Below are 115,343 nucleotides of genomic sequence, written 5' to 3' on the forward strand. Positions count from 1 at the left end.
GTGGCAAACTTCTTTGGTGCCGTTGTTGCAAGGTTTATGCTCAACAAAAACTTTTCTAAAACGATGACCTTGATGCCTTTTTTGATTTCCATTGTTACGATGTTTCTTGTTTTTCTAGGATCCAACGTGATATTGGCGGCACTTTTTATAGCCATGTGGGGCCTTGCGTTTGGTAGTGTTCAGGTGGGCTGGCCGACGTGGATAACCCTTGCCGTTCCGGATCAGGCCGAAAGTGGCGGAAGTATTCTGGTGGCAACCACCCAGCTTGCCATAACTTTAGGTGCAGGTTTGGGTGGTTTTGTTTTTGACCGGATGGGTATTGAAGGCACCTTCGGATTAGGTAGTTTGGTTTGGCTTTTTGCGGCTCTGGCAGCCTGGCGGGCGCTACGGGGAAAAAGTTGGACCGTCTCTGCCGCGACCGGAGCCGCGGTGCACATATAAAAGTGGTGGGCTGTTTGGAATTCATATCATATTGTTTGATAATCATTATCATAAAATTCTACCAGCTGGTACCTTCGATTTAAAAAGGAACGTAACAATGGAAAAATATGGAAAATCAGGAATTAAAGGACCTCAATGCAAGCGGATATAAAGAACTATCCTCAGATTATTTTACCGGAAAGGCCTGGTTGAAGGGCCTTTTGGAATCTGACGAGAACACAAACTGCTGGATAGGCGATGTGCTCTTTGAGCCGGGAACCCGAAATAACTGGCACATCCATCCCAGTAATCAGATCCTAATCGTCAAAGAAGGGATATGTTTCTATCAGGAGGAAGGCCAACCAATTCAAAAAATTAACGCGGGTGGCGTAATCAACGTATTACCCCATACCAAACATTGGCATGGAGCTTCTCCAGATGCCAGAATGATACATACAGCGATCGGAATTAATACACAGTTGGGTGTGGTTGAATGGCTGGAACCGGTCAGTGACGAGCAATATTCAGGTATTTGATAAAAGAACTTTTACCAGGTCTGGTTTAGAAACAGTGCAGTTGGAGTGCCGACATTTCCAGTTTTACTAAAACAAAATAGATTTGGCCCGATATTAATAAACTCCTTTGTTAATGCGGTCAAGCAGGTGAGTCGAATCACACCAAAAGAATACGGCGAATAAGTTGCCATCAATGTAAGCAATCACCATGGACAATAAAAAATCTAGAGATCATTCACAAAAGGAGGATAAACATGAATCCAGGCGGGATTTTTTGAAGACTTCTTCTATTCTTACTGCCATTGCCGTTGCTCCCCTGTCTGTTGCCAAAGCAGCGGAATATAATCTTGGAGAAAAACTTAGTGAAGCTTTTGAAACCACACCGGTAAATCTGACCGTAAATGGGGTAAAAAAACAGCTGGCCATCGAACCTCGTTCTACACTTCTGGATGTACTTCGTGAACAGCTGGACTTAACAGGAACCAAGAAAGGATGCGATTATGGACAGTGCGGAGCCTGTACGGTCCATGTGGACGGACAACGGGTGTTATCTTGCTTGAGTCTGGCGGTGATGCAGGAAGGTAAAGCGGTTACGACCATTGAAGGAATTGCAAAAGGGGATGAGCTTCATCCAATGCAACAGGCATTTATCAAACATGATGGTTTTCAGTGCGGTTACTGCACACCCGGCCAAATTATGTCTGGCATTGCCTGTATCAACGAAGGACATGCAGAAACGAAAGAAGATATCAAAGAGTTTATGAGCGGAAATATCTGCCGTTGCGGAGCATATCCGAATATTGTAAAAGCGATTCAGGAAGTTAAAAACGGGGGGCGAAAATCATGATACAGTTTCAATTCGAACGCGCGTCGACAGCCAAGGCTGCGGTAAATGCCCTGGCAAATAATGCCAATGCCAAGTTCATCGCCGGTGGCACGAACCTGGTTGACCTGATGAAGCGAAATGTGATGGCTCCAACGAAACTGGTAGATATCAATGCAGTTCCGCTCAAAAACATTGAGCAGCAAAACGGCAAGATTGTTATTGGAGCACTGGCCTTAAATAGTCAGGTAGCTGATCATAAACTGATCCGGGAAAAACTTCCGCTGCTTGCAAAAGCGCTCAATGCGGGCGCATCTGCCCAGATCAGAAACATGGCAACGGTCGGTGGAAACATCATGCAGCGTACGCGGTGTTCATATTTCTATGACACAGCTCTTCCTTGCAACAAGCGTCATCCTGGTAGCGGATGTGGTGCGCTGGAAGGGGTGAACCGAATGCATGCCATTTTTGGAACAAGCGATAAATGTATTGCAGTGCACCCGAGTGATATGTGTGTGGCATTGGTCGCACTGGATACAACCGTGGTGGTATCAGGTCCGAAAGGTGAACGGAGAATTCCTTTTGAAGAATTTCACAGGCTTCCCGGCATGCAACCTGAAAAAGACAATACGTTGCAAGCCAGTGAACTGATCATTTCGGTTGAAATTCCGGACAATGATTTGAATAAAAACGCGCATTATTTTAAGGTGCGCGACCGTGCTTCTTATGCATTTGCGCTGGTTTCGGTTGCTGCGGCGTTAAGTATGGACGGGAAAATAATCAGGGATGCCAGGCTCGCCATGGGCGGCGTGGCGCACAAACCATGGAGGTTAAAAGAAGCAGAAAAATTCCTTATCGGAAAAGTTGCCGCTGAAGATACTTTTAGTCAAGCCGCAGAAATCGCCATGCAGGGCGCGAAGGCTTACAAACACAATGGGTTTAAACTCAAACTTGGACCGAACGTGATTGTTGAAGCATTGAAAAACGCAACAGGTTTGGTGTAGGCGTATCTTAAATCCTTGAAAGAAAAGATCATGAACGAAGCATTTTTTGATAAAAAAGAATATCAGCCGCTCGATAGGGTGGATGGCCGTATGAAAGTGACGGGCGCGGCAAAATATTCCGCAGAATACGTTTTGCCAAATCTGGCATACGGCGTACTGGTGGGGAGCCGGATTGCGAAGGGAACTATCAAGAGTATAGATTCCAAAGCTGCGGAGCGGGCGCCGGGTGTGTTAGCGGTGATATCTCATACCAACAGAATTAAAGTGCCCGGCTACGAACCATCTGCGGACAGTTCATCAGGAGCACCTTCGGCCAACCAGCCACTCCGTGTTTTTTACGACAGCAAGGTCTATTCCAACGATCAGCCTGTTGTGATCGTCGTGGCGACCAGTCTTGAAAAAGCGCAATATGGAGCATCACTGGTCAAAATCCAGTACGATCAGCAGGTACATAAAACTGATTTTGAAGCGAATGTGAAAAATGCGGTGGTTACCGCTGCCGCTAAAAAGAATCCAAAATCGGGGACAGCAGATTATGACCGCGGACAAACGGATGCTTATGAAACGGCGCCATTCAAAATAGAATCAGAATACATCCTGCCTACTGAAATGCATAATCCGATGGAGTTGCAGGCCATAACTGCCCATTGGGAAGCGGATGACAAATTGACCATTTATGATAAAGTGCAGGGCACAAAGTCGACTCAAAAAACTTTTGCAAAAGAATGGAATATTCCTGAGCCAAATGTGAAGGTGATAGCGACTTTTGTCGGTGGTGCTTTTGGTAATGGCCTGCATAGCTGGCCGCACGAATCCGCAGCGATCATTGCGGCCAAACAAGTGAAAAGGCCGGTGAAACTGGTGCTAACACGTGAGCAGATGTTTACCATGGTAGGCTACCGTCCCCGTACCTGGCAGAAAATGCAGATGGGCGCGACCAAAGAAGGAAAGCTGGTTGCGATCAACCATCATTCCATCGGGCAGACTTCTACCTATGAGGAGTTCACAGAATCGACCCTGGCTCAGACCCGCATGATGTATGCCTCTCCAAATGTGAGCACGCGTTACCGGTTATTGCCTCTCAACGTGGCAACGCCCATCTGGATGCGAGGTCCGGGAGAAGCAACAGGTGCTTTTGCGCTGGAATCTGCTATGGATGAAATGGCGCATGCCATTGAGATGGATCCGATTGACTTCCGGCTTTTGAACTACACAGAATCCGATCCGGATAAAAATCTTCCCTGGTCGACAAAATATCTGAGGGAGTGTTATGAAGAAGGGAAAAAACGGATTGGCTGGGAAAACAGAAAACTTAAACCCGGTACTTTACGCGATGGAGAATGGCTGGTAGGATATGGGATGGGCACCGGCACTTTCGGGGCAAACCGGAGCTCCGCGACTGTACATGCTGAACTTGATATGGATGGAAATTTAGTTATGCATTGTGCAATTACAGACATTGGTCCTGGTACAGCGACGGCGATGGTGCAGGTTGCATCCAATACGACCGGCATTGCTTCTGAAAAAATAACCTTTCACCTGGGCAGTTCAGAGTTTCCGAATGCAGGATTGCAGGGAGGATCTTCTACTGTGAACAGCGTTGGCCCAGCCGTGCAGGCAGCCTGTAACGCTTTGAAAGAGCAGATCATTACGATGGCTGCGGCCAAAAGCGTCGCTTCATTCAGTGCTGCGAAGCCTGATGATCTTATGTTTGAGAAAGGTGAAATCAGGATTTCGGGGAAGTCGTCCGGTAAATTGAGTGACTTTTTTAAACAAAATGACATACAGAAAATTGAGACCACGCAGGAGTCTAAGCCAAGTGAAAACGGCAAGAAATATTCCATGAATGCATTTTCGATGCATTTTGCAATGGTTCATGTGCATCCGTTCACCGGCCAGGTTCGTGTGAAAAAAATAGTATGTTGCGCAGATGCCGGAACAATCGTTAGTCCAAAAACTGCCGAGAGTCAGATGATCGGCGGGGCAACCGGAGGAATCGGAATGGCTTTAATGGAAGATGCGGTTATGGATCATCGTTTTGGCCGCTATATGGCCAAAGACTTTGGTGATTACCACGTGCCTGTACATGCAGATGTACCGGATATTGAAGTCTATTTTGTAAATAAACCTGACCTTCTGGCCGATCCGGTTGGCAGTAAAGGGTTAGGTGAAATTGCCATAATAGGAGTGGCACCTGCGATTGCCAATGCTGTTTTTAATGCTACTGGAAAACGCGTCCGGGAATTGCCAATCACGCCGGACAAGTTGATTTGACAGGCTATGTAATCTTTGAACGGGGCTAAATTAAATACTGGCATCAGCACCCTATCATTAAAAATCGTTTTTACCGGATCATGCCGATCCGGTAAAATTCGACCAAATTACATCAAGGCTCTTTTGAGTCTTTTGCTTAAAGGCCCTATATGATTTTTTAGGTTGAAAGTCTGATCGTCACGCACCGCAACAGCTAAGTTGTTTGATTTTCATAACATATCGCTTGATATCCATTGGGTTATTCAGTCTGCATTCTGCGAACTTTGAACCACTGAAATATCCATCGAAATATTTTTATGAACTCAATAGAAACAAAAGGCGAAAAGGTTTTTTGCCTAAAATCAGCAGAAGCTCACCGTAGGCAGCGAAACTTTAACCCAGTCTTTTCTCGTCAAAATATTATTGGAAAGTTTGTGCGTAGAAGGCAAATGCAGCAATCAAAGCTAATGCTTTTTCCATTACTGATATTGTTTTTGGCCATCATGGCTTGTAACGCTGATAGTGCTATTGAACCTGACAACGATCTAAACCCGGGTCAGGATGATCCGGGACAGCAAATTCCCGGATCTGATAATATCGGCACGGATACATCAGGGAACAGGCTCAAAATTACAATTGGTTCAGGAACTTTCACGGCAACATTGCTTGCCAATTCCACCGTAAACGCTTTTAAGGCGCGTCTGCCGATGGCAGTGACCATGAGTGAATTAAATGGCAACGAGAAGCTTTACAACTTCAGTAATAGTTTGCCGGCAAATGCCTCCAATCCTCGTACCATTTCAACCGGGGATCTGATGCTCTATGGCTCTACAACGCTTGTTCTTTTTTACGAATCGTTTTCTACCTCGTATAGTTATACCAGACTTGGGAAAATAGATAACCCGTCCGGTCTTGCTGCTGCGGTGGGGAGTGGGTCCGTTTCCGTCCGGTATGAATTGGAATAGATAAGCGGGAATTAACTTATAGGCTTTAAAATTTGAGAATTTTCAGCCCTTGCCAAAGTAGACAATGTTTATTTTACTCAGCGGATAATAAATATGTGTCAGTTATTTAATCATATCAAACAGACAAAAAAATGAAAGGATTCAAATTACCTCTACTGCTGATTGTGGCTGTGCTGATTTTCTCAAAAGGTTATTCTCAAACAAATACCACATCTGATAAGCTTACTCCGCAGGCGATCTTTCCCAAAGGCGAGCAAGGTCCAGCGGAGAACTTTACAGGCAAGGCCTATAGTTATAGACTTCTTGCCAACGATTCCATTTACAACACGGTCGTGGGAAACGTATTATTTGAACCTGGTGCCAGATCAAATTGGCACAAACACCCTGCCGGTCAAATTCTTATCATAACCGCCGGTGAGGGCTTACACCAGATAAAGGGGAAATCAATCGAGATAATGAAAAAGGGTGACGTAGTGAAATGTCCGCCCAATGTGGAGCACTGGCATGGCGCGACGCCTGGCAGCAGCCTGCATCAAATGTATATCATTCCCAATACCGAAAAAGGTATTGTTGAATGGCTGCAACCCGTGACTGACAAAGAATACAACGCCTATAAATAATGTTTTGATTATATATTGTGCTCAGTAAGAAATTATTATAGCCATTTCCTAAAACTGGATCAACAATTTGCGAACAGGCCTGTGATATGGGCCTGTTTTTTTTGGTAGAAAATACTTTTAGAGATTAATTTAATTTTTTTACAAAACACGATGGCGGAAAATTTTCAGGAAAAAGATAAATGGATAGGAATTCATGCGATTGTTTCTCACGATCAGCATCGTGGATAACATAATTTTTTGAAAATGAGCTTGAACATTAAAATTGATTGACACATTTCACGTTTGTAATGCGTATTGTTTTTTGAAAGAATTATCCCCGGGAGCCGCATGATTTAATTGTTTACGTTTTTTCTAAAACTGTATTTTCTAATTGTTTCGTACTATCCATGCGACGGTATCTTTCATTTGCAACGCTGACAAATGTTGTCATTATATTTTTAAGTATTGTAGGCTGTCAAAACGGCAACGAAATGGAGCCAACCATCGCTGCAGATTGTCTGGTGAAGGCTACTTCAAATAGCGGCCAGATTATTTCAGGAGCCTACATGGTCACATATCAGCCGTCACAAAGAATATCTGGCAATCAGCAAGCGCGCGTGGCCGCTGCGGAAGTGCTGACCGAACAATTCCTGGCCAGCAGGAAAATTGCTAATGTAGAAACCCAGGTTTTGACTTCCGGTGAACAGACGACCTTTCTAGCAAATCTTACAGAAACAGAGTCTGTTCAGTTAAGACAGGACCCATCCGTGATGATTGTCGAACCGGATAGAATCATGTCCATTTGTAGCTGCGTGGACGTTACCACTTCGTCTACCCTGACATGGAATACAATACAGACCGGCTATGGCCGCGGAGATTTGCAGATGACTAAAACTGCCTGGGTTATTGACACTGGTATTGATCTGGACCATCCCGATCTCAACGTGGATGAAGCACGTAGCAGATCATTTATCAGCGGGCAAACTTCTGCGGACGATGAGAATGGTCATGGGACTCATGTAGCAGGTATCATCGGGGCTGTAAATAATAATATTGGTACAACGGGAGTGGCTTCCGGTGCCACCCTGGTTTCATTGCGGGTTCTGGATGACGAAGGGGAAGGACGGCTTTCAGGCATCATTCAGGCAGTGAATTATGTAATTCAGAATGGCCGGGCCGGGGATGTTGTCAATATGAGTCTGGGAGGAGAAGGCATATCACTGACATTGGAACGAGCAATCGTAAGGGGAGCAGATGCGGGTATTCTGTTCGCCATAGCCGCCGGGAATGAAGGGGCAGATGTCGAAAATTATTCTCCTGCGCGTGTCAACCATGCTAACGTCTTTACGGTTTCTGCAATGAATCAGGACAATCGGTTTGCTTCATTTTCAAATTATGGCGCGAGTATTGACGTATGCGCTTATGGTGTACGAATTGTTTCTTCTTACAGCAATGGCCGTTATGCAACTTTAAGCGGAACTTCAATGGCCGCACCACATGTTGCAGGACTTTTGATCATTCGAGGAAGTAATCTGCCAATGCATGGTGCTGTTTCTGGCGATCCGGATGGAACACCAGATCCTATGGCAGGCGAAGGTGAATGATTGGTTAATACGCCACTCGGTATCAACAAGGTGACATATACCCTTTTTTGCCACCCGGCGAATTCATAATAGCCGTCCGGGAAGTCCAATGCGCACGAAAACCTGACTTCTACATAACAAAACTTGCTCTATTCTGCTGCCCACGCTGAAAAATTGTCTTCCAAAATTGCTTCCCGCGAGTTTCTGATTATTTGTCTTGATTTTAATCTTCTTCGCTAATTGCTAACAGCTTATCTTCAGGTTGTTGATATTTAGTTGGCACAGCAAGGTATACAAAGCTTAAACCTTAGCTGCTTTATAGTTTAATTTATATTTTATTAACTATCCTGTATATTTTTAATGAATAAGACGCTTCTAATCCCAGCAATAAGTATCTAATTTTAGATTAAATAATTGTTGAAATTAACGATGTAATCGAGAAAACAGTTTTTTGGGGTTTGCGTAGCTTCAAGAAGGTAAAATAAATTACTTATAAAATCTTGCCAATGATAATATTTATTTTTCTATTTTTGGCAAAAGAAAATAATTATAATTATTAAGTGATTCTTTTGATTTACTTTTTATTGTCAAATAGCATCTTACCTCCAATCCGTCGCTACAATTGATATATGCCAATGGATGAATTCATTCAGCTTTACAAAGGCGCATTATTGGAAAACACCATACCCTTCTGGTTGAATAAGTCAGAAGACAAGGATTATGGTGGATATTTTACCTGTCTGGATCGTGAGGGTGAAATCTTTGATACTGATAAATTTGTCTGGCTTCAATGTCGTCAGGTTTGGTGTTTCTCGATGTTATATAACCAGGTTGAGCAGAAACCGGAATGGCTGAATTTCGCTCTTCAGGGCGCTGGTTTTCTTGAAAAGCATGGACGGGATGCTGAGGGGAACTGGTATTTTTCGTTAACCAGAGAAGGTACACCGCTCACGCAGCCGCACAGCATTTTTTCAGATTGTTTTGCCTCTATGGCTTTCGGGCAACTTTACAAAGCAACAGGAAGTGAAAAACATGCCAGGATCGCGGCAGATACCTTTCACAAAATAATAGCAAGAAAGAATGACCCAAAAGGTGTTTATAGTAAAGGATATCCCGGAACACGCCCGCTGGAAGGTTTTGCGTTACCAATGATCCTTTGCAATCTGGTTCTTGAAATTGAGCATCTTCTGGATCCTGTTTTGGTTGAAGAAACAATCCTGTCAGGGATCGATACGATCATGAATAAATTTTACAATCCTGAGTTTGGATTAATATTTGAAAACGTGACCCAGGATGGCACATTTTCTGATTCTTTTGAAGGAAGGTTGGTGAATCCCGGTCACGGAATTGAAGCGATGTGGTTCGTGATGGATCTGGCTGAAAGGAAAGGTGATAAGGAACTTGCGGTGAAGGCTAAGGATATTACCTTACAAATTCTGGAATACGGCTGGGATAAGAAGTATGGCGGAATTTTTTATTTTCTCGATGTCAAAGGCCATCCGCCTCAACAGCTTGAATGGGATCAGAAATTGTGGTGGGTTCATATGGAAACGCTTATCAGCTTATTGAAAGGCTACCTGCATACCGGCGATGAACAGTGTATGGAATGGTTTAAAAAAGTTCATGAATATACTTGGGAGCATTTTGCAGACAAGGATAATGCAGAATGGTTTGGATATCTGAACAGGCAAGGCGAAGTTTTGCTCCCGTTAAAAGGAGGGAAATGGAAAGGGTGTTTTCACGTTCCACGCGGACTATACCAGTGTTGGAAAACACTTGAAGCGATAAGGGTCAAAAAATCAGAAAATATTTCATCTGATATTACTTTTTAATATGGCAAATATTCCGCTTAAAAACATAACGGTTTCGGAGGTAGGTCTTGGAAAACTGAACTATACCCCGGCACTGGTAACTTTGGGTGTGTTGTATTTTATGATGGGTTTTATCACCTGCCTGAACGATACGTTGGTTCCTTTTTTCAAAAAAGGTTTTACGCTTTCCTACTCAGAATCTTCGCTGGTTCAGTTTTATTTTTTTTTAACTTATGGAATCGCTTCCATACCTGCCGGAAGAGTAGTGGAAAGGGTAGGGTATAAAAAAGGAATGGTACTAGGCTTTGCCATTGCTGCCTGTGGTGCACTCCTGTTTTTCCCTGCAACGGTTTTGCATCAATATTCATTATTTTTGGCTGCTCTGTTCGTAGTAGCGATAGGGATTGTTTTATTACAGGTAGCTGCGAATCCATACATAACCATCCTGGGTCCAGCCAAAACAGCTTCTTCAAGACTGACTTTAATTCAAGGTTTCGGATCGCTTGGCACCACCACGGCACCAATATTTGGCGCTTATTTTATTCTTGCACCCCTTCAACAGGCGTCTTCCAGTGATGCCGTTAAATTTCCTTACCTCGGCATTGCCGGATTACTGATCGTTATAGCGCTGATTGTAAGTAGACTGCGTCTTCCAGTTATACATGGTTCAAATGATGATGTAAACGAAACAGTCTCGACGGCGAAAAGTGTTTTTTCATTTCGAAATCTGAATTTGGGCGTGATCGCCATTTTCGCTTATGTCGGAGCTGAGGTATCGGTCGGCACATTCTTGACAAACTACATTGCTGATCTTTTAAAAATAACCGAAAGTGATGCCAACACTTTTGTGGCTTTTTATTGGGGATTGATGCTCGTTGGACGGCTGGTTGGTTCGGTACTATTAAAATCAGTTAAGGCTTCCCTGATTTTAGGCATCAGCGCTGTTGTAGCGATTATGTTCATTAGTATATCTGTAAACGTTACAGGTTATTTGGCAGTATGGACTATGGTCGCAGTGGGTTTGTGTAATTCCATGATGTTCGCCATCATTTTCTCACTTGCCATTAATGGTCTGGGAAAATACACTACCCAGGCTTCGGGTTTGCTGTCAACGGCTATCGCAGGCGGAGCAATTATTTCTTTTTGCCAGGGACTTTTGATTGATAATTCCACTTGGGCAGTCGCCTTTATGCTCCCATTGGTCTGTTACGTCTACATCCTGTTTTACGGTTTGAACGGTTATAAATCAAATTTTAGCAGCATATGAAAAGCGTGATCTTTACTTTACTATTTGTAAACATTTTCATTTTCTTGTGTGAAGCAAAGGAGCCGGCTTTAAAGCCGAGCATTTTATTCATTCCTTTGGATGCCCGGCCACCTTGTCTTAAAATGACGAAAAAAATGGGGCTGATCGGTAATGCAGAATTAATTTCTCGTCCGATGAGTATACTCGGCAATTCAAAAGCCCGGAAATTCAAGGGATTTCAATGCCTGGATATTGCAGCAAGATCTGGAACCTATTGTCTGTTTCTCAGTCGATTCGTGACACGAATCCGGAACTCACAGTAAATCCGGAGTGGTAAATGAAGCGACTTATTTGCTAAGATCTGCCAGGTATTAAATGACTGGCAAACCTAAAATATTATACAGTAAATTTGAATTATGAATCGTAGAAATTTCATTGAAAATCTGACATTGGGAAGCGGTGTTCTGGCCACAGCGTCATTAATAACAACGCCGGCGACAGGACAAGCGGTACAAAAGGAAGTGTTAAACGGGAAAGTAGTTTTAACTGCCGACCTGGTCATTGCCGGTGGTGGTCTTGGCGGCTGTGCATCAGCCATGGCTGCGCTAAGAAATGGGCTATCCGTCATTTTGACCGAAGAAACAGACTGGCTCGGTGGGCAGGTAAGTCAGCAGGGAGTTCCGCCGGATGAGCATGTCTGGATCGAAACACACGGCGCCACACAGCTTTACCGGGATTTCAGGAACAATGTAAGAGATTATTACAAACGTAATTATCCGCTGACGGATGAGGCAAAAGCCAGGAAAAATCTGAATCCCGGCGACGGCTCGGTTTCCAAGCTTTGTCATGAGCCCAGGGTTGCGGTTGCCGTGCTGAACGATATGTTTGCGCCTTACCTGAGTAATGGAAAATTAAAACTTCTTCTTGAACATAAAATTACAGGAGCTGATGCAAAAGATAATCGGGTTAAATCGCTGGATGCGGTTAGTATTAAAAGTAAGCAAAAGCTGGTTTTAGTAGCGCCGTATTTTGTAGATGCGACAGAACTGGGTGACCTGCTTCCGCTGACTGGTACTGAATTTGTCACAGGAGCTGAATCAAAAAGTGAAACCGGTGAGCTGCATGCACCGGAAAAAGCTGATCCGGAAAATAATCAGGCTTTTACAGTTTGTTTCGCGATTGATTATGTTCCAGGCGAAAATCACGTGATTGAGAAGCCTAAGGAATATGACTTCTGGAAAAACTTTGTCCCGAAAATGTCAAAGCCCTGGTCAGGAAAATTACTGGACCTTTCATATTCAAACCCTAAAACCCTCGAACCGAAAATGCTGGGTTTCCATCCGGAAGGGATCAGTATGGGTGAAAAGTTAAATCTTTGGAATTACAGAAAAATTATCAATAAGGAAAATTTTAAAAAGGGATTTTACCCCGGAGATATCACAATCGTGAACTGGCCGCAGAACGATTATTTTCTGGGAAATCTGGTAGGAGCAAGTGAAAAGGATTTTAATAAACATTTTGAGCGTGGAAAACAGTTGAGCCTGTCACTTCTCTACTGGCTGCAGACCGAAGCACCTCGTCCTGACGGAGGAAAAGGTTGGCCTGGGGTCCGGTTAAGAAAAGATATTATGGGGACAGAAGATGGATTGGCGAAATATCCCTACGTTCGCGAATCAAGAAGAATCAAGGCAGTTTTTACGATTAAAGAAGAGCATGTTGGGGTCGATAACCGCGCATTGGTTACGGGAAAAAAAGCCGAAAACAAAGCTGCGGAATTTTATGATAGTGTTGGCGTTGGATACTACCACATTGATCTGCACCCAAGTACGGCCGGAGATAATTATATTGATTTCGGCTCTCTTCCCTTCCAGATTCCGCTGGGGGCACTGCTTCCGGAAAGAATGGAAAATCTTCTTCCTGCAAACAAAAACATCGGTACCACGCATATTACAAACGGCTGTTACCGCCTGCATCCGGTTGAATGGAGCATTGGCGAATCGGTAGGTTTGCTTGTAAAATATGCTTTGAACAAAAATATAATTCCCAAGGTGGTTCGTGACAATCAGGAGTTTTTGACTGATTTTCAGGGTTTTATAAGAAAACAGGGTATTGAAACGAACTGGCCCAAATAGAATAAGATACCAGCAACTTATCTAAGTAAGATTGGATTAATGATCAATTAAAAAATATATGAGTCGAACGATTCGATTAGTTGGTGTAGGAGGTAAGAAGAGTGATCCCAGGAAGGTTATTTTAGGATATTTTGCAAATAGCGGAAATACTACCATTCCTGATCTCAGTAAGGAGCTGGATGTGAGCGTACCCAAGGTTACGTCCCTTATCGGCGAGCTTATCAAGGAGGGACTCATTAAAGATTATGGCAAGATTGAATCAACCGGTGGAAGGAAACCTAATCTGTACGGTATCGTTCCTGATTCGGCTTTTTTTATCGGTGTGGATGTCAAGCAGAGCCATATCAATATAGGCTTGTCCGACCTCCAAAAGAATCTGGTCCGTATCTCCGAAAAGCTGCCATTCCACCTGGATAATACAAAGGAGTCGCTCGAATCGTTATGTGTTTATATTCAGGATTTTATCGCTGATCTTGAAGTGCCGTCAGACCGCGTACTAGGGATTGGTCTTAATCTTTCAGGAAGGATCAATTATCAGACGGGGCATAGTTACAGCTTTTTTCATTTTGATGAAAATCCGCTTGCAGGCGTGATTCAGGCAAGGGTCGGTATACCTGTTTTTTTGGAAAATGATTCCCGGGCCATGGCCTATGGTGAATTTTGTGCCGGTGTTGTTGAGAACGAAAAAGATGTGCTTTTTCTAAATCTGGACTACGGCATAGGTGTCGGAATTCTTTTTGATGGTCAGGTTTATTACGGTAAATCCGGCTACGCAGGCGAGATTGGGCATATACCGATTTTCGATAACGAGCGTCTCTGTCATTGCGGTAAAAAAGGCTGCCTGGAAACGGAAGCTTCCGGTTGGGCGCTTACCCGAATGTTCCGGGAAAAACTGGCGGAAGGATCTTCGTCCGTGATCACAACGATAAAGGGAGTCAGTCCCGAAAAAATCAGTATGGGCGATATTATAGAAGCCGCACTAAATGATGATGTACTTGCTATTGAACTAATTGCCAGGGTTGGAGAAAATCTGGGGAGAGGAATTGCCGCGCTGATAAACGTGCTGAATCCTGAACTGGTTGTGCTCGGCGGCAGCCTGATTTCGACGGGAGATTATCTCTATTTACCTATCAAGACGGCTTTGAACAAATATTCTCTTAGTTTGGTGAACAATGATTCTCAGCTAAAAATATCAAAACTTGGAGAACGTGCCGGCATTCTTGGCGCATGTCTGTTGGTAAGAAATCGTATGTTGGAAATTGAATAGTGCTAAGGTTATGGAACCAGTATTTTGATGTTTGAGTTTCGGATTAAAGCTCAAATTATCTTTTCCAGATACCCTCAAATCTCCTCAACTCATTGGCTAATAATCCCGACAGGCGTGGTCGTCTTAATAAATTTAGATTTTATTCTAACATAAGAAAGTAAAATAAAATATCAAGTTTTGTTATTTTTGAAATAGCTATTCCTAATCCTTAAACGGCTTTACCTTTTGAGCAACCTAAAATTATTCAGCGGATTGTTTCTCACAGGTGCCCTGGCATCTGTAACGGTATTCAATCTTTTTACAGATAAAAATCCTGGCAAGTTTTATCAGGAAAACAAAACATATACAAAATCCGAAAACCGGGATAACTCACGCTTAATTCGAAAGGCAACTGCCGACACATCGGCGCCTGACAGCAGCCGTTTTACACACATGATGCTGGCACAAGGGCTGGACGAGCCGATGGAAATGGCTATTTTGCCCAATCTGGATGTCGTGATTGTTGAGCGCAAAGGAGCTGTGAAACTATATGATGCAGAAGAAAAGCAGATTAAAACCATAGCACATTTTAATGTTTTCAGCGGTATTGAAGATGGTTTACTGGGCGTAGCAGCCGATCCGGAATTTGACAAAAATCACTGGCTTTATTTCTACTACGGTGTCGGTGGAAATAAAAATGTAAGCAACCTAGAACGGTACGAAATGACGGATGGCCAGATTAATATGGCTTCTAAAAAAGTATTACTCGAAATTCCTACGCAGCGTACTTATTGCTGTCATTCAGCGGGTTATCTGACTTTTGGCGCTGACGGACTGCTTTACCTTTCAACCGGTGACAATACAAACGCTGAGGAAATTGAAGGCCATAACCCTACCGATGAGCGTCCGGGCAGGCGGTTGTCCGATGGTCAGGGAACGACCGCGAACAGCAAGGATTACCGCGGAAAAATATTGAGAATCAAGCCGGAGGCAGATGGTACTTATTCCATTCCGGATGGAAATCTTTTTCCAAAAGATGGCTCGACGGGTTATCCTGAAATTTATGTAATGGGTTGTCGTAATCCGTTCCGGTTGTCAGTGGATCCCAAAAATAATTTTGTCTACTGGGGGGATGTCGGGCCGGATACCAATGTTCCGGCAGAAGAGAATTTTTTGAGTTATGACGAAATCAATCAGGCGCGAAAACCGGGCTTTTTTGGTTATCCTTATTTTTTAGGGAACAACGAAGGATTTCCAAAGTATGATTTTGAAACAAAAAAAGAAGGACCAAAACAGGATCCGCTGCATCCTGTAAACAATTCGCCCAATAATACAGGGGTTAAAAATCTACCAGCCGCACAACCTGCGATGATATGGTATGGCAAAGGGGAATCAAAACGATGGCCACTGGTCGGCAAAGGAGGCGCAAGTGCGATGGCCGGGCCGGTTTATTACCGCGATTTGTACCCGAATGCAAAATATAAACTGCCGGCGTATTATGACGGAAAGCTGTTTATCTACGAATGGATCCGCAAATGGATTATGGCTGTGACGCTGGATAAAAACGGAAATTATGTTAGCATGGAGCCGTTTCTGCCACATTTGAAGGTGATCGCGCCCATGGATATGAAAATAGCATCCGATGGGGCCATCTACATGCTAGCCTACGGAACCAACTGGTTTGCTAAAAATACCGATGCTGGCCTGATGCGCATTGAATATTCCGAAGGAAACCGAAACCCCATGGCTGATATTCAGATTGATAAGCAGTATGGCGCCGCTCCAATGACGGTTTCGTTTTCAGCTGAAAAGTCCAGGGATTATGACCCGGCTGATAAACTAACCTTTGAGTGGAAAATAGGACCAAAAAAAATGTCAGGATCGAAAGTGAAACATGTTTTTACCAAACCTGGAATTTATGATGTAGCACTTACCGTTTCGGATCCTCAGGGCGGAAAGGGTATTGCGACCGTTCAGGTTAAAGTAGGAAATACGCCGCCGGCAGTTTCAATAACCAGCAGTGCCAATAAGAGTTTTTACTGGGACAATACGATTTTTGATTACAAAATAAATGTGAAAGACACGGAAGATAAAGTAATTGAAAAGTCAGCTGTTACGGCTTCCTTCAATTATCTGCCTTTTGGTAAAGATCTTGCATCGGCGTTATCGGGAGCCAGTCATGGAAATATTAAGTATGCCGCAACAGAAAAACTGTATGCCTCTCTCGACTGCAAAGCCTGCCACACAATGGATACCAAATCGATTGGGCCGGCTTTGAAGGAAGTCGCCAAACGATATGCCGGAAAGGAAGGGTCTGATCAGAAATTGGCCAACAAAATCATCAAAGGAGGAAGTGGCAGCTGGGGGACCTATCCGATGCCGCCGCACATGGATTTGCCTGAAAAAGATGCTCTTGAAATTTCCAGATACATACTTTCGCTAGGAGAACAAAAGAAACAGCTGCCACTGAATGGTAATTTAAAACTTACGGAACACGTTGGGCAGGGGAAGGAAGGAGCTTATGTGCTTTTGGCCGGTTATACCGATAAAGGAGCCAATGGTATCGAACCGCTCAATAGCAGTAGCCACATCGTGCTGCGAAACCCGCTTATTCAGATGGAAGATTATGAAGAGGGCAGTGCCAATGTCGTAATCGCTACCTTGAATACCGGTTATGTCTCGTCGATCTGGGGCAAGAATGGAAAATATGTCAGTTTCAAACAAATCGATTTTACCCATATCAAAAAAATAAAAATCCGGTTACAGGAGCAGGGGGCTGGCGGTTTGATAGAAATCAGACAAGATACAGAAAACGGTACCTTGATCGGAAGTTTGCCGGTTTCAGCAGGTCAGCCCAAGGATGTGAAAACAGACTGGAAGGAATTCGAGATCAGCCTGAAACCGACTTCAGGTATTCATGATCTGTATTTTACTTTTTCGAATCCTGATCAAAGTCAAGTCGGCCTGTTTTTTCTTGATTGGATTTATTTCGAAAACTAATTCTTCGCTCTACGATGCCTTTTAATGGCAAGTTTTTGTGATCTAGCTATGTAGGTTACTTGAAAATAGACTAAAATCTCTGATGAGATGTAATAGGTCAAACAGAATTATACAAAAATTCTGTTTGACCTATTTTCATTTGTATACCGTAGTAAGCAATATTGTTAATATTCAGTTTCCATACGATGTAATTTTCTAAATTCAAGATTAGCAGGAATAGGATGATTTATTTTCAAGTACAAAGTCGAAGCTTAATAGTCACCGAGAATTAAATTGCATTAGCCTCTAATTAAAATAATATTTTTTTCGCTTCTTCATATACCTGGATTGCTGCATTTATTACAGGAAATCCGGGGTGAATATTAATTAATATTCTTCAAAAAATTCAACTGGGAAATTTGCTCTTTCGTCGGGAAATGTCCTGGAAATGTAAATTTAGTGGAAAAAAGTACGCTGAAATTTAGATTTTTCGGTATTGACAACGTTCCCGATAACGGTTGCATAGAAAAACTTGTACTGCATCTTGCTTATCTTTCAAAAGCTCTTTTACTTACTGTCAGAGCGATTTTGACAATATCTGCTATTCCCGGAATAGTTCAATCGATTGTCAGATCATAAAATTTCACCTGAAAGCAAATGAGCATTTTACTATCTTCTAATGAGGTTTTGGTTGAGCGTCTTCGCGAAGGTGATCAAATCGCTTTCAGGGAGATTTATTCCAGATTTTGGAAAAGGCTTTTTTCCATTGCTCTTAAAAAGGTCAATGACAGTGCTGCTGTTGAAGGTATTGTGCAGGATATATTTTTAAAACTTTGGGAACGAAAGGAATCGCTGAATATCGATAATCTGGAAGCTTATTTGGTGACTGCTGTTCGGTATGGTTGCATCAATCATGTGCGATTGTCGATGATGCACGAAAAATTCGAGCTGCATATCCAGAATCAACACGCACAGGAAATGAGCTGCACCGAGGAACAATTGGACTTTACAGATTTAATGAACTCGGTTGAAAAAGTTCTTCGTTCTTTTCCTGAGAGTTCTCAGCAAATTTTTCGTATGCACCGAATTGAATGCCATTCAGCAAAAGAAATCTCCGCTCAACTTGGGATCCCGCAAAGAACCGTTGAGCTTCGTCTTAGTAAAGTAGTCCAGACCCTGCGGATCTACCTCGACGATTACCTGTAAGTTTATTTTCACTAGATCTTATCAGGAATAGTATGGAAAGGAATCTTGACGTCGGCCTTCGTGAGCCTCCAAAATTATCCTTTTAGATATTAATCCGATGGCCCAAAGCCAGCGGCCGGTCACAGTACCAAACAGATCGTGGTAAGGTCAAATAATCAGCTATAATAATCATTTATTTAAATAGAATAAATCAAAGAATATTTTATATAAAATACCTTATATATATGAATATTTATTGAATTAATTAAATTTTTGCGGTGTGTTGCGTGATTGTTTGACTGTATAGTTAACACCCGTAATCCATAACCAGAAATAATGAGCCGTCAACAGTTTTCACACCTGCTTCAAAAGTATTACAGGGGAGAATGCACACCGCAGGAAAAACAGTTTGTCGAAAACTGGTTTGGTCTGCTTGATGATGAGCCGATGGGAAATGAGCAGGAGCCGGATTGGCAAGTGCTGGAAGAAAAAATGTGGGACCAGCTTCATACCAAAATACAGGAATCAGAGTCACGAAAGGGTGGCCCGCCATTTACCGGGAATTTGCGTTTTTTGTGGTTGGGACTCGCGGCTTCATTCGTAGCCATAACCTCGGTTGTCATTTTATATCGCCACCAGTCCATTACGTTATTCTCAAAAGCTAACCCTGTTTCATCCACATGGTCTGAAAGGAAAAATACCTCGGATGTGAATGAAAAGGTCAAGCTCGGAGACGGCAGTGTAATTGATCTGTCACCAGGCAGTTCTGTTAAATATCTCACCCATTTTAGTGGTGGAGAAAGAGTGGTTTTCCTGACAGGAAAAGCTTTTTTTGATGTTGCCAAAATTCCTGAAAAGCCATTTTTTGTCTATTCCGATCACATGGTGACACGGGTTTTGGGTACCCGTTTTTTTGTAGAAGAACAAAAAGGTATCGAAGCGCCTCAGGTAGAAGTCCTTTCTGGTGCTGTCGCAGTGTATGAAAATACAAAAGAGCAGAAGGCACATGTCAATAATGTGATCTTGAAACCAAATCAAAAAACAAGATTTTTTCCGGGAGAACATAAGTTTGTGACCAGTCTCGTTGCCGCACCCCAAGTGATTGACGGTTCAGATAACAGCAACCGGTTCAAGTTCTACAACACACCGCTTTCGAAGGTGCTGGAAAACCTGCACCTATCTTATGGAATTGATATCGTCCTGGAAAACAAACAGATGGGCACATGTCCGCTAACAGCGAACCTTACCGGACAGCCGCTTTATACCCAGCTCGATATTATATGCGCTGCGCTGAACGCCAGCTACAAAATTAAAGGAACTTCCATTTTTGTTGCAGGGAAGGGCTGCAATGATCCTCGCATTATAACTAAAACTTAACCGACAAATATATGTAAAGCTCAATGCTCATAATCGAAAAACGCTGGTCATGCAGCGAACATGAACCAGCGAATACAAAAAGTCTCTGCGAAAGACAGCGAATCAAAGCACAGCGACTAAGCTCATTTTATCAAAAAACCATTTAATAAAACTTTTTAAAGGTATGAAAAAAACAGAACCTTTACTTTTTCAACTTAACAGAAAAATGACGTTGTTAAGTAAATTCAGCCGGCTCTTTTCAGGTGCGGTGATTTTAATCTGGTGTCTGGTTGGGATACAGTCGCAGGTATTTGCCCGGCAGGAAATAACTGACCGACTGGTGACAGTAAGAGCTGAAAAGCAGCGATTCGAGGACGTATTAAACAGTATTGAAAGTCAGACCGGAGCCAGAATTGTTTATAGCTCCAAAAGAATCAACGTGAACCAGCCGGTCACGATTTCGGTCGCAAGTAAAAAATTGGGACAAGTGCTGACCGAACTTCTTGTTCCAATGAACCTTACATATAAACTGGTAGGCGGTCAGATTGTGCTGGATACGACATTATCGGAAAGTATTGAAAATGCTCCTAAAGCTCCGGCGGCAAGGAAAGTGTCCGGCACAGTAACGGATGAAAAAGATGCCACGTTGCCCGGAGTCAGTGTTGTGATAAAAGGTACGCAAAAAGGAACACTCACAGATGTGAATGGCAAATATGAAATTGAAATCGCCGATGAGCAGACGACGCTGGTTTTCAGTTTTGTAGGGTATGTTTCGCAGGAAATCATTGCATCAAATCAAAGCGTTATTACTGTCAAATTACAGCCGGAAGATAAATCGCTGGAAGAAGTTGTCGTGGTTGGTTATGGCACCCAGCGCAAAACGGAAGTAGCCACAGCGGTTGGAAGTATCGAAGGAGCTTCAATTGCGGAAAGAGGGACTGTCAGTCCGTTGCAAGGCGCGCAGGGACAAATTGCCGGGGTGGATATTTCAGCAGGTTCGGGCCGTGCGGGCTCAGGATTTGCCGTGCAGATACGTGGTCAGAATTCCCTTGCGGGCGGCCAGCCTTTATTCGTTGTTGACGGAGTAATTGTTTCGGATATCAACTTTTTAAATCCACAGGATATTTCCAAAATGGATGTACTTAAAGACGCTGCATCCACGGCAATTTACGGGTCAAGAGGGTCGAACGGGGTAATTTTGATAACCACAAAAAACGGAAGATCTATCAAAGGCGGTGGTGCTACGATTTCTTATGACGGGTATGTAGGTGTGAAGAAAATCGCACGTCTTCCAAATTTTATGACAGGGCCGGAGTTTTGGGAATATCGTCAGAACACATTTATTTCTCCTGAAATTATTGCCGGCCGGGAGAATTATGACAACACCATTGGGTCACTGGGAAATCCGGTGGTATTAGAAAGAATTGCCAACAATGATTACACAGATTGGCCAAGTCTGGTGCTGAAAGATGGTAAACAATCCAATCATTGGCTAACCGTCTCTGGTATGAGTGATAACGGATCGATTCAATATCTGATCGGAGCGGGTTATCAGGGAGAAGATGGAAACCTGATGAACGAGACGATGGACCGCTATAACTTCAAAGCCAGTGTTGATGGCAAAATCAGCAAAAACTGGTCAGCCGGTATGAGCTTCAATTTTTCTTTGACTGAAATTGAAAGAGGAAGCGATGATGCAGTAAGGAACGCTTTTAACATGGCACCGTTTTTCAGTCCATACAATCCGGATGGAACCTTAATGTTCCGTCCCGGACAAATTCCTGTTCCAAACTCTACGGTTGTTTCCAGTTATACGAGTACGGTAAATCCATTGCTGGAGATTCCGAATTCTGAAAATAATACACGCCGGAGTTTTGGTGTGGGAAATATTTTCCTTCAATATTCTCCGGTGAGCTGGATTGATATCCGTTCCACTTTTTCGCCAAGTTTGAATTTTCAGCGTAACGGACGTTACTGGGGCTCGCTTACAGGTGTCGGCGCAGGGCTTTTAGCTGATGCTGAAAGAGGAAATGAGCAGTCGTTAAGTTATATTTTCGACAATATCGCGACAGTCCGGAAGACGTTTGGTGAGCATAATTTCACTTTCACCGGACTTTATAGTATGCAAAAAAACAGATATGAAAGCGACGGACTTCGTGTGAACGATCTACCATTTAATTCATCATATTATAACCTGGGCTCATCAACCAATCGCCAGTCGGGAACAAGTTCATTCAGCCAGTTTTCGATACTTTCTTATATGGCCAGGTTGAATTATGTACTGAAAAATAAATATTTCTTAACTGTTGCAACCCGTTGGGATGGTTCGTCAAAATTAGCGGAAGGTCAGAAATGGTCAACATTCCCGTCGGCTGCAATCGGATGGCAGTTATCAGAAGAAAATTTCCTGAAAGAAGTAAATCAGTTGTCTGACTTGAAACTTCGTTTGAGTGCCGGGGTAGCGGGTAACAATAACAACATCAGCGCCTACGAAAGTAATATGACACTGGCTGATCCTTCTTTTTATGATTTTGGCGGAAATACCGCTTTGGGTTATGGACCAAGCCGGCTTCCGAATCCGGGACTGACCTGGGAACGTACAACAGAATTTGACCTGGGACTTGACTATGGGTTTTTCCGGAACCGCATCACTGGTACCATTGATGTTTATAACAAGCTTTCAAAAGGTATTTTGATGAACCGTAATATTCCTTTGGAAACGGGTTGGTCTTCTATCAAAGATAATGTGGGTTCAGTTCGTAACCGCGGGATTGAGTTTTCTATCCGTACACTGAATGTCAGAGCGAAAGATTTTACCTGGACAACTTCCTTGAATTTTTCAAGAAACCAGAATTCGATCGTGAATTTACTTGACAAAAAAGAAGATCTGGTAGGCAACTGGTGGTTTATTGGCCAGCCGATCAATGTGAATTATACCTATGTGTTCGACGGAATCTGGCAGGAAAGTGAACGTGCTGATGCCGTGAAATATGGTCAGCTTCCGGGACAAGCTAAGGTGAAAGATCTTAATAACGATGGTAAAATCAGCAGCGCAGACGATCGTCAGATTATCGGGCAAAAAGATCCGAAATGGACAGGCGGGTTTTCTACGCAGGTTACCTTCAAAAGTTTCGATCTTTCGGCCTCGCTGTTTGCTCGTCAGGGTATGCAGGTTTACAGTGCCTTCCATAGCAATTTCATAAATTACAGTGATCGGGGTACCAATAAGATTTACAACGATTATTATATGCCGGTCAATAAAGTGACACAGGCAAGAAACTCCAATACTTATCCGCAGCCAAATAATGTCGGGCCATACTGGGCGGGTGTGAACGGTGTAGGTTATTACCGGGAAATTTCCTTCGTAAAAGTGCAGAACATTTCACTGGGTTACACACTCCCTTCAGGTCTGGTCAAAAAGATTGGGATTAAAGATTTGAGAGCTTATGTCAATGTTCTCAATCCTTTTGTCTGGTCAAAATTCGATGGGTTTGATCCGGAATCTGCAAGTGGTATTGATGCTTCCAGCAGCACGAACGTAAGCAATACAACAACAGGAAATATCAACAACACAGGCCCATCTACAATTACTTACCAGTTTGGTCTGAATCTTAAATTTTAACCGCTGAGATGAAAATGAAAATTTCAAATATCACCGCATTGCTCCTTGCGCTGTTCTTTTTGAGCGGATGCAGCGATTACCTAAAAGAGGAAAATAAATCCAATATTATTTCTGACGAATATTACGCCACAGCCGAAGGTTATGAAAAGCTGATCAATGCATCGTATGCAACGCTCAGATCCGTTTACGCCGATCCATGGGTATTTTGTGCAGGAACTGACATGTATGTTGAAGGACGTACGCAGCAGCCTGTTGGCCTGAGCGAATACCGTAACCTGATCGCAGACGACAATGAGGTGCTGACGTTCTACACAAGCCTTTACAAAGGTATTCAGATGATTAATACGGCACTTTATTTCAATGACAAAACTGCTCAGACAGCAAGCTTGGGTTCAAGAAAAGGGGAAATGAAATTTCTGCGGGCGTATTATTATTTCCTTGCCGTACAGACTTTCGGTGGGGTAGGGATCGTAACCGAACGTTTTACCGAGCCGGTTGATATGTTTAAGCGGGACGAGGCATCTGCGGTATATGAATTTATTATCAAAGAACTAAATGAGGCCATTGAATTGGTCCCTGAAACCGTTTCAAACGCAGAATTTGGTAGGGTTACAAAAAGAGCTGCGCGCCATATACTGGCAAAGGTTTACCTGACACGTGGTTATGAGACTTTCGCAGGAGCAGACGATTTTAAGACAGCTGCTACGCTCGCAGATGCGGCGATCAATGGCCAGGGATTAACCATTTCTTTCGAAGATCTTTTTTATCCTGGAAAAGATATCAATAATGAAGTGTTGTTTTCAATCCAGTTTGCGCCGGGGTCTTTGCCAACTGAAACAAGTGGCGGAAATACGCAGGCAGCATACTTCGGGCCTTATTTCGGAGGTCAGGGTGCTGTGCTGGGTTATCCTTACCGAACTTATGCCCTGACGCCTACCATGTATACTTTTGATCTTTTTACCAATGAAGATGCACGTTTTGACGCCACTTTCATGATCAATTTTTATGCGCGTTATTATGATTATTATACAAAAAGTACTGAGCGTAATTCTTTGGTTGTGCAGTATTATTATGCTCCAAAATGGATGAATAGCCCGGCAGATATTGCGGCCTGGCGCGCAGCTGACCCGGCCCGCAGAGGGAAAACAATTGTGTATCCCTATTCAAACGAATGGGAAGCGAGCCGGACAGTGGTTCTTGATAACTATACACCGTCGGTGAAGAAGTTCGATGATCCAAATTCGCAGTTTGGTGCAAATACAAGTACCAGGGATTTCTTCCTGGCAAGACTGGGAGAAACCTATTTGATTGCAGCAGAGGCTTATTTTAAATCAGGAAATAGCGCACTTGCTGCCGAGAGAATTAATACAGTCAGAAAACGTGCTGCCAAACCAGGTGTGGATCTGAGCATCCAGCCAAGTGCTGTAAATATCAACTTTATTCTGGATGAACGAGGACGTGAACTGGTAGGAGAGTATCACCGCTGGTTTGATCTGAAAAGAACCGGAACGCTCGTTGAGCGCAGCAAAGTTTACAACAAGGACGTTAAAAAGTGGTTCACTTCCGGCATTGATCCTTTTGCCGGCGTGGGTGGTGCCCTTAAAATTTTAAGACCTATTCCGAACCGTGCACTTGACCTGAACCAAGGTGATTTCGCTCAGAATCCAGGTTATTAATTTCTTGATGCCGGTGTGGTTTTGCAACTGCACCGGCATATTTTCTTTACGCAACATCAACTCCGAAGCAATGATATTCTTCAAGACGAATTACAGAAAAAAACTACTGTGTGCAGGCTTTCTCAGCCTGGCGGCAATGGGTGCTTATGCACAGGGAAATACGCCATACAGCTGGACGAATCTCCCAAAAATACAACAGCCGGTTTTCAAAACGGATACTACGAATATTATTTCTCTGGGTGCAAAAGCGGATGGCGTTACGTTAAATACAAAAGCAATTAATGAGGCCATTAATAAGGTTAGCAAAAAAGGCGGTGGCGTTGTTTTAATTCCTGCCGGGCTGTGGCTAACCGGCCCGATCGAAATGAAAAGTAATGTGAATCTGCATTTGAAGGAATCGGCAACTCTTCTTTTTACACCTGACAAATCACAGTATGGATTAACAGAAGGTGTTTACGAAGGGAAAACAGCGGCGAGAAATCAGTCGCCCGTTTCCGGGAAAAATCTTGAAAATATCGCTATCACCGGAAAAGGAGTTCTGGACGGAAACGGTGACGTTTGGCGGGCAGTTAACAAAGGCCAGCTGACCGAGAGTCAATGGAAAGAAAAAATTGCAAGCGGAGGCGTTTTAAAGGACGACGGAAAGGTCTGGTATCCTTCTGAGCAATTTAAAAATGCTGCTGTAACGGGTAAAAGTATGCTGATCACACCAGGGAAATCGCCGCAGGATTTTGCTGATATGAAAGATTTCCTTCGCCCCAATCTGGTGGTTTTTACAAATTGTAAAAAGATACTACTGGAAGGTGTGACATTTCAAAATTCCCCCGCCTGGTGTCTTCATCCGCTGATGTGCCAGGATATCACCATGCGGAATGTCCGCGTAAAAAATCCGGAGTATGCACATAACGGTGACGGGATGGATATTGAATCCTGCAAGAATTTTTTGATCGAAGGCTGCGTGCTTGATGTGGGTGACGATGCCATTTGTATAAAGTCAGGTAAGGATGAGGAAGGCAGAAAACGTGGAATGCCAACTGAAAATGGTGTTATCCGTAACAATATTGTTTATAATGGTCATGGTGGTTTTGTGGTCGGGAGCGAAATGAGCGGCGGTGCAAGAAATATTTTTGTTGAAAACTGCACATTTATGGGCACTGACAAAGGACTTCGATTTAAGTCGGTACGTGAGCGTGGTGGTGTTGTGGAAAATATTTTTGCCAGAAATATTTTCATGAAAGACATCGCTCAGGAAGCAATTTTCTTCGATCTGTACTACTTCGTAAAATTTGCTACGGATGGCGAACGCGATCAAAGTCCTGTGGTCAGTGAAAGTACGCCCATTTTTAGAAATATGCGTTTTGAAAACATTGTTTGCAACGGCGCCAAAAAAGGAATTTTCGTTCGCGGGCTTCCGGAAATGCGGGTTAAAAATATTTACATGGAAAATATGGTGCTGAAAGCGGATAAGGGCGTTGAATTGATAGACGCAAATGATATTGTGATCAAAAATGTAAAGCTGATTACCAGGGAAACAAATCCGGTAATTTTAGCAGACAACAGCGGCGACCTGACTTTCAGTGGTATCGAATATAACCAGGATAGTAATCTTTTGTTATCCGTTACAGGAGATAAAACAGGTTCCATTATGATTGATCATACTGACGTTTCAAAAGCAAAGAAAAAATCGGAATTCAGCAAAGGTGCTGCTGAAAAGAGTCTGGTTATTTCAAAGTGAAAATATTAAAATTCTTCGGTGACGGTATTTCAAGTTTTATGAAAAAATTTATTCTGGCAGTATCTCTCTTGTCTCTGTCAGCCAGCGTTAAGGCGCAGCATATTTCAAAGGTTTGGGTGGCTGATCAGGGCGATGGGACATACAAAAATCCGGTTCTTCATGCAGATTATTCAGATCCTGATGTCTGCCGGGTTGGTGACGATTTTTATATGACGGCATCAAGTTTCGATGCCGTTCCAGGTCTCCCGATCCTGCATTCGAAAGATCTGGTCAATTGGGAACTGATTGGCCATGCACTGAAAAGACAAATTCCGATCGGACATTTTGAAAAAACGCAACATGGAAACGGCGTTTGGGCACCGGCCATACGTTATCATAAAAATGAATTTTATATCTATTATCCTGACCCTGATTTTGGGATTTATTTAACGAAGGCCAGCAGCCCTTCCGGTCCGTGGAGCGCGCCGGTATTAGTAGAAGAGGGGAAAGGACTAATCGATCCCTGTCCGCTCTGGGATGCGGACGGCAAGGTATATTTGGTCCATGGCTGGGCTGGAAGCCGCGCCGGAATCAAAAGTATTCTCACTGTCAAAAAATTGAACGCAGCAGGAGACAAAGTTTTGGATGAAGGCGTGATCGTTTACGACGGACACCAGACAGACCCAACCGTTGAAGGACCGAAGTTTTATAAGCGTAACGGATATTATTACATCTTTGCTCCGGCAGGAGGAGTTTCCACAGGCTGGCAGTTGGTATTGAGATCCAAAAATGTTTATGGTCCTTATGAGCGTCGTGTCGTCATGGATCAGGGAACCTCAACCATCAACGGCCCGCACCAGGGGGCCTGGGTGGATACGAAACCGGTGAATGGAAAATCACAGGATTGGTTTTTGCATTTTCAGGACAAGGATGTTTACGGCCGGGTAGTACATTTACAACCAATGAAGTGGGTAAACGACTGGCCGGTTATCGGCGAAGATAAAGACGGAGATGGTAAGGGGCAGCCCGTACTATCTCATAAAAAGCCAGATGTTGGGCAGCAGTTTGGTATAAAAACACCGGAAGAATCTGACGAATTCAATACATCAAATCTCGGTAAGCAGTGGCAATGGCAGGCAAACCCAAAAGGTACCTGGTTTACAACAAGTGCTCAGGGTTTTCTTAGATTATATTCTTATAAGCCAGCCTGGGAGGCCGGAAATTTATGGAGCACGCCTAATATTTTACTGCAAAAATTTCCATCGGAGGAATTTGTAGCCACAACGAAAGTGCTATTTACTCCAAATTTAAAACTTGAAAATGAAAAGACAGGGCTGGTTGTGATGGGACTAAGTTACGCCGGGTTATATCTGATAACGACAAAAACGGGTATTGAACTTAAACAGGTTGTTTGTGAAAAAGCAGCCGAGGACAAACCTGAAAAAGAAAAAATGATAGCAAAGTTGAAAACCGGCGACCCGGTATTTCTTCGCGTACAGGTTAGCAAGCATGGAATTTGTCAGTTCAGTTACAGTATCGACGGGCGAGATTATAAAATTGCCGGTGATACTTTTAAAGCAGAACCCGGAAGGTGGATCGGCGCAAAAATAGGAATTTTCTGTTCCAGAGATTCCCAGACAAATGATTCCGGATATGCCGATTTTGATTGGTTCAGGGTTGAAGCTGCAAAATAATTCGAAGTGATCTTTTAACAATGTCGAAATGAGATATGTAGTGTTGATCTTTATTTTGGTATGTTTCAGTAACACATTTGGCTTTTGCCAGATCAGACCAACCGGCACCCCGGATAGCAGCTTTTCGGTCAGGAGCGCTTATGAAAATGATAGGAAAAACTTCCCCCAGCTTACAGTGGCAGATTCTGCAATGCCGGAAAATGTACAGGTTTTTAAAAATCTGATTTACACAAAAACAGCAGCCCAAAACCTGGCTCTGGATATTTACACGCCGGCTGCTAAGGCTGGAAAAGTTGTCCCGGCGGTACTGATGATTCATGGCGGAGGCTGGCGTTCTGGCAACAGATCGCATCATAATACCCTCGCCCGGCAGCTTGCAGCCAGAGGTTACGTCACTGTCACAGCGAGTTATAGTTTATCAACGCATGCGCTTTATCCGCAAGCAGTATTTGATGTTAAAAATGCAGTCAGGTGGATGCGGGCAAATGCCTTAAAGTATGGGATAGACACTTCTAAAATTGCGATTTTAGGGTTTTCAGCAGGGGGGCAGTTAGCGGCACTTGTCGGAACAACAAATGGCAATATACTTTTTGAGAAGGAAAATCAATATCCAACGATGTCCAGCCGGGTGCATGCGATTGTTGATATCGACGGGACTCTGGCTTTTATACACCCGGAATCGGGAGAAGGCGATGATTCAAAATCAATATCTGCTGCAACTTACTGGTTTGGTTATTCGAAAACTGAAAAACCTGAACTGTGGGAGCAGGCTTCTCCACTGAATTATGCAGGAAGAAACACGCCGCCAATACTTTTTATAAATAGTTCAGTAAGCCGGATGCATGCTGGCCGGGACGATATGATTAAAAAACTGAACAGTTTCAATATCTATTCGGAAGTAAAATCCTTTCCGGAAGCACCTCACTGTTTTATGTTTTATACTCCTTGGTTTGAGAATACGCTGACTCATGTCGATCATTTTCTCAAACGGGTTATGTATAGAAAACAATAATTGTCTGGACATGATTGAGCATTTTTAAATTCAAAAAAACTGAAAGGTTAGTATTCGAAGTCCAGCGTTTCCGGTTCGGATAGTGGTCTTTGGTGTAGCACAGTCAGTTTTTTTGGATAGCGATTTGCATTATATTCATATTTATAATCAGTCACAAATTCTGATCCGTCTTCTCCCTGCATTGTCACCAGAATAATATTGTTCGGGCTTAAAACGTGAATTGACATTTGATCCTGCCAGTCAATCCCAAGCTTAAAGAATGGATTCGGGTTACTGTCATACGCATATTTTGTAATGCTCACTTTACCCGGATTGTCACGCGAAGTCTGCCTTGCTTCGACGATATTATGGCCGGCATCCCGAATATAAGTATAGATGTAATCTGCCTCTTTTCTGCCATTCTTGGTTATTATCTCTTTGCTGATAAATCCATCTTTGTCAAATTTGAATTCCCTTAAATAGTTGCTATTTGAAAGCGGGTATTCATCTGTCAAATTTCTGACCGAATCGTTCAGGATCTCATTGAAGGTAATGTTGTGAGACGGTTTAAATTCATCTGAGACCCAACCGCCTTCGCCAGAGAATTGTGCTGAGACCAGATTAAATGACTTGGCAACACCATTTTCCCGCAGCAATGTTCTTGTCGCCCAAAGAGCAGGCTTGTCAAATCGGAGATATTTTTTTTCCTGAAAAAGAAATTCGCCTTCGTATAAAAATTCGGTTACGAGTTTACCGTTGTAAAATACTTTTTTCAATTTGACATCAACGGCCTTACTACCAAATGGAGCTTGCTGTTTTGATATAACGTCCGGATTCGGAGTTGGGTCATTCTTATCACCCCGATTACAGGAAATGACAAAAAAAAGGATTAAAACAGTTAAAGCATTTTTCATCGCGAAGTAGTTTGTTATGACAGGAAGCTATTATTTTTTGGTCTTCATAAAGTTACATCCCGCAATATAATACTTGCGATTGGCAAGGTCAAATCGGATCAGAGATCGTGATTGCTGAGCCGTCAATTACCCACCCGCAAACCGTAAGCACTCGAGGTAAACTTGATTAGATATTAAAATTTATTAAAAATTACCGTAACTTGCGTAGTTTAATACATAGAAAAAATTCGATGCAAATTGACGTGGCGGATAAGCAGGAGCAGGAGAGACTAAATGTACTAAAAAGTTATGATATTCTGGATTCTTTGCCGGAAGATGAATATGATGATATTACCAGACTTGCTTCTGAAATTTGCCAGACGCCCATTTCGTTGATCAGCTTGTTGGATGATAGCAGGCAATGGTTCAAATCGAATCATGGCTTGCAGGTTAGAGAGACGCCCATTGAGTATGCATTTTGTTCCCACGCCATCTCAAACCCGAATGAGATTTTTATAGTGCCTGATTCGAGAACGGATCCTCGTTTTTCGGGAAATCCGCTGGTTACCGGTGAACCGTACGTAATTTTTTACGCTGGTGTACCGCTGGTCGATAAAAATGGATTTCCACTAGGGTCACTTTGCGTGATCGATAACGATGCAAAAGAATTATCCGAAAAACAATTGCTTGCTTTGCGCATATTAGGCCGCCATGTTGTGAATTTGCTTGAAATGAGAAAGTCTAACAAGGCATTGAATACGATCAAATGTCTTTTAGAACAGCGCAATAACGAACTGGTAATGGCGGAAAAAGCTATACGAAGCCCTGCCAAAGCTTCGCTTGCATCCATTGCAGCGGACCTGAGCAGTGCCCGGAATCTGTTGACACAATTTCAAACTAACAGAGACGAAACTGTGCTTGGAGATTTAATTTCTAAAGTTGATGCTATTCAGCTCGAATTTGAAAAACTGAATGACGTTGTCGACTGATGAAAATTGAAGTGATTTGCTTATGATCCTCCGTTTCCTTCCTTCACCTGGCTCGTGAATTCGTCCGACGGTTTGAAGTATGGGATGATTTGGGCGGGCACAAAAACAGTTGATTTGAGTTTGATGTTCCTGGCTGTTTTAGCTGCTCTTTGTTTGTTTACGAAACTTCCAAAGCCGCGGAAATAAATATTGTCGCCATTACTCATCGAGTCTTTTATTGTGAGAAAAAGTGATTCAAGAATTTTTTCCACTTCTTCCTTTTGTATTCCGGTTTTTTCTGAAATGCGGGCTGTCAGTTCTGCTTTTGTCATGATGGCATAAGTCTTTAAAAGTGGATCACCTCGGTTGCGGGATACGAATTATTACTACTTTTTAATTTTTTAGAAATATAATTAATTATCAACGCTTATGGATAACACTTTTGAATTAGACATAGATTTTAAAGGGCAAACACTTCAATTTCAAGGAGAATTGATCGTTAACGGCTATTTGCATAAAATTGAGCTGGACGTGAACGGAACAAAAGTTTCATTTGAACCCGATGAAGAAAGAACCTACAGAGCATTGATGTCCCTTGAAGATTTAAAGGAAAATCATATACCCGTTGATTTGCTAAGGGCGATAGCGCAACGTCTGGATTCTCTACTTGGGTAGATTGTTTCCTGTTATCAAGCATTATTATCACACCATTTATTCAACAAAAGCTCGGCATTGGCGAAATACCAGAATTAAGCCTGTATAGAAATATTTTCCTGTTTACGAGAATCAAAGTACCCAGAAAACTCATGCTGGGGAATATCGTTCTTACAAGTGCAGCCGGGCCAAATGGAACCGATAAAAAAAGGATATTAGCTTTTTCTATCGGCTAAAACGCTAATTTTATTAGAAAAAGCGAACTATAAGCGGATTTAAGGTGCAAAAATCGTAGGGATATGGGTAGGTGCATGATTCTTGTTATGTAACGCCGTAATCACTAAAATAATATCAATGAAACTGCATTCTATAATTATCGCATCAGCATTTATCCTATTTTCGACCTACGGTTTCGGTCAGGATGCTGACAATCAATCTGTGAAAGAGCTTAATGAGCAGAAGCAGAACATCGAAGCCAGCAAAAAATTAAACGAACAAAAAATTCAGTTGGCGGAGTTAGAGAACGAGCTAGCTAAGAAAACGGAAGATACCCAGAAGGCTTCGGCAGAAGCTCAGCAGGCTGCCAACGAAAATAAGGAATATGCTGAGAAACTTCGTCAAAATCCGAAAGACAAAAAGCTGGCCAACCAAGCGAGTAAAGCAGCCCGTAAGGCTGAACGTTCTGCCAGGTCAGCGAATAAAACTGCTGATAACCAGGAACAATTAACAAAGGACATTGCGTCTCTGAGAGAAAAAATAGCTCAGTCAGAAATAGAAATTTCCTCGGCTCCCGCATATTCCGCGAATGCGAGTGCTGGCAATTTGAGCCAGGCGGCTGCAAATAATAACCTGAAAACTACTTCTACCAGTCAGGCTGCGCGGCAAAATGCACCCGGCCAGGTCGTGCAACGAAACTTTAACGTTGATTCATTAATGGCTTCCGGTTCTACACAAAACATTACTGAAAGAGTATTGGAGTCTACTTACAGAAACTATCCTTCGCAGCCGGGTCAGCCTTCGATCATTATAAACAACATTATTATTCCGTCTGATTATCAAAGACCTCAAAACCAGGGTGTGATGCGGCAGGCGGCCCAGCCAGAACGGCCAGAGTATACACGTGATCAGGATTATGAAGATTATAGAGCATGGCTGAGGGAAAGAGACAGAAAACCTGTTAGACAAGCACGGGATATGGAAAGTTCGTCGAGCTCTTCAAACCGATTGACATTTAGGGAGCGGTTTGGCGAGAAACCTGCGCGGAATTCTGGTCTATGGGTAATTCCGATGGTTGGCGTTCATGCTTCCAATTTTAAAGCTGATCTTCAGGATGGAGAGGCTGACGGTCGTATTGGCTGGAATGCTGGTCTTGATTTCCGGATCCATACGAAAAGATTTTTTGTGCAGCCTGGTGTTCATTATTTTAGTTCTTCTATGCGATTCACAAGTGAAAGTGAGGTTTCAAATGCACCACTATTGTCAGGTCCAAGACTTCAATCTCTTCGTGTTCCGTTATTATTAGGACTTTACCTGACAAAAGCGAACAAAGGATTTTTTAAAATGAATATCAAAGGTGGAGCAACAGGTTCATACCTGCTTGCTGTTGATAATAATGATCAAAACGCGTTTGACGAGGATAATATTGAAGAATTTTCTTACGGCCTCAATGCGGGTATCGGCTTAGAGTTTGGCCTGATCACATTAGATATCTCACATGAATGGGGCGTCAGTCGCTTGTTTAAAGATAGCGACATGAAAAATAACATTCTAAGAGCTACGATTGGATTGAAGTTATAATCCAATTCATTGATACAATATTCGGGATTTGTGTGCTGTCCGACAGTATGCAAATCCCATTTTTTTATAACTAAATAGGTATTTGGAGCAAAATCTATGTACTCAAACTAAGTATAAACATAGTTCTACAAAGCTAGGCAAATTTTGGCACGATTGTTGTAGTATGCATTTGATTAATAAAATGGAAAGCTCCTTTCTTGTTTGCTGCCAGATGCCTCCGCTGAGTTAATCTTTTGTATCCTCACTTATACTAAACAGATCTCATCCTGTTTTTTATCACTGTTAGTTAATTTTTGATTGTTATCCATTCCATGCATGCTGCATGCTTATGCAGTATCCGGGTTTGTTGTATCCTGTTAAAAAATTCTCTAAGCATCGTGTGTTGCCCTTGCAGGGCTTCAGAATACCATTTTTTGTTCCAAACTAACTCGCAAATTTTATCAATTGATTATGAGAAACTTTTCAAACTTTATTTTATTAATGCTTGTCCTGTCTGTGGCCTTTGTGAAGAGCCATGCACAAACTGCACCTGTTATCGGAAGTCCGGCAAATACGTTTGTGCTGTTCACTTCCGCTGGAGCACTGACCAATACCGGAGCGTCCGTTGTCACCGGGGATATCGGCACGAATGCGGGTAATTACTCAGGTTTCAATCCGACAGTGCTCATCGGTACCTCACACGTCGCTGATGATATTTCGGCAGCAGCAGTTCCCCAGGTAGCAGATGCATTCACTTCCTTTGACGTTAATGTATGTCCGGCTCCCATCTCTCCAACTCTTGGAAACGGACAGACTTTAATGGCTGGGATTTATTGTATTGGTGAAGCTGCTACGTTGACAGGGAACCTGACTTTGGACGCCCAGTCAAATCCTAATGCAATCTTTATTATCAAGATTGGAGGAGCTTTGACGACTGCGGCTTTGTCGAATGTGTTGCTTATTAATGGAGCGCAGTCGTCGAATGTTTATTTTCGGATCGACGGTGCGTTAACAACAGGAGAAAATTCGGCGTTCAGGGGAACAGTTGTTTCTTCGGGAGCGATAGAATTTCTTAACGGAGCCAGCTTTCAGGGACGAGCGCTGACGACGGCCGGCGCAATTACTCTGAACAACAATGCAGTGAACGGGGAAATCCCTCTTCCTGTTGTATTGACCAAATTCAACGCTGAACGTTCTGAAAATGAGTCAGTATTAATTTCATGGAGTACTGCTTCTGAAACAAATAGCGAGCGGTTTGAAGTGCAGCACAGCGTTAATGGTAAGGAATGGAAAGAACTTGGATTCGTCGCAGCAAAAGGTGAAAGTGCTGCTGTATTAAGTTACACTTTTGCTCACGCGAAGGCATCAAGAGGTTCTAACTATTACCGCTTGAAAATGATAGATAAAGACCAGACTTTTGCATATAGCCGGATCAGGAGTATCGACTTCCGACCAAATGTTTCCGTTGTAATGTATCCTAATCCTACACCTAATAGTATCACACTTCAGGTAGAAGATATCGAGCAGGTGCAACGTATACAATTAATTAATATTTCTGGCATTGCCGTTTTTGATCAGCAAAAAGCTGGATTGATAAGCCTGGGAAGTCATATTGATATGAAACATTATCCATCGGGTTCATATGTTGCCCGCGTGACTGCTGTGAACGGTGAAATTTCGTCGGTTAGAATTGTGAAGCTTTAATTGGCAGATCGCGGAATCTTACCCGCCTTAACTTTAAAAATCAGAAGACCTGACGGAAACAGATTATCGTTTCGGTCAGGTCTTCCGATATTTTTCTTATCTGGATTGCATTTGAAAACAGTTTTATTGTGGGCATACAAAAATAAAAGACCCGGAAGCCCAGGCCTTTATCTAAATATTTCTCACCGCCCGAAGGCTTGTAGTAAAAGTACGACAAAATTATCAAATTGTATTATTATGCTAATAATAGAAGTTAAGTTTTTGTTTATCTGAACCAATCTCTGCTGTTTTTCATACAGGATTTTTACAAATTGTAACCACTATGATATTAATCATTTCGTTTTTGTGTTAATATGTCAGAATTTTTGGCCTGATTCTGGAATTTTGGCTTAATTCGTAACTTGAAAATATCTACGGGCTGTTGCACTTTTACAAGATTTATAATTGAAACTATCTTATCAGATTTTTCTGGACTGACAGCGAAATATCAAGCTGTCGATAAGAATTGATCAACGATTGATAAGCGAGAATCGCTCACCAAAAATGTAAAAACAAGGTGCTGGTTTATGGGTAAACGTTGCACTCTCTGTCATTGACAATTTAAATTTCAACGGTATCAAATAAATAATGAGTCGTGAAATTTGATTTGAACGTTTCTTTACTACGTCGTACAACGATGCGTGGTATGATATTTTAGCTTAGTAATATGTCTGGAAAATGGCACCGTTCTCGACTACATTTTGATAAGTTCGGGCTGTTAGCCATCACATTTAACCATTGTTTATTAATTTTTAGACTCATGAAAAAATTATTATTTTCTGCCGCATTCTTGTTATGTGCGCAATTTTCTTTTGCTCAGTCATTCAGTATCGGCCCAAAAGCTGGTTTAAATATCAGTAACTACACTGGCGGAGACATCGAATCTGATGCCTTGGTTGGTTACCACCTGGGCGGGCTTTTAAATTATGGTTTTGGAGAAGTTTTCTCAATCCAGCCCGAAGTATTATTTTCTACCCAAGGTGCGAAAGTGCAGAGTAATGGTACTAAATCTGAATTTAAAATTAGTTACATAACAATACCTGTCATGCTTAAATTTAAAACAAGCGGAGGATTTTATGTGGAATTCGGGCCTCAGGTCGGTTTCCGTGCTTCTTCCGATGTGCCGGATCAGACGATCAACAATTTTGCTAAAAATCTCGATCTTGCAGCTGGTGCCGGCCTTGGCTATCAGTCCCCGATCGGCTTGGGGGCAGGCGTAAGATACATTGCGGGACTTTCGAAAGTAGGGAACTTCTCAGGACAGCCTATTAATCCTGATTTTAAGAACAGTGTTATCCAGGCCAGTATTTTCTGGGCTATTCCATTGGTGAAGTAAATATTTTATTAGAAAAGAAAAAAGCACAGGCCCAAAAGTCTGTGCTTTTTTCTTTTCTAATAAGTGAGATTCGTACTGACTATATATCAATTTTACCCATATTGATTATCGTTATTTGTATTTTTGAAGCTTACGGGATCAATTGCCATTCTTATACAACAAATGATGCATGCTGTAATCAGCAGCCAAATGGCTACTGATTATCCCTATCTTTCAGAAAGGAATTTGTTACAATTGACAACGGCCAAAATATTGCACTATTAACTGCCCTCGGCCAGTTTGGCTTAGTTTTGCGCGCTTCTTTCATGCAATAATATAGAAGAATCAATCCTGATAAAACCAATGCTGATGTCATAGTTGAAATTTTTTATTGATGATATTCAAAAAAGGTTTTCAAATGATGAAAGAAAGTAAGCCGTGAAACAAGTCTAAGAGAACAACTCCTTTTTTGAGTATTTTCCAAAAATTGGTATTGGATTTATTCGTTTGATTCTCAATAGTCATATCCTGATCCGTTAACACATGATTATTAGTAACTGCACAAATACAACCCGTTCAAATTATTTGTACTTAATCATACTGGTTTTGAATTGTAAAGTCAACATAAAGTTGTAAAGGTATTATGGAACTGTAAAGATTTGAAAATTAATAATTTATCTTTATTTTACAAAGTATCGGCTCAAATATTTGTGACCATACTTATTATTTTTGATACTAATTGATGATGAAATCCAAAAACTAGCCGGCATCAGATTAACTTAGTATTTATAGATTCCGTAAATTTTTTCGTCGTAAACGTAATGGCTAAGTATTTTAACATGGTTTTGAATCGCCTTTATCGCACTGACCATTCGAATTCCTTTACCTACTAAAAAGGCATTTGAATTAATTTCAAATATGTTGAGTAAAAAATATGCTCCATGGACGATACCTATGGAGCATTTTGTTATGTGGATAGAAGGGGATTATGTGTCGTTCTGTGGGTGTGTGTAGTCGCCTTTTCCGGCTCTTGACGTGATTTGTATAGTGAAACAAGGTTCGGCAAAGTTCGGCTATTGTTTTAGTTTGGTTTGTAGTAAAATTGGTCAGAGTTTGTAGAAAGATTTTGACGATTCTATTTCTGAAATTCCCTTCTCTGTCAAAATACAAGTCAGCTGTTTTGAGAAATTGCTGCCAGTCGTATGCAGTAAGATCTTGAATTCCTTCCCTGATTTGATAGATGCCATGCCTGATTCAATTTACAAAAGATAAAAAATTGAATAAATCATTCCCAAATTAAATGCTGCGTGGCATACGATCGCGCCAAGAATGGAGCCTGAAAGTTTTTTAAAAACGAAAAACATAATGCTGACCAGGAACATGGATAACACCCAAAGTAACGCAGGTGTTTTTAGTAAGGTCCATCGGCCATCAAGAAAGATAAGTCCAAAATGAGAAATATGGGTGATTGCAAAAGCGGTACTATCGACAAAGGAGGCTTTGGTATCGCCAATAGATTTGGCAAAACTTTCGTGCACAATTCCCCTGAAAAATAACTCTTCACCGATTGGGCTAAACGTCATTCCCGTGAGCGCCATGATGATGAATAAAATCGCTTTACTTTTCTCGTCAATCTCAGCAGGGATTTGGTAAGATTTTCCAATGTAAACGTACCAGTTTTCATAAGAATTTCCGTAAAGTAATTGTCCCATAAAATGTAGCAAAACACTGGCTGCAATGCCTGCAATCGCTGCCATCAACAGCCAGCTATATTTTTTCGTAGCTACAATGCCAACTTTACGACGTCCGGATCTGCTTAGAAACAGGAAAGGAGCAAGCGCAGAAGCCAGCATAATCAGGCCGATAAACCCATAATTTCCGTTTGCGTTGGCTTTAAGGACCAGCATGAAACGGGGGACGCAGATAAGGAAGACCAGAAAAAGACCAAATTTCCAGTTGAAATCAAAAAATCGTTTAACGGATGGTTTTAGCTCGTTTTCCATGTTTTTTATATGAAGTGACGAAACTAATACTTTGTCAGGGTTTTATGCAATGTATCGGGTGTTTTGTATTAAAAGGAATGACGAGACCCTGTCTTGGGATCGAAAGGTTTTTAAATTTTGCAAGTTCAAAAAAGTCGGATAAATTAGGAGATAAATAAGAAAATATTTAAATCATCCGACTTTATGCGACGACTATACCGGCTTTCACTGCTGTTAGTTTTGACCACTTCAACTACAGTTGCCTACTGCCAGAAATATGAGGCGGAGGCGATTCAATATAAAAAGTTGGCTGATAGTTTGAGTGAAGCGAAAAGTCACCGAATGGCAGCAAGCGCGTACGTTATGGAAGCAAAATTTCGTCGTATGGATGCGTTTAAACGGCAGGCAAATGTTGATGCCGCATATCATTATGTCCAGGCAAACATGGTGGACAGTGGGATGGTCTGTATGGAAACTGCTGTACGGAAATATGGGTATAGGAGTAATGGCTGGATAGATTCAGACCCGGCGATGGCGGGTTTAAAAAATCACCGGAGCTACGCTGCACTGCGAAAATTTATTCTTGAAAAAAAGAAAAACGAAGAGGATCCGGCCAATGCTGCACTGATCACGAGTGATATTGATCTTTTCTGGAAGGTTTACGACCGGTATAAACTGGATACAGCAAATGCTGAGCATCGTTTTTTAACAGAATATTTCGAAAAGGGAACGGTCGCGCTTCAGGAATATTTTCGAATTAAAACGCCGAATATCGGAGGTATCAAAGGTTTTGTGGAAAACATGCGGACGATGCCGGCATATTATCAAAGTATCAGGGGAAATACCTTGAAAACCCAATTTTTGAAGGATAGTATCCAGATTGTTTTCAGGAAGTTGAAAAGCTGGTATCCGCCAAGCACATTTCCAAATACAACCTTTGTGATCGGGGGATGGAGTTCAGGAGGAACAGTGACTGAGGAGTATGGGGCGCTTGTAGGAACTGATATGCAGTCGTCAGATGAAAACACGGTTCTAACTGAACTTAATCCATGGCAAAAAGGGAATCAAATTCCTTTTAAAGAAATGAATCATGTAGTTGCACACGAACTTATCCATGTTCAGCAGACTGAGATGGAGGGCGACACCACCTTGTTGTCCTACGTTTTAGTGGAGGGCATGGCTGACTTCCTCGGAGAGCTCATCAGCGGAAAAACTGCAAATCATAGGCTTCATATCTGGGCCGTGGGGAAGGAAAAAGCAATATGGTCGGATTTTAAAAAGGAAATTTATCTAAACCGTTACTCCAACTGGATCGCTAACAGCAGTCAGGAAACACCTGACCATCCGGCTGACCTTGGTTATTGGGTTGGATACCAGATCTGCAAAGCTTATTTTGAACAAAGCAAAGATAAAAAGCAGGCAGTTTTTGATATGCTCAATATCAAGGATCACAGAAAGTTCTACGTTGAAAGTAAGGTAGAAGAAATGATATCTGCGATTAAATAAATATCTTCCTTAATCTCGTCAATGAAAAAGATCACCATTACTCCAATTCCCTGACCTTTCCCATCAGATCATGGAAGATTTGGCTATTACGATTTAGATGGCCAAAGGTGCCTTCGTCAATCAGAATACCGTCTTTTAAAATATATATATAGTCAAATTTGGGAAGCAGATGAAGCCTGTGAAGCGCCGATAAGATGGCCTTGTCTTTAAATTCTTCAAACATATTGTCATAGATCAAAGCTTCTGTTTTAGGATCGACACTGCTCGTAGGTTCGTCCAGAAGGATGATATCGCTGCTTCTGGCGGCCAAAACACCTCTGGCCAATGCTAAACGCTGCTTTTGTCCGCCAGAAAGATTGACCCCCTTTTCCTGTATATTGGATTCCAATCCATTCGGTAATTTTTCGATGACGCTGCTGAACTGAGCGGTTTCACACACTTTCAGTATATCTTCCAGATCAAAAGGAAGTCCGAGTGTTATATTGTAAGCGATCGTATTTTCAAATATTTCCGGATCCTGCGGAAAAAGTGTGACTGCCTCAGAAAGTATATCAAGTGGTAGATTTTCGGCATTGTCAACTGTTAACACAGCTCCTTTTTCAGCGTCGTAAAGTCCTCGAAGTAATGCCAGAAGCGTACTTTTTCCGCTTCCGCTTTCGCCGATAAAAGCGACTCTTTCACCACGGCGAATCCTTAGATTCAGACTGTGAAGACTATGGGCTTTTTTGTTAGCTTCGTACGTTTCAGAATGCGAAAAACTTAGATTGTTAATTGTTATTTCCTTCCAATTTTCCGGCAGAGTATCAATAGTTTCCGGGCGATTTTGGTCATGGTAGGCCTGGCCAATCATCCTCGCAGTCTGCACTTCGGTATTGTACCGGATAATCTCGGTGTATTGCCAGGCAACGTCCTGGAACACGCTGGTAAATTGATTGACGTAACCAAGAAGTGTCACAAGGCCGCCTACTAAAAACACAGCTCCAGGCGTGTAGTTCTGATAAATATAACCGACAGTAACAACAACATAAATCAGTCCGATAAAAAGACTGGCGACAAACCATTTCCATTCGTTGATAAGTACGTTTCTTTTGAAAGGCGGGAAAACATCTGCGACTTTGTTCATCAGGCTGCTTTCCATTCGTTTTTCAAGGCGGAGTGTAATTACCGTAATGATGTTCGACAGACTGTCAAAGAGCGTCGAGGAAACAATATGTTCCTTTTCGTTGGTTTCGTCCAGCGCTTTTATGAAGGGTTTATCAAATTTGAAAATTACCCAAACGGTCAGGATACCTATCAAAACGCCAATAGTCCCGTAAAGCGGTGAAAAATAGACGATGGCGGCAAATGAAAATACGAATTTGGAGAATGCGTGAAGGAACATAAATCCATCCTGAAAAAAATCTCTGAGTGCCTCGTATGCTTTCCTGATCCGGTTTATCGTTGCGCCGCTATGATGATCCTGATGCCAGCGGATCGGTAAATGAAGCGACTGATGATAAAGCTCATCCAGGAAATTTTTGCTCAAATCGAAAGCCAGTTTTCTTTCCATAATTCTGGCTGGTCCATGAAATGCCCATTCCAGAAGTGTCAAACCAATGTATGCGCCTGCATACCACCAGACATTTTCAAGTACGGCGTCACTGTCCTTTTGAACGGACTCAACAAACCAGCCATATAATAAAGGATGAAGTGCCAGGACAACATTGGCCATGATAAACATCCCGTAAATTAAAAGATAACGTTTTTTTTGTTGCCGGGCATACCGCCAGGCTGTCGACAGTAGGGAAATGTATGGATTCTGCATTGAAAAAATCGTTGTGGCGATACAAAGATAAGGTGATGTTTGTTTTCAATTTGCGGCGACCCGGAAGAGATTTTTATCAATTACAGTAGTTTTCGGCGATCCAGGTACTTTTTGCAGCATATAAACAAACCAATCATTTTCCTTACTTCTGAAATACTATGAAAAAACCAATTAACATATTTGCTGCTTTTGTGCTGCTGATGGTCATGGGGAGTGCTGTTACGGATGCTAAACAGGATGGCTGGATTTCTATTTTTGATGGAAAAACATTGAAAGGCTGGAAAGTTGGGAATAATGCAAGTTCGTTTTCGGTTGTGGATGGAGCAATTCAAGTATCCGGACCCGTTGCACATCTATTTTACGATGGGCCGATCAAAAACCACATGTTTAAGAACTTCGAATTTAAAGCGCAGGTTATGACAAAGCCAGGTGCAAATTCGGGAATTTATATGCATACCGAATATCAGGAGTCGGGGTGGCCTTCAAAGGGTTATGAGGTTCAGGTGAATAATTCTCATACCGACTGGAAAAGAACAGGAAGCCTTTACAATATTCAGGATGTGAAAGAAACATACGTGAAAGATAATGAATGGTATACAGAATATATTAAAGTAGAGGGCAAACATATCACCATCAAAATCAATGATAAAACGGTGGTGGATTATGAGGAAACTGACACAGACAAAAGATCTGGCGGTGAAAAAAATCGGATTTTGAGCAGCGGAACCTTCGCCCTACAGGCGCACGATCCGAAAAGTGTAGTTCTTTTCAAGGACATACAGGTTAAACCTTTGACTGAGTAGTATTAAATAGACAGCCTTTCCTGATAAATGATCATTTATCAGGAAAGGCTTTTTTGCGCCTGATCATTAAAATATTTTGGCAGATTCAGTTCAATTCGAATCATTCCTGGAACGATTTCCGGGCAAGGGCGGGCTTTTTTATATGTCTGTTCCTGAAGAAGTTGCCCATCAGTTTATGCCGGATAGAAAACCAGTACGGATGGTGTGTCTTTTAAATAATCAGGTGAAATTTCAATGTGCCATCAGGCCTAAAAGCGACGGCAGTTTTTATATCAATGTGGGCACACCGCTTCGGGCAGAGGGTAAATTTACCCTCGGATGCAGGCTCTTCGCGGAAGTCTGGCAGGACGAGAGCACGTATGGGCGCGATATGCCAGAGGAGCTTGCAGAGCTTCTTGCCATTGACGAGGTCGGGGACAAACTTTTTCATGCGTTATTGCCAAGCCATCAACGCGGGATTATTCATTATGTTGCTTCGTCAAAAGTTGTTCAAACGAGGATTGACCGAGCCATTAAAATGATAGATCGCCTAAAGGTTAAACATTAGAAACGCGCTGGAATAGTTTTGGTACTCTATTGGAGACTTAGAATTATTCACGAAAATTGCACTTGTAAATGGAACACAACCTGGAACCCGGCGACCTTGTAGAATCCTCATTTGATGGTATTTGGAATGTTCAGAATACTGAGAACCAATCTGTGAAATGTTTCCGTTATGACGGAGATTGGGAGAGACATGAAAAGGAATTTGAAACCGACGAATTAAAGGCTCTTTACGCAAACCCGGACAATTTGATAATTCCAAATGCCGCTGTGACGCTTTCGTCTGGTGGCCCGACCTGGACTGTGTCGGAAATTCTAGAGACAACCGCAAAGTGTAAAATGCCTGAGGATTTTGGTTATATGGAAGTTGAACTACCCTTGAAATCACTGATGAATGTCATAGAGAATGAGCAGGAAAACCATGATGTTGATCTGTAAATTCAATTAAGATTAGATAAAATAAACTGGCTGCCCGGCGACACCCGCTTTGGGCAGCTTTTTATTTTCCAAGAGTTATCGCTCGACAAGATATTTAAAAAGCCAATGAAGAAGAAGAAACAAATCAAGTATCAGTCTGGGAATTCGAGTCATCGATTATGCACGCTGATGCGGTTCGTGTTTTCTAAAATGAATCCAGGTTCTTTCCACAAAACTCATTTTGTATAAAAATTCGATAGAAATTTTTCTATATTAGTGCTACAATTTAGTTGACATTGAAAATTGAATGCATTGGATAGACGGCAAATTATTTGTTTTCAATCATGCACACATCTTTTTTGGAAATACTAGATAAAAGCATTTTAACCCATACTTGATCATTATTTTGGAATCTCCTGAGCTTGTACTAACCAAGCCTCATTACTGTATTGCAGTGTGCGGTATGGTTCATAATGTAATTAACGATAAATCTTCTTTACAAGAGCAGATCACGGGATTTTGTGTCAATATTTTTGATGTAAGTAGCTGGCCTCCAAGGTGGTATTTCGATCAATCGCCGGATTTTTACGGATGGTTATACATCCTTTCCGATCTCGGTATTTGTGCAGCATACTTCGCAATTCCATTTTTGTTGCTACGCTTGGTTGTTAAAACAAAAGATACTCCTTTCTACAAGATCATATTATTATTCATTGCCTTTATTACTCTTTGCGGTTTTACGCATTTTATGGACGCCATCATTTTCTGGTGGCCGGCTTATGGGTTTAGCGCGTTGATACGATTTACAACCGCAATTATTTCTATAATAACTGTATACAAGCTTTATAAGAATTTGCCATTGATTAAGTCACTAAGGACTGTTCGGGAGTTGGAAGAGGAGATAAAAAAGCGCAGAGTTGTAGAAGAACGACTAGCCGGCAGCGAGTTTTTATTGTCGGAAGCTGAAAGGATAAGCCGCGTTGGTGGTTGGGAACAGGATTTGATCACAAATAAATTCACCTGGTCAAAAACTGCTTTGAATATTATTGAATTGCCCGCAGACACTTCGGCCGAAAACATCAAATTAATTGATTATTTTGATGATGTAGACAAACCACTTTTAGCCGCGGTTTTTGAAGGCGGCCGCGTCGACGGTGTAAAATGGGATATAGAATTGGTGTTGAATACTTGTACAGACAAAAAAATCTGGGTGCGAATTTCGGGCGAACCACTTTATGTCGAGACTGGAAAAGTAGTGAAAGTGCGTGGGATTTTGATGGATATCGATAAATACAAAACGACAGAAATTGCACTGAACAAATCGCTTGAAATAACCAGTAAGAACAATGGTCAGTTGAAGAATTTTACGCATATTCTTTCTCACAATATCAGAAATCACGCGAGCAATTTGCAGTTAATTTCTTCACTAATAAATAGTGAAAAGTTGGATGCAGAAAATGCGGAGCTATTTACCATGATCAAAAATGTATCGCAAGGCCTGGATGCTACGCTTGAAGATCTTTCGCAGGCCTTAAAAATAAAGGAAAGTATAATGGTGTCTGAACTGCTTGATTTTCATGTGGTTGCTGAAAAGACAATTGGCATTCTGGAATCGGATATTAATGTCAATCATGCAGAAATTATTTTTAATTTTAAGGTTAGGAGAGTACGTTTCCCACGAATTTATCTGGAAAGTATTTTACTGAATTTAATATCAAATGCGGTAAAATATCGAAGGCCTGATGTAAGCCCTTTTATCGAGCTCGCGTCATATAAAAATAACGAGGGATATACAGTTCTGGAATGCAAGGATAACGGATTGGGTATCGACCTGAATCTGCATGGGCAGAAAATTTTTGGTCTGTATAAAACATTTCATGATCATAAGGATGCGCATGGGGTGGGACTTTTTCTTGTGAAAACGCAAATTGAATCACAAGGAGGAAGAATTGAGTTGGAGAGCACGTTAGGTGAGGGTTCTACTTTTAAAATTATTTTCAATGAATAAATTGAATACAGTTTGTGTGATCGACGACGATATGATTTATAGTATCGCGATTAAACACATTATCAAGCGCTCCGAAATTTCTACAGATACACTTTTTTTTAAAAATGGACAGGTAGCACTCGAATATTTTAAGGAAAATCTGACTGATCTGGCGCTGCTTCCTGACGTTATTTTGCTCGATTTGAATATGCCGGTTTTGGATGGGTGGCAGTTTCTAGATAAATATGAGCCACTGATCAATCAGCTTTCAAAAGCAATTCCGGTATATATAGTCAGTTCTTCAGTGGACGAAGACGAATACAATAAGGCTAAAACATTTCAAACCGTCAGAGATTTTATTGTGAAGCCGATAACAGTCGAGAGGCTACAACAAATTGCCGAGGAAATCTGAATGTTAGAATGGCTCAGTTCGGCACTAACGGGCAATTGATATACGGCTTGGTTTCGGTATCAGGTTATACGTAAAATTCTCTGCAAAGTCTGCGTGCAGTATGTTTAAAGCATATACAGTTTTGCTTAACAATAATTACTCTTTCGGAAAGTTCTAAAATCTCTTAACTTTTAAAGGTCAAGTCAAAACCTAGTTCCTGCGGAGTGCGGTAGATAATAACTGCCGGTAGCATTTTGACAACAGTTTCGACCAGCCTCTGACTGCAAGTTGACATGGGTTTTTCCTCCCTGGCAATCTCCCCGATAATGCCACAACCGAATTCCAGTTTACCGAAAAGAAAACGGCACTGAATTTCTAACCAAGGTTCCTTACCGAGACTATATTTCCTTGAAAGTTCGGCTAACAATCCTTCAACCAAAATCGCAAGAAGAACAGCCTTATTTTTAGACAGCCAGATATCATCAAAAGAGTATTTGATTACATCCGGACAAACTCCGAGTTGCCTGCTGGTATTTCGCAGCACAAGCTGAATAAAGTTGAGCAATTGGATTTCTTCCAGGTGCTCTTCTTTATATAATCGTTTGAAAGCCGTAGAACACTGCTCCGTGCTTCGTAAAATTCCTATAAATGAATCAGGAAAGTCGAATCCATTTAATTTTAAAATCAATTGATCTGAGACTGATTCCGAGGCATAGGTTTGCCTGAACAGGTTCTTTTCCATGGCGTAAGGTGTATCGTTTATTGCAGAGGTATTTTCTACCGTAAAAATAATTAATATTACGGATCTTAACTTATTCTATATGACCGTTCACTAACTATTCGAACATATTTGTGGACAAAGTACGCTTCGAAGTCGCTGAAGTCGTGGTTTATAGTCGGGCTTATCAACTGGCATAGTTGTATTATGGGAAAATACAACCAGACTAAAATCAAAAGTACCTATGAAAATGAAAGGCAGAAGCGTAATTGTCTACAATGTTTACGCGCCAACAAATGTGATTTGCATGCTGCGCCCGCGTCGGCAAAATGGACAGTCTATTATTGAAGAAGGTTTTAATATTGAACCGTCCGTTCCTTTTTCTGAATATACAGATTTATATGGGAATTCTTGTCAGCGATTCGTTTTACCGACCGGCCAGGTTACGATTTCAACCGAAGTTCAGGCTCAGGTGGATGCCACTAAGCAAATACCAACTCCGGTTCCGGGATACATTCTTGTAGGAGATCTTCCCGACGAAATTATGTACTATATTCTTCCGAGCCGATATTGTCAGTCCGATTTGAAGGAACTTTCAGACCTGGCTTTTCAGATTGCAGGTAACTTTGTTCCAGGTTATGATCAGGTCGAGGAAATCAGGAAGTGGATTCACAATAATGTTAAATACCAGTACGGCGTTTCCGACTCGACCACTACGGCGATGGATACTGCAAGAAATCGTATAGGCGTGTGCCGTGATTTCACCCATCTTGCAATTTCACTTTGCCGGGCGCTCAGTATCCCTGCAAGGATGACGGTTGGTTATCTCGACAAATTGCAGGAAATGGACCTTCATGCATGGTTTGAAGTTTTCATCGGTGGTGAGTGGTACACATTTGATGCTGTTCAGGAAGTTACAGAAGGATATCGCATTGAAATCGCGCATGGCCGGGACGCTGCCGACGTGGCGATGATTACACAATTTGGGAACGCAACCTTGCAATCGCTTCATGTAGAAGTAAATCTGCTTGAAGCAGAATAGATTTCCGGATAGGAAACTTGGTTTAAATTGAGATTTGAAAGTATGTAAGAACGCAACGAATTATGACACAAGCAATTAATGAGTAACATTTTTAGGGGGAGAATCACCGGCCAGGACGGCACCGATTCACAAGGAGAACTCCGTTATCCGTTTTATATCAAAGCACCGATTATAATTATTGGGCTTTACCTTTTATTTTACATAGCCTGGCTTTTACAGGATGTCATCGTCCCATTTGCATTTGCAGGTTTGCTCGCAATTTTGCTGAATCCGGTGTTTAATTTCTTCGTAAAACGAAAAGTTAATAAGATCGTTTCTATTGTGTTGACAATTCTGCTAGCCGTGCTGGTACTTGCAAGCGTGCTGTTTTTTCTTTCGGCGCAGATTGCTCAGTTCGGAGAAATGTTGCCCCAGTTGGAACAGAAATCTTTGTCCCTGTTTCACGATCTTCAAAAATGGCTGACAGCCCAATTTGGAATATCCACCGAGAGCCAAATGAGTATGGCAAAAGACGCCATGAACGGTGGTAAAGCCTACATTGGAAAAACGCTTGACACACTGGTGGGTATGCTGACATTCTTCGTGTTAATTCCACTGTATATATTTTTGCTCCTGCTTTATAAACCATTAATTCTGAACTTCATATATGAAGTTTTTGAAGAGGATAATGAGGAGCAGGTGGCCGAAATTTTACAGGAAACGAAAAGCGCAGTTCAAAGTTACATTGTAGGACTGCTCATAGAAACCTCTATCATCGCTGTTTTGAATTCAGGAGCACTCTTGCTTTTAGGTGTAAAATACGCGGTATTGTTAGGGGTAATCGGCGCAATTCTTAACCTGATACCATATATTGGCGGCATCGTCGCCATTGGTTTGCCGGTTCTGATGTCTTTGATCACGGGAGACAATTTTACTACACCGCTGCTTATTGTGGCAGCCTACACATTGATCCAATTCGCAGACAATAACATCATTGTCCCACGGGTGGTTTCTTCAAAAGTTTCCATTAATGCGCTGATTTCCATTCTCATAGTTTTGCTCGGTGGGAATTTGTGGGGAGTAAGCGGGATGTTTTTATCCATCCCTTTGGTTGCAGTTCTGAAAATTATTTTTGACCGGATTGATGGACTCAAACCCTGGGGCAAACTGTTGGGAGATAAAATGCCTGAGGATGTACCAAAAGAAGTCGCGAGCTAGTTTTTAGAAATTGAAATTTGCTAAGTAATATTTTTAATAGCACGATTATTTTAGGCCAGTCAGAAATTGTAAAAAACAATTCGGCTGGCCTGATTTATTTAACCTGTTATGCAATCAACAAATATTACCATTATTGGTGGCGGTGCCTGCGGCATTTCACTTTTCATTGAGCTCTTTCTTCAACTTAGAATCGCCAATTCCCATCATAAAGTTTCCATTACAATTATCGAGGAAAATAAGGAAGTAGGTAAAGGCCTTGCCTTTGGCACAAAACAGCCTGGACATATCCTTAATACGCAGGCTGATTTAATGGGCATCCATTTTGCAGAACCCGCACATTTTAGCGAATGGCTCAAAAAACATGATTCAACGGTCGGCGGCGAAGTTGTTGACAATCAGGGAGAAGATCAGGCCTTTACCACAAGAAGACTCTATGGAGACTACTTGAAAGAACAGTTTGATCACTACTTCGAATTGGCGAAAAAACAAGGCATGGCTGTGGATCTGATAAATGAAAGTGCAATAGATATTGAAAAAGAAGGGGACGGTTTCAAAATTCAATTATCTGAAGGGAATAGTAAATCCACTGACTTCGTTGTGTTGGCTGCCGGTACTCCGGTTGCCAATAAGTATGAAGAACTTAACGACAAAAAAAATTATTTCGACTCTCCGTGGCCTTCATCAAAAATTCTGGACAATGTTCCCCGGAAAGAAAATGTAGGTATTTTAGGTTCGAGTTTGAGCGCAATCGACGCATTGATGACTTTGGCTGATAACGATCACCAAGGGCAAATTACATTTTACTCGCTCGACGGTCTTATGCCCAGAGTACAAGTTGAAAAACCGGAACCTTATACCTGTGCGTTTTTAACGGTAAGTAACCTGCACAAAATTCAGAGAGAAAAGTTGAGAAGTCCTTCGGTTTTTGAAGTTTTTCGTTTATTTATGAAGGAGGCTGAAAGTTATGCCGGGGAAAAGATCGACTGGAAAAAGACTGGACGAGAAGGTATCAGAGCTTCAACACTTTTGAAAGCCGATATCAAAATATCTGAAAACGGAGGAGATGCGCTCATGAATATCCCTTATGCGCTACGCTATGAAAGTTCTCAAATGTGGAAGTTGCTTGACGAAGCCGGCAAGCTGACCTTTAAAAAATGGCTGGGCAGCTATTGGGCGGTTAACAGACATTGTATGCCAATTGTCAATGCAAAACGAATTGAAAAACTATTTGACGGAGGCCAGCTCCAGGTGATACCCAAACTGAAAGACGTGGTTTTTGACGAAACAGACGAAACATTTGTGCTGACTTGCAAGAAGAAGACAACCAAGGAGAAGTACCTGATCAATGCAACCGGACCTGCGTCTGGCGTGAAAGATATGAAGTCTGATTTAATACAAAACCTGGCAAAACGTAACCTGATTGAACCTGAAAAAGCGGGCGGAATTAAGATCAATACCCAAACAATGCAGATCATTAATGAAGGGATGTCCTGCCCGAATTTTTACGCACTTGGTCATCTTGCCAATGGACTGTTGTTGGACGTAAATGCCGTGTGGTATAATGTCAGAACAATCGGAAATCTTAGTCAGCATATTATAAACCGCATAACGGGTGAAAATTCTCTTTAAATTATATTCAGAGCTTTTGCCGGTTATGGCATTTATTCCGATTGGGTACTTTGTCAAAAAGTGGATCAAAGTCAAACCGGAATACGTCAGCGGACCGCTCATAAAGGTACTTCTGCCACTTTTGGTATTTTTCAATGTGCTTGATGCAGAGGCTGAGAAACTTTACATACTCCCCATATTTACGTTTTTGCTGGCTTTGGCCATGATCCCTGCTGCAAATATTGCACACAAATATTTTGCAAAAGATTCAAATCCGTTGTTGCTGCGAAGCTCTTTTTCATTTTTTAATATCGCATTTTTTGGTATTCCTACGGTCACAGCCCTTTACGGCGAAGACAAGGTGAGCGCGCTGATCTGCATTTATCTGGGTTCGGCGCTGTATGGTGATACCATTGGTTATTATCAGGTGGCAAAAACGAAACATTCTCCGAAAAAGGCGTTGGTTGAAGTGCTGAAAATTCCATTTCTGTATGTTTTGATAGCTGCTGTAATTAGTAAAGTTTTTGAGGCAGAAACACCGGATTTTATGGAGCCGATCCTGAAAGTGATCAGTCTGGTCGTATCCTGTGCAGGTATGCTGATTGTTGGTTTTCAGCTCTCTGATGTTAAATTTAAGAATCTGGAATTTGGTTATTTTGGTAAAATTCTTGGTTTTCGAACAGTGGCAGCCGTTCTTATACTCGGAGTACTAATGCTGGCTGAACATTTTATTTTTCAGGTTCTCGACGATACAGATTATAAGATGCTTTTCCTCGTATCATTATTCCCTGTCGCTGCCAATGTCACGGTTTTTGCTTCCTTCCTTAAAACTGAGGAAGAGCAGTCTTCTCTACTGGTCTTCCTTTCAGCGATGTTGTCGTTAGTTCTGGTATCGATTGCTGCGTTATTGTTGAGCTAAATTTTTGGAGAATGCTTCGAAGCAGTTTGAGTATCCGATAAATAACCAGCATCGTGATGGAAAAACTAAATTGGATAAAGGTTTGCGATCATGCTCCCTATTTTGAGGAGGAAGACGGGCGTAGCTGGACGCCCATCGGACAGAATGATGCACTAACCTGGCCGGAATTGCAGGGTTTATTTCTGAGGAAAGATGTAAAATCGGTCGACGATTATCTTGCCTACATTTCCTCACATGGTGTGACCTGCCTGCGCATCATGTTGGAATATTGTCAGACTGAAAATCGTTATATTGAACGCCCGGTTGGGAATTTTCAGCGCAATATGGTCCAGTTCTGGGACGACCTTTTTTTACTTTGCGAAAAATATAAATTGCGCGTTTTGCTCACTCCCTTCGATACTTTCTGGATGGTCAGAAGATGGAATTTTCATCCTTACAACGCCAGAAACGGTGGTCCTTGCAAAAGTAAATGGCAATGGCTCAGCTCACTTGAAACCCGGGAGGTTATAAAAAATCGTTTTGCTTTTGTTATCAACAGGTGGGGTGCGAGTGGCGTGATTTTCGGTTGGGATCTTTGGAATGAACTGCATCCACGGCATAATCAGAAAAATGTAGAGGGATTGTCTGATTTTATAACAGATTTGAGTACTTACATCAGGGATCTTGAAAGGAGTTTATATGATAAAACCCATCTTCAGACCGTTTCTGTTTTTGCTCCCGACCTGCGCGATCATAATATGCATGACATCGTTTATAAACATCCCAACCTTGATTTTGCAAGCACCCATTTTTACAAGAAACCAGAGATAGATAGCCCAAGAAATACTTTTGATGCGGCTGTCGCGTCCGGAGATATGGTCCAAGAAGCATTATTGAGAACACCTGAATCAAGACCTTTCCTCGACAGCGAACACGGACCTATCGAGTATTTCAGGCGGACGCGTAGAAATTTGCCGGAAGCTTTTGATGATGTCTATTTTCTAAATATGCAATGGGCTCATTTTGCTTCTGGCGCAGCTGGTGGAGGCATGCGCTGGCCTTATCGTCACCCGCATACCCTAACCCACGGCATGCGTCTCGCCCAAAAAAATCTGTCGGAATTTATTCAGTTGGTACAATGGAATAGTTTCAACAGGAAAAGTCTGAATGATTTGGTAAAAACAGATGATCCGGGAATAACCGTTTTTGCCTGCGGAAATTCCTCTCAGGCGATCATCTGGCTGATGCGGCGTCCGTTGAAAAAACAAAATGCAAGTATTGGAAAAATAAAAAATCAGAACGTTCATTCAATCTCAATTCCTAACCTGACCAATGGAAATTATTCTACTTCAATCTGGGATACCAGATCAGGGTTGATTGAAAACCGAATTCTGGAAAAGACTGAATCCGAATTGAACGTTGAAATTGAATATTTCTTCGACAATATCGCACTGGCAATTACGGCCATTATTTAGTTACTTTTGACTCCCAAATTTTTCTGATGTCGGGTTGTTTAAATACATAATCGCCCACGGAAACCAGCGAAGCGTCAGGAGCAGGCTGGCGGAGATAGGTTGTAAGATCTCTGTAAATCCTTTCCAGATTTCCAGGCCGAAGCAGTCCGCGCGCCCCGACAGAACGTTCGGATAATGCCATACAGCGAAGACAAATTTCTTCGATCATACTTCTGGCCATGTTGACATAGGCAATAATCTGATCGTTGTCGTATTTGCCTGACTGAATTTTATCCGCCGCTTCTTTCACCCACAAATTCCCGGTTTCAATCAAGAAAGACATCTCGGCAATTCTGGCTTTTTGGAAAGTGTCTTCGGTTCTGTTTATCGATCTTAATAATTGATGTGTTTCTTCCAGTACTGCTTCCGCGCCGCCAAGCTGAACTGAGCAAAAACGGATGGCGCCGGAAGAAAAATGCGGCTGTTTGTAATAATCGTTGGGTGCTCCAAGGAAGTCGTTTTTACTGAGAATTATCCCCGTGAAATCCATTCTGAAACTTGCAGAAGCGCGCATTCCCAAAGGCCGCCAGAACGATTTATCCTGCCTGATCGCCGCAACTTTTTCGGTTGGAATAATACACATTTGCCAGCCTTTCACGCCTGGAGATTTTAACTCGGCTGTAACCAACGGACGCTGAATTTGATCACCACCTGAACAAAATGTTTTTGAACCCTTCAAAATGAAATTACCATCTGCGCGCTCGTGAGCGAAAAGACCATCCTGATCCTGCGTGTTCCATACGCCAAAAAGTTTTTGCTCAGAGGTAACTTCATCATACCAGCGTTTTTTTTGGACCGCTGTCCCGTATATATCGATCAATTGAAGCGCATTCATGTGACCTTCAAAGATCCTGCCGACAGGAAGGCTCGACTTGCCAACCAATTTTAGCAGCGTAAAGTTGTCGACGAGCGTGTCTGACCTAAAAGATATTTTTCCCTCTTTAATGGGTTGTGACAAGAGTCCGGCAAGACGCATTTCTTTAAATTCTTCGACCGGGAAATTTCCATCGGTATCACTCAACGCCGCAAAGTGCTTGATTCGGCGTAATACTACATCAAAATCGGATTGGTGTGAAATCATATAGTTGGGCTTGCAAAAGCTGAATTGACTTTTGCAAGCCCAACTTAATAGAATCATACCCAGCACTGACGTTCAGGAATCGGGCTTATTTACAAGGCACTTTTGACAAAAGCAGGCCGTCGAACCGAACTTGATCCGGTTTGGCGAAAACAATTTTCCCGTTTTGTTCGATATGTTCACCAGAAGCTTGGATCAACAATGTATCTTTTCTAAGAAACATCAGCTGCTGTACACTTTCCGAAGTTGCTGTTTTAAAAGTACACATCGCTTTCAGCGTATCACCGAACATTTTTCCAAAAAACGAGCCGTTATTTTCGTCTTTTTCATAAAGCTTGTAGCCAAGGCTACCTTTAATACTGTCGCCATACATGAGCGCATTCATCATAACCGTATCCTTTTTCAGGATTGAGGTGTAGCAAATGTTGAAAGTACTGTCTTCGTCAGAACTTTTCGTGTCAAGTGCCGAATTCTGCGTGGGACTTGAATTGCATGATGCCATTAAAAAGGCGACCAGGATGGTTAGAGGCAAAATTGATTTTTTCATACGTTGTTAGTTTGTGATCCTATTTTTTTTGCTGGTCCTTTGTATCGGATTTTAAAGCATTACAAAAATGAAGCTACCTGGCAGCGGGAAGTATGATCAAACCAGGTTGAAATTATGATTATTGTCAGTTTGAAACAGAATCTCGAACTATCTGCACGAATAAAACAGGGAACAAAGATCTTAAAATGACTGTATCAGTAAAGTAGCGGATACTTTGCTGGTATTAGAATCTTTGCTTAATTTTTCAATGACGATGAGAAATATATTATTAACCTGTTACATTTTTAGCTTTTTCACCGTGCAAGCGCAGACGGGCGTTGATAAATTTGATTTGCGGGTGCTGCAAAAGATAGAAACAACCCGGTCGGAAAATCAGACGAGAATTCTTAAAAGTATTTCAGATGCAAATAACTATGTAAATCTCGCTGTGCCAGCCGGACTGCTCATTGGCGGAATAGTTGATCACAACAAAGATATGCGGCAAAATGCTTTATATATCGCAAGCAGCACAGCATCGACCGCCATATTAAATTTTGCATTGAAGGCACTATTCAAACGACCGAGGCCATTTTTGGTACATATAAGCCTGACACCCATCACCAGACCGTCCCAATATTCATTCCCGTCAGGGCACACCTCTGCCTCTTTCAGCACGGCAACAGCTTTGACCATGGCCTATCCAAAATGGTATATTGCTACGCCTTCATTCATTTGGGCGGGCACAGTGGGCTATTCCCGTATGTATTTGGGCGTTCATAATCCATCTGATGTTGCTGCGGGAGCGCTGTTGGGGGCAGGTACTGCAATAGGTTTTGGATTTATTCGGCCCAAGGATTAGGGCACCTTTCTGATGACAGCCAAGCATAATTTTAGTGTAGGAAGCAAAAAATTCTTGTTTTTATCTAGAATTTTTTCGGAGTAAAATTTTCTTTTTTTGACAACGTAAAGTTTACAATTCCGTCATCCTGGGAATTTTAAAATAGAGCAACTTGCAGTGTCTAATATTATTTATCCCGGATATGAATTTGAAAAAAGAATCACTGGAAATTGTCATTGCAAAAGCTATTGAGTCAGCGCTCGCGTCTTCTTATGTTTTATCTGACAAGTCGAAAAAGCGGATTGAAAAGTCAGCCGAAAAATTGGGCGAAAAGCTTTCTGAATTGTTTGAAAAAGAAAAAAAGAAGGCGTTAAAGAAAACGGATGAGAAGGTAAAAGAGAAAAAATCTACTCTGGAATCTGACAAGGCGACTGATCAGGATTTGTCAGATCAATAGTAATTTTGAGCAGATATGGAAAAAATTCAGGATAATTCCATTTTGTAGATCTGCTCCCGCATCCGGTTTACCATAAAACTGACCGGATGCGAATTTTTATAATTCAGTGCCATTGTTTAGAGATTTCGAGGTGCTACGTTATACCCTTGACAATAAGGTAACGGATTTTTGAACGGATGGCATTAACTTGCGATCAGATTCAATCGTTGGGAAAAATTGTTATGAATTACGTTGCCCTGTTTTATTTTTTGAAAAAATACAAGTTTCTGGCCGTTCTGTCGCTGCATTTTTGTGGCTGTTTTTTTTGTAATTTTTCTTTTGCCCAGATTGAAACAGCAGATCACGCCAAAGAAAATAACGAACAAATCCATAATAATTTCAGCAGGCCTGATTCTGTATTAATTGTTTTAAAAGCAGAATATAACAAAGCTGTAAAAAATGATGACAAGGTAAAGGCGGCGCAATATCTTCACCAAATCGGTAAACTTCTTTTCAGTTCAGGACATTATCCTCAATCCCTTGACTATTTTCTGCAAGCGGACAACATTTTTCGTAATCAGAAACAAATGGCATTGCTGGCCGAAAACCTGGGGTCGCTGGGTGAGCTTTATTACCGAACAACCCAAACGTCCCTCGCCAGAAAACAATTTGACGAAGCACTTTTTCATTACCAGAACTTAAAAGACGACGCAGGGAAGGCTAATGTTTATGGGCATATAGGTCATTTGTATGAGAAACGGCAACTGTATGACAGCTCATTCTTTTTTCAGAGAAAGGCGTTGCAGGCCTACGAACAGATCAATCAAAGAGAAGGTGCTGCCAAAATTTATGAGAATATCGGAAGTATTTATGAAGACCAGGAAAAGTATGATTCGGCTTACTGGTATTTTAACAAAGCCTATGTACTCAATAAGCAACAGAAAAATGACAGGGCACAGATTGAGGTGCTCAATAATCTGGGGGATGTTTTGCGTAAAACCGGCCGCTATCGGGAAGGTTTAAATTTTAGTATGCAGGCACTTGCGATGGCTGAGAAAACAGGAGAATATTACCAGCTGTCCGGGGCTTACAATGACATTGGAAAGGGATATAACTTCCTGAATAAAAATGATAGTGCATTTTATTATTTGTCGTTAAGCAGAAAATTTCTGAACGATATTTATTCCGAGGAAAGCAACAAGCAACTTGCGCTATTACAAACCTTGTATGAAATCGAAAAGAAAGATAAGGAAATCGAAGGATTGACTCTTGCCAGAAAGACAGATTTACTTATCAGTGTAGCAACCGGCGTCGTGATAGTTTTGGTTATATTAATTGCAGGACTTATCATCAGCAGGCAGCGTCTGAAGATTAAAAATGAGCAAAAACTTCATGAGCAAAATAAGCAGGTTTATCAAACCCAAAACCAGCTGATGGAAGTGGAGCTTGAAAACAAAAAGTTACAAGAGGAAAATCTCAGACAGGAACTCGAAATTAAAACCAAAGAATTAAGTAGTTATACTTTGCACGTAATCCGCAAAAATCAGCAGCTTGAAGACTTGCAGGCACAACTTGAAGGGTTGGTTAAAGATGATAAACGTGATCAGAAAAAACAGATCAAGCAATTGTCAGATCAAATTAGTGCGGGGCTCAGCGACGACCAGCATTGGGAAGAATTCCGGGGGATTTTTGAGCAGGTTCACCAATCTTTTTTTGACCGGTTGCAGCAGCAATCCGGTCCGCTTACTTCAAACGATTTGCGACTGATAGCGCTGATGAAAATGAATCATACTTCCTCTGATATATCCACTTTGCTCGGTGTCTCCCAGGATAGTCTGCGTGTGATGCGCCACAGACTTAGAAAAAAGCTAAACCTGCCTCAGGGTGAAAATCTTTCCAACTTCATTCAATCCATTTGAAACGTCTTAACATTGAGATAATACTAAGATAACACAATGATAATGGATATGTGTTACGTGGTAAATATCTGATAATCATATTATTAATGCGGCATTTTCCATTGTGTTGCCTTCTTGTAACGCCTGAAATCCGGATGTTTCCCTTTTGTTAACGGTGCCGATTTGCATCCCGGCCATTTCTTTGCTCACCTTCGTATCGTTGTTTAAAACAGGCAGAAATATTTTGTCTTAATCATTAACCGATTCTAATTTGAAAAATGCGTTATAAATTTTATTTGTGTCTGGCCGTTTTTATTTCTAGTGCTTCTATCGTGTTTGCAGGAACACTAAGAGGGAAACTGACCGAAGCTGCGAGCGGTGAACCTGCGCTTGGCGTTGTGGTGATGCTGGAAGGAACTAGTTACCAGGATGTCTCAGGACTTGATGGAAGTTTCACGATCCGTAATGTCAAAAAGGGAACTTATAAACTAATCGTTCGTCATATTTCATACGCCATTGTTCAGAAAGAAATTACCATTTCTGAGGATGAACTGGTGCAGTTGGATATGGCGCTTGGAGCCGCGGAGAATTTGAAACTTGATGAGGTATCGGTAGTGGGAAAACGCGACGGAAGCACAGATCAGACGGCACGTTCAATGGAGCGGAATGCTGATCAGGTCATGAATATTGTTTCCGGAAAAACGATCCAGATATCGCCGGATTTGACTGTGGCCAATGTGATCCAACGTGTTTCCGGCGTAACGCTGGAACGTAACAGCAATGGCGACGGACAACATGCGATCCTGAGAGGAATGGATAAAAGGTATAATTACACACTTGTTAACGGCGTGAAAATCCCAAGTCCTGATAACAAATACCGTTACGTTCCCCTGGACATTTTTCCATCTGATCTGCTCGACCGCCTCGAAGTTTACAAAGCCTTAACGCCCTCCATGGAAGGTGATGCTGTTGGTGGGGCAATCAATATGGTGATGAAAGATGCTCCTGACAGGTTTACGTTTTCTGCCAACATTTCAAGCGGCTATAATGAGCTTTTTATGCAACGTGATTTCATCAGTTATGATCATAAAAATATCCAGTCAAAATCGCCTTACGAGATAAACGGAACGCAATACAACGCAAAGCCTGGTGACTTTTCGAAAGCGGCTGTTGATTATAATTCAAAAAAGCCAATGCCGAATTTGCTTGGCAGCCTGGCCATCGGAAACCGGTTTTTAAACGGAAAACTGGGTGTTCTTCTGGCTGGCAGTTATCAGAATACGTTCAGAGGAAGTAACAGTTTGTTTTTTGACTCTGAAACAGTGGATACGCTACGCGGCGAAACATTAACCAAAATGAACGTACGCCAGTATTCGGAGCAGCAAAGACGTTATGGTCTCCATTCAAAAATTGATTATAGATTTAATGCAAGACATAAAATTCAGTTTTACAATGCTTATATGAATCTCACCAATATCCAGGTGAGAGATGTGAAATCAACACAGCTTACGATCGGAGGATATGATCCGGTTTTGGGTAATGCGACGTTGGGTTTTTCAACACGGTCGAGGCTGACGCGCCAGCAAATTGTTAACAGTACTTTGCAGGGAAAACATCAGCTTACAGAGAAACTGGGTTTGCAATGGTCGGCCGTCTATTCAAAAGCGACGAATGAAGTGCCCGACAATGTCACGGTGCCGCTTTTAGGAATTCGTAAAAATTTCGTTGATACCAAAACAACTGTTGGTGATGCGTCGAGAAGATGGGAGCACAATTCAGACCGGGATATTTCCGCATATTTGAATTTTACCTACGTGCAGCCCATCGGCAATATGCAGCTGGAATATATGGCGGGCGGTTTGTTCAGGGATAAGGCCCGGACCAATTTCTATAATAATTATCAATTGAGACCAACAGATTTGTTCGCGCAGTTTGGTACCGATTTTACTGAATACTCACAGATTCAATGGACAATCCAGAATCCGAGAGGCGCCGTGGCGACTGCTTTAAATTATGATGCAACCGAGCAGATTAAAGCGGGATATGTTCAGGTTAAGGCAGAGGCAACAAATTTGGAAGTGCTGGGAGGGCTTCGTATAGAGGCTACCGATCAGGGGTACAGCATGCTTTTTCCGATTGGTGAAGACCGCCCTGTTGGAAGTCAGGTTTATACCGATTTTTTGCCAAGTCTTCACTTTAAATATAAAACAGGAGAAAATGTTAATCTGAGAGCCTCGTATTTCAGATCCGTAAACCGACCGGGTTTCTTTGAAATTGTTCCTTACCGCATTGTGCAGGAGGAATATCAGGAACGGGGAAATGCGGATTTGAGAAGAGCTATTGCCGATAATATTGACCTTCGGTATGAAATTTTCCCGAATGTTTCGGACCAGTTTATGATTGGCCTTTTTTACAAACATATCAAAGATCCGATCGAATATACTTTACAGCGCGACGCGGTCCGTGGTCAGGATATCTATTACGCGCCGGGGAATTTTGGAAACGCCAATAACTACGGAATTGAAATTGACTATATCAGGTATTTTAAAATGTTTGGAATAAAGGCGAACTACACCTACACGCATTCGCAGATCACTACGCCAAAATCTCAAAGGATCAGAAACGAAAGCGGTGACCTTGAAACAATCAATGTTGATCAGTCCAGACCGCTCTATGGTCAGTCTGCACATGTTGCAAATCTTTCTTTTCTATATAAAAATGCTAAAAGGGGAATAGATGGCCAATTGGCGGCAGGTTATACGGGTGATCGCATCAATACGGTGTCTCAATTTCTTGATAACGATTTGTGGCAGAAGGGTTTCGTTCAAATGGATGCCTCTATTGAAAAAACATTTTCCAACGGCTTCGGAATATTTGTGAAAGCGAATAACCTGTTGAATACGCCAATGGAAGTTTATATGAAAAATGTGAGCGCAGCAAATCTGAATGTTCCCGAGCAGGGCAGTTCATCAAGGACGCTGATGCGCCGCGATTATTACCAACGATCTTATCTCCTGGGAGTTCGATATAAATTTTAAACAATATTTATCTAAAACAATTATCTTATGTACGCATTTAAAATGAAAAATCTTTTTGCTTATGCCTCCTTGGCAATGTTTGCGCTGGCAGGTTGCGATAGCGATAAGTCCGAACCGGCACCATCGGTAGAAGTTCCGGTAGTTCAGGAGTCAGTTTCGGGTGAAGTTTCCGGTACCTGGACCAAGGGTGGAACCTACAAGATCACAGGGCATATCCAGATCCCGGAAGGGAAATCTTTAACAATAGAGGAAGGCGTTACAGTCCTTTTCAGCGATTCAGTAGTCAAACCGGAAGTGGTAATTAAAGGAAATTTGTACAGTATTGGTACTGCCGAAGCTCCTGTCAAATTTACCGTTCCTGACAGTTGGAAAACAGCAAAAAACCAGTTCGGTAATCTTTGGGGCGGACTTATTGCCGGGCCAAAATCGAGTGAATTTGTTTTAAATAACACAATCCTTGAATACGGCGGCGCGGTGACTACCGAGGAATCTCCGTCTGTGAAAGCCGGACTTTACAAAGCGGAAGCAGGGGAGCATGTTCCGGTTCTCTACTATCCAAATGTTGGCGGAAAGCTTATCGTGACGAACAGCATCATTCGTAATTTCAATGAAGACGGATTTTATATTGAAGGCGGACAGGTCATTATCGCTAACAATTTTTTCTATACGACGGGCGTATCCGGTGGCGATGCGATTAACATTAAATCAGGTGTTCAGGCTGATGTTGCTTTTAACGTAGTATATAGTCCAAACACAAATGCACTAAAATTGTCAAACTCGGGTGACCGTACGCCGCAGGCATACGTGGTTGGATATAACAACACGATCATCAACGCGGGATGGAGAAGACCGACAACAAAAGGTGGCTCAATCTGGCTTGAAAAATCAGTTCGCGCTGACCTTTACAATAACCTTTTGGCAAATGACCGTTTCGGAATTAAGAGAGATAAAGGAGCGCCTGAAGATTCGCGTTCGGTGATCAGCAATACTTTTTATTATGGTAATGACCAGACCACGACGGATCAGTTCCAGCCATCAGATGAAATCGTAAAAGGGGTTAATGATATTGTTTCAGCGAAAGCCTCTGAGAATGATCCGAAATTTGTAAGTTATCCGTTGACGACGGACGTACAAAATGCAACCTTCAACACAAGCTGGGATTTCCATCTGCAAGCAGGCTCTCCTGCGTTGGGCAAAGGGAAAACTGATTTTACACGTCTGTTCGCAAACGGAATTGTTGTAAATGGCGTGACTTATAAATCTCCTGCACCGGCAAATTTCATCGGTGCTTTTGGAACTAAGTAGTTATAAATTTTGATCCATTTAAATGAATTCTGTGAAATTACTGATAAGCTTTCTAAGCGTTCTGAGTATATTTTCCGTGTCTTGCCAGGAGAAAAAGGATGTTGCTGATTCTCCTGCATCAGACTCTGTAAAGATTATTGAACCATTATATATTTCGGATACCGTGGTGCACGATACGGATGATCCGGCGGTATGGATAAATCCAGCGGACCCGTCGCAAAGTTTGATACTGGGAACTGATAAGGATGAAGATGGTGGGTTATACGTTTTTGATTTGAAAGGTAAAATCATCAAAGACAAGGTGATCCGCGGACTCAAAAGACCAAATAATGTAGACATTGAATATGGCCTGATGTTAGGAGGGAAACCTACGGACATAGCCGTTGTCACTGAGCGTTTCACGCATAAACTTCGCATATACTCACTTCCGGATATGAAACCTGTTGACGGAGGAGGAATCGAAGTTTACCAGGGAGAAACTTTGGACGGCGGACGAGATTTGATGGGCATCGCGTTGTACAAAAACAAATCCGGTAAAATGTACGCGATTGCAGGCCGTAAAACGGGTCCGACTGACGGAACGTACCTTTGGCAATATCTTTTGGAAGACGATGGTTCAGGAAAGGTGAAGGCCACTTTGGCGCGCAAGTTCGGAACATATAGCGGGTTGAAAGAAATTGAGTCGATTGTAGTGGACAAAGAGCTTGGTTATATTTATTATTCCGATGAAGGAAAAGGCGTTCATAAATATTACGCCGATCCGGAAAAAGGGAATAAGGAGCTTGCTCTTTTCGCGACAACGGGTTTTACTGAGGATCATGAAGGTCTTTCTATTTATAAACTCACAGATTCAACCGGGTATCTGCTGGTATCTGATCAGGGTGCCAACCAGTTTCAGATATTTAGCAGAGAGGGTGAAAGTGATAACCCTCAAAGCCATGTACTCCTGAAAACGGTCAAAGTGAAAGCATCCCATAGCGATGGCTCCGAAATGGTGTCCGTGCCCTTGAATGATGATTTCAAAAACGGACTTTTTGTAACCATGAGCGATGATAAGACTTTTCACCTATACCGTTGGGAGGATATTGCCGGAACAAGTCTTAAATCGATTGAGAAGAAAAAAAACTAGAACAATAATTAACTTTTTTGGTAAATCAGAAACGGGACTTGCGAAAGTTCCGTTTCTGCCTTTGGTGCAAGATGAGTTCAATTCTTGAAATCAAATGTGGCTGGCGTGATTTTTTAATCTAATTTTAATGTCAACATTTAATACAACACAGCCTTTTGAATTCAAGATATTTTTGCCTGCTTTTTTTGCTATTAGCGCCTCTAAATGCAGCTTTTGCACAGGAGAAACCCGGGTGGATCAAACGGGTAGTTCAGAAAGCCATCTCTGATACGACGTCACCAGGGAAACCCAGTTTCAGGATTTATCCAACGCTTGCCTATTCGCCCGAAACAAGTTTTGAATTCGGGTTTTCGTCGCTGCTGCTTTTTCAGGCAAAGAATGATACGATGAACCGGCTGAGTGAAATCCAGGCGTTTACTTTTATTACACTTGAGGCGCAATACGGTATCTGGCTGGATAACGCGATTTATGGTGACAAGGATAAATGGTTTTTTCTGGGGAGAACCAGATTTCAGCGGTTCCCATTACTATACTACGGTATTGGTCCGGAAACATCAGGCCATGAACCTGCACTGATTGATGCAAATTATCTGCTTTTAAGACAACGTGTCCTGCGTAAAATTATCCCAAACCTTTTCATAGGGCCGGAGATCGATTATCAGCAATTGTATAATACCAGTTTTAACCAGCCAGAGGGCAATCATGAATACGAAGCCCCGCTGGGTAGCGATGGTACAAGAAATATCGGACTTGGTGCCGCTCTTGTGTATGACAACCGCCACAACGTCCTTAATGTCCGGAAAGGGCTTTTTAGTGAACTATCATTTTTACAATATGCTCCAAAACTGGGCAGTGACTATAAATTCTACGGAGTAAACCTGGATGTCCGGTCGTCACACCCGACCAACTCCAGAAACGTGCTGGCGTGGCAGTTGTATGGAAATTTTTTATCAGGAAATGTTCCCTTTAATCAACTTGCACTGATGGGTGGGGAAATGATTATGCGTGGATATTATTCCGGGCGATATCGCGACAAAAATATGCTCGCTTTCCAGACCGAACATCGCTGGCTTCCTTTCAGGTTCAGTAAGCGTTTTGGAGGAACGGTTTTCGCCGCAGCGGCTGTAGTTGCTCCGAAAATAAATGAGTTTAGCTGGAAACATATTCGCCCTTCTGGTGGGGTAGGGCTGCGCTATTTGCTTTTTCCCAAGAAAGATATTTTTCTCCGTATGGACATTGGGTTTACGAAAGAAGGACCTGGAATCTATCTTTTCACAGGCGAGGCATTTTGACAAATATATCTTTTTGTAATGTTAGTCGCCATTTTGGAACAGTATTTTAAACTGGTAATCGTATAAGTTGTGGAAGGATATTTTTCCCGCACAACCACTTCATCACGATTTAAACCAGTTGAAAATGAAAATCCTACTGTACATTGACTTTGACGAAAAAGAGAGAGCAGACTTTAAAAAACAATTACCTGACAAAACTGAGCTTATATACAAATCTGATATCTCAAAATCTGAGCTAGCTGTTGCATTGAAGGAGGTTGAAATCCTGGTCGGAAATCCGCCAGTCGAGTCACTCAATGAACTGCCGGCTTCTCTAAAATTTTGGCAGCTTGAAAATGTTGGTTTTGAGCAATATAAAGATGTTGACTTTAAAGGAAAAGTAGCCAACGTTGGTGATATTTCCGCTGTTCCGGTTGCAGAAACAATTATCAGCGGTGTCTTGGCATTTTACCGAGGCGTTCACAGTATGGTGAGAAACCAGCTTGAAAAGAAATGGGTAGGAGAGGAGGCTGAGCCTGCATTGCATATACTTGGAGAGAAGCAGGTGATAGTTTTGGGTTCCGGAGCAATTTCAGAACATGTAAAAAAGGTTTTGAAAGCATTTGGTTGCAAAGTGCAGACGACGGCAAAGAGCGACCCTGACGCTGACATTCACTCATTTAAAGATCTGTTAAAAGCATTGCCAGAAACGGACCTTGTCATTAACACATTACCCGGAAATCTGGAAGATTATGTTTCCGCCGAATTTTTTGAAGCGATGAAGGAAGGAAGTCTTTATGCATCTGTGGGAAGAGGAAACACGACAGATGAAGAGGAAATGATCAAAGCGCTTAAAAACGGACGCTTACTCGGCGCGGTGCTTGATGTTACCGAAGTTGAACCGTTGCCCAAAAGCAGTAAACTGTGGACAATGAGTAATGTGATTTTAACACAGCATACCGGAGCTGCTCATAACCATCGAAACAGAGATAAGGTCAAGGTTTTTGCCAAAAATATCAAACAATTTCTCGGCGGAAAAAAAATGGAAAATGAAGTGAAACTCACTGACGGATATTGAAAATCTGATCGTTGGGAAAACGACTTTTTATTGCATACAAAATGGCCTGGTTTCCGGGCCGTTTATGTTTAACTGTGACTATTTTTGTAATCCTGTAAATGACATTGTAGTTTAGCTCATTGACGTTTCTTTTTTTGATAATTGAATTAATTTAACATAGCAGGAATGAACTTTAATAGTAATAAAAAACACCCGGGCAGAATATTCAGATCGCTGGCGTTCATAACGATCTTGTTTTTGGTAAACGCTGCTTCGGCAGAGAATTTACGTAATTCTATCACCAAAAATGATACGCTTAGATTATTCCTGATCGGGAATAGTTTTTCGCAGAATGCAACCCGCTATTTACCTCAACTCGCAAAAGAGAGAGACCACCCTTTGAAAATAGGCCGTGCAGAGCTGGGAGGCTGCTCCTTACAGCGACATTGGGAAATTGCAGAAGCGGCAGAGAAAAATCCGCAAGATCCCAAAGGGAAAGCATACGGAGGAAAATCGCTACGGGAATTATTGTCTGTTGGGAAATGGGACGTCGTGACCATTCAGCAAAATTCTATGAATTCCGGTGATGTGAAAACGTATTTGCCCTATGCGAAGAAACTTTTTGACCTGATTAAATCCATCCAGCCTGATGCTAAAATCATGATGCATCAGACATGGGCTTACCGCGTCGATTCCAGGCAGTTCACGCAGACGGCGGATGGGCAATTTGCAGCAAGCGCGAAAGAAATGTGGGAAAATTCAAGGGCTGCTTACCATACCATTGCCAGGGAATTAGGGATAAAAATCATTCCGGTCGGTGATGCTTTCTGGAAAATTAATTCTGATCCTGAAACAGCTTTCAAACCCGATACAACATTTAAATTTGACCTGGCAAAATTCCCTGAACTCCCAGATCAGACAAACTCGCTGCATGCAGGTTATCGTTGGGATAAAAGTGGAAAGATAGCATTCGATTCAAATCATGCCAATGAGGCCGGATGTTTTCTGGGAGGACTGGTTTGGTATGGAGTTCTATTTAATGAGACACCTGTCAAATTAAGATTTCTTCCTGAAAATGTCGACGCAGGTTTTGCCGAAAATTTAAGACAGACAGCAGCAGATCTGACGACCAAAATTAAAAGGTGATCGATCGGTATTTAAAACAAACCGGCCACGCAATAATTTGCGCGGCCGGTTTTGTTTTAAATATATAATGCTGAATCTATTAATTCGATCCGTTTTTCTTTTTCTTCGAGCGGTCAACCAAAGCACCTGTTCCCGCACCTACGCCAGCACCAATTAAGGTCCCCACAATTGCGCCTTCAGCGCGTTTCTTGTTTACAAGAGCACCAGTAACTGCGCCTGTACCGGCACCAACAACGGCACCCTTAGCGGTATGGCTCCAACCTTTTTTCTTTTGCGCTACAACCGGAGCAACGTTGTTATTTGCTACACTCTGCTTGTCATTTTCCTCATTTTGCGCTTTCAGTTTTTCTTCACGATCCGCCATCACTGCGTTCATGGAGTCTACCACCGCTTTTTTAGCCAAAACATTTTGCATAGAATCAATGGTGGCTTGTTTAGCTCTCAGCGCCTCAGACTCTGATTTTGAGCCACTATCACAAGCAAATAGAAAGCAAACTGCACTGAAAATTAAGACGATCGATTTCATAATATAGATTTTAGGTTTCTCAATATTCTATATTAAGTCCTAAAATCATGCCAGCCTGATAAGATATAGAGATGAATAGTCGCGGAAAAAAACTATTTACAACGTTGCGTCGATGATGATTATGCATCGACAAGATTTTGAAGGTCAATTTTTTTCATTCCCATGAGAGCCTGCATCACGCGCTGTCCCTTCACAGGATCTGACATTAATTTTGAAATGTTTGACGGAATAATCTGCCAGGAAAAACCGAACTTATCTTTCAGCCATCCGCACATGCTTTCCTGGCCGCCGTCTGCTGTCAGTTTTTCCCAGTAGTAGTCGATCTCTTCCTGATCTTCACAATTCACAACGAAAGATACCGCCTCGCTAAATTTAAAGTACGGTCCACCGTTCAAACCCATGACCCGGTTCCCATTTAATTCAAAAGTCACCACCATGGGTGTATCGTCTAAAATTCTGGAATTTTTAAAAACGGTGCAGTAGAATTCGGCTGCTGATTTTGCATTGCCATCGTACCACAAACAAGGATAAATCTGGTTGTCCATTCTTGATAATTGTTAAGTTCAAGTCAATTATTTATTCACAATTTTAGAGAACTATTATGGAATCAACAGGGTGTTAACACGACATTTCGGAGGGCAATCAGGACGAAATCCATATTTTTAAAGGTACTAAAGCGGATGGCAACAGAGATTTTTCTGTTTTTTATCTTTCAGGTTTTTTTCGGCATGGAACCTGACACTTTCTCATGGCACATCGTCCGTTTTTGGTTATTTTCCAGCCCGTAGCGGATAATGTGCCTGGTCTTAAAAAAAACCTGGTTTAGCCAAGCCAAAGTTTATTTTTTAAAAATCGGAAGTTGTTTTAACTTATTTATGCGACTTTACCTTAACCGACGATCTTTGATATTATTTGGTATGATTGCAAGATCACTCGTGTTTGTTTTGGTCAGGTGCCGGATGGAGAGTCCGCAGGGCATTGAAGACAGCCTGGTGCGTAATCGTTGCGTGATCCTCGTGCGGAAGGTAATCGAAATAGACTCTAACGTTTGGACTTTTACTTTTCCTTAATTTTTCAAACAGTAAGTTTGCGTCGACCTCCATGACGTGTGGAGTGTGACTTGGAGCGAGCCCTTCCTTGCCAACAGCGATGTAGATATCTGTTTTAAATTTGAAATTTTCCTGCAGCACGACTGAACTCTGACTCAAAAGTGAGCCATTATCCCACCATAGACTTGGACTGATGATAATGTACTTGTTGAACAAAGCTGGCTTTTTTAGCAAAATTTCGGAAGCAAGCAATCCTCCAAAGGACTGTCCGATTAAAGTCCGGGAGGCAGTTGTCTTAAACTTTGTTTCAACAAAAGGAATTACTTCCTGTTCTAAAAATGCAATAAATTGTGCTGATTGACCAGTCGTGGGGAACCTCTTCTTATCGGAGCTTACCGTCGTAGGAAATGTGAAATCTCGTTTTCGGTCCACATTTGCTATGCCGATTATGATAGATTTTGGAACGCGATTGATCCATGCAAAATTATTAAATTGATAGAGCCCGGTGATGTGAATAAAATCTTCATCTGCGGAGCCGTCGAGTAAATAAACGACCGGATACTTAGTTGTGTCGCTTTTATTATAACCGTCAGGAAGATAAATGTTCAGGATTCGTTTTTCGGATAGTACGCTGGATTGAATCTCTTCAATGGTGCCAAGCACAAAAGGCTTTCCACTGTTCTGGGCATAAGATAAAGATGATAGAAAAATAAGAAACAAAATAGGTGCTAAAATCTTCATCGCGTAGTTTTAAGATATATCAGGCTCAAAAATATAAAGATTTTGGCAACTGAAATCTTTCTGGGATTTTCATTTGCCAGACTTCATGGCCCTTACTACTTTTAGCTCTTTGTCTACGGCGAATTTTTTATATTCGGCTGTTCCATATCCATACAAGGCAATTTTACCTTCTTTATCATGATGAACTCCCCAGCCATATCTTTTGGTTAGTGGTGAAGCGCGGAGGCATGCTTGCCCTTTAGAAAAGAATTCTTTCCTGGACTCTTCGAGTTCGCCGTCGGTTAGATCGTTGCGTTCTGCGTAAACTTTAAACAAAACATCGTCGGAAGTAAACTCGTATGGATGTTTGCTAATCATATCAAACTGGATATTGGCAACCGTTTTTTTATCTGTCTTTAAGGGAGGAACTTCACCATCAATTGCCGGTGAATCTTCTGCCACTTCGATGAAGGTGTTTTGATAATTTGTGGTGTGTTGTTTCATGACATTGCGTTGAAATGAAGATGGTTCCAATAAACGAAATTAACGTTTAAAATCTGGAATTTTATCGGGAACGGGCAGATTCGGTTTGACAGAACATCAAGAATAATTGTATTTGGTTTTTTTTGCAATGTTTGTCTTATAATTCTTCTAAAGTTTGAAAATGACTGTTATCCGATAGCCTTCGGAAAAATTCTTAATTTCGATCTAGAATTTCCAGAATGGCCCTGTCTTCAATTACATTAGCCTCGCGATCGTGGTTATGGAAATCTTCCATTTTTCTGGTTCTTTTGGAAGTGTCTGCCAGTCCTCTTTCTACCTTATCCTGATATTCTTCCAGCGATCGGCAGTAATAATGATTGATCTGTATTTTATCTACACTCGTGTCCGAATATGAACTGGTTATCTGTTTAAATTGCTCATTGACTGCGATATAACCTTTCTTGTAACTAAACAAATGAGCTCCGATCGAACGCTTCACAAACTTTGGCTGGACGATTAATTTAACATGCATATTGATAGGAAAGCTTGCTTCCGATCTCTTCAAAAAGCTTCGTAATTGCGACCGCAACGTTCTTTTAATATACCCGCTGGACCCAAAAACAAGCCAGTTTATACCAAGACCGCCTGCGTTTTCAAAATCCTTCAAAAATACTGGTAAGTCGCCGGAGGTACTTTTAGGTACGATAAATTCATCAGCGTCAATAAATCCAATCCATTGAGAAAAAGCACCCTGTCTTTTTAGACAATCATTGTAGGCTGTTACCTGCCTTGCTTTTCCATAGATTTTAATCACCGTTGCATAGTTTTCTAAATCCAGTAACTTCAACGTTTCCGAAACAGCGATCTTGCTGTCATTATCGTAAATATAAAAATGCTCAATTCCGATTTTTATATGGTAAGTCATCCATTCTTTCAGATACTCATTTTCGTCTTTGACAATGCAGCAGATTGTTAGATAATAAGACTTCTTCTTTTTCCCACCTGTAAACCGTCCTATTAAATCCTGAATCTTAAAACCACCGATAATCATAATTTTTTAGAAATCTGTTTGCTTTCAGTAAAATAAAAAATAGCCCGACATTCCTGATGATATCAGCCTAATCCCAGATTTTTTTATCCTTTTGCTACAAAATTTTTCGCCTTTCTTCGGATAGAAGAAAGGCGAAAAAATAAATCAAAAATAAGATATTTTATTTGATACCTTTTCCTGTTGCAGCCCAATAAATACCTCCGTAAAGATGGTCTAGAAACGATTGGTCAGAATAAACTAACCCAATGTGACCCATACCGGTGTAGAATGCACGGCCACCGTCGTATTTGTGATACCATGACATCGGGTGAACGTCTCCCATGCCTTTTCCTTCATTGTCGCCCCATTTGGTTTTAGCATCATACGTTTTTTCATCCAGATTGATCAGGAATTTCAGATCGTTCGATTTGTATGGTTTTTGATATTCGTACCATTCGTCTGTCCACAACATTCTTTTTGGGAAACGTTCAAGGCCCGGAAAATTGCTATCCACTACGTCAAGATAAGCAGTTTGCTGTGCCGGGTGAATTTTGAACATCATGCCAACCATCTTCGTATACCACGGCCATTCGTATTCAGTATCGGCAGCAGAATGGATACCCACCCATCCTTTGCCCGACTGGATGTATTTTTCAAAAGCAGCCTGCTGCTCATCGTTAAGAACATCGCCCGTTGTGTTTAAGAAAATTACCGCGGCGTAATTGTTTAACTGTTTCTCGTTAAATACAGACGCGTTTTCCTGCCAATCGACAGTGAAATTATTTCTTGCAGCCAACTTTCTGATGCCGTCAACGCCTTCATGAATTGACTCGTGGTGAAATCCTGCTGTTTTTGAGAAAAGTAAAACCTTGAACTGCTGGGCATTAGCGCACGCCGCAGTCGCCATGACAAAAAGTAGGGCCAGTGATTTTTTTAACATTTTTATTTGAAATTAAATTTTAACTGAATTTTAGAGAGCTGAATTTAATAAACTCAAATTATCCTGCAAGCTTTCAGATAATATAAGGATAATGTTGGCCAAAATATACTTAGGTAATTATATCTAAATAATCATTTTCCCATCACCAATCGGGTTTGGGCACCACCTCCATCAGAATCCAGTAATTGTATTTTTAAATTTGATTCCTTCATGAGATTTCTGTCAACCCCCAGCGTTACTGTATGAATACCCTGAGAAAGCTCGGCAGATAAATTGTTTTGCAAAAGTTTTACTGGTTTTCCGTCTACCCAGGCTTGTATGCCCGTTGTGGTATTATGAGACAGATTCACCAGGCCTTTTGTAACAACTTCAACCTCAAAACGGATAAAACTCAGTCGTTTTGAACCGGCGACCTCAATAACCGGAATTTCATTGAGAGGCAAGTCGCCTGCTACCTTGCTGTAAATTGGATCGAAAACAACTTTCGAGTTTTCCTTTGCAACATAGTTAACTCCCTCTGCAGCCAGTTTTTTCACAAGTTCCTTATTTGAAACGGCGCTGCTCCATCGGCGAACGAACCGGGTTGTTGGAACACGGTAATTACCAGATTCTCCTAATTTTGAAAGAAAGCCAATTAAATTGATAAATTCCTGCTGATCCAGGCCTGCTGTAAGTCCCGGAGGCATCAAGGAGCCAGGCACCTTTTCCATTAATTCGACCTGGCTTTTTGGAATGGATACTTCTTTTCCTGTCACGTCCCGGATCACAATATCTGAGGCACCGTCGCTGGCAAGATAGCCAAGCATTTCAGTACCATCTTTTTTCAGAACCCGTTTTAAATCGTAACCTTCCTTGATCGATAAATTGGGGTAAAGCACAGAACGGATAATGGTTTCCACGGGTGAGCTGGTACCGAGGCTGCTTAAATCGGGACCGATACGTCCGCCTGCACCACCGATCGCGTGACAGGAAGTGCAGTTGACTTCCGCTTTTCTGAAAATCAGTTCTCCTTTTTCCGGATCCGCTTTTTCAGTGATCACTTTTGCCAGGCCAGCAATTTCGTTGTCATTAAGTTCCTGAGCCATTTTTGCTGCGGGCATCGCTCCGCCGGATTCTTCGAGGGCAGCTTTGAGCGCAAGTACATCGGTCTGCCTTTGTCGGGTCCACATCACACGCGTCTGAACCAGTTGTCTGCCTTTTTTAGCAATCGATTCAGGAATTTTCTTCGTATTAATTGCGGCAGTCAACGCTTCTGTGCCGGCTTTGTTTGCAATCAACGCAATGAAAATATCTGACATATCCGTATCAGCGGGAAGTGACCGCATAAGCTCTGTTCCTATACGTGCAGCTTCCTCAGGGTTGAAATCAGCCAACTGTGCTGCGCCAATGATCCTCACCTCAGGCGCATTTTTAGCCCCGGCCATATCTGTCGCCTGTTTTAGCGCCTTTGTTTTGTCGATAGCAGCTAAGGAAGACAGCGCTGTTTTTTTTGTCAGATTATTTCCTGTTTTAATAAGACTTGTAAGACGATCGCTAAGCTGTTCAAGCTTCCATAATCCGATCAGGCGAATGGCGGACTGGCTAACTGTTTCATCTTCCTTTTCAATCAAATTTGCAATTCGCTCCGGATGGTTATCGGGTTTTAACTTTCTTGAACGAGCCGCTTCTTCTAATGCATTCAGCTGTAAAATCAACGTTTTATCTTTATTCTGCAACGCAAAATCCAGCAGCATATTCAAGTCGGCAATCGTGCCTGATTTCGCAATAGCATTGACGACATCCTTTTGATACTCGGAAGGAACTTGTCCTTTCTGATATATTTTTAGTAAAAGCGACACCGCTTCCGGCGAACTAACTGATTTCAAGGCAAAAACAGACTTTTTAGCATCTTGAAAGAAATCAGGTTCGGCTTTTAACCTGGCCATCCATAATGGTTGAAGTTCGCGTACCGTCTGCCAAAGCGCAAAATCAAGAAACTCGTCCATAGGTTTGTCGAGTGCTTTCAGGGCTGTACGTGAGGCCTCGGCAGTTTTTATTTTCCTCAGTGCAATGACCGCTTCCAGACGAACCTGCGCATGTTCATCGTTGACCATTTTTTCGAGAATGGCTGGCACATTGGCGATTTTTGCATGCCACGCTTGCAGCGTGCGCAGTGCAGACGAACGGGCATTGTGACTTTCTGCATTTAACAGGCTTGTAAGCAGCGGTTCATTTACAGTTTCCAGTGCCTGAAAAACCCATAATGCTTCCAATAAAGTATGCTCATAATTTGCATCTTTTTTGTCCAGGCCAGCAACCCATTTTTGCAAAACAGGAATAACTTCTTTCGCTCCACGTTCTTTCAAAACCTGTTTTGCATTAGAACGCACCAAATTTTCAGGTGCTTTCAACGCCTCCAAAAGGACCGGGATCGAGGCATTATTTAGTTTCTGAACCTTTGCCAACGGACGATTTTTTGCAGTAACACGCCAGATGCGCCCGTGTTCCTGATCGCGCCTCGGATCAAAAAAGTCCACTTCTCCGTGTTGAATGATCGGGTTGTACCAGTCGGCAACGTAAATGGCACCGTCCGGGCCTACATTAATATCTACCGGCCGGAAAGCAACGTTATCTGTCCACATCAAATCTTCCGTTTGTTTGGAAGCATATCCGCTTCCCTGTTCTTCAAGTTTGAAGCTATTGATCCGGTTCGCCCGGAAATCGTTTGTGATCATCCTTCCCTGCCAGGCCTCGGGTAAATGACTCCCTGAAATTACATCCAGTCCGCTATGTTTCGGCTGTCCGGGATTCAGGCCGCGAATAATACGTTCTGCACCTTGTGTTGCAGCAAAAGCAGCACCTGGAAAAGCATAATTAATTCCTTCACCACCTGCTCCGTCGGTTAAGAATGACTGTCCCCAACGATCAAATTGCAAACCCCAGAAATTAATTCCGCCCCGGGCATACACGTCCAGTTCCAGCGTTTTAGGATTCAGCTGCCAGACGCCTCCGGCTTCCAGACGTTTTACGCCAAAAGGTGTTTCAATATGACTGAAAATGTATATGGATTGGTTGAAATACATTTTTCCTTCTGGCCCCCAGCGAAAAGTATGGATTAAATGATGTGCATCACCGGTTCCAAAACCATGTAAAACTCTGCGTTTTTTATCTGCTTTTCCATCACCATCCGTATCTGAAAAATGTAGTATCTCAGTGGAATTGGCGACATAAACGCCACCATCACCCGGTAGAATTCCGGTAGGTGTAAGCAGACCCTCCGCGAAAATCGTCGTTTTGTCTGCTTTTCCGTCGCCATCTGTATCTTCAATGACAAAAATCTTGTCGTTGGCTTCTTCGCCTGTTTTTAAATGCGGATAAGCAGTACTGCTCACCACCCACAAACGCCCGTCAGCATCCCAGTTCATCTGGATAGGCTTGGCCACAAGTGGCTCCGCTGCCCAGAGTGTCACTTCGAAACCATCGGCAACATGAAAAGATGCGAGCTCTTTCTGAACGTCCGGATCGGGATCTTCTTTCACCGTAGCCTGGTGAACGGAAGAAGTTGTAAGAAGAACCATCGGAATAATGATGGTTCCATACAATGTTTTAGTAAATTTAAATGGCCTCATATGTTTTCTGTTGACCAGGCGTCTGAGCGTCTCGATGATTTGTAATGAAAAATAACTAGGTCCCGATGGATGGAACGGGTATAAATAAGAATTACTTTAAAGCAGCTATTTGGTAGATATGCGATTTTGGCATACGTTCCATGGCAATCTGGCTTTCCAGAAATTTGATCAGGATACTCTGATCGTCCAGATCCTTCACATGTTTACCCTGCTCGTAAGCCCTGAATCCAATGATATATGTTTCGTTTATTGGGCGATACTGGAAAAAGAACAGGTCATTTTTTTTCAGGATCATGTCTTTTACAAGATTTGCCTGATTGAATGCGGCACCGTTCTTTATTTCAATTCCCGTTTCCCAGTCTTTTGCAGAAGCAGTGATCAGATCGAAGCCATCTTCTTTCAGTGTATAAAATCCTTTTTTCAGACCCGTAATTTTAAAGATCTGAGGGGTGCTGTTCACCTCTTCGCCTGACTTCGGCGCGGGTAGTGGAAGATACTTTTGGTTAATCGTAAATCGCAAAGTCGATAGGTCATTTGTTTCTTTTAATTTTTTTACGTTCGCAGAAGTCTCGATCGACTGTTTAGAAACATTGATCGTAACAGACTGTGTATCTGATTTTAAACCTAAACCATTTTCCAGAATTTCGGCCAAATAATAATATCCGGCTTCGTTAAGGTGTACACCGTTTTCAGTGATCACGGATTTCTTGCTGACCTGCGAAATTGGATTGTACAGATCAATAAACTTTTTTCCGCGCTGCGAAGCAATTTTTTCAATTTCAGAAGAATAAAGCCGGATGTCAGCATTCCGTTTATCTGCGCCGATTACAGAATCCGCAGACATAACCGGAATGGGAGAAAGCAGGATTGTCCTGGCACCCAATGAATCGATCTTATTGAGAAGATTGTTCAGCCCCTCTTTAAAATGCGGAAGTCCGGCCTGGCCTTCCTGGGCTTCTACGCCACCATAAGCAAGAAAAACGACAGAAGGCTGTGTTTTGACTATATTTTGAATTAAATGCTGATATGCCGTTGGCGGATTGGTAAAGGTACTTCTGGCATCGCCGAAAACATTATCACCGGTCCATCCGAGGTTTCTGAAAGTGACAAACTTATCGGCAAACTTTGTGGTAAGCGCAAATTCGAGGTATCCAAATTCGAAATCGTTTTCAAAAACCGAATTCCCAAGAAAAACGACACGGTCGCCGTCTCTCAGGTCAAAATTGTCAACTGATTTTTCCGAGCCTGGTGAGGTTTTGTTCTGAGCCATCGACGGTCCGACCAGCAGTGAAAATAATAATAACAGCCAATATGCGGAAATGGTCGGAACGCTTACAATTCTCATGTAGGGAAATTTTAATGTCAATGTTTATCGAAAGTAAGGAAACTAAATTATATACGTAAAGACAAAAGTCAGTGAGATTATCATTCCTACTGTGGATGATCGACTAGTTTACAAAAATTCTAATACCGGTCTTGGATCGCCTGTGATTGAAGATTGACAAGTAATATTTAATAATTCAATAACATTTACGAACAATCCTGTTCACAGCCCGATCGTAATTTCGTGGACCACATAAAAATAGAAAGATGCTTTCCTATTTTACGAGAAACAGGTATAACAGGCTTACCACCGGTGCTTTGGTTATTTTAGTTTTCTTTTGGACAAGTACAGAACCGTCAAACGGCTCCTCAGCGGTTTCTTCCCTGAAAAATACAGAGCTGAAAATTGCAGACGCAGGTGAATTTTCTGTAATCACGTATAATGTGGCAGGGTTGCCGGGAATTATTTCAAGTGCCGTAACCGAGCGTTCTTCAAGCATCATGGAAATAGGCCGGATCTTAAACCGCTTTGATATAGCCCATGTGCAGGAAGATTTTAATTATAATAAATATCTTTATCAGCGAGGAAATTTGCATCCTTATCGCACCACACCAAAAGGCAAGGTTCCTTTCGGTGACGGTTTGAATACACTTTCCAAATATCCTGTTCATGAAGTTAGTCGGATCAAGTGGAAGGATTGCACCGGAGCTGACTGTTTTACGCCAAAGGGTTTTTCATACAGCAGTATTGAAGTGGCGAAAAATGTTTTTATTGATTTTTATAATGTCCATGCGAACGCCAATAATCACTTTGCAGCTGCCGAGGCGCGTAGAAAGAATATCCTGCAATTATCAGCATATATCAAAAAACATTCTTCTGAAAATGCCGTCATTGTGATGGGAGATCTAAATGCACACTACAGTTATTTCTATGACAATGTTGGAATATTGAACACAGAGAATAATCTTGAAGATGTCTGGTTATCACATAAGAGTGACGGGAAATTTCCTGAGATGTCCAGGCAGTTTCCGGATGATAATATCTTATCGGTCACTGATTCCTGTGAGACCATTGATAAAATTCTTTTCCGAAGCAGTAAAGAGCTGACGCTTCAAATCCAGGATTATCATCTTGAAAATCTATTATTTACAACCAAAACAGGTCTGCCACTTTCAGATCATCATCCGGTCAGTGCCAGATTTCAATGGAGTCTTGTGAAACAGGGTGATGAGAAAAATGACAGCATCCTGGCAATGAAGAAAAATGGTCTTTTACCTGTTTTATCGGGTTTCTGAAACGCAGTGATAATCTGGCACGCGGTTCGTCGGGCCTGAATTTTCACCCCTGGAAAAATAAAATTTGATATCATGTCAATGAACCGAAGTAAAAGTTTCGTCGTACTGAAATAGCCTGGTTTGAGTAATTTTAAGCACACAAATGGCTTTTCACAATTAAAACGGAATAATTTAAGGTTTTGGGTATGTTCAGTATTTTTGGTTTTGGTAAAAGATCCATTGGCGTTGTCATTGTTCTGGCAACTTTTCTGATTTCGAGTTTAATACTCACAGCATATACAGATAAAAAGAACACACATAATACGAGTGCGGATTCGCTAATTCTGAATCCTTTTGTCGAGCCAGGTTTCCCATTTATTTCGACTTCGCTCGACGCAAGAAAATTAGGCCCCAATTTTCCCGAAGATAATATTTCGGCCAGGTCACTTGCTTTGCAACTGGGAGATAGTGCCTATGCATGTTTCGATACTGATTTACTCCGGTGGTCAGTAGGGTGGACCGGGAAATTCCTGCCAATGGTTTTAATGGCGCAGATCTCTTATAAAGACTTTTTCAATAAGAATAATAAAGTTACAACCGTTACGGGAAATCCGAAAATTGCGACGGGCTTGTATGCAGGCTGGTCAGAAGGAAAACCCGATTTTATAGATCCAAGAGAAGAACCGGAAATTGCAAACGAGATAAAATGGGGCGCGATGCCGGTAGAGAAAGGCAGATGGAATGGCGTTTTTGTGTATGGTGAGAAAGCCGTGCTGAATTATAGTGTGGGAAAAGCTTCGGTATACGAATTGCCTGAAAGTATCCGTTTTGAGGATCAGACTGTTTTTGTCAGAAAATTTCAGATTCAAAATGCAGGTAAAGAGCTTTACCTGACTGCTGCGGAGGTTACGAATGCTTCGGGTAGCGAGTTGAAAGGTAAAATTGCATACGTCTACCAGGGAGCAAACAAAGATACTGTTACCGCAATTGCCGTTCTTGGAAAAGCGACATTGGAGATGCAGCCTGGGGTAACCAATAACCAATACATGACCGTTCGTATTGCGCCATCGGTTAAAAAAGGTGAGGGGACAGTCCTGGTTTGGAAAGGTCCGGTCAATAAAAAAGCTGCTTTTGAAAAATTATGTAAAAAGAAACACATTGCGCTTCCCGATTTCAGGAAGGGTGGCGAGTCACACTGGGGACAGGCAGTAATAACTTCGGGTGAGCTGGCACCGGATACTGCCGCTTACGTAACCGACAAACTCACACTGCCGTTGAATAACCCGTGGAAAAGAAATGTTCGGGTTGCCGATATTTCCTTTTATGAAAACGGACATGCAGCCGCCGTTACGTTTGAAGGCGACGTATGGATGATTGACGGAATAGATAAAGAACTTAAAAATATTCGTTGGAAAAGATTTGCGTCAGGGTTGCATGAACCGCTAAGTATTGAGGTGGTCAGGGATACTGTTTACGTTTTCGGGCGGGAAGGAATCGTTCGTCTCCATGATTTGAATGAAGACGGGGAAGCGGATTATTATGAAAATTTTTCAAACGTAGTTACCCAATCCCCTGAGTCGCGTGAATGGGCTGCTGATATGGTCTACGCGCCCGATGGAAGTTTCTATGTGGCAAAAGGCGGAACGCAAAGTAATGGACCGGGAGTCACCTCGCAGGTTACAAAAGGATTTCGCGCCGGATCAAAACATAACGGTACTATCCTGAAAATTTCACCTGACGGACGTAGTTTCGAAGTGACAGCTACGGGTTTAAGAGGGCCATATATCGGTATTCATCCGGAGAAAGGAACGCTTACGGCTTCGGATCAGCAAGGAAACTTTGTTCCATCGACGCCGATTTATTTAATTAAAAAAGGAGATTATTATGGTGTTCCTGCTTCGGCGCACCGTAAGGATAATCCACCGATTGCTCCGCCTTTAACCTGGATTCCACACAGAGTTGACCGTTCCAGTATCAGCCAGGCTTGGATTACGGGAAACAAAATGGGGCCGTTAAATGGAAACCTAATTCATTTTTCGTTTGCCCATCCGGGTCTTTTCCGGGTGCTTATTGATAGTGCCGCGCGAATACCACAAGGAGGTATCAGTTTTATTCACGCAGATTATCCCGCACCAACGTCAAAAGGTGCGATGAATCCGGTTGACAGACAATTGTATATTACAGGATTTAATTTGTGGGGATCCAGTTCAAATGGCATAAGTGCACTGATGCGACTTCGGTATACCGGCAAGCCTGTGTATTTACCCAACCAATTTCAGGCTGCGAAACAAGGGATCGTGCTCGGTTTCGATACGGAACTTGACGGCGCAGATTTGAATGTTTCGGATTTTGCTGTTAAAAGATGGAATTATAAACGTACTGAGGAATATGGCTCTGGTCATTTTAAACTGGATGGAACATCAGGGGAAGAGACTTTGGAAGTTGCCGGGGTTTATCTTTCATCAGACCGGAAAAAAATGCTACTGCTCGTGCCCGATATGCAGGATGTGATGCAGATTGAAGTTGTTTACAAAATCAAAGCGGCGGACGGAAAAAATATCAATGACCGTTTCTGGTTTACGGTGAATAATCTTTCTGAACTGAAATCTCAGGGCGATTTTTCGAAAGTAGACTTTTCTTTGTTGGAAAAGAAAAAGGCACAACCTGAATCCCAACCGGAAAAAGAACTGGCGGCATCCGCAGAAAAAGGCAAGGAGATTTTTGAGAAAATGGCTTGCGCTGGCTGCCATTCTGCCGGGCTTGTCACAAAAGGAATGTATGGGCCACCTTTTCAAAATCTTTATAAGTCCGAGCGGCATTTTGAAGATAATTCGACAGCTATTGCCGATGAAAATTATATACGGGAATCCATTCTGACGCCTTCTGCTAAAATTGTTAAAGGATATAACGAAGAGATGCCTTCGTTTGTCGGGATACTTTCTGAGACAGATATCGCGTCTGTGACCCTGTATATAAAATCACTAAAAAAATGATTCATTGTTTCGTCAGCTTTTTAGAAAGAAATAAAGCTGACGTCAATGTTATTTATCGTCAAGATTACCACTGACATGGCGGTATTGGGAGGGAGAAATCCCTTCCGATTTTTTAAATTGTCTTCCAAAATAATTTAGATCAGAAAAACCTAGTTGGTAACAGACATCAGAAATTGTTGCTCTGGAATCTGTTAAAAGCGTTTTCGCCTTTTTAATTTTTTCCCTTAAAATAAACTCCACAGGGCTTATACTGAATTCGCGTTTGAAAGCGCGGTAGAATGATGCGCGACTCATGCAAGCCTTTTCACTCAAATCTTCAACCTGAATTTTTTCGCCGATATTGGTCCGGATGTAATGGATCACATAGGCTAGCGGATTGTCATGCTGGTTAAACGAATGATCCTGCACAGCATTAAGATTTTGGGTCTGAATGATATGGACTACGAGCTCCTGAAGTGTGAGGTCGGCCAGGATATCTTTTCCTAATGAATTTCCGGAACAGATGTGTATCAGTTTGTTAATGCTTTGTGCCAGATCCAGATTATTCAAAAAATGATACTGATTGTGCTGCAACTGCCAGAATTGATCCTGACCTTCCCTCGGATATTGCTCGTTGAGCCTGTCAATAATCTGCTGTATTTTGGCAAGGTCAAGCGCCAGTGCAATGCATTGTGTAGGATTTGTTTCCGTTGCTTCCGGGAAATCAATTTTCATGGTCACATGTGCCGGAACCAGAACAGTCTCGCCTGGCATATAGTCAAATCCGGGCTGGTCAAACAAATGCATTACTTTTTTGCCTCTCAGCATACTGGTTACCACAAAATCCGAAAACGTAAGCGGGACAAGGGCAGATTCCTGCAAAGTTTCAAAAACATTCAATTCACAGTTTTGAAGGGTGAACGCTCGCCGGTTTTCCACCAGTGTTTTCATTGACTTCTGAGGAGATATCGCAATTTGGTTTAATTTAAATCCGGATGACATATATTCTGAAAAGGATGTAGAGACTCGTTGAAAAATCAGACAGACGGCGAAATTGGTATAAAAGCTTTTAGCTCTAACGTGCCGGTATTAACTATAAATATAATAGAAATTTTATTTTTTTTGAGATTATTATCCTATTATTTGAAACAATAGTTCCAGTCTGAAAATACAATCGATGCTAAGTTTGTATCAGTCATTCACGAATAAAAATTGATAAATCTATGGATACGCTGGAAGTAGAAAACAAATCAGATGTTAGTTCAACCCTTGCCAAAAGACCTGTTTTTAAGGCGCAGTACGAAAATTACATTGGTGGAAAATTTGTCGCGCCGGTAAAGGGTGAATATTTTGATAATCTTTCACCGATCGATGGGAAAGTATTCACCAAAGCTGCGCGCTCCGGAAAAGAAGATATAGAGCTCGCCTTGGATGCGGCGCACGAAGCTTTTAAAACCTGGGGCAAATCCGCTGCAACATACCGCAGTAATATCATGCTGAAAATTGCTCAGGTGATCGAGGATAATCTTGAATATCTGGCGGTTGTAGAAGCTATTGACAACGGAAAAGCCATACGTGAAACCAGAGCGGCTGATCTCCCGTTGTGCGTGGATCATTTCCGGTATTTTGCCGGCGTGATCCGTGCAGAAGAAGGAGGGATTTCTGAGCATGATGAAAATACAGTGTCGATAAATCTACACGAACCACTTGGCGTTGTCGCGCAGATTATTCCCTGGAATTTCCCGCTTTTAATGGCAACCTGGAAAATAGCACCCGCGCTTGCGTCTGGTTGTTGCGTGGTCGTAAAACCCGCGGAACAAACCCCGACTTCAATTATGTGCTTAATGGAACTGATCGGTGATCTGCTTCCGGCTGGCGTTTTGAATATTGTGACCGGATTTGGCCCTGAGGCCGGAAAACCTCTGGCCACTTCGCCAAGAGTTGCCAAAGTGGCATTTACCGGCGAGACAACGACAGGTCGATTAATCATGCAATATGCTTCTGAAAATCTGATTCCTGTTACGATGGAGCTAGGCGGAAAATCTCCGAATATTTTCTTCGAATCGGTTGCTGATCAGGATGATGCTTTTTTCGATAAGGCTGTGGAAGGAGCGGTTATGTTTGCGCTAAATCAGGGTGAAGTGTGTACGTGTCCGTCCAGGATTTTGGTTCAGGAAAGTATTTATGACAAATTTATGAGCCGCGTGATCGAACGTACCAAAGCCATTAAACTGGGGCATCCTTTGGACGGAACCACGATGATGGGCGCACAGGCATCTAATGATCAGTATGAAAAAATTCTTTCTTATTTGAAAATCGGGAAAGAAGAAGGTGCCGAAGTGCTTTGTGGAGGAGAGGCAAATAAATTTGAAAATGGTATATCAGGAGGTTATTATATCAAACCGACGCTTTTTAAAGGCCACAACAAAATGCGGATTTTTCAGGAGGAAATCTTCGGTCCGGTTGCCTGTGTGACAACTTTTAAAACGGTTGAAGAAGCGATTGAAATTGCCAACGATACCCTTTATGGTCTTGGGGCTGGCGTCTGGACTCGTGATGCGCACGAAATATACCAGGTGCCGCGCGCCATTCAGGCAGGTAGGGTTTGGGTAAATAATTACCATGCATACCCGGCGCATGCACCATTTGGAGGATATAAAAAGTCAGGTTTCGGACGTGAAAACCATAAGATGATGCTTGGTTATTACCGCCAGACTAAAAATATGCTGATCTCCTACGATCGCAACAAGCTTGGATTCTTTTAATAAGCGAATAGTTTTTTGCCAGGGAATGCGCGGCGGATTCGTGCACTCCCTGGTTTAATAATTCCTGCATTTCGTCAACAAACGATATTTTACTTGTTTTAAAATATGAAAACACCTCGTGTTTTGATCACGCCCGAAGCTGAAAAGGTAGTTGCAGAGCTCAAAGATCGCTTTGGCGAATTGATGTTCCATCAAAGCGGTGGCTGTTGTGACGGCTCACAGCCAATGTGTTTTGAAAAGGGCGATTTCAAAACAGGGGAGAGCGATGTACTTCTGGGTGAAATTTCAGGGTGTGCCTTTTTTATGAGCCGTGATCAATTTGAGTACTGGCAGCATACACAGCTTACTATCGATGTTGTACCGGGCAGAGGTTCGAGTTTTTCTCTGGAAATTCCCATGGGCGTCCGGTTTATTACCAGATCCAGAATGTATAGTCAGGAGGAAGAAAGTAATCTTGTTGAAGTTGGTTCAGGGATATAGATTGACTTGGCATTCGCAAAAGGAAAAAAGCATGGGATAATTTTCCATGCTTTTTTTTCTGGAACAGTTCTTTACGGATAACCGTCAATTCATCAAAATAAATAACCGTAAAGATCTGAATCATGAAAAAGACAGTCATCAATATAGGGATCTTCTTGTTGACCTTATCAGCAGGTGCCTTTGCCCAAAGCACAACTTCATCAACGAACCCGAACCAAAGTACCTCGGATACGAGTAAAAATGCCAGTGCAGCCAGTACCTCTTCAACAGCGGCAAGTACTGCAGAAGGTACCAAACCAGATAGTTCAGCGGGGAAGGCAGATGGATCTTCGGCCAGGCCAAATCCGACATCCGGGACAGCTGCAAGTGGAAATACCGGAAATACAGGTCAAAGTTCGACCCAGTCCACACCTGCCAGTGAAGCTGCTGCTGCAAAAGGAATGGCAGCGCAAAAAATCGCCAATGACCAGAAAGGCGCCGTTACGCGTACATCGCCTGACACTGTTTTAAAAGACGGGAGCGGAGCCGGTGGGAAAAACATGAAAAATAAGACCGGCAAAACCGGAAACTATAAAGGAGAAGCATTTAAAACTAGTAATCCAAAATAATCTGCGGAGAAAATGGCGTCAGGAATAAGCACCTGGCGCCATTTATTCTTTAATTCGATCACAATAAACAGATCGAAATTTTATCATCTCCACTCGGTTTAAAATTTGAGCGTTTTATCAATTTAATGTGTATACGGACCACCACTACATTTTACAGCCCTATTATGGTAAATTGTTTTGAAAAATGTGACGGATCAGGAGTATCGTAATACACAGTGACTTGACTGTTAAGTAATTATATTCATGTGATTACTTCTAAGTTATTTGCGTACCTTTGCAGTTAATCAAGCGGATTGCTGACTGGTGAAATCGAAGTCAGCTTCTTATTAACTAACTGTTCATAATCAGTGAGATATGGGAATTCTAATTCCCTTCGAGCGTGTGAACTTAAAAAGCTGAACTTTGAATTTTAACGAATTTGAACTCCACGAAGACGTGCTCAACGCCGTGGATTCTATGAACTATCAACAAGCAACACCCATTCAGGAGCAGGCAATTCCTTATATTCTTCAGGGAAAAGATCTTCTGGCTTGCGCCCAAACAGGTACTGGAAAAACCGCTGCATATCTGATCCCCATTTTGGATAAAATTGCGACAACGCCCACCGGTCAGATCGGTGCACTGATCCTCGTTCCTACTCGGGAGCTTGCGCAGCAGATCGATCAGCAAATTCAGGGACTTGGATATTTTGTCGGAGCCACGAGTATCGCGGTTTATGGTGGAAATAAAGGCCCTGAATGGGATCAACAAAAACGGGCATTAACGCAGGGAGCGGATATTATTATTGCTACACCCGGAAGGCTTATTGCCCATTTGCAGCTGGGTTACGTTAGTTTTGGGTCCATACGCCATTTGGTGTTAGATGAGGCTGACCGGATGCTGGATATGGGTTTTTTAAGTGATATATTAAAGATTATGAGTTTTTTGCCTGCGAAACGTCAGACTTTGATGTTCTCTGCGACAATGCCTCCAAAAATTGGCGAGCTGGCAAAGCGGATTTTACAAAAACCGGAAGAGGTTAGGCTGGCAGTTTCGAGGCCGGTGGAAAGGATTGATCAGCAGTTTTATATGACCACGGATGAACAAAAACTTCCGTTGCTGGTACACCTTCTGAGCCAGGTAAATAATACCAGCATGGTTTTGTTTACATCCAGAAAATCAACAGTAGAGCCGATTGTGCGTGCTTTGAAAAAATTGGGGCTTGATGCGAGAGGAATTTCTTCTGATTCGGATCAGGCGGACAGAGAAATTGTCTTAAGGGACTTTAAAAACAGGGCATTTCCTGTTTTGGTGGCCACAGATGTTTTGTCAAGAGGGATTGATATTGACAATTTGAGTCATGTGGTTAATTACGATGTACCACGTGATCCGGAGGATTATGTACACCGTATCGGGCGCACCGCCAGAGCTGAATCCAAGGGTACGGCCATTACGTTTATCAATGAACAGGATCAGAAATATGTGCTTAAAATAGAACGTCTTTTCGAGAAAGAGGTTGAAAAGCAAGCCATAACGCAAGACCTGGGCCTGGGGGAAGCACCCAAGTTTGATCCAGGCAAATACCGGAATACGGCACCGCGAGGGAAAGGCTCAAACGGTCCTCGAAAAAACCAGGGCGAAGCATCCAAGAAAAGACGGCCAAAGCAAAAGAAAGACGAAAAAAGTCCTTTGCAAAGCTAAATGCCCTTATCTTGCGGCCCGAACGAAAGAAAAAAGCGGTTACTAGCTTCGGAACTGTTCGAAAATTAATGTGCCTGGAAAACGTTTAGAGACAGAAGTGGTATAGTTTTTTGGGCTTGTCAGGAAGTTGGCTGGCCCGACAATCTGTTTTGGACGTTATGAATTTTTAAATTAAAAACACTTGGAACGTATCCTTCAGTGGTGGAAAAATTATCGTTTTAGCATAGCCGAACCTCCCGTTGTTTCAATGGAGGGACTTTATCCGCTCTTGTTACTTCTGGTTTTGAGCCTGGTCGCAGTATTCTTTCATTTGGTAAGAATACTTTTTAATGCGCCAGTAGATTTTTCAATGGACTGGAATCTTTTTTTAAGCTGGATTCCGCTGATCGCCGCCTTTTTTATCAATAATATCACCAAACGTTACGGCAGGCTGCCTGTTCTGGTGATTTTGGTAAGCCTTTTTTGGCTTGCTTTTTTTCCAAATGCACCGTATATGATCACGGATCTTGCGCATTTGAGTGTTGATTATCAGCGGGATCTTACCTGGCATGATACGATAATGCTTTTTTGTTATGCAGAAGTGAGCTTATTTAATGGATTGGTATCATTGTATTGGGTTCATCAGACCTGGCGACGTGTTTTTTCAAAAAAAGTAAGTACTACCTTTTTGTTGGCAAGTCTTCCATTGGCAGGATTCGGGGTATATCTGGGGCGTATCAGACGGATGAACAGCTGGGATATTATCCACGATCCCAGATTAATACTTGAACATCTTCTGAATAGCCTGGTTGACAGGACGGCACTTGTGATTAGCCTTGAAATTGGACTTTTGCTCGGTATGCTCTATTTGGTGTTGTGGGCGATAGTTAGATTCAGGGTGCGTTACGGAAAAAAGGAGGCCTGAAATTATATATCCGAACCTTATTTTGAAAGCCGGATAATTGGTTTGTCAACACAAAAAAATGAAATTTTTATCCCTTAATTTGCAGTTCAAATAATACCGGAATCCGAATTCTACAAACCTGTGACGATAGAATGAATGTATCAGAAAAAGTAAAAGATTCTTATTCAAGCCAATATGATGAAAAATCGGTGGCGTGGAGAAATATGGGCGCTAAATATAAGGCGCAGAATATTATAGAACTTTCTAGAAATATCACATTCAATAACGTGCTGGAGGTTGGAGCAGGGGAGGGAAGCATACTTTCCTGGCTTTCCAAATGGAATTTTTCAAAGGATTTGAATTGTGTAGAAATTTCCGAAAGTGGTATTGAATTTATCAAATCAAAAAAAATAGAGCATCTTAAAAATGTTCTTTTATTTGACGGATACCACATTCCTTTCCCTGATAATCATTTTGATCTTGTTATCTGTTCTCATGTGATGGAACATGTAGAACATGAGCGTATCCTATTGCGCGAAATAAAAAGAGTCTCGAAAAACCAGATTTTTGAAGTGCCCATCGATTTTTCCTTTTATGTCGATAAGAAGATTCAGCACTTCCTCGCTTACGGGCATATTAATATCTACACACCAGGTTTATTTCGTTTTTTGCTGAAATCTGAAAATTTTGAAGTTTTAAAAGATAAGTGTTATCTGTTTTCAGATGACGTATTAAAACCGCTTTATGAACAAAATAAAGCCGGTTTTTATCTTACAAAATTGAAAATGTTCTTTCTTAAAATGTCTCCCTTTCTTTTGGGTATTAAGCCCAGTGCTTATGTCGTGCTGACTTCGAAAACAGACAAGGATCTTTCGATATTTTAAATAAAAACGTTGGAAATCGAATCAGCCTCTCCCATGCCAGATCCGGTATTGCCTCTGGAAATAATATTTCAGGATGAAGTGCTGGTAGCAATTAATAAGCCCCACGGGTTGCTGGTACATCGCTCGCATATTGCCGCTGACACATCCGAATTTGCAGTTCAGATCCTTCGTGACCAGATCGGACAACGTGTATATCCCGTCCATAGGCTGGATCGGAAAACGTCGGGTGTCCTTCTTTTTGCCTTAAATGACGAAATGAACAGCAGGATGCAAATACAGTTTTCAGATGGAAAAATCAAAAAACATTATCATGCGATAGTCCGCGGTTTCACACCGGACGAGATGGAAATCGACTATCCGTTAAGACGGGATGATGGTGTGGTGCAGGAAGCTCTTACTTTCTTTAAAACCATAAAAAAAGTTGAATTGAATTTGCCTTTTGGGAAACATCCTACGTCAAGATATTCTTTGGTAGAGCTTATTCCGACAACTGGCCGGATGCACCAGCTCAGGAAGCACATGGCCCATATTTTTCACCCTATTATTGGTGATCGTCCGCACGGCTGCAATAAGCAAAACAAATTTTTTCTTGAACAATACAAAATGAATTCCATGCTTTTGCATGCAACGGAGTTAAGTTTTGTACACCCGTTAACGCGCAAGGAAATCTCTCTCCACGCGGAATACCAGCCTGAATTTCAACGCATGTTACAAACGCTTCAATTTTCAGAATTTTAGGAGTTTTCATTGGGACCGGTGTAATAATTTTCATTCCTACGCAACCGGCTGTGGAGATGTCCCGTATGTTCTAGTGTAACAAAAATTACCTCTAACAAAAAAATATGAAAGCTAAAAACTTTATTAATTCCATCGTTGTGATGGGATGTCTTGCCGTAGCCGGCTGGTCATGCAGCTCCGACGATGACGATGCGACGCCAGTAGTCGTGCCACCAACCCCGACGTTTGATATTTCTCAAAAGTCAACTATGTTTGGAAATGTGCTCACGGATCAAAAGGGGAGAACACTATATTTTTTTACCAAAGATGCTAATGGAACTTCCACCTGTACGGGAGGATGCCTGGATGCCTGGCCAATTTTTACTGTAGCGTCGCCGCGGCTGGATACTGGTTTGGTAGCAAGTGACTTTGCATCCATCACACGCGCTGATGGGAAATCACAGGTTACATTCAAAGGATGGCCATTATACTATTTCGCGTCGGATGTTGTGGCAGGAGATGTAAAAGGTGAAAATGTAAATAATGTCTGGGTTGTCGCGAAAAAGTCGTATTCTATCATGCTTGCCAATACACAGCTTATCGGGAATGACGGCAAAAGTTATAAAGCCGATTACACAGAAGGAATTGCAGATACACAGTACTTTGTGGATGCGAACGGGCGCACACTTTATGCGTTCAATAAAGACAAAAAGAACAAAAATAATTACACCAAATCGGATTTCAGCAACGACGCTACCTGGCCTATCTGGGTAACGGATTTGAAAGATTTTCCTTCTGCCTTAGACAAATCGCAATTTTCAACCATTGATGTTTTTGGAAAAAAGCAGGTAACGTATAAAGGATGGCCGCTCTATTATTTCGGACCCGATAACGCGACTCGCGGACTCACCAAAGGTGTCAGCGTTCCAACGCCGGGCGTTTGGCCAATTGTCCAAAAAACAACGGCGGCCGCGCCAGAATAAGTTGTTGGATATGATATCATTTACCTGGTAATCTGTATAATCCAATAGGCTCAGAACCATCTGCTTTTGAGCCTATTGGATTATAACCGTTTTACAGCCTGTCCAGTTGTTTGTCAAGTTCCAGCGCCGCACTAATGAGCGCAAGATGTGTGAAGGCCTGAGGGAAATTACCCAGATGTTCAGCCTTATGGCTTATCTGTTCGGCGAATAGGCCCAGATGGTTTGCATAACCATTCATTTTTTCAAAACTATCCAATGCTCTGGTCACTTCTCCACTTTTTGCCAACGACTCTATAAACCAGAAAGAGCACATATTAAAAGTCCCTTCGTCACCCTGCAAGCCGTCAAATTGTTCTGGCCCATTCCGATATCTATACAGCAAAACATCGAGTCCGAGATCACGCTCAACGACCTTCATCGTTGAAAGCCATCGGGGCTCATGAGGCGATATGAAATGCATAAGGGACATCAGAAGTACACTTGCGTCTACCTCCTTAGCACCTTTGTATTGGACCCAGGCGCCCACTTCTTCATTCCAGAAATTATGGTAAATATCCAGATATATCTCATCGCGTACTTTTTCCCATTTTCCTTTTGGAAATGGAAATGATCGGTTCTCTGCAATTTTAATCGCCCTGTCCATCGCCACCCAGCACATAAGCCTGCTATGTAAAAATTCCTTTTCAAGGTTTCTGATTTCCCAGATACCATGGTCCGCCTTCCGCCAGTGCTTGATGACCTCGTCTATCTGCGTAACGATTGTTTCCCAAAATTCATACGTGATAGCTGAATACTGCTTATTGTAAATGTAAATCGTGTCTATCAACTCGCCGTAAATGTCTATCTGCAACTGATCCTGTGCCGCGTTTCCTATGCGTACAGGCAAGGAGTTTTTATAGCCCTCAAAATGTTCAAGTTCTTTCTCTGCCAGGTCATGTTTACCATTGATCGTGTACATCAGATAAAGCTTGTCTTCGCTCGACCGGGCGTGGATCCATTTCAAAAATGCAGTCGCCTCATCAGTATATCCAAGCCGCAAAAAGGCATACATCGTAAAAGCCGCATCCCGTATCCAGGTGTACCTGTAATCCCAGTTTCGCCCTTCGCCCAACGTCTCCGGCAGGCTAAACGTAGGAGCAGCCACCATCGACCCTTGTTCCAATGAAGTGAGCAGTTTCAAAGTGATAGCAGACCGGTTGATCGTTTCGCTCCAGCGACCTTTGTATGTCGATTTTTTCGTCCAGTCCCGCCAGAAACCTATCGTCTGTTCGTATGTATGGTCTTTGTAGAAATCGATCGGGTTAGGCTTTTTATCCTGACCGCATTCCATAACGATAAAAGCAGTTTCTGATTGATCCAGCGTAAATTCTGCATAACCGAAATTACCCTGGATCTGCAAAGGAATATCCGCAATCAAACGCATGATCGTTGGGTCCTCTTCCTCAGTCGTAAATCTGAGTTCGTTCTTTTTAAGTTCAGTCGTGTGCGTGGCTCTTGCATAACCGAAGGCAGGATCGCACTTGACGCGGTATGTAATCGAGCCGCGGACTGTTTTTATCATTCTGACAATTGTATTGGTTTTAACACCGTCAGGCGAAGTAACAGGCATGTAGTCGGTCAGTTCGGCGATTCCTTCTTCCGAGAAAAAGCGGGTGAGCAGGACCGCTGTGCCCGGAAGATAAAGTTGTTTGGTATTAAAATCTTTAATTTGAGGTGTGATGGAAAAACTGCCTCCTTTTTGATGATCTAGTAATTTTGCGAAAACTGACGGAGAGTCAAAATCGGGATAACACATGAAGTCTATCGAGCCTTCCAGCGAAACCAGTGCGACGGTTTTCATATTTCCGATCAATCCATAGTTCTCAATGGGTTTATAGTTGTTGTCGTTATCTTGCATCCAGGTTATTTATAAATGTGTTGACTTTCCAAACGCATTTAAATAATCAGGCCAGAAATGATTTTGATAATATTGAAAAGTTGGAAACCAATTTTGATGTATCCTGGGGTATACGGCCTTTTGTTCATCTGATCAGATTATAACGTAGTTATCGTATTTAATAAAGAGTTAGTGATCTGAATTTAGCTAAACTAGGCCTGAGCAACGATCTTGCGTTTGAGATAGTCAGAAAATTGTTTCACGGTTTGAAGCTGCTGATAATCTTCGTCTGGAATGGAGATGTGGAAGATATCTTCCATTTGCAATACCAGATCAACTGTGTCGAGGCTGTCAAGTCCAAGGTCTTTTGAAAGGTTTGCATCTTCCGTGATGGCATTATAAGGAAGTCCGCTGTTGGCTGCAAGTAACGCACAAAGTTGCTCATTCATATGAAAATCAATTTTGGTGAAGAGTAGAGTAAATTTTCCAGTAAAAGATTATTTCATATAACCAGAGGCGGTTTAAGAGGGATTTGAATAAATGACTTTTAGAATTCCGTTCTGACTGTAATTACCGACAATGTATCGGTAATGTGGCAGGCGACCAAAGTATTTAATGTTTTTTAACAAAATTGAAGTTACTATTTTATTTAGATAAATGCTTATAATGTACCGGTAATTAATTGTCTGTCAATTATTAACTCCATTTTGAAAGAAGTTCTTTGAAAGCGTCTTTGTATAAATCACCTACCGAAATATCCATACCGCCAACATGCACTGAGTTTTTGCTGATAGAGTCAATCTTGTTTACTGCGACGATAAAGGAGCGGTGAAGCCTTAAAAATTTACCAGGCACCAGTTTTTCCTCGATAGCTTTCAGGCTGCTTAAAGTCATAACGGGTTTTGCCGGCGCAACCAAATGAATTTTCAGATAGTCTTTTAATGATTCGATATATAAAATGGATTCGAAATCAATTCTAACCAGTTTGTAATCTGCTTTAACGAATAAATAATCATCCTTAACCTCGACTTCGGGCGCTGAATTACTTTCCTGGATCAGGTCAAAATATTTTTTGGCTTTTATCGCGGCTTCGAGAAACTCTTCGTATCCAAACGGTTTAAGCAGATATCCGAGGGCGTCAACTTTATAACCTTCAACGGCAAACTGGTTATACGCTGTTGTAAAAATAATTTTGGTCTGGCCTGAAGAAAAGGTTTTATTTAACACACGGGCAAGTTCCATACCGTTGAGATCAGGCATTTGAATGTCGAGAAAGACTACATGAATATCCTCTGAATGGATTGCCTGCAAAGCCTGGACGGCGTTTCCATATCTTCCTTTTAGATTTAAAAATGGGGTTTGTTCAACAAAAGTACTAACAAGACCTAACGCAAGCGGTTCATCGTCAACGGTTATACAATTCAATGTTGTCATCAGAAATTATTTTAGATCAGATTTATTTTCAACAAAACCCGGTATGTGTTTTCCTTAGAATTGTCGTCAATCAATAGCTCATGTTTTCCAGGATATAACAAATCAAGCCTGCGTTGCGTGTTCACAAGCCCGATTCCTCCGCTTTCCATATTCAGGGCATCCTTATCGCGAAAGATATGATTTTTTACCACCATCGTGAGAAATCCATCTGCGATGTCCAGATCAACCCGGATACTGGCTTGCTGCATGACACTGATGCCATGTTTAAAAGCATTTTCGATAAATGGAAGTAATAACATGGGTGCGACTGAATATTCTTTATCCGGCTTCGACTCGGTAAAGAAAACCGTTGTATTACTTTGTAATCTGAGCTTCATTAATTCCATATAATCCTTGATAAAGGAAATTTCCTGGCTCAACAAAGAGGTATCCTGCTGCGTTTCGTAGAGCAAATAGCGCATCATCCGGGAAAGTTTTAAAATGGCATCCCGGGATACTGGAACATCTGTGAACGTCAGCGCATAAATGTTGTTCAGGGTATTAAAAAAGAAATGCGGATTAATCTGAGCCTTCAAAAGTGCAAGTTCAGTAGCAATATTTTGTTTTTCGACAGACTCACGGATCTGCGCATCCTTCTGCCAACGTTGAAGAACGGACAGACTTGTGCTCACCCCGAGTACCAGAAGCAGGATCATCAGTAAGATGCCGTCGATAACGCCCCGTGGCCTGCGACTTGGTCCGATGTGTGTCATAAGCGCGTCCATCTGCTCATGCACATGGAGCTGCTGATCGACAAACTTGCTGATGACCAGCATGACCACGACCGATAGAACAATCCATAATGCAAAAGTAGAAGCTTTGTTTTTTAGTAGAAAGGACGGAACCATGTAAAGCATATTGAAATAGAATATTCCCGCCAGAATGGCTATGCTCATCGATTGTTTTGCCCAAAATACAAACGGTAACTTGATACCCCAGGAAAGAGGCTGATAAAACATCAGCACAAATCCCAGGAGTGCCCATGCAAGAATGTGTACGCCAACTATTACCCAGCCTTTTGATTTCTCCTTTGACATATTAATAAATTAAGCTGCAAGAATAGACGAAGTTGCTATAACATCAAAAGACTTTCGACGTAGAGTGCATTTATTGGGTCAAAGAGAAAAACTTTGACCGTAAACTATTTTATGGAAGGGTGGCCAGGGATTTTAAAAACTGTCCTCCTGTTAAGCGGTAAATATTGGCTCTTCATCCTGACTTACTTGCTCTTTGTCTAGTCAGTTTTTACTTGTAATGGCTAATTCTTCTCTTTGTTCAGAAATAATGATCCCGGGGAAATTTAACCTTAGGGGTATTACCAAGGGAAAATGCCCACATCTAAATACGTCTGCTGTGCTATTCGGAAAAAAAACATCTTATACTGAGGACGACTTTAAAACGGTTATAGTGGCCTGTCAGGCTGGTGACAGCCAGGCGCAGCGTTATCTCTACAAACAGTTTTTTGGATATGCAAAAACCGTTTGTCTTCGATACACTTCAACGAAAGAGGAAGCTGAGGAAGTGTTAAATGAAGGATTTTTGAAAGCATTCAAAAATCTGGAAAGTTATGATCCGGCTTATCCATTTAAAGTTTGGCTAAGAACGATTATGGTCAACACGGCGATCAGCAATTATCGGAAACAGAAAAAACATACCGAAGACAGAATTGCGTTGGAAGACGCGCCATACCTTGGTTTTGAGGAAGATATCGTTAGTCAGATAACAGCGGAAGAAATTCTATCATTGATACAAGATATTAAACCCGTCTACAAAAATGTTTTTCTTCTCTATGTGGTTGACGGATACAATCACCGGGAGGTCGGCGATCTGTTAGGCATTAACGAGGCGACTGTCAGGTCGCATTATGTCAGGGCGAGGGCGCTGTTGCAGCATCTCGTCAAACAGAATTATCCGCATCTCTATCCGGGCTACCGCACCGAAAAACGATTGGTTGAGCATTGAAGCCAGGAGAATTTTTAATTTATTTTTTTTGTCTAAATCTTGAAACTTCCCGCGATGAAATCAATTATGAATTGATTTCATCGTCCGTGAGTCCGATTTCAAATAAGCTTGAAGCACCATCCTTATAATGTGCCGGTAATCCCTCGCTTTGTCCAAGCGTAACCACTCCCAGATATTTGAATCCGCAGCTCACATAGTAATTATTTAGTTTCTCGTTACCGCTGCCGGTGTCCATCCGAATGAAATTTTTGCGGGTTTCTTTTGCGTGATTTTTTGCCCATTCGACGATTTTTTTAACAAAAAATTGTCGGCGAAAATCCGGATTTGTAGCGATTCTATGAATATAAATCGAAGGATCTTTGTCTTTTTCTCCCCAGATTAAAGGATCAGTGTAGTCAATCGCGAAAACACAGGCGATGGTTTGGTTAATAACAATTTTGTACTGCCTTTTTTCAGAAATTTCCTTTTCTACCAGGGATCGTTCAAAACCTTTCCAATGCTTGATGGCCACCGTCTTCTGGTGTTCCGTTCCTTGTTGGTAAAGCTCAAAAATTTTATCGATGTCCTCGGATTTGCATTTTAATATCTCCATCATTTGGTGAATGTTTTCGCCAAAGGTCAGAATTTAGCGGAAAATATAACAGATGCAGATTTTTATATTTTGTGCGGTACAGATTACTGTTATCATTAATCTGAAAAGTAGTTATTCTTGTTTTGGGTATCGTTTAAGAATATCCTCAATTCGTGAATCGGGCACCAGATTGGTGACTGCAATAATCCTGACTTTCGCATAATCAGGATGTAGCGTGTTGATAACAAAATTAAATGTCTTCGGCATTACAGCGGAAGGAACTTTTAGAGCTAAAGATTTTCCTCTTTCAAACCACTGATCACCGTGGAGCTGACAAATAGCATAGTCTAAAGGATCTCGCCATGAAGAATTAAGGTCATTGGTTAAAACGGTGTCGATCTCGGCTTCATCCGGGATTCCACGAACATGATGTTGAAATCATCGTTGAAACCAACACCTTGGCGTCTTACCATGTTTTCAAGAAAAGCGACAGGTATTGATTCAGCGGTGTAAATTACTTTATTTCCGGCGCTATTCCAGCGCCCCCGAATTCCAGACGCAAATAGCGAGTTGCTGAACATTTTATGAACAATACGATAAACCAGCATAGATCATTAAACCGGGTAGCCTTGTGAAAGTTTGTCAAGCTCCTCTGACAAAAAATCGATACCGCCATTCGTAGTTAGCCAATCAATCGGTTTTTCATCAGAATTCCAGAATGGTTTTTGCAGCCAGTATTTGAACTCATCAATCTTACCGAATATTTGCTCCCCTTTCTTGAACAGTGCAATTAATTTCAGCAGGTGTTCTCCATTGTTGGGATCAAGATTTTTTTGTGCGTCCTTTTAATTACTAATGGTTCTTGATGACAAATTTAGAATTGCCGCAAGATTTTTCTCCGGCATTTTAATTGCTTCGGCGAAATCGTAAAACACATTTGTTCCCAAGCCTTTGCGGGCGGTACTGACAATGGCAAAATTACTTAGGGTATCAAGACTGTTAAATTTGTCTTTCAGTCTGGGACTTGTTTTCGAAAGCGCAGTCATATTAATTAATTTATCTAACTAAATAAGAGAAAATATTCTTATTTGAAAGCGAAAATTTTCATTGCATTGATTAGGTATTTTTGATAATAAGTAAAATCAATAAAGAAAATCTTGGCTCAAATCTTAAACAACAGAAATATGCGGCTAATTTTGAGCGAATCAATTTGTTTTTAGGATGCATTTTTCGAAAGTAATTACCCATGATACCGCTTTTCATGCAGACGATGTTATGGCTGTGGCCTTGTTACGTCACGCAGGATTTCAGTTTGAAGTGATCCGTTCAAGAAATCCGGCTCTGCTCGCCGACTCACTTGCTGATCCGGAAGTCGTTGTTTTGGACGTGGGAGGCTTATACGATCCGCTTATGCTGAACTTTGATCATCACCAGGATGCGTCTATGATTTCGGCGGCAGGATTAATATATGATCATTTCAAAGATGTTATATGCCCTGAGGAAGCTCAGCCGTTCTTTGGAAATTTTATTGCGTCGATTGATGCGATCGACACAAACCGTGATAATATTTTTGCTGTCTGGAACACATTGCCAAGAGGATTTCGAAATACTTCCGGTATCATCGGTGGATTTAACAGAGAGGTTACTGATCCGGCAACTCAGGATGAGCAATTCCAGAAAGCAGTTGATTTTACATCGGAAATTATTAAAAACGAAATCCACAAGGCTGTTAAAAAAGCAAAATCCGAAGCTGATTACACGAAGAGAACAATCCTTGCGAATAACGTAGCAGTTTTTGAGGAGTTTTCTACGGTTTGGAAAGAAAAGAAGGAGCATACCTTCGCGATGCTTCCTCATGCGAATGGCTGGCAAATTCAATCCGTTGATACAACCATCGCAAAAGTGCCCGAGAACATTGCCGATTGTGAAGGTTTTGTTTTTCGACATGCTTCCGGTTTTATGGCCGTATTGAAGGACAAAAATATTGCGCTTGCATTTGCAAAAACGCTCTGATTTTTGATTAAAAAAAATACTTATAGCCACTTTTCCTGGTACCCGTTAAGTCGAAATGATCTGCTGACTTATCGTATAATTCTAAAAAGATCCACGGTATTATGGATGGAAACTGACCTGGCAACATGATACAATTGTGACAAAAATAATTGTCTCATTTGGCTGTTTATGGAATTTCTGTTCTTTCCTTCACCTCCACAACTGACAGGTCGATTCATTTCAATCCGTTTATTTTTTTACGTTCGAATGGTGCAAAAATTTAGTTAATGGCAAAATTTTAGCCGTTAACTAAATTTTGTAATATTCTGTTTATTAATTAGTTAGATCTATGTAATTTGATGTTACTGAGATTTTTCTAATAAATGGGCAAGAACGTTATCCAACCCTTAAGATGAAGAGAATTATTACATGCAGTGACGGTACCTGGAATCTTCCGGGCGACAGTTACCAGGGTAAGCCTGTCAGAACTAATATCCAGAAAATATTTGAAGGCATCTGTAACGAATCCTCAGATGGGATACATCAGCTCAAATATTATGATGAGGGAGTTGGGGTGGAAGGTATGGAGTTGAAGCGCATGATCAACGGTATGATCGGGGGTGGGATAGACCGGAATATTCTTGATATCTACAAATTTATCTGCTGGAATTATTCACAGGGCGACGAGCTTTATCTGTTCGGATTCAGTCGGGGAGCGTATACGGCAAGAAGTCTGGCAGGACTGATCCGTACTGCTGGACTGGTCAAAAGTAATAATCTCACTCTGATTAATGAGGCCTATAAAATATATCGCGACCGATCCTATCCAACCCATCCGGATGGAGATATTGCCAGCAAATTTCGGGCTAAGTACAGCCAGCCTGAGTTTAGAATTAAGTTTATCGGTGTGTGGGACACGGTTGGATCGCTCGGAATACCGCTCAAATTTCTTGGGAACAAGAAAAAATATGAATTTCATGATACGACTTTAAGCAGTCACGTAGATTTTGCATACCAGGCACTGGCTCTGGACGAAAAACGGAAAAACTTTGAGCCTGCGATCTGGAAGCAAAGCAGCAACGCAGGATTAGACGGCCACTACCAGATTTTGGAACAACGATGGTTTCCCGGGGTGCATTCCAACATTGGCGGTGGGTACCCAGACGAAGGTTTGAGTGACATTTCCCTGGATTGGATGATCAGCAACGCTATGGGAGCGGGGCTTTCTTTCGAAGAAAAATATCTGGCTGATAATGTCAAACCAACGATCGAAGGAGAACTCTATGATTCATTCAATTTTCCTTTTTCCCTTGTTGGGAAGTTACAAAGGCAGGTGATGACCGATGTAGATTCCCATGAAGATATTCATCACTCGGTATATGAAAGAATGGAAAAAATTCGTGGGTATATCCCTGATAATCTTCCAAAACAAGAGAAGGTTGCGTGATGAATTGGTGATGGATTTCTTGGATCTGAACGATCAAATGTTGGTTTGATCGTAAATAGCTTAAAATAACCTTTTTCAAAAGTAAATTTTTCATACCGACAGGCGTGAAAAGGTGGCTTATCAAATGCGGCATGAATGGATTGTTATATTTCAGCACTTACCAGTTTTGAATCATTTTAACGCTGGCAGTCGTCATAATCAACTGCCCGGAGCATCACCCAAAATTTTCGCTGGAACGATCTTTTTCAGGGAGATATAACTTCAACCTTTAAAGCCACATTTTATGGATAGCATTAATCAACAACAGCCTGAAAAAAATCATGAAGATCTTTTTGGCAGAGAGGCCGGGGAGAAAATTAAGGAACTGGCGAAAGCTGCAAATACCTGCTTTTTTTGTTCAAAGATAACTTCCGGTGCGGCATTGAATACCCGACCCATGTCTATACAAAAAGTTGACGATCAGGGTAATTTCTGGTTTTTAAGCTCTGACGATAGTCATAAAAATCAAGATATTGAGGCTGATCCAAATGTTCAACTCCTGTTTCAGGGTTCAAAGTATTCTGACTTTTTAAGTATTTACGGAACTGCGACGATTTCAAAAGATAAGGCGACTATCAAAGAACTTTGGGAGCCGATCCTGAAAGCCTGGTTTACGGAAGGTGAGGATGATCCGAGAATCACAGTCATAAAAGTTGAAGCGAAAGAAGGTTACTATTGGGACAACAAACATGGAAATGCGGTTGCATTGGTCAAAACTGCTATTGGGGCTATGTTAGGCAAAACACTGGATGATTCCATAGAGGGTAAACTTGTCAATCCGTAATTATTCTAAGGCATGTCTCCATGTCTCATTGATCGCGAAAGAATCATATTTTCGGCACTTTGCAATCAAGATAAAACAGAGATCAGTACAGAAAAAACCGCGGCAGCCAAATAATTTGGCTGCCGCGGTTTTTTAGTATTTGACTTAATAACACACTGAAATTTAAATTGTTATACTAAATGGTTTTTACAGCCCAGAATGACACAGAATTTCCTTTGACCTTAAATTCAGCCGAGCCATCTTCCTCAATAATAATTTCGTCCTGAACATTGTCAAGGTAGTCTACAAAAACTTTCCCCGCATGTTGGGCGCCTAAATCCATCCGTTTTGAGCCGTCGTCTCCATTGGAGATAACTACTGCGCAACCAGAGTTTTCGTGCTGTTCATCACCCTGTCTGGTCCAGCCAATACAATTCGGATGATCGAAATAGTCTGTCTGCAAACCGTATGCAATATTTTTTCTGCAATACAACATTTTTTCCAGGCCTTCGAGTTTTGCAAGCGTAATCTCATGTTCCTCACCATCATTCCCGGTATCCTTGTATTTTGAACCATATAAATCGGTGTAAAAAATACAGGGATAACCCGCTTCACGGAAAAGAATCAGCGCATAGGCAAGCGGTCGGAACCATTCGTCCACCGTTTGTTCCAGCGATTGGAGTGGCTGCGTATCATGGTTTTCCACGAGCGTAACAGCAAGTTCAGGATCGACCTGAACGAGCGTGTTATCGAAAATCGTACAAAGATTAAAATCACTACGCTCCTTGGAAGCCTGGAAGAAATTTCCTTGTAGCGGCGCATCGAAAAGTGATACGCGCCTGTCTGTTGCCTCAATATATTTGATCATTGAAGGCAGATCATAGGGAGCCCAATATTCGCCAACGGTATAGAATTCTTTCTGATATTTTCCTCTCAAATGATCCAGCCATTCATTATAGAATTCCGGATCCATGTGTTTGATCGCATCTAAACGAAATCCGTCAAAACCAAGTGTTTCATAAAACCATTCACCCCAACGTTTCAGTTCTTCTCTAACATGCGGGTTCCTGAATTCAATATCGGATAACATTAAATAATCATAATTTCCATTTTCCAGATCAAGCACATCCTGCCAACCTTCGCCATACTGGTTCTGAATGCTGTAAATTGCAGTTTCCTGCGTTGAAGCATTATAATCTACCCCGGAAAAACACTGGTAATCCCAAACAAAGTCGGAATATTTTCCAGCTCTGCCCGGAAAGGTAAATTTGGTATAAGCTTCTATCTGTATCGGTTCACTGATAAACTCATTGCGGTTTTCTGGCTCCACCTTTTTTACGGTCACAACTTCCTTTTCATCAGCGCCTCCCATGTGGTTCAAAACGATATCAGTATAAACCTGAAGACCCGCTTCTTTGCCCGCTTTAATTGCATCGATCAATTCTTGTTTGGTACCGTATTTCGTTCTTACCGAGCCCTTTTGGTCAAATTCGCCCAGGTCATAAAGATCATAGGAATCATAACCCGAAGCCTGATCTCCCGCCATTCCCTTATGCGCCGGAGGAAGCCACACGGAATCTATTCCAATATTTTTCAGTCGATTTGCTTCATTCCTAAAATGGCTCCAAAGTGTTCCATCTGCCGGATAATACCATTCGAAGAACTGAAGCATTGTAAAATTTTCCATTATTATTTTAGTCCAGGTTTTTATAAAACTGATCGTTGATGTTTCAGATATTTTTCTGATTGTAACATTCCAATACAATAATTGTGCCTTAAACAAAAAACAGGCGCTTGAAACTGCACCCCCGAAAAATAAATGGAAGCCGCCGTACATAAAAAAATCCAATCGCCGATTACAGCCATTGGATGTTTCTTAACCTTTCAAAAACAATAATTTTATTCAACAGGCTCGATATGGATCAATACATTGCCCAGTTCGGGAATTTCTGCTCTTAAGGTATCCTGTAATTTGTGGGATAAATAATGCCCTTCCCTGACTGAGATACTGGCATTTACCAAAGCATGCAGATCAACATGGTAACGCATACCGGATTTCCTGATAAAACATTTCTCCGTGCCTAAAATTCCGTCCACATTTGCGGAAACCTTTCGTATTTGTTCGATCATGTCATCGTACAAATGTTCATCCATGATTTCGCTCAGTGCCGGTCTGAAAATCAGATAACTGTTATATAATATAAAACCGGAAGCAAAAAGTGCCGCCCAATCGTCAGCAGATTCATAGCCATTACCCATCACGAGCGCGATGGATATACCAATAAAGGCAGCCACAGAAGTTATCGCATCACTGCGGTGATGCCAGGCGTCAGCTTTTAAGGAAGAACTGTTGGTTTCCCTGCTCCGCTGCATGACGAGCCTGTATGAAATTTCTTTCCATATGATAATCGCTGCCAGAACAATCAGTGTGTATGGCTTAGGCAAGCCATGAGGCGTTCTGATGTTCTCAACACTTTCGTATGCAATAACAGTCGCCGACGTTATCAGAAAACCTACAACCAGAAAAGTGATCAATGGCTCTGCGCGGCCGTGTCCATACGGGTGATTCGCATCGGCAGGCCTGTTTGAATATTTAATTCCAAACAGTACCAGAAAAGAAGAAAATATATCGGAAGTTGACTCAATTGCATCGGCTATAAGGGCATAAGAATTCCCGAAATAGCCTGCAAGTCCTTTAATAATCGCTAAACCGGTATTCCCGATGATACTGAAATACGTCGCTTTAATAGCCTTTTGTTCATTTGTCACTTCGGCCATATCCGGTACAAAACATCTTAAAACAGAATTTTACAACAAAATTGCTTTCTGTTGTAAGGGTGCAAAAGTAAGCTAATTTGACGTAACTTACTAACGACATCTTATACCTGAACTAGTGTATATTATTATAATTATGATAGATGGCTATGATTTATCTTATTTTAGTGATAGTTAAAGCCATCTTATCTTTGCAGCACATAAATCATAAATGCTCAAAAATGGATACTCAAAAAATATTTGTCATCAATGGCGGCCAGATTTTTGGACACTCGGGCGGACGATTCAATAAAACAATATTCGACCAAACAATCAAATTTTTTAAAGAACAACCCGGCTTTGAAGTCAGGTCAACGGATATTAATCAGGAGTATGTTCCAAAGAGAGAAGTTGAAAATTTCGTATGGGCAGATGTTGTCATTTATCACATGCCGATCTGGTGGTTTCAGGTTCCAAACGGATTGAAAAAATACATAGACGTTGTTTTTACAGAAGGTCACCAGACTGGTATTTACAACAGCGACGGGCGTTCTTCGACAAATCCTCAGATCAATTATGGAACCGGTGGGACATTACACGGACGTCGGTATATGGTCACCACTTCATGGAATGCACCTGCGACTGCGTTTACTTTACCAGGTGAGTTTTTCAACGAAAAAAGCGTGGATGATGGACCCCTTTTTGGCTTCCATCGCATGAATGCTTTTACAGGGATGAAGCCAGTGGATGGAATTCATTTTCATGATGTAGAAAAGAATGCAGATCTTCCCGGCGATCTAAAAAGATACAAAGACCATTTAACCAAAGTTTTTATCAATAAATCCGTAGCGCATGAGTATTTGTCTGACAGCGTTTGTTAAAAACAAGGTAGGAAAATCGGAGGACTTGAAAGTTCAGTTTTTAAATCTTGTAACCAATTCGATACAAGAAGCGGCAAAAATTAGCTGATCCCATAAAAATGTTGATCCCCTTGTTGAGAAGACAGGGGGATCTTTATAATGGAAAGTGCTGATAATCAATGCTCAGGAGTTATTTGTTAGCTTCATCCCGAAGTTTTGAAAATATCTAAAGATTTCGTGTTCTTCACCTAATGTTTTCTCAATTAACTCAGAGATCTTGTACTGTTTTAGCTTCTTTGCCATTGAGTTTAACTTTTCATAATCGTCAATCTGATAAGATGCAATTTTACATAAAGCTTTGACTATTAGAAAGTCGGCCGTAGAAGCAAGCAATACCGTACTTTCCGTAAGAACCTCAATTTCGTGAAGTAAATCGTTCAGCGCGGTATCAATTTTACCTTTTGTCTCCTGTGCCAGAATTTCAAAAATCTGCTCAATATGCTGGACCTGCCCCGCCGTAATAAGCAAATAATCTAAAACTGACTTTCTGAGTTCCGGTGCGTTCACCAGTAAAGCCCATTTAGAGAAAGTCTTTAACTGGATATTTTCTGCCCAATAAACATTTTCAATTTTGTTTAGAAAAGAGCGAAAGGCTTCCGGGTTATTGCAAATTTCATAATGCTGGTCAAATTCAGACCGAGGAGAATCTGTTTTCATCGTTGGGTCAGTTAACAAATGATTTTAAGTGCTGGTTATAAACAGAATAGCTAAATTTTAGAACGTGATGGCATAAAGCACGTTTAAAACTTTTAAAACTGTCTATTCGGTAAAGTCGCACATATAAACCTCGTGCCAACTAGGGCAACTTTTCAGTTTTACAACTTTCAGGAGTGGATTAAACAAATTTAGAGTATCATAGGTGCTGGACGTATAGATCTGTTAGAGCCAGCCAAAATTATTGCTTTTAAACTATGACCTAACCAGCTTATTTTTAGGTCACTGACGAGATTAGACTTATTTGATTTAGTGGATTGTTGATTGAAGTGGACTGGCCTGTTTTCCTACAATTTGGGAATGAAAGCTGCCGGGTTGAACTTAAACTCCAGTATCTAAAATCTTCGCTGACTGATCTTGAAATTAATTTTCACGCAGGAGCATTTTCATCAAGAAACGAATCCGTCATTCTGCCCATCTTTCAAAACAATATAAATTCTCGCCCAACTTTCTTCACTCAGCCTTCGCCACTTATGCCCGGTGCCGGCAATGTCTTGTGCAATGAGAACATCACCGGGTTCAACTATAAAAGTACTTCCATCAGTTACAGTAAATTCCAGTTTCCCACGAAGGGTAATAACATACTGAGGTCTCGGAGCAGGGTGCCAATCGAATTCTGTTCTTTCAGGCGCATCCTCATGGAAGAAAAAATAAGCGGCTTCGAGTTGCAACAAATCTTGTACTGTCCCTTTTTCGAAAGCAGAATCGCCTTCAATCGTATTAAATAATCGGTAAGTATTCATTGGATATGTACTTATTACAAATTGAATTGTTGAAGTGAAAGATACAAACTTGGAAATTACATATCAATCAGGTTATGTTTTACGGCAAAAACAACGAGGCTTACAGAGTTCGATACACCGGTTTTGAGCAACAGGTTTTTCCGGTGACCTTCTACGGTGCGGTAACTGATGAAAAGCTCTTCAGCGATTTGTCCGGTATTAAAACCTTTACAGATAAGCTTTAAAACCTCCATTTCCCGTTCGGTAAGCACAATGTTCTCGGATTCAATAACCGTACTTTTTTTGGCATTTCGTCGCTCGTTTATTTGTAGCGCTTCACGCAGAACAGCCGCGATTTCATCGTCCATGTAATGGCCCTTTGAATAAACCTGGTCGATAGCGTCAATCAGTTTTTTCTGATCAATATCTTTTGGTAAATAGCCATGAACTCCGATTTTCATCATCTGCCGGATATAATCATGCGAATAGTTCATAGACAAAATAATGATCTTCATTGTCGGAAACTCACTACGCAGGATCACGCTTGCTTCCTGTCCGCTCATACCTTTCATGTTCAGATCCAGCAGAACAATATCGGGTTGGTTAAGCGCTACCTTTTCCAGGAGCTCTTCTCCTGACGCAGCTTCAAAGATGACGTCATAATGATCGAACTTTTTCAAGATCTGAATAAGACCCTGCCGAAACAATTTATGATCGTCGACGACGGCTAATTTTAAAGTACTCATCATAATGCTTGCTTTAATTTATGAATTTACCGGAAATTCAAGTGATAGTCTGGTTCCGGAATGAGCAGAAGATATTATTTCAAGATTTCCATTCAAAAGACCAGCTCGGGCTTTAATACCACTTAGTCCCATGGATTGAGATTTCCCGGAAGCGATTTTTTGATAATCAAAACCGTCCCCGTTATCGGAGACAGATAGTTTCAGGAGGCCATTACCCTGGCGAATTTCGACTTCAATAAGGCTGGGATTTGCGTGTTTTAAGGCATTTCCAATGGCTTCCTGAACGATGCGGTACAAGCCCAGTTCTGTTTCCTTATCGAGTTTGGTGTTAAAATCAACTTGGCAGCTGGTACGGATACCGCCCGACTGAACCCGTGTGAGCAGCATTTGAATTGCTTGTGAAAAACCGAAATTTTCCAGAATCAATGGAGATAGATTCTGTGCAATTTGCCGGATATCCTGAACAATATTTCCGATAATTCCACTGGCATCACTAGCCAGCTGAACCATTTCTGTTGGGGCAGTTTCATATTGTATCTGATTGATATACAGCTTCGCGGCAGATAGCGACACACCAATTTCATCGTGGAGGTCACGTGAAATACGGTCTCGCTCACTTTCCTGGGATCTCACGATCAAGTTGGTCAGGTCTTTCTGATATGCAATTTCCTGATCGTGCATTTTTTGCAACTGGGCATGTAATTTTCGCTGATAGAGCAGGATAAAAAGGACTATTGCCAGAGACAGAAAAAGAACAAAGGCTAGTCCGCCATATAGCAGCTGTGTAAATTCTAGTTCTCCTGGCGTCTCCATAAAACAAATGAATAAATTAAATACAAAACACAATTTAAAAAGGCGTGAATCAGCCAGATCTGATAGTTAAGTTTTTGGGAATATTGCAAAATGAAGTTGATAAAAAGAAAGATAAAAAAGTTACCCGCAAAAAATACAAGCAATCCGGTAGACACACAAAACATCGGGATCGACCATAAATTCTTAGTCGGTTGTTCCACATATATTTTATAATAATGGAACAAAATAAGCACAATCAGACATACGCTTTCGACAAGTCTGCCACTGTTATCGATCAGGTTTATCCTGCTTGAAACTTGTAATGTTTTATAGGTCAGGTAAGCTGCGAAGATTGCAATCAGCCAGCCCCTTGCTTGTAATAATAATTTGCTTTTCAGTTCGATGCTGTATATCCAGATAAAAAAGCCGAACTCAACCGTTACATAAACCGGCCAGAGGAATAGATTCGAGATTTTATACAACCATAATATCCGGGAAATAGATTCGACAATGAGTGCAAAAAAGATCAGATAGGTAAGAATTCTCAGCGTATGGTCCAGTTCCTTAAATCGAACAGCGCCTACAATTGCAGCAAGTAAAACGGGTAAAAAGGCAAAAAAAATGATAAGCTGTTCGCTCGAATAAGGCATGACGGGTTATAGAAAAAATACGTCGCAAAGTTGAACTGTTTTCGCTAAAAATCATAAGTCAGATTATTAAAATACTTACTTTTTACAGCGAAAACAATTCGTTGGCCTTTAATAATTAACAGGTTCTTGGACAGGGAGCAGTCAGATCGTAGTAAGCTTCATCGTCAGCTCCAAGACCGATATCATTTTCTGATTTTTGACCCTGCAAAACCACACCAAATGTAGAAGTTGTCTGATGTGTCGTCAGATAATTGACGCCGTAGTATTCGTGAAGTACGAATACTACATTAATGTTCGGGGCCTTGTTAAATGTAAAAAGCGTCTGTATAAATTCCTTCAATGAATAATTATAACCTCTAATAAAGCCGTAAGGTGTTGTGAAGTTGCTATTGTTAACTGCGCCTTTCCCTGCTGCGATCAACCAGTTGTTTTTCCATTGTCTGATCAGTTCTGACGGAACTTTTCCATCTTCCTCCCCGAGTTCAGCGGATAGACCATTATAGTTTTTCTTAAATGGGATATAGTACGGCGTGAGAATTTGTCCGGTGCTATCTGTACCAAAAAGGATAATCTCAAAATCATTTTTCTCAACATTAAAGCCAAACCTGATTTTGATTGTACTTACGCCGGTCGTTGATAATAAGGAACTCATGCTTTTGCTGTCAAATAGTACGCTGACGAGTATTTCATCACCTTCTTTAAAAAAGTCAAAAGGGTTCGTATTAAATTCCTGTTGTTGCCAGGCGTAAGACCAGGTTTCAAAAGTTTGCTGCGAGATCAGGTGGGTCGCTAATGGATTATTGCTCATAATTTTAAGGGTTGGCAGGATTTCTACCGCTGGAAATGAATGGATAAACGAGAAAAGTACTTTTAAAATTCGTGCAAAAAAGACGTGAAGCCGGAGAAATCTGGCAAAGTGAAAAGATCGGCAGAATTCGCTGGCTAATGTAGAGCAAATTCTATAAATCACAAAAAAAGTGTAATTATTTTTAGTTATTGGTTACATGCCCCCGTAAAACACGTGGTTTTGCAAAACACGTGTTTTACGGCTTTCAGGCCAGTTTTTTAAGTTGGTACTTTGTAATGCAAAAAAGAAAAGCTCAACGTTTTTATAAACCTTAAACTATTAAAAGTATGAAATATCAATTATTGGGCACACGCTCTAACACGACCTAGCGGAAATAATAAAATGTCGAAATTGCATGTATTTGAGAGGTCTTTCGATGGGATGCCGGGTCCGGCATTTCTTCACGGAAGGAGAACTACGAGCCAGCTTATGACCGCCCTAACCAGCCAATCACTAGGTAGACTATTTACCGTACCGGAGCATGATTGGACGGCAATTAACAAACGGGTGGGCGAGGCCGCTGCCGGAGCAGAAGTTGCTCAGTATCTTTCGGAATATATTCCCGAATTCCCTGTTCTCGTTACCGTGTGCAAGCTTTGGCAGGATAAGACTTTTGAAAGCTTGATCGACTTGTCGGCCGCTGTCAGTTTATATGCCGGAAATGCGATTTATGGCTTTCAGGAATTATTGAGAGCCATGAGCCAGCTTGACAGATCTTCGGATAAAGTTCCTGATAACGTCAGGCAGCTGGCTTGTCTGCAGTTTGATAATCTGAGCCAGTCAACGTTTGTATTGAGCAAAATCGTTTCTTCTGTCGGTGTAAATATTCTGGATTTTTTATATGTCAATCAGGAAGTTGATATCAGGATCGCGCGTTACACCAGTCAGTTAGGAATTTATTGGGAGCCTTTGGGAGAAACTATTATAAAAGTTGATTCAGCCGTTGCAAAGTCGACAGGGGACTGGTTTTCTCTGATGGACACAATGCAGAGAATTCTGGATGTTAAACCCGAAATCACGATGTCTTTTTTACAGAACCTGGATATAAACACAGCGATAAGCTGCTGGAAGAAACTGCAAGTCGAAGCAGATTCATTCAATACTTTTTCCGAGGATCAGATTCATTATTGGTACTGATCTTTCACAATATAATTATTTAACCCAGCGTAACAGCAAATTATACCTTCCTCACACCTTAAAAAAAGTCCGGTTTTGCGATTAACGCGTAGTTAATTGTCAGGCTACGGGGTACTAGACTTACCATCTCACTGCATTGCGGAGGGATGGTTTTATGTTTTAAAAGCAAAAGCTGCTGTGTCTTAAAACTATTTGTTCACAAAAACAGGACGATCAAACGCACCGTTTTTGTGAACAAAGTTTTGTTAAACTTCAACCGCACTTATTTCCTGTACAATCTGAGAAAATAGCTGATAAGACCTGATACGCGCATCATGGTCAAAAATGTGCGACGTTGCCATAATTTCATCAACCTGCGTTTTTTGCAGGAATGTCCTGATTCTCTGTTTCAACTTTTCCGGACCGCCTATGAAAGAATAAGCAAGCATTTGCCCAACGGCGTGTTCTTCCTGAATTCCCCATATTTCGTCCATATTCTCAACCGGGGGCTGCAATAATTTACGTTTCCCGCTTACCACGCCCAGGAAAAACTGTAACACGGAAGTGGACAATAAATCGGCTTCGGCGTCGGTATCGGCAGCCACAACATTTACACATGCCATGACATAAGGCTTATCCAGATATTGAGATGGACGGAAATTTTTCCTGTACAGCTCAATAGCTTCAAGAAAATATGCCGGTGCAAAATGACTTGCAAAGGCATAAGGCAAACCCATCGCAGCTGCTACCCGTGCGCTGTCTGTGCTTGAACCCAGAATCCAGATCGGGATGTCCAGTCCTTCGCCAGGAATTGCCCGGATCTTACTCCTATAATTATCTGCTGAAAAGAAATTTTGAAGTGCCTGGATATCACTCGGGAAATTATGGACTGCATTGAAATTTTCTCCCCTGATCGCTCTTGCAGTTACCTGATCAGTGCCCGGTGCCCGTCCCAAACCGAGGTCAATCCGGTTAGGATATAAAGAAGCAAGTGTTCCGAATTGTTCAGCCACCACAAGTGGAGAATGGTTTGGCAGCATGATGCCACCAGATCCAACCCTGATCGTTGAAGTGCCTCCGGCGATATAGCCTATCAAAACAGAAGTTGCCGAGCTGGCAACGCTGATCATATTATGATGTTCTGCCAGCCAGTAACGGGTATACCCAAGTTTCTCAGCTTCCCTGGCAAGTGCCAGACTTGTTTTAAAAGTATCTGCGGGCGTTTTTCCCTCGATTACTGTGGCCAGATCAAGTACGGAAAAGGCAACAGGTTTAGAATCTTTTATATTCATCGTATCAAATATTTGTCAATGAACGTCCTAAATGGCCGTCTTAATTTTAACATAATAACTGCATACCACCGAAATTCAACTGTCCGGATTTATGTAACAATTAGTATCAACAACAAAAAGTGCAGGATAGTTGAATAATCGTTCAAAAATTATTCGCCAAATTTTATTTGGCAATAGCGCGCTTCTTCCGGAGTTTGAATTTACTCTCAATCAGGCTTTTGTTAACGCTTTGAATTTCCACTGTATTTTTGCGCGCAGTTTAAAAAATACCAATTACATGCCAATTTTTGTAGTTTTGGACATCCCAAGCTAGAACAGGGAACCAATCGGCCGGTTTCAGGTTTTTATTTTTATCCGAACTATTTTACGCTACGTATGGACATCGCGAAATTTTCAAAGTAACTTTGCGCCATAATAACATACCATGATTTATTTCTTTTCCAACGACCACAATACCGTTTTTGCTTTACAGATAGAGCGAACTCTCACCGAGCCGGATATTTCTAAATTGAGCTGGCTATTTGGCGGTGCAAAACTTCTGACTGAAACCGTCCTGACTGATTTTTATGTAGGTCCTCGTGCTGCGATGATTACGCCGTGGAGTACCAATGCCGTAGAAATTACCCAGAATATGGATATTCAGGGTATAGTAAGGATCGAAGAGTTTACGCCGGTTTCTGCTGATTTTAACAGCTTTGATCCGATGTTGTCGCAGAAATATGCTGAACTTAATCAGGATATTTATTTGATCAGTCTTCGGCCAGAATCCATTATTGAGATCAGTGATGTTGCCGCGTATAACCAGCAGGAGGGGCTTTCCCTTAGTGAGGAAGAAGTTGATTATTTGAATAAATTATCGGATAAACTGGGACGCAAACTGACAGATTCTGAGGTATTCGGTTTTTCTCAGGTAAATTCCGAACATTGTCGTCACAAAATTTTCAATGGTACGTTCGTCATCGATGGCGAAGAGCAGCCAACTTCTTTATTCAAGCTGATCCGTAAAACTTCTGAGACAAATCCCAACGGAATCGTATCCGCTTATAAAGATAATGTGGCATTCGTAAAAGGTCCCCGGGTGCAACAATTCGCTCCGAAACGCGCGGATGTACCTGAATACTACGAAATAAAAGACTTTGATTCGGTTATTTCACTAAAAGCCGAAACGCATAATTTCCCAACAACGGTTGAACCTTTCAACGGTGCAGCAACCGGTTCGGGCGGAGAGATCAGAGACAGGCTTGCCGGCGGACAGGGCTCGCTTCCCTTGGCTGGAACGGCTGTTTACATGACTTCATTTTCGCGCCTTGAAGAAAATCGTCCGTGGGAGCAAGGCGTTCAGGAAAGAAAATGGTTATACCAGACACCAATGGATATTCTGATCAAAGCGTCGAACGGCGCTTCTGATTTTGGGAATAAATTTGGTCAGCCGCTTATAACTGGTTCATTGCTCACGTTCGAGCACGAAGAAGACGCAAGATTACTTGGTTTTGATAAAGTGATCATGCAGGCTGGCGGTATCGGGTATGGAAAGTCAGATCAGGCGAAAAAAGAAAAACCGGAAGTCGAAGATAAAATCGTCGTTTTAGGTGGCGAAAACTATAGAATCGGAATGGGCGGCGCTGCGGTTTCATCAGCAGATACGGGCGCTTTTGGTTCAGGAATTACATTAAATGCAATTCAGCGTTCAAATCCTGAAATGCAAAAAAGAGTTGCCAATGCCGTTCGCGGTATGGTGGAAAGTGACAACAATACGATTGTCTCCATCCATGATCACGGTGCAGGAGGGCATTTAAATTGTCTTTCTGAACTTGTTGAAGAAACGGGAGGGAAAATCGATCTTGATAAATTACCGGTAGGAGATCCAACGCTTTCAGCCAAGGAAATTATTGGAAATGAATCGCAGGAACGTATGGGTCTGGTGATCAGTAAAGAAAATATTGATACACTGCAAAGAATTGCTGACCGCGAAAGGGCTCCTATGTATACCGTGGGAGAAGTAACTTCTGATCACCGTTTTACGTTTGAATCCGCAACAACGGGAGCAAAACCTATGGATCTTGAAATGGATGATATGTTTGGAAGTTCTCCAAAAGTGGTCATGCATGATAAGACTGTTGAAAGAAAATATGCTCAGGTGGTTTACGAAACGTCCAGGCTTGCCGAGTATCTCGAACAGGTACTTCAACTTGAAGCTGTTGCAAGTAAAGACTGGCTGACCAACAAAGTTGACCGCTGTGTGGGCGGCCGTGTTGCGAAACAGCAGTGCGCAGGTCCTTTACAATTACCGCTGAACAATGTGGGTGTAATGGCGCTTGATTTTCAGGGAAAAGATGGAATCGCAACCTCAATTGGTCATGCACCCCTTTCAGCGCTGATTGATCCTGCGGCAGGAAGCAGAAATGCAATCGCTGAATCTTTGTCAAATATTGTTTGGGCTCCGCTTCAGGATGGTCTGGCGAGCGTTTCGCTTTCGGCAAACTGGATGTGGGCTTGTAAAAATGCAGGTGAAGACGCCCGTTTATACCGCGCTGTTGAAGCTTGTTCTGCCTTTGCGATTGGCCTGGGAATTAATATCCCAACGGGTAAGGATTCACTTTCGATGAAACAGAAGTATAAGGATGCGGAAGTAATCGCACCTGGTACGGTGATCATTTCGGCGGCGGGGCATTGCGATGATATCAGAGCGGTTGTTGAACCCGTTCTTCAAAAGGACGGCGGTTCAATTTATTATATCAATCTTTCGGGCGATACTTACAAACTTGGGGGTTCATCTTTTGCGCAAATTCTTGGCAAGATCGGAACCGAAACACCGGATGTTCTGGATGCTGATGAATTTAAAAATACCTTTAACACAATTCAGCAACTGATCAAGGCGGGTAAAATTCAGGCTGGTCATGATGTAGGCAGTGGTGGTTTGATCACGACCCTTCTGGAAATGTGTTTTGCAGATCGTGATCTTGGAGCCGACATTGATCTTTCTTCTCTCGGAGGTCAGGATATTATCGAAAAACTTTTCGCGGAAAATATAAGCATCGTTTTCCAGGCAGATGAATCTGCTGAGGCAGTGTTAAAAGCAAATGGTGTTGTTTTCCATAAAATTGGTACGGTTAGTTCGTCTTCAAAAGTATTGGTTAAGGATGCGTCTGGTAACTGGGATTTTGATATCGATCAACTTCGTGATGTCTGGTTTAAAACTTCATATCTTCTGGATAAAAAACAGAGCGGTGATGTGAAGGCGACAGAGCGTTTTGAGCATTACAAAAACCATGTTCTTCAATATAATTTCCCTGCTCAGTTTGACGGGAAAAAGCCAGTCATCGACGAATCTAAACCGAGGCCGAAAGCAGCAGTTCTTCGTGAAAAGGGAAGTAACTCAGAAAGAGAACTTGCCAATGCGATGTACCTTGCAGGTTTTGACGTGAAAGATGTTCACATGACGGATTTGATTTCAGGACGTGAAACGCTTGAAGATATACAGTTCATCGGTGCCGTCGGAGGTTTTTCAAATTCAGATGTTTTAGGTTCTGCGAAAGGCTGGGCTGGTGCATTTTTGTATAACGAAAGAGCAAAACTTTCGCTTGAAAACTTTTTCAAACGAGAAGATACTTTGTCAGTTGGGATCTGTAACGGATGCCAGTTGTTCATTGAACTTGGCCTGATCAATCCGGACCACGAGGAAAAGCCGAAGATGCTTCATAACGAAAGTAAAAAACACGAAAGTGGATTTACTTCACTGACCATTCAGGAAAATAAATCGGTGATGCTTTCTACATTGGCGGGAAGTACATTGGGTGTTTGGATATCACATGGAGAAGGTAAGTTCCAGCTGCCTTATGCTGAGGACAAATATGAGATTGTTTCAAAATATGCTTACGAAACATATCCTGCCAATCCAAACGGATCCGACTTCAACACGGCGATGATGTGTGATAAATCGGGAAGACATTTGGTAATGATGCCGCATATTGAGCGCTCACTGTTCCAGTGGCACTGGGCGAATTATCCTGCTGGAAGAAACGACGAAGTTTCTCCATGGATCGAAGCTTTTGTGAACGCCAGAAAATGGATTGAAGCTTCTGAGAAGTAATCGAATCGGATTTTATATAACAAGAAGGCTGTCGAAAGACAGCCTTCTTTGCTTTTAACCAGGTTATATACCGGTTAGATTTTTGAAAAACTTGCGTGCGATTTGTGCATACTCCAACGGATTTGCAACCGCCGGATCCTGTTCAGCTTCCAACACAATCCAGCCCTGATAGTCGCTTTCCTTAATCACTTCAAATAGTGACTGGAAATCAATACAACCTTCGTTGTCCCCTGGAACTGTGAAAACGCCTTGTTTTACGGCGGTCAGGAAACTTAATTTTTCGTCATGCACGCGCTGTAAGATATTCGGACGAATATCCTTTAAGTGAATATGAGCAGTTCGTCCAATGTATTTTT

Annotated in this window: 96 protein-coding genes (2 of these 96 cut by a window edge); 62 read left to right on the plus strand and 34 right to left on the minus strand. The window is 41.8% G+C overall.

The window, feature by feature from the left end; all coding sequences use genetic code 11:
* From AC1XUO_RS24525 to AC1XUO_RS24620, 20 genes are all read left to right on the plus strand, one after another.
* Positions 1 to 441, plus strand: the 3' end of a protein-coding gene (locus AC1XUO_RS24525; RefSeq protein WP_483332476.1) for an MFS transporter. 774 nt of this gene lie to the left of the window's left edge; 441 of the gene's 1,215 nt are visible here — the last part of the coding sequence; its start codon lies off the left edge, out of view; it ends in the stop codon at positions 439 to 441.
* Between the two features lie 107 nt (positions 442 to 548).
* Complete coding sequence (locus AC1XUO_RS24530) at positions 549 to 956, plus strand: cupin domain-containing protein (protein ID WP_483332477.1); 408 nt, start codon at positions 549 to 551, stop codon at positions 954 to 956.
* Between the two features lie 187 nt (positions 957 to 1,143).
* A complete protein-coding gene (locus tag AC1XUO_RS24535; RefSeq protein ID WP_483332478.1) occupies positions 1,144 to 1,782 on the plus strand; it encodes a (2Fe-2S)-binding protein in 639 nt (212 codons plus the stop codon).
* Positions 1,779 to 2,762 carry an FAD binding domain-containing protein gene (locus AC1XUO_RS24540; protein ID WP_483332479.1) on the plus strand — a complete coding sequence of 328 codons (984 nt, stop codon included), beginning with the start codon at positions 1,779 to 1,781 and terminating at the stop codon, positions 2,760 to 2,762. Before AC1XUO_RS24535 ends, AC1XUO_RS24540 begins: the two co-directional genes overlap by 4 nt.
* 30 nt (positions 2,763 to 2,792) lie before the next feature.
* Positions 2,793 to 5,036 (plus strand): xanthine dehydrogenase family protein molybdopterin-binding subunit, encoded by a 2,244-nt coding sequence (locus AC1XUO_RS24545; RefSeq protein WP_483332480.1) that lies wholly within the window; start codon positions 2,793 to 2,795, stop codon positions 5,034 to 5,036.
* Between the two features lie 296 nt (positions 5,037 to 5,332).
* Complete coding sequence (locus tag AC1XUO_RS24550) at positions 5,333 to 5,980, plus strand: cyclophilin-like fold protein (RefSeq protein WP_483332481.1); 648 nt, start codon at positions 5,333 to 5,335, stop codon at positions 5,978 to 5,980.
* Between the two features lie 131 nt (positions 5,981 to 6,111).
* On the plus strand, positions 6,112 to 6,600 hold the full coding sequence (locus tag AC1XUO_RS24555; protein ID WP_483332482.1) for a cupin domain-containing protein: 489 nt from the start codon (positions 6,112 to 6,114) through the stop codon (positions 6,598 to 6,600).
* A 386-nt stretch (positions 6,601 to 6,986) separates the two neighbouring features.
* A complete protein-coding gene (locus AC1XUO_RS24560) occupies positions 6,987 to 8,183 on the plus strand; it encodes a S8 family serine peptidase (protein WP_483332483.1) in 1,197 nt (398 codons plus the stop codon).
* 608 nt (positions 8,184 to 8,791) lie between these two features.
* Positions 8,792 to 9,994 (plus strand): n-acyl-d-glucosamine 2-epimerase, encoded by a 1,203-nt coding sequence (locus tag AC1XUO_RS24565; protein WP_483332484.1) that lies wholly within the window; start codon positions 8,792 to 8,794, stop codon positions 9,992 to 9,994.
* 1 nt (position 9,995) lies between these two features.
* Positions 9,996 to 11,240 carry a sugar MFS transporter gene (locus AC1XUO_RS24570; RefSeq protein ID WP_483332485.1) on the plus strand — a complete coding sequence of 415 codons (1,245 nt, stop codon included), beginning with the start codon at positions 9,996 to 9,998 and terminating at the stop codon, positions 11,238 to 11,240.
* Between the two features lie 395 nt (positions 11,241 to 11,635).
* Entirely contained in the window at positions 11,636 to 13,351 is a 1,716-nt protein-coding gene (locus AC1XUO_RS24575; protein WP_483332486.1) for an FAD-dependent oxidoreductase, read from the plus strand.
* A gap of 58 nt (positions 13,352 to 13,409) precedes the next feature.
* Entirely contained in the window at positions 13,410 to 14,618 is a 1,209-nt protein-coding gene (locus AC1XUO_RS24580; protein WP_483332487.1) for an ROK family transcriptional regulator, read from the plus strand.
* 225 nt (positions 14,619 to 14,843) lie between these two features.
* Entirely contained in the window at positions 14,844 to 17,597 is a 2,754-nt protein-coding gene (locus AC1XUO_RS24585) for a PQQ-dependent sugar dehydrogenase (RefSeq protein WP_483332488.1), read from the plus strand.
* Positions 17,598 to 18,233: 636 nt separating this feature from the next.
* On the plus strand, positions 18,234 to 18,782 hold the full coding sequence (locus AC1XUO_RS24590) for an RNA polymerase sigma-70 factor (protein WP_483332489.1): 549 nt from the start codon (positions 18,234 to 18,236) through the stop codon (positions 18,780 to 18,782).
* Positions 18,783 to 19,097: 315 nt separating this feature from the next.
* Positions 19,098 to 20,138: a FecR family protein gene (locus AC1XUO_RS24595; protein WP_483332490.1), complete on the plus strand. Its 1,041-nt coding sequence runs from the start codon at positions 19,098 to 19,100 to the stop codon at positions 20,136 to 20,138.
* Between the two features lie 163 nt (positions 20,139 to 20,301).
* Entirely contained in the window at positions 20,302 to 23,739 is a 3,438-nt protein-coding gene (locus AC1XUO_RS24600) for a TonB-dependent receptor (protein WP_483332491.1), read from the plus strand.
* 14 nt (positions 23,740 to 23,753) lie between these two features.
* Positions 23,754 to 25,415 carry a RagB/SusD family nutrient uptake outer membrane protein gene (locus tag AC1XUO_RS24605; protein ID WP_483332492.1) on the plus strand — a complete coding sequence of 554 codons (1,662 nt, stop codon included), beginning with the start codon at positions 23,754 to 23,756 and terminating at the stop codon, positions 25,413 to 25,415.
* A 70-nt stretch (positions 25,416 to 25,485) separates the two neighbouring features.
* Positions 25,486 to 27,150: a glycoside hydrolase family 28 protein gene (locus AC1XUO_RS24610; protein ID WP_483332493.1), complete on the plus strand. Its 1,665-nt coding sequence runs from the start codon at positions 25,486 to 25,488 to the stop codon at positions 27,148 to 27,150.
* A gap of 38 nt (positions 27,151 to 27,188) precedes the next feature.
* Positions 27,189 to 28,823 carry a glycoside hydrolase family 43 protein gene (locus tag AC1XUO_RS24615; protein WP_483332494.1) on the plus strand — a complete coding sequence of 545 codons (1,635 nt, stop codon included), beginning with the start codon at positions 27,189 to 27,191 and terminating at the stop codon, positions 28,821 to 28,823.
* A gap of 28 nt (positions 28,824 to 28,851) precedes the next feature.
* On the plus strand, positions 28,852 to 29,835 hold the full coding sequence (locus AC1XUO_RS24620) for an alpha/beta hydrolase fold domain-containing protein (protein ID WP_483332495.1): 984 nt from the start codon (positions 28,852 to 28,854) through the stop codon (positions 29,833 to 29,835).
* Between the two features lie 47 nt (positions 29,836 to 29,882).
* On the opposite strand, the gene AC1XUO_RS24625 is transcribed toward AC1XUO_RS24620, so the two are convergent.
* Entirely contained in the window at positions 29,883 to 30,728 is an 846-nt protein-coding gene (locus tag AC1XUO_RS24625) for a hypothetical protein (protein WP_483332496.1), read from the minus strand.
* A gap of 230 nt (positions 30,729 to 30,958) precedes the next feature.
* On the opposite strand from AC1XUO_RS24625, the gene AC1XUO_RS24630 reads away from it, so the two are divergent.
* On the plus strand, positions 30,959 to 31,696 hold the full coding sequence (locus AC1XUO_RS24630) for a GAF domain-containing protein (protein WP_483332497.1): 738 nt from the start codon (positions 30,959 to 30,961) through the stop codon (positions 31,694 to 31,696).
* A gap of 20 nt (positions 31,697 to 31,716) precedes the next feature.
* Here the strand turns inward: AC1XUO_RS24630 and AC1XUO_RS24635 are convergent, their stop codons facing one another.
* Positions 31,717 to 32,007, minus strand: a complete 291-nt coding sequence (locus AC1XUO_RS24635; RefSeq protein ID WP_483332498.1) for an HU family DNA-binding protein — start codon at positions 32,005 to 32,007, stop codon at positions 31,717 to 31,719.
* 97 nt (positions 32,008 to 32,104) lie between these two features.
* Between AC1XUO_RS24635 and AC1XUO_RS24640 the strand changes: the two genes are divergently transcribed.
* From AC1XUO_RS24640 to AC1XUO_RS24655, 4 genes are all read left to right on the plus strand, one after another.
* Entirely contained in the window at positions 32,105 to 32,350 is a 246-nt protein-coding gene (locus tag AC1XUO_RS24640) for a hypothetical protein (protein WP_483332499.1), read from the plus strand.
* 333 nt (positions 32,351 to 32,683) lie between these two features.
* Entirely contained in the window at positions 32,684 to 34,126 is a 1,443-nt protein-coding gene (locus AC1XUO_RS24645; RefSeq protein ID WP_483332500.1) for an outer membrane beta-barrel protein, read from the plus strand.
* Positions 34,127 to 34,576: 450 nt separating this feature from the next.
* Positions 34,577 to 35,809: an ice-binding family protein gene (locus AC1XUO_RS24650; RefSeq protein ID WP_483332501.1), complete on the plus strand. Its 1,233-nt coding sequence runs from the start codon at positions 34,577 to 34,579 to the stop codon at positions 35,807 to 35,809.
* Between the two features lie 799 nt (positions 35,810 to 36,608).
* Positions 36,609 to 37,184, plus strand: coding sequence for a porin family protein (locus AC1XUO_RS24655; protein WP_483332502.1), 576 nt, complete (start codon positions 36,609 to 36,611; stop codon positions 37,182 to 37,184).
* A 1,238-nt stretch (positions 37,185 to 38,422) separates the two neighbouring features.
* On the opposite strand, the gene AC1XUO_RS24660 is transcribed toward AC1XUO_RS24655, so the two are convergent.
* Positions 38,423 to 39,166, minus strand: coding sequence for a CPBP family intramembrane glutamic endopeptidase (locus AC1XUO_RS24660; RefSeq protein WP_483332503.1), 744 nt, complete (start codon positions 39,164 to 39,166; stop codon positions 38,423 to 38,425).
* 183 nt (positions 39,167 to 39,349) lie between these two features.
* Between AC1XUO_RS24660 and AC1XUO_RS24665 the strand changes: the two genes are divergently transcribed.
* Positions 39,350 to 40,651 (plus strand): gliding motility protein GldB-related protein, encoded by a 1,302-nt coding sequence (locus AC1XUO_RS24665; RefSeq protein ID WP_483332504.1) that lies wholly within the window; start codon positions 39,350 to 39,352, stop codon positions 40,649 to 40,651.
* A 37-nt stretch (positions 40,652 to 40,688) separates the two neighbouring features.
* Here AC1XUO_RS24665 and AC1XUO_RS24670 read toward each other — a convergent pair whose 3' ends face one another.
* Complete coding sequence (locus AC1XUO_RS24670; protein WP_483332505.1) at positions 40,689 to 42,455, minus strand: ABC transporter ATP-binding protein; 1,767 nt, start codon at positions 42,453 to 42,455, stop codon at positions 40,689 to 40,691.
* 158 nt (positions 42,456 to 42,613) lie between these two features.
* On the opposite strand from AC1XUO_RS24670, the gene AC1XUO_RS24675 reads away from it, so the two are divergent.
* The 5 genes from AC1XUO_RS24675 (at position 42,614) to AC1XUO_RS24695 (ending at position 46,617) form a co-directional block, all read left to right on the plus strand.
* Positions 42,614 to 43,258, plus strand: a complete 645-nt coding sequence (locus AC1XUO_RS24675; protein ID WP_483332506.1) for a 3-keto-disaccharide hydrolase — start codon at positions 42,614 to 42,616, stop codon at positions 43,256 to 43,258.
* 76 nt (positions 43,259 to 43,334) lie between these two features.
* Positions 43,335 to 43,805, plus strand: coding sequence for a YdeI/OmpD-associated family protein (locus AC1XUO_RS24680; RefSeq protein WP_483332507.1), 471 nt, complete (start codon positions 43,335 to 43,337; stop codon positions 43,803 to 43,805).
* Positions 43,806 to 43,873: 68 nt separating this feature from the next.
* Positions 43,874 to 44,239 (plus strand): hypothetical protein, encoded by a 366-nt coding sequence (locus AC1XUO_RS24685; RefSeq protein ID WP_483332508.1) that lies wholly within the window; start codon positions 43,874 to 43,876, stop codon positions 44,237 to 44,239.
* A 442-nt stretch (positions 44,240 to 44,681) separates the two neighbouring features.
* Positions 44,682 to 46,226: a sensor histidine kinase gene (locus tag AC1XUO_RS24690; RefSeq protein WP_483332509.1), complete on the plus strand. Its 1,545-nt coding sequence runs from the start codon at positions 44,682 to 44,684 to the stop codon at positions 46,224 to 46,226.
* Positions 46,219 to 46,617 (plus strand): response regulator, encoded by a 399-nt coding sequence (locus AC1XUO_RS24695; RefSeq protein ID WP_483332510.1) that lies wholly within the window; start codon positions 46,219 to 46,221, stop codon positions 46,615 to 46,617. Before AC1XUO_RS24690 ends, AC1XUO_RS24695 begins: the two co-directional genes overlap by 8 nt.
* 163 nt (positions 46,618 to 46,780) lie before the next feature.
* Here AC1XUO_RS24695 and AC1XUO_RS24700 read toward each other — a convergent pair whose 3' ends face one another.
* On the minus strand, positions 46,781 to 47,338 hold the full coding sequence (locus tag AC1XUO_RS24700) for a hypothetical protein (RefSeq protein ID WP_483332511.1): 558 nt from the start codon (positions 47,336 to 47,338) through the stop codon (positions 46,781 to 46,783).
* 220 nt (positions 47,339 to 47,558) lie between these two features.
* Between AC1XUO_RS24700 and AC1XUO_RS24705 the strand changes: the two genes are divergently transcribed.
* The 5 genes from AC1XUO_RS24705 (at position 47,559) to AC1XUO_RS24725 (ending at position 53,534) form a co-directional block, all read left to right on the plus strand.
* On the plus strand, positions 47,559 to 48,356 hold the full coding sequence (locus AC1XUO_RS24705) for a transglutaminase domain-containing protein (RefSeq protein WP_483332512.1): 798 nt from the start codon (positions 47,559 to 47,561) through the stop codon (positions 48,354 to 48,356).
* A 78-nt stretch (positions 48,357 to 48,434) separates the two neighbouring features.
* Positions 48,435 to 49,553 carry an AI-2E family transporter gene (locus tag AC1XUO_RS24710; protein ID WP_483332513.1) on the plus strand — a complete coding sequence of 373 codons (1,119 nt, stop codon included), beginning with the start codon at positions 48,435 to 48,437 and terminating at the stop codon, positions 49,551 to 49,553.
* Between the two features lie 108 nt (positions 49,554 to 49,661).
* Positions 49,662 to 51,182 (plus strand): FAD/NAD(P)-binding protein, encoded by a 1,521-nt coding sequence (locus tag AC1XUO_RS24715; RefSeq protein ID WP_483332514.1) that lies wholly within the window; start codon positions 49,662 to 49,664, stop codon positions 51,180 to 51,182.
* A complete protein-coding gene (locus AC1XUO_RS24720; protein WP_483332515.1) occupies positions 51,166 to 52,080 on the plus strand; it encodes an AEC family transporter in 915 nt (304 codons plus the stop codon). The genes AC1XUO_RS24715 and AC1XUO_RS24720 overlap by 17 nt, the downstream gene beginning before the upstream one ends.
* Positions 52,081 to 52,136: 56 nt before the next feature.
* Positions 52,137 to 53,534 carry a glycoside hydrolase 5 family protein gene (locus AC1XUO_RS24725; RefSeq protein ID WP_483332516.1) on the plus strand — a complete coding sequence of 466 codons (1,398 nt, stop codon included), beginning with the start codon at positions 52,137 to 52,139 and terminating at the stop codon, positions 53,532 to 53,534.
* Here AC1XUO_RS24725 and AC1XUO_RS24730 read toward each other — a convergent pair.
* Together AC1XUO_RS24730 and AC1XUO_RS24735 are read right to left on the minus strand one after the other, a co-directional pair.
* On the minus strand, positions 53,527 to 54,654 hold the full coding sequence (locus tag AC1XUO_RS24730) for an acyl-CoA dehydrogenase family protein (RefSeq protein ID WP_483332517.1): 1,128 nt from the start codon (positions 54,652 to 54,654) through the stop codon (positions 53,527 to 53,529). The genes AC1XUO_RS24725 and AC1XUO_RS24730 overlap by 8 nt on opposite strands.
* 85 nt (positions 54,655 to 54,739) lie before the next feature.
* Positions 54,740 to 55,198: a hypothetical protein gene (locus AC1XUO_RS24735; protein ID WP_483332518.1), complete on the minus strand. Its 459-nt coding sequence runs from the start codon at positions 55,196 to 55,198 to the stop codon at positions 54,740 to 54,742.
* A gap of 253 nt (positions 55,199 to 55,451) precedes the next feature.
* On the opposite strand from AC1XUO_RS24735, the gene AC1XUO_RS24740 reads away from it, so the two are divergent.
* The 9 genes from AC1XUO_RS24740 (at position 55,452) to AC1XUO_RS24780 (ending at position 67,295) form a co-directional block, all read left to right on the plus strand.
* Positions 55,452 to 56,036 (plus strand): phosphatase PAP2 family protein, encoded by a 585-nt coding sequence (locus AC1XUO_RS24740; RefSeq protein ID WP_483332519.1) that lies wholly within the window; start codon positions 55,452 to 55,454, stop codon positions 56,034 to 56,036.
* A gap of 181 nt (positions 56,037 to 56,217) precedes the next feature.
* Positions 56,218 to 56,472: a hypothetical protein gene (locus AC1XUO_RS24745; RefSeq protein WP_483332520.1), complete on the plus strand. Its 255-nt coding sequence runs from the start codon at positions 56,218 to 56,220 to the stop codon at positions 56,470 to 56,472.
* 176 nt (positions 56,473 to 56,648) lie between these two features.
* The gene (locus tag AC1XUO_RS24750; RefSeq protein WP_483332521.1) at positions 56,649 to 58,370 is read left to right on the plus strand and encodes a tetratricopeptide repeat protein; all 1,722 of its coding nucleotides are present in this window, start codon (positions 56,649 to 56,651) and stop codon (positions 58,368 to 58,370) included.
* 257 nt (positions 58,371 to 58,627) lie between these two features.
* Complete coding sequence (locus tag AC1XUO_RS24755; protein WP_483332522.1) at positions 58,628 to 61,387, plus strand: TonB-dependent receptor; 2,760 nt, start codon at positions 58,628 to 58,630, stop codon at positions 61,385 to 61,387.
* Between the two features lie 27 nt (positions 61,388 to 61,414).
* Positions 61,415 to 62,692: a right-handed parallel beta-helix repeat-containing protein gene (locus tag AC1XUO_RS24760; protein ID WP_483332523.1), complete on the plus strand. Its 1,278-nt coding sequence runs from the start codon at positions 61,415 to 61,417 to the stop codon at positions 62,690 to 62,692.
* 22 nt (positions 62,693 to 62,714) lie between these two features.
* The gene (locus tag AC1XUO_RS24765) at positions 62,715 to 63,821 is read left to right on the plus strand and encodes a phytase (RefSeq protein WP_483332524.1); all 1,107 of its coding nucleotides are present in this window, start codon (positions 62,715 to 62,717) and stop codon (positions 63,819 to 63,821) included.
* 155 nt (positions 63,822 to 63,976) lie between these two features.
* A complete protein-coding gene (locus AC1XUO_RS24770) occupies positions 63,977 to 65,113 on the plus strand; it encodes a BamA/TamA family outer membrane protein (protein ID WP_483332525.1) in 1,137 nt (378 codons plus the stop codon).
* 124 nt (positions 65,114 to 65,237) lie between these two features.
* Positions 65,238 to 66,170, plus strand: a complete 933-nt coding sequence (locus AC1XUO_RS24775) for a D-2-hydroxyacid dehydrogenase (RefSeq protein ID WP_483332526.1) — start codon at positions 65,238 to 65,240, stop codon at positions 66,168 to 66,170.
* A gap of 165 nt (positions 66,171 to 66,335) precedes the next feature.
* Positions 66,336 to 67,295, plus strand: a complete 960-nt coding sequence (locus AC1XUO_RS24780; protein WP_483332527.1) for a DUF4886 domain-containing protein — start codon at positions 66,336 to 66,338, stop codon at positions 67,293 to 67,295.
* Between the two features lie 79 nt (positions 67,296 to 67,374).
* Here the strand turns inward: AC1XUO_RS24780 and AC1XUO_RS24785 are convergent, their stop codons facing one another.
* The 8 genes from AC1XUO_RS24785 to AC1XUO_RS24820 all read right to left on the minus strand — a co-directional run bounded on the left by AC1XUO_RS24785 (position 67,375) and on the right by AC1XUO_RS24820 (position 76,996).
* Positions 67,375 to 67,821, minus strand: coding sequence for a glycine zipper domain-containing protein (locus AC1XUO_RS24785; RefSeq protein ID WP_483332528.1), 447 nt, complete (start codon positions 67,819 to 67,821; stop codon positions 67,375 to 67,377).
* Positions 67,822 to 67,940: 119 nt separating this feature from the next.
* A complete protein-coding gene (locus AC1XUO_RS24790) occupies positions 67,941 to 68,366 on the minus strand; it encodes a VOC family protein (protein ID WP_483332529.1) in 426 nt (141 codons plus the stop codon).
* A 384-nt stretch (positions 68,367 to 68,750) separates the two neighbouring features.
* Complete coding sequence (locus AC1XUO_RS24795) at positions 68,751 to 69,611, minus strand: alpha/beta hydrolase (protein WP_483332530.1); 861 nt, start codon at positions 69,609 to 69,611, stop codon at positions 68,751 to 68,753.
* Positions 69,612 to 69,680: 69 nt separating this feature from the next.
* Positions 69,681 to 70,094, minus strand: coding sequence for a DUF6157 family protein (locus AC1XUO_RS24800; protein WP_483332531.1), 414 nt, complete (start codon positions 70,092 to 70,094; stop codon positions 69,681 to 69,683).
* A 193-nt stretch (positions 70,095 to 70,287) separates the two neighbouring features.
* Positions 70,288 to 71,124, minus strand: a complete 837-nt coding sequence (locus AC1XUO_RS24805) for a glycosyltransferase family 92 protein (RefSeq protein WP_483332532.1) — start codon at positions 71,122 to 71,124, stop codon at positions 70,288 to 70,290.
* A gap of 160 nt (positions 71,125 to 71,284) precedes the next feature.
* Positions 71,285 to 72,043, minus strand: coding sequence for a ThuA domain-containing protein (locus tag AC1XUO_RS24810; protein ID WP_483332533.1), 759 nt, complete (start codon positions 72,041 to 72,043; stop codon positions 71,285 to 71,287).
* A gap of 131 nt (positions 72,044 to 72,174) precedes the next feature.
* Positions 72,175 to 75,651 (minus strand): PVC-type heme-binding CxxCH protein, encoded by a 3,477-nt coding sequence (locus tag AC1XUO_RS24815; RefSeq protein WP_483332534.1) that lies wholly within the window; start codon positions 75,649 to 75,651, stop codon positions 72,175 to 72,177.
* A gap of 91 nt (positions 75,652 to 75,742) precedes the next feature.
* Complete coding sequence (locus AC1XUO_RS24820) at positions 75,743 to 76,996, minus strand: GDSL-type esterase/lipase family protein (RefSeq protein WP_483332535.1); 1,254 nt, start codon at positions 76,994 to 76,996, stop codon at positions 75,743 to 75,745.
* A gap of 245 nt (positions 76,997 to 77,241) precedes the next feature.
* On the opposite strand from AC1XUO_RS24820, the gene AC1XUO_RS24825 reads away from it, so the two are divergent.
* A complete protein-coding gene (locus AC1XUO_RS24825; protein WP_483332536.1) occupies positions 77,242 to 78,270 on the plus strand; it encodes an exonuclease/endonuclease/phosphatase family protein in 1,029 nt (342 codons plus the stop codon).
* 185 nt (positions 78,271 to 78,455) lie between these two features.
* Positions 78,456 to 81,242, plus strand: a complete 2,787-nt coding sequence (locus AC1XUO_RS24830; RefSeq protein ID WP_483332537.1) for a DUF6797 domain-containing protein — start codon at positions 78,456 to 78,458, stop codon at positions 81,240 to 81,242.
* A gap of 48 nt (positions 81,243 to 81,290) precedes the next feature.
* Here the strand turns inward: AC1XUO_RS24830 and AC1XUO_RS24835 are convergent, their stop codons facing one another.
* Positions 81,291 to 82,172 carry an AraC family transcriptional regulator gene (locus tag AC1XUO_RS24835; RefSeq protein WP_483332538.1) on the minus strand — a complete coding sequence of 294 codons (882 nt, stop codon included), beginning with the start codon at positions 82,170 to 82,172 and terminating at the stop codon, positions 81,291 to 81,293.
* A 272-nt stretch (positions 82,173 to 82,444) separates the two neighbouring features.
* On the opposite strand from AC1XUO_RS24835, the gene AC1XUO_RS24840 reads away from it, so the two are divergent.
* The 8 genes from AC1XUO_RS24840 (at position 82,445) to AC1XUO_RS24875 (ending at position 90,221) form a co-directional block, all read left to right on the plus strand.
* Positions 82,445 to 83,986, plus strand: a complete 1,542-nt coding sequence (locus tag AC1XUO_RS24840; RefSeq protein WP_483332539.1) for an aldehyde dehydrogenase family protein — start codon at positions 82,445 to 82,447, stop codon at positions 83,984 to 83,986.
* A gap of 105 nt (positions 83,987 to 84,091) precedes the next feature.
* Positions 84,092 to 84,466 (plus strand): DUF779 domain-containing protein, encoded by a 375-nt coding sequence (locus tag AC1XUO_RS24845; protein ID WP_483332540.1) that lies wholly within the window; start codon positions 84,092 to 84,094, stop codon positions 84,464 to 84,466.
* Positions 84,467 to 84,588: 122 nt separating this feature from the next.
* Positions 84,589 to 85,074 carry a hypothetical protein gene (locus AC1XUO_RS24850; RefSeq protein WP_483332541.1) on the plus strand — a complete coding sequence of 162 codons (486 nt, stop codon included), beginning with the start codon at positions 84,589 to 84,591 and terminating at the stop codon, positions 85,072 to 85,074.
* 402 nt (positions 85,075 to 85,476) lie between these two features.
* A complete protein-coding gene (locus AC1XUO_RS24855) occupies positions 85,477 to 86,754 on the plus strand; it encodes a DEAD/DEAH box helicase (protein WP_483332542.1) in 1,278 nt (425 codons plus the stop codon).
* A 181-nt stretch (positions 86,755 to 86,935) separates the two neighbouring features.
* Positions 86,936 to 87,658 carry a DUF1361 domain-containing protein gene (locus AC1XUO_RS24860; RefSeq protein ID WP_483332543.1) on the plus strand — a complete coding sequence of 241 codons (723 nt, stop codon included), beginning with the start codon at positions 86,936 to 86,938 and terminating at the stop codon, positions 87,656 to 87,658.
* A gap of 131 nt (positions 87,659 to 87,789) precedes the next feature.
* The gene (locus AC1XUO_RS24865; RefSeq protein WP_483332544.1) at positions 87,790 to 88,521 is read left to right on the plus strand and encodes a class I SAM-dependent methyltransferase; all 732 of its coding nucleotides are present in this window, start codon (positions 87,790 to 87,792) and stop codon (positions 88,519 to 88,521) included.
* Positions 88,522 to 88,554: 33 nt separating this feature from the next.
* Positions 88,555 to 89,259: a pseudouridine synthase gene (locus tag AC1XUO_RS24870; protein WP_483332593.1), complete on the plus strand. Its 705-nt coding sequence runs from the start codon at positions 88,555 to 88,557 to the stop codon at positions 89,257 to 89,259.
* Between the two features lie 104 nt (positions 89,260 to 89,363).
* Complete coding sequence (locus AC1XUO_RS24875) at positions 89,364 to 90,221, plus strand: hypothetical protein (RefSeq protein WP_483332545.1); 858 nt, start codon at positions 89,364 to 89,366, stop codon at positions 90,219 to 90,221.
* A 91-nt stretch (positions 90,222 to 90,312) separates the two neighbouring features.
* Here the strand turns inward: AC1XUO_RS24875 and AC1XUO_RS24880 are convergent, their stop codons facing one another.
* From AC1XUO_RS24880 to AC1XUO_RS24895, 4 genes are all read right to left on the minus strand, one after another.
* A complete protein-coding gene (locus AC1XUO_RS24880; RefSeq protein ID WP_483332546.1) occupies positions 90,313 to 92,118 on the minus strand; it encodes a glycoside hydrolase family 15 protein in 1,806 nt (601 codons plus the stop codon).
* 191 nt (positions 92,119 to 92,309) lie between these two features.
* Positions 92,310 to 92,546, minus strand: a complete 237-nt coding sequence (locus tag AC1XUO_RS24885; protein WP_483332547.1) for an acyl carrier protein — start codon at positions 92,544 to 92,546, stop codon at positions 92,310 to 92,312.
* Between the two features lie 247 nt (positions 92,547 to 92,793).
* A complete protein-coding gene (locus AC1XUO_RS24890) occupies positions 92,794 to 93,531 on the minus strand; it encodes a LytR/AlgR family response regulator transcription factor (protein WP_483332548.1) in 738 nt (245 codons plus the stop codon).
* A gap of 11 nt (positions 93,532 to 93,542) precedes the next feature.
* Positions 93,543 to 94,607, minus strand: a complete 1,065-nt coding sequence (locus AC1XUO_RS24895) for a sensor histidine kinase (protein WP_483332549.1) — start codon at positions 94,605 to 94,607, stop codon at positions 93,543 to 93,545.
* Positions 94,608 to 94,923: 316 nt separating this feature from the next.
* On the opposite strand from AC1XUO_RS24895, the gene AC1XUO_RS24900 reads away from it, so the two are divergent.
* Positions 94,924 to 95,532 (plus strand): RNA polymerase sigma factor, encoded by a 609-nt coding sequence (locus AC1XUO_RS24900; RefSeq protein WP_483332550.1) that lies wholly within the window; start codon positions 94,924 to 94,926, stop codon positions 95,530 to 95,532.
* Positions 95,533 to 95,596: 64 nt separating this feature from the next.
* Here the strand turns inward: AC1XUO_RS24900 and AC1XUO_RS24905 are convergent, their stop codons facing one another.
* The 4 genes from AC1XUO_RS24905 to AC1XUO_RS24920 form a co-directional block, all read right to left on the minus strand.
* On the minus strand, positions 95,597 to 96,127 hold the full coding sequence (locus tag AC1XUO_RS24905) for a GNAT family N-acetyltransferase (RefSeq protein WP_483332551.1): 531 nt from the start codon (positions 96,125 to 96,127) through the stop codon (positions 95,597 to 95,599).
* Positions 96,128 to 96,235: 108 nt separating this feature from the next.
* Entirely contained in the window at positions 96,236 to 96,520 is a 285-nt protein-coding gene (locus AC1XUO_RS24910) for an RES family NAD+ phosphorylase (protein ID WP_483332594.1), read from the minus strand.
* Complete coding sequence (locus AC1XUO_RS24915) at positions 96,487 to 96,711, minus strand: RES domain-containing protein (protein WP_483332552.1); 225 nt, start codon at positions 96,709 to 96,711, stop codon at positions 96,487 to 96,489. The genes AC1XUO_RS24910 and AC1XUO_RS24915 overlap by 34 nt, the downstream gene beginning before the upstream one ends.
* A gap of 237 nt (positions 96,712 to 96,948) precedes the next feature.
* Entirely contained in the window at positions 96,949 to 97,149 is a 201-nt protein-coding gene (locus AC1XUO_RS24920; RefSeq protein WP_483332553.1) for a hypothetical protein, read from the minus strand.
* Positions 97,150 to 97,324: 175 nt separating this feature from the next.
* Here AC1XUO_RS24920 and AC1XUO_RS24925 point away from each other — a divergent pair, with 175 nt between their 5' ends.
* The 3 genes from AC1XUO_RS24925 to AC1XUO_RS24935 all read left to right on the plus strand — a co-directional run bounded on the left by AC1XUO_RS24925 (position 97,325) and on the right by AC1XUO_RS24935 (position 100,365).
* Positions 97,325 to 98,116 carry an MYG1 family protein gene (locus AC1XUO_RS24925; RefSeq protein WP_483332554.1) on the plus strand — a complete coding sequence of 264 codons (792 nt, stop codon included), beginning with the start codon at positions 97,325 to 97,327 and terminating at the stop codon, positions 98,114 to 98,116.
* Between the two features lie 391 nt (positions 98,117 to 98,507).
* Positions 98,508 to 99,542, plus strand: a complete 1,035-nt coding sequence (locus AC1XUO_RS24930) for a DUF2235 domain-containing protein (protein ID WP_483332555.1) — start codon at positions 98,508 to 98,510, stop codon at positions 99,540 to 99,542.
* A gap of 283 nt (positions 99,543 to 99,825) precedes the next feature.
* A complete protein-coding gene (locus AC1XUO_RS24935) occupies positions 99,826 to 100,365 on the plus strand; it encodes a pyridoxamine 5'-phosphate oxidase family protein (RefSeq protein ID WP_483332556.1) in 540 nt (179 codons plus the stop codon).
* 175 nt (positions 100,366 to 100,540) lie between these two features.
* Here the strand turns inward: AC1XUO_RS24935 and AC1XUO_RS24940 are convergent, their stop codons facing one another.
* Entirely contained in the window at positions 100,541 to 102,031 is a 1,491-nt protein-coding gene (locus AC1XUO_RS24940; protein WP_483332557.1) for an alpha-amylase, read from the minus strand.
* Between the two features lie 212 nt (positions 102,032 to 102,243).
* The gene (locus AC1XUO_RS24945) at positions 102,244 to 103,122 is read right to left on the minus strand and encodes a cation diffusion facilitator family transporter (protein ID WP_483332558.1); all 879 of its coding nucleotides are present in this window, start codon (positions 103,120 to 103,122) and stop codon (positions 102,244 to 102,246) included.
* A gap of 218 nt (positions 103,123 to 103,340) precedes the next feature.
* On the opposite strand from AC1XUO_RS24945, the gene AC1XUO_RS24950 reads away from it, so the two are divergent.
* Positions 103,341 to 103,979, plus strand: coding sequence for an NAD(P)H-dependent oxidoreductase (locus AC1XUO_RS24950; RefSeq protein ID WP_483332559.1), 639 nt, complete (start codon positions 103,341 to 103,343; stop codon positions 103,977 to 103,979).
* A gap of 162 nt (positions 103,980 to 104,141) precedes the next feature.
* Here the strand turns inward: AC1XUO_RS24950 and AC1XUO_RS24955 are convergent, their stop codons facing one another.
* The 6 genes from AC1XUO_RS24955 to AC1XUO_RS24980 all read right to left on the minus strand — a co-directional run bounded on the left by AC1XUO_RS24955 (position 104,142) and on the right by AC1XUO_RS24980 (position 108,450).
* Positions 104,142 to 104,675 (minus strand): DUF892 family protein, encoded by a 534-nt coding sequence (locus AC1XUO_RS24955; protein ID WP_483332560.1) that lies wholly within the window; start codon positions 104,673 to 104,675, stop codon positions 104,142 to 104,144.
* A 446-nt stretch (positions 104,676 to 105,121) separates the two neighbouring features.
* Positions 105,122 to 105,475 (minus strand): cupin domain-containing protein, encoded by a 354-nt coding sequence (locus AC1XUO_RS24960; RefSeq protein WP_483332561.1) that lies wholly within the window; start codon positions 105,473 to 105,475, stop codon positions 105,122 to 105,124.
* A 56-nt stretch (positions 105,476 to 105,531) separates the two neighbouring features.
* On the minus strand, positions 105,532 to 106,203 hold the full coding sequence (locus AC1XUO_RS24965; RefSeq protein WP_483332562.1) for a response regulator transcription factor: 672 nt from the start codon (positions 106,201 to 106,203) through the stop codon (positions 105,532 to 105,534).
* A 15-nt stretch (positions 106,204 to 106,218) separates the two neighbouring features.
* A complete protein-coding gene (locus AC1XUO_RS24970) occupies positions 106,219 to 107,013 on the minus strand; it encodes a sensor histidine kinase (protein ID WP_483332563.1) in 795 nt (264 codons plus the stop codon).
* Positions 106,992 to 107,642, minus strand: a complete 651-nt coding sequence (locus AC1XUO_RS24975) for a hypothetical protein (protein ID WP_483332564.1) — start codon at positions 107,640 to 107,642, stop codon at positions 106,992 to 106,994. Before AC1XUO_RS24975 ends, AC1XUO_RS24970 begins: the two co-directional genes overlap by 22 nt.
* A gap of 115 nt (positions 107,643 to 107,757) precedes the next feature.
* The gene (locus tag AC1XUO_RS24980) at positions 107,758 to 108,450 is read right to left on the minus strand and encodes a hypothetical protein (RefSeq protein WP_483332565.1); all 693 of its coding nucleotides are present in this window, start codon (positions 108,448 to 108,450) and stop codon (positions 107,758 to 107,760) included.
* Between the two features lie 381 nt (positions 108,451 to 108,831).
* On the opposite strand from AC1XUO_RS24980, the gene AC1XUO_RS24985 reads away from it, so the two are divergent.
* Positions 108,832 to 109,626, plus strand: coding sequence for a hypothetical protein (locus AC1XUO_RS24985; RefSeq protein ID WP_483332566.1), 795 nt, complete (start codon positions 108,832 to 108,834; stop codon positions 109,624 to 109,626).
* Between the two features lie 245 nt (positions 109,627 to 109,871).
* Here AC1XUO_RS24985 and AC1XUO_RS24990 read toward each other — a convergent pair whose 3' ends face one another.
* Positions 109,872 to 110,897 (minus strand): LLM class flavin-dependent oxidoreductase, encoded by a 1,026-nt coding sequence (locus AC1XUO_RS24990; protein WP_483332567.1) that lies wholly within the window; start codon positions 110,895 to 110,897, stop codon positions 109,872 to 109,874.
* Positions 110,898 to 111,321: 424 nt separating this feature from the next.
* Between AC1XUO_RS24990 and purL the strand changes: the two genes are divergently transcribed.
* A complete protein-coding gene (gene purL / locus AC1XUO_RS24995) occupies positions 111,322 to 114,987 on the plus strand; it encodes a phosphoribosylformylglycinamidine synthase (RefSeq protein WP_483332568.1) in 3,666 nt (1,221 codons plus the stop codon).
* 63 nt (positions 114,988 to 115,050) lie between these two features.
* Here the strand turns inward: purL and iolE are convergent, their stop codons facing one another.
* Positions 115,051 to 115,343, minus strand: partial view of a myo-inosose-2 dehydratase gene (iolE, locus tag AC1XUO_RS25000; protein WP_483332569.1) — the end only. The gene runs 610 nt beyond the window's last position; only the last 293 of its 903 coding nucleotides appear in the window; the start codon falls outside the window, past its right edge; it ends in the stop codon at positions 115,051 to 115,053.

The organism is Dyadobacter sp. HNCC25DJ186, assembly GCF_056895235.1.

Excerpts from the sequence above, each read along its gene's own strand:
- AC1XUO_RS24530 (WP_483332477.1), top strand. The coding sequence starts at position 549 with ATGGAAAATCAGGAATTAAAGGACCTCAATGCAAGCGGATATAAAGAA.
- AC1XUO_RS24535 (WP_483332478.1), top strand. The coding sequence starts at position 1,144 with ATGGACAATAAAAAATCTAGAGATCATTCACAAAAGGAGGATAAACAT.
- AC1XUO_RS24540 (WP_483332479.1), top strand. The coding sequence starts at position 1,779 with ATGATACAGTTTCAATTCGAACGCGCGTCGACAGCCAAGGCTGCGGTA.
- AC1XUO_RS24545 (WP_483332480.1), top strand. The coding sequence starts at position 2,793 with ATGAACGAAGCATTTTTTGATAAAAAAGAATATCAGCCGCTCGATAGG.
- AC1XUO_RS24550 (WP_483332481.1), top strand. The coding sequence starts at position 5,333 with ATGAACTCAATAGAAACAAAAGGCGAAAAGGTTTTTTGCCTAAAATCA.
- AC1XUO_RS24555 (WP_483332482.1), top strand. The coding sequence starts at position 6,112 with ATGAAAGGATTCAAATTACCTCTACTGCTGATTGTGGCTGTGCTGATT.
- AC1XUO_RS24560 (WP_483332483.1), top strand. The coding sequence starts at position 6,987 with ATGCGACGGTATCTTTCATTTGCAACGCTGACAAATGTTGTCATTATA.
- AC1XUO_RS24565 (WP_483332484.1), top strand. The coding sequence starts at position 8,792 with ATGCCAATGGATGAATTCATTCAGCTTTACAAAGGCGCATTATTGGAA.
- AC1XUO_RS24570 (WP_483332485.1), top strand. The coding sequence starts at position 9,996 with ATGGCAAATATTCCGCTTAAAAACATAACGGTTTCGGAGGTAGGTCTT.
- AC1XUO_RS24575 (WP_483332486.1), top strand. The coding sequence starts at position 11,636 with ATGAATCGTAGAAATTTCATTGAAAATCTGACATTGGGAAGCGGTGTT.
- AC1XUO_RS24580 (WP_483332487.1), top strand. The coding sequence starts at position 13,410 with ATGAGTCGAACGATTCGATTAGTTGGTGTAGGAGGTAAGAAGAGTGAT.
- AC1XUO_RS24590 (WP_483332489.1), top strand. The coding sequence starts at position 18,234 with ATGAGCATTTTACTATCTTCTAATGAGGTTTTGGTTGAGCGTCTTCGC.
- AC1XUO_RS24595 (WP_483332490.1), top strand. The coding sequence starts at position 19,098 with ATGAGCCGTCAACAGTTTTCACACCTGCTTCAAAAGTATTACAGGGGA.
- AC1XUO_RS24600 (WP_483332491.1), top strand. The coding sequence starts at position 20,302 with ATGAAAAAAACAGAACCTTTACTTTTTCAACTTAACAGAAAAATGACG.
- AC1XUO_RS24605 (WP_483332492.1), top strand. The coding sequence starts at position 23,754 with ATGAAAATTTCAAATATCACCGCATTGCTCCTTGCGCTGTTCTTTTTG.
- AC1XUO_RS24610 (WP_483332493.1), top strand. The coding sequence starts at position 25,486 with ATGATATTCTTCAAGACGAATTACAGAAAAAAACTACTGTGTGCAGGC.
- AC1XUO_RS24615 (WP_483332494.1), top strand. The coding sequence starts at position 27,189 with ATGAAAAAATTTATTCTGGCAGTATCTCTCTTGTCTCTGTCAGCCAGC.
- AC1XUO_RS24620 (WP_483332495.1), top strand. The coding sequence starts at position 28,852 with ATGAGATATGTAGTGTTGATCTTTATTTTGGTATGTTTCAGTAACACA.
- AC1XUO_RS24625 (WP_483332496.1), bottom strand. The coding sequence starts at position 30,728 with ATGAAAAATGCTTTAACTGTTTTAATCCTTTTTTTTGTCATTTCCTGT.
- AC1XUO_RS24630 (WP_483332497.1), top strand. The coding sequence starts at position 30,959 with ATGCAAATTGACGTGGCGGATAAGCAGGAGCAGGAGAGACTAAATGTA.
- AC1XUO_RS24635 (WP_483332498.1), bottom strand. The coding sequence starts at position 32,007 with ATGACAAAAGCAGAACTGACAGCCCGCATTTCAGAAAAAACCGGAATA.
- AC1XUO_RS24640 (WP_483332499.1), top strand. The coding sequence starts at position 32,105 with ATGGATAACACTTTTGAATTAGACATAGATTTTAAAGGGCAAACACTT.
- AC1XUO_RS24645 (WP_483332500.1), top strand. The coding sequence starts at position 32,684 with ATGAAACTGCATTCTATAATTATCGCATCAGCATTTATCCTATTTTCG.
- AC1XUO_RS24650 (WP_483332501.1), top strand. The coding sequence starts at position 34,577 with ATGAGAAACTTTTCAAACTTTATTTTATTAATGCTTGTCCTGTCTGTG.
- AC1XUO_RS24655 (WP_483332502.1), top strand. The coding sequence starts at position 36,609 with ATGAAAAAATTATTATTTTCTGCCGCATTCTTGTTATGTGCGCAATTT.
- AC1XUO_RS24660 (WP_483332503.1), bottom strand. The coding sequence starts at position 39,166 with ATGGAAAACGAGCTAAAACCATCCGTTAAACGATTTTTTGATTTCAAC.
- AC1XUO_RS24665 (WP_483332504.1), top strand. The coding sequence starts at position 39,350 with ATGCGACGACTATACCGGCTTTCACTGCTGTTAGTTTTGACCACTTCA.
- AC1XUO_RS24670 (WP_483332505.1), bottom strand. The coding sequence starts at position 42,455 with ATGCAGAATCCATACATTTCCCTACTGTCGACAGCCTGGCGGTATGCC.
- AC1XUO_RS24675 (WP_483332506.1), top strand. The coding sequence starts at position 42,614 with ATGAAAAAACCAATTAACATATTTGCTGCTTTTGTGCTGCTGATGGTC.
- AC1XUO_RS24685 (WP_483332508.1), top strand. The coding sequence starts at position 43,874 with ATGGAACACAACCTGGAACCCGGCGACCTTGTAGAATCCTCATTTGAT.
- AC1XUO_RS24690 (WP_483332509.1), top strand. The coding sequence starts at position 44,682 with ATGGTTCATAATGTAATTAACGATAAATCTTCTTTACAAGAGCAGATC.
- AC1XUO_RS24695 (WP_483332510.1), top strand. The coding sequence starts at position 46,219 with ATGAATAAATTGAATACAGTTTGTGTGATCGACGACGATATGATTTAT.
- AC1XUO_RS24700 (WP_483332511.1), bottom strand. The coding sequence starts at position 47,338 with ATGGAAAAGAACCTGTTCAGGCAAACCTATGCCTCGGAATCAGTCTCA.
- AC1XUO_RS24705 (WP_483332512.1), top strand. The coding sequence starts at position 47,559 with ATGAAAATGAAAGGCAGAAGCGTAATTGTCTACAATGTTTACGCGCCA.
- AC1XUO_RS24710 (WP_483332513.1), top strand. The coding sequence starts at position 48,435 with ATGAGTAACATTTTTAGGGGGAGAATCACCGGCCAGGACGGCACCGAT.
- AC1XUO_RS24715 (WP_483332514.1), top strand. The coding sequence starts at position 49,662 with ATGCAATCAACAAATATTACCATTATTGGTGGCGGTGCCTGCGGCATT.
- AC1XUO_RS24725 (WP_483332516.1), top strand. The coding sequence starts at position 52,137 with ATGGAAAAACTAAATTGGATAAAGGTTTGCGATCATGCTCCCTATTTT.
- AC1XUO_RS24730 (WP_483332517.1), bottom strand. The coding sequence starts at position 54,654 with ATGATTTCACACCAATCCGATTTTGATGTAGTATTACGCCGAATCAAG.
- AC1XUO_RS24735 (WP_483332518.1), bottom strand. The coding sequence starts at position 55,198 with ATGAAAAAATCAATTTTGCCTCTAACCATCCTGGTCGCCTTTTTAATG.
- AC1XUO_RS24740 (WP_483332519.1), top strand. The coding sequence starts at position 55,452 with ATGAGAAATATATTATTAACCTGTTACATTTTTAGCTTTTTCACCGTG.
- AC1XUO_RS24745 (WP_483332520.1), top strand. The coding sequence starts at position 56,218 with ATGAATTTGAAAAAAGAATCACTGGAAATTGTCATTGCAAAAGCTATT.
- AC1XUO_RS24750 (WP_483332521.1), top strand. The coding sequence starts at position 56,649 with ATGGCATTAACTTGCGATCAGATTCAATCGTTGGGAAAAATTGTTATG.
- AC1XUO_RS24755 (WP_483332522.1), top strand. The coding sequence starts at position 58,628 with ATGCGTTATAAATTTTATTTGTGTCTGGCCGTTTTTATTTCTAGTGCT.
- AC1XUO_RS24760 (WP_483332523.1), top strand. The coding sequence starts at position 61,415 with ATGTACGCATTTAAAATGAAAAATCTTTTTGCTTATGCCTCCTTGGCA.
- AC1XUO_RS24765 (WP_483332524.1), top strand. The coding sequence starts at position 62,715 with ATGAATTCTGTGAAATTACTGATAAGCTTTCTAAGCGTTCTGAGTATA.
- AC1XUO_RS24775 (WP_483332526.1), top strand. The coding sequence starts at position 65,238 with ATGAAAATCCTACTGTACATTGACTTTGACGAAAAAGAGAGAGCAGAC.
- AC1XUO_RS24780 (WP_483332527.1), top strand. The coding sequence starts at position 66,336 with ATGAACTTTAATAGTAATAAAAAACACCCGGGCAGAATATTCAGATCG.
- AC1XUO_RS24785 (WP_483332528.1), bottom strand. The coding sequence starts at position 67,821 with ATGAAATCGATCGTCTTAATTTTCAGTGCAGTTTGCTTTCTATTTGCT.
- AC1XUO_RS24790 (WP_483332529.1), bottom strand. The coding sequence starts at position 68,366 with ATGGACAACCAGATTTATCCTTGTTTGTGGTACGATGGCAATGCAAAA.
- AC1XUO_RS24795 (WP_483332530.1), bottom strand. The coding sequence starts at position 69,611 with ATGAAGATTTTAGCACCTATTTTGTTTCTTATTTTTCTATCATCTTTA.
- AC1XUO_RS24800 (WP_483332531.1), bottom strand. The coding sequence starts at position 70,094 with ATGAAACAACACACCACAAATTATCAAAACACCTTCATCGAAGTGGCA.
- AC1XUO_RS24805 (WP_483332532.1), bottom strand. The coding sequence starts at position 71,124 with ATGATTATCGGTGGTTTTAAGATTCAGGATTTAATAGGACGGTTTACA.
- AC1XUO_RS24810 (WP_483332533.1), bottom strand. The coding sequence starts at position 72,043 with ATGTTAAAAAAATCACTGGCCCTACTTTTTGTCATGGCGACTGCGGCG.
- AC1XUO_RS24815 (WP_483332534.1), bottom strand. The coding sequence starts at position 75,651 with ATGAGGCCATTTAAATTTACTAAAACATTGTATGGAACCATCATTATT.
- AC1XUO_RS24820 (WP_483332535.1), bottom strand. The coding sequence starts at position 76,996 with ATGAGAATTGTAAGCGTTCCGACCATTTCCGCATATTGGCTGTTATTA.
- AC1XUO_RS24825 (WP_483332536.1), top strand. The coding sequence starts at position 77,242 with ATGCTTTCCTATTTTACGAGAAACAGGTATAACAGGCTTACCACCGGT.
- AC1XUO_RS24830 (WP_483332537.1), top strand. The coding sequence starts at position 78,456 with ATGTTCAGTATTTTTGGTTTTGGTAAAAGATCCATTGGCGTTGTCATT.
- AC1XUO_RS24835 (WP_483332538.1), bottom strand. The coding sequence starts at position 82,172 with ATGAAAACACTGGTGGAAAACCGGCGAGCGTTCACCCTTCAAAACTGT.
- AC1XUO_RS24840 (WP_483332539.1), top strand. The coding sequence starts at position 82,445 with ATGGATACGCTGGAAGTAGAAAACAAATCAGATGTTAGTTCAACCCTT.
- AC1XUO_RS24845 (WP_483332540.1), top strand. The coding sequence starts at position 84,092 with ATGAAAACACCTCGTGTTTTGATCACGCCCGAAGCTGAAAAGGTAGTT.
- AC1XUO_RS24850 (WP_483332541.1), top strand. The coding sequence starts at position 84,589 with ATGAAAAAGACAGTCATCAATATAGGGATCTTCTTGTTGACCTTATCA.
- AC1XUO_RS24865 (WP_483332544.1), top strand. The coding sequence starts at position 87,790 with ATGAATGTATCAGAAAAAGTAAAAGATTCTTATTCAAGCCAATATGAT.
- AC1XUO_RS24870 (WP_483332593.1), top strand. The coding sequence starts at position 88,555 with ATGCCAGATCCGGTATTGCCTCTGGAAATAATATTTCAGGATGAAGTG.
- AC1XUO_RS24875 (WP_483332545.1), top strand. The coding sequence starts at position 89,364 with ATGAAAGCTAAAAACTTTATTAATTCCATCGTTGTGATGGGATGTCTT.
- AC1XUO_RS24880 (WP_483332546.1), bottom strand. The coding sequence starts at position 92,118 with ATGCAAGATAACGACAACAACTATAAACCCATTGAGAACTATGGATTG.
- AC1XUO_RS24885 (WP_483332547.1), bottom strand. The coding sequence starts at position 92,546 with ATGAATGAGCAACTTTGTGCGTTACTTGCAGCCAACAGCGGACTTCCT.
- AC1XUO_RS24890 (WP_483332548.1), bottom strand. The coding sequence starts at position 93,531 with ATGACAACATTGAATTGTATAACCGTTGACGATGAACCGCTTGCGTTA.
- AC1XUO_RS24895 (WP_483332549.1), bottom strand. The coding sequence starts at position 94,607 with ATGTCAAAGGAGAAATCAAAAGGCTGGGTAATAGTTGGCGTACACATT.
- AC1XUO_RS24905 (WP_483332551.1), bottom strand. The coding sequence starts at position 96,127 with ATGATGGAGATATTAAAATGCAAATCCGAGGACATCGATAAAATTTTT.
- AC1XUO_RS24915 (WP_483332552.1), bottom strand. The coding sequence starts at position 96,711 with ATGCTGGTTTATCGTATTGTTCATAAAATGTTCAGCAACTCGCTATTT.
- AC1XUO_RS24920 (WP_483332553.1), bottom strand. The coding sequence starts at position 97,149 with ATGACTGCGCTTTCGAAAACAAGTCCCAGACTGAAAGACAAATTTAAC.
- AC1XUO_RS24925 (WP_483332554.1), top strand. The coding sequence starts at position 97,325 with ATGCATTTTTCGAAAGTAATTACCCATGATACCGCTTTTCATGCAGAC.
- AC1XUO_RS24930 (WP_483332555.1), top strand. The coding sequence starts at position 98,508 with ATGAAGAGAATTATTACATGCAGTGACGGTACCTGGAATCTTCCGGGC.
- AC1XUO_RS24935 (WP_483332556.1), top strand. The coding sequence starts at position 99,826 with ATGGATAGCATTAATCAACAACAGCCTGAAAAAAATCATGAAGATCTT.
- AC1XUO_RS24940 (WP_483332557.1), bottom strand. The coding sequence starts at position 102,031 with ATGGAAAATTTTACAATGCTTCAGTTCTTCGAATGGTATTATCCGGCA.
- AC1XUO_RS24945 (WP_483332558.1), bottom strand. The coding sequence starts at position 103,122 with ATGGCCGAAGTGACAAATGAACAAAAGGCTATTAAAGCGACGTATTTC.
- AC1XUO_RS24950 (WP_483332559.1), top strand. The coding sequence starts at position 103,341 with ATGGATACTCAAAAAATATTTGTCATCAATGGCGGCCAGATTTTTGGA.
- AC1XUO_RS24955 (WP_483332560.1), bottom strand. The coding sequence starts at position 104,675 with ATGAAAACAGATTCTCCTCGGTCTGAATTTGACCAGCATTATGAAATT.
- AC1XUO_RS24960 (WP_483332561.1), bottom strand. The coding sequence starts at position 105,475 with ATGAATACTTACCGATTATTTAATACGATTGAAGGCGATTCTGCTTTC.
- AC1XUO_RS24965 (WP_483332562.1), bottom strand. The coding sequence starts at position 106,203 with ATGATGAGTACTTTAAAATTAGCCGTCGTCGACGATCATAAATTGTTT.
- AC1XUO_RS24970 (WP_483332563.1), bottom strand. The coding sequence starts at position 107,013 with ATGGAGACGCCAGGAGAACTAGAATTTACACAGCTGCTATATGGCGGA.
- AC1XUO_RS24975 (WP_483332564.1), bottom strand. The coding sequence starts at position 107,642 with ATGCCTTATTCGAGCGAACAGCTTATCATTTTTTTTGCCTTTTTACCC.
- AC1XUO_RS24980 (WP_483332565.1), bottom strand. The coding sequence starts at position 108,450 with ATGAGCAATAATCCATTAGCGACCCACCTGATCTCGCAGCAAACTTTT.
- AC1XUO_RS24985 (WP_483332566.1), top strand. The coding sequence starts at position 108,832 with ATGTCGAAATTGCATGTATTTGAGAGGTCTTTCGATGGGATGCCGGGT.
- AC1XUO_RS24990 (WP_483332567.1), bottom strand. The coding sequence starts at position 110,897 with ATGAATATAAAAGATTCTAAACCTGTTGCCTTTTCCGTACTTGATCTG.
- purL (WP_483332568.1), top strand. The coding sequence starts at position 111,322 with ATGATTTATTTCTTTTCCAACGACCACAATACCGTTTTTGCTTTACAG.